At 57.1% G+C, this 113,608-nt stretch carries 111 protein-coding genes (2 of these 111 cut by a window edge); 57 read left to right on the top strand and 54 right to left on the bottom strand.

Annotation, left to right across the window (positions count from 1 at the left end):
- Together KO499_RS08840 and KO499_RS08835 are read right to left on the bottom strand one after the other, a co-directional pair.
- On the bottom strand, positions 1-39 hold the 5' portion of the coding sequence (locus KO499_RS08840; RefSeq protein ID WP_215983326.1) for an OmpA family protein. 618 nt of this gene lie to the left of the window's left edge; the window shows 39 of its 657 coding nt (coding positions 1-39); it begins with the start codon at positions 37-39; the stop codon falls past the left edge of the window.
- A 37-nt stretch (positions 40-76) separates the two neighbouring features.
- Positions 77-1,084: an alpha/beta hydrolase gene (locus KO499_RS08835; RefSeq protein WP_215983325.1), complete on the bottom strand. Its 1,008-nt coding sequence runs from the start codon at positions 1,082-1,084 to the stop codon at positions 77-79.
- Positions 1,085-1,162: 78 nt separating this feature from the next.
- On the opposite strand from KO499_RS08835, the gene KO499_RS08830 reads away from it, so the two are divergent.
- Entirely contained in the window at positions 1,163-2,056 is an 894-nt protein-coding gene (locus KO499_RS08830) for an alpha/beta hydrolase (protein ID WP_215983324.1), read from the top strand.
- Here the strand turns inward: KO499_RS08830 and KO499_RS08825 are convergent.
- Both KO499_RS08825 and KO499_RS08820 read right to left on the bottom strand, forming a co-directional pair.
- Positions 2,034-2,288: a GIY-YIG nuclease family protein gene (locus tag KO499_RS08825; protein WP_215983422.1), complete on the bottom strand. Its 255-nt coding sequence runs from the start codon at positions 2,286-2,288 to the stop codon at positions 2,034-2,036. The two genes, KO499_RS08830 and KO499_RS08825, sit on opposite strands and share 23 nt — an antisense overlap.
- A gap of 13 nt (positions 2,289-2,301) precedes the next feature.
- A complete protein-coding gene (locus KO499_RS08820; protein WP_215983323.1) occupies positions 2,302-3,210 on the bottom strand; it encodes a DMT family transporter in 909 nt (302 codons plus the stop codon).
- A 170-nt stretch (positions 3,211-3,380) separates the two neighbouring features.
- On the opposite strand from KO499_RS08820, the gene dctP reads away from it, so the two are divergent.
- Positions 3,381-4,478, top strand: a complete 1,098-nt coding sequence (gene dctP / locus KO499_RS08815) for a TRAP transporter substrate-binding protein DctP (RefSeq protein WP_215983322.1) — start codon at positions 3,381-3,383, stop codon at positions 4,476-4,478.
- Here the strand turns inward: dctP and KO499_RS08810 are convergent.
- From KO499_RS08810 to KO499_RS08800, 3 genes are read right to left on the bottom strand one after another with little or no spacing between them, the layout of a single operon-like run.
- Entirely contained in the window at positions 4,452-5,255 is an 804-nt protein-coding gene (locus KO499_RS08810; RefSeq protein ID WP_215983321.1) for a mechanosensitive ion channel family protein, read from the bottom strand. The genes dctP and KO499_RS08810 overlap by 27 nt on opposite strands.
- Positions 5,256-5,265: 10 nt before the next feature.
- Entirely contained in the window at positions 5,266-6,534 is a 1,269-nt protein-coding gene (locus KO499_RS08805; protein WP_228339791.1) for a hypothetical protein, read from the bottom strand.
- Between the two features lie 34 nt (positions 6,535-6,568).
- Positions 6,569-7,408, bottom strand: coding sequence for a 23S rRNA (adenine(2030)-N(6))-methyltransferase RlmJ (locus KO499_RS08800; RefSeq protein ID WP_215983320.1), 840 nt, complete (start codon positions 7,406-7,408; stop codon positions 6,569-6,571).
- 183 nt (positions 7,409-7,591) lie between these two features.
- Between KO499_RS08800 and KO499_RS08795 the strand changes: the two genes are divergently transcribed.
- The 5 genes from KO499_RS08795 (at position 7,592) to KO499_RS08775 (ending at position 13,846) form a co-directional block, all read left to right on the top strand.
- On the top strand, positions 7,592-8,887 hold the full coding sequence (locus KO499_RS08795) for an imelysin family protein (RefSeq protein ID WP_215983319.1): 1,296 nt from the start codon (positions 7,592-7,594) through the stop codon (positions 8,885-8,887).
- Between the two features lie 2 nt (positions 8,888-8,889).
- A complete protein-coding gene (locus tag KO499_RS08790; RefSeq protein ID WP_215983318.1) occupies positions 8,890-10,296 on the top strand; it encodes a di-heme oxidoredictase family protein in 1,407 nt (468 codons plus the stop codon).
- Between the two features lie 9 nt (positions 10,297-10,305).
- Positions 10,306-11,340, top strand: a complete 1,035-nt coding sequence (locus KO499_RS08785) for an imelysin family protein (protein WP_215983317.1) — start codon at positions 10,306-10,308, stop codon at positions 11,338-11,340.
- Positions 11,341-11,353: 13 nt separating this feature from the next.
- Entirely contained in the window at positions 11,354-12,448 is a 1,095-nt protein-coding gene (locus KO499_RS08780) for a DUF1513 domain-containing protein (protein ID WP_215983316.1), read from the top strand.
- A gap of 84 nt (positions 12,449-12,532) precedes the next feature.
- The gene (locus KO499_RS08775) at positions 12,533-13,846 is read left to right on the top strand and encodes an MFS transporter (RefSeq protein WP_215983315.1); all 1,314 of its coding nucleotides are present in this window, start codon (positions 12,533-12,535) and stop codon (positions 13,844-13,846) included.
- A 14-nt stretch (positions 13,847-13,860) separates the two neighbouring features.
- On the opposite strand, the gene KO499_RS08770 is transcribed toward KO499_RS08775, so the two are convergent.
- The 7 genes from KO499_RS08770 to KO499_RS08740 form a co-directional block, all read right to left on the bottom strand.
- Entirely contained in the window at positions 13,861-14,226 is a 366-nt protein-coding gene (locus KO499_RS08770) for a DUF4870 family protein (RefSeq protein WP_215983314.1), read from the bottom strand.
- A gap of 68 nt (positions 14,227-14,294) precedes the next feature.
- Positions 14,295-15,935 carry a methyl-accepting chemotaxis protein gene (locus KO499_RS08765; protein ID WP_215983313.1) on the bottom strand — a complete coding sequence of 547 codons (1,641 nt, stop codon included), beginning with the start codon at positions 15,933-15,935 and terminating at the stop codon, positions 14,295-14,297.
- Between the two features lie 221 nt (positions 15,936-16,156).
- A complete protein-coding gene (locus KO499_RS08760) occupies positions 16,157-18,169 on the bottom strand; it encodes a PhoX family protein (protein ID WP_215983312.1) in 2,013 nt (670 codons plus the stop codon).
- Between the two features lie 193 nt (positions 18,170-18,362).
- Complete coding sequence (locus KO499_RS08755; RefSeq protein ID WP_215983311.1) at positions 18,363-18,659, bottom strand: hypothetical protein; 297 nt, start codon at positions 18,657-18,659, stop codon at positions 18,363-18,365.
- Between the two features lie 90 nt (positions 18,660-18,749).
- Positions 18,750-19,001 carry a hypothetical protein gene (locus KO499_RS08750; RefSeq protein ID WP_215983310.1) on the bottom strand — a complete coding sequence of 84 codons (252 nt, stop codon included), beginning with the start codon at positions 18,999-19,001 and terminating at the stop codon, positions 18,750-18,752.
- Positions 19,002-19,234: 233 nt separating this feature from the next.
- Positions 19,235-20,014, bottom strand: a complete 780-nt coding sequence (locus tag KO499_RS08745; protein ID WP_215983309.1) for a crotonase/enoyl-CoA hydratase family protein — start codon at positions 20,012-20,014, stop codon at positions 19,235-19,237.
- A complete protein-coding gene (locus KO499_RS08740; protein WP_215983308.1) occupies positions 20,014-21,816 on the bottom strand; it encodes an acyl-CoA dehydrogenase in 1,803 nt (600 codons plus the stop codon). Before KO499_RS08740 ends, KO499_RS08745 begins: the two co-directional genes overlap by 1 nt.
- A gap of 257 nt (positions 21,817-22,073) precedes the next feature.
- Between KO499_RS08740 and KO499_RS08735 the strand changes: the two genes are divergently transcribed.
- Positions 22,074-23,069, top strand: a complete 996-nt coding sequence (locus KO499_RS08735) for a GlxA family transcriptional regulator (RefSeq protein WP_215983307.1) — start codon at positions 22,074-22,076, stop codon at positions 23,067-23,069.
- Between the two features lie 109 nt (positions 23,070-23,178).
- Positions 23,179-23,343 (top strand): hypothetical protein, encoded by a 165-nt coding sequence (locus tag KO499_RS08730; RefSeq protein WP_215983306.1) that lies wholly within the window; start codon positions 23,179-23,181, stop codon positions 23,341-23,343.
- A 15-nt stretch (positions 23,344-23,358) separates the two neighbouring features.
- Here the strand turns inward: KO499_RS08730 and KO499_RS08725 are convergent, their stop codons facing one another.
- Together KO499_RS08725 and KO499_RS08720 are read right to left on the bottom strand one after the other, a co-directional pair.
- The gene (locus KO499_RS08725; protein ID WP_215983305.1) at positions 23,359-24,381 is read right to left on the bottom strand and encodes a CNNM domain-containing protein; all 1,023 of its coding nucleotides are present in this window, start codon (positions 24,379-24,381) and stop codon (positions 23,359-23,361) included.
- Positions 24,378-26,432, bottom strand: coding sequence for an NADPH-dependent 2,4-dienoyl-CoA reductase (locus KO499_RS08720; RefSeq protein ID WP_215983304.1), 2,055 nt, complete (start codon positions 26,430-26,432; stop codon positions 24,378-24,380). Before KO499_RS08720 ends, KO499_RS08725 begins: the two co-directional genes overlap by 4 nt.
- 353 nt (positions 26,433-26,785) lie before the next feature.
- Between KO499_RS08720 and KO499_RS08715 the strand changes: the two genes are divergently transcribed.
- The 8 genes from KO499_RS08715 (at position 26,786) to KO499_RS08680 (ending at position 34,784) form a co-directional block, all read left to right on the top strand.
- Positions 26,786-29,587, top strand: coding sequence for a monovalent cation/H+ antiporter subunit A (locus KO499_RS08715; protein WP_215983303.1), 2,802 nt, complete (start codon positions 26,786-26,788; stop codon positions 29,585-29,587).
- Complete coding sequence (locus KO499_RS08710; protein WP_215983302.1) at positions 29,587-29,955, top strand: Na+/H+ antiporter subunit C; 369 nt, start codon at positions 29,587-29,589, stop codon at positions 29,953-29,955. The genes KO499_RS08715 and KO499_RS08710 overlap by 1 nt, the downstream gene beginning before the upstream one ends.
- Complete coding sequence (locus tag KO499_RS08705; RefSeq protein WP_215983301.1) at positions 29,952-31,466, top strand: monovalent cation/H+ antiporter subunit D; 1,515 nt, start codon at positions 29,952-29,954, stop codon at positions 31,464-31,466. The genes KO499_RS08710 and KO499_RS08705 overlap by 4 nt, the downstream gene beginning before the upstream one ends.
- Entirely contained in the window at positions 31,466-31,954 is a 489-nt protein-coding gene (locus KO499_RS08700; RefSeq protein ID WP_215983300.1) for a Na+/H+ antiporter subunit E, read from the top strand. The genes KO499_RS08705 and KO499_RS08700 overlap by 1 nt, the downstream gene beginning before the upstream one ends.
- A complete protein-coding gene (locus tag KO499_RS08695) occupies positions 31,951-32,220 on the top strand; it encodes a K+/H+ antiporter subunit F (protein WP_215983299.1) in 270 nt (89 codons plus the stop codon). Before KO499_RS08700 ends, KO499_RS08695 begins: the two co-directional genes overlap by 4 nt.
- A gap of 39 nt (positions 32,221-32,259) precedes the next feature.
- Positions 32,260-32,592, top strand: coding sequence for a Na+/H+ antiporter subunit G (locus KO499_RS08690; protein ID WP_215983298.1), 333 nt, complete (start codon positions 32,260-32,262; stop codon positions 32,590-32,592).
- A gap of 96 nt (positions 32,593-32,688) precedes the next feature.
- Positions 32,689-32,970 (top strand): pyrimidine/purine nucleoside phosphorylase, encoded by a 282-nt coding sequence (locus tag KO499_RS08685; RefSeq protein WP_215983297.1) that lies wholly within the window; start codon positions 32,689-32,691, stop codon positions 32,968-32,970.
- A 170-nt stretch (positions 32,971-33,140) separates the two neighbouring features.
- Positions 33,141-34,784 (top strand): fatty acid--CoA ligase, encoded by a 1,644-nt coding sequence (locus KO499_RS08680; protein WP_215983296.1) that lies wholly within the window; start codon positions 33,141-33,143, stop codon positions 34,782-34,784.
- Positions 34,785-34,844: 60 nt separating this feature from the next.
- Here KO499_RS08680 and KO499_RS08675 read toward each other — a convergent pair whose 3' ends face one another.
- From KO499_RS08675 to KO499_RS08660, 4 genes are all read right to left on the bottom strand, one after another.
- Positions 34,845-36,098, bottom strand: a complete 1,254-nt coding sequence (locus KO499_RS08675; RefSeq protein ID WP_215983295.1) for a D-amino acid dehydrogenase — start codon at positions 36,096-36,098, stop codon at positions 34,845-34,847.
- Positions 36,099-36,242: 144 nt separating this feature from the next.
- Positions 36,243-36,599: a translation initiation factor Sui1 gene (locus tag KO499_RS08670; protein ID WP_215983294.1), complete on the bottom strand. Its 357-nt coding sequence runs from the start codon at positions 36,597-36,599 to the stop codon at positions 36,243-36,245.
- A gap of 38 nt (positions 36,600-36,637) precedes the next feature.
- Positions 36,638-37,168 carry a DUF4136 domain-containing protein gene (locus tag KO499_RS08665; RefSeq protein ID WP_215983293.1) on the bottom strand — a complete coding sequence of 177 codons (531 nt, stop codon included), beginning with the start codon at positions 37,166-37,168 and terminating at the stop codon, positions 36,638-36,640.
- 78 nt (positions 37,169-37,246) lie between these two features.
- Positions 37,247-37,852 (bottom strand): YigZ family protein, encoded by a 606-nt coding sequence (locus KO499_RS08660; RefSeq protein WP_215983292.1) that lies wholly within the window; start codon positions 37,850-37,852, stop codon positions 37,247-37,249.
- Between the two features lie 12 nt (positions 37,853-37,864).
- Here KO499_RS08660 and KO499_RS08655 point away from each other — a divergent pair, with 12 nt between their 5' ends.
- On the top strand, positions 37,865-38,065 hold the full coding sequence (locus KO499_RS08655; protein WP_215983291.1) for a hypothetical protein: 201 nt from the start codon (positions 37,865-37,867) through the stop codon (positions 38,063-38,065).
- On the opposite strand, the gene KO499_RS08650 is transcribed toward KO499_RS08655, so the two are convergent.
- Positions 38,021-39,343 (bottom strand): sensor histidine kinase, encoded by a 1,323-nt coding sequence (locus KO499_RS08650; protein ID WP_215983290.1) that lies wholly within the window; start codon positions 39,341-39,343, stop codon positions 38,021-38,023. The two genes, KO499_RS08655 and KO499_RS08650, sit on opposite strands and share 45 nt — an antisense overlap.
- Entirely contained in the window at positions 39,340-40,026 is a 687-nt protein-coding gene (locus KO499_RS08645; protein ID WP_215983289.1) for a response regulator transcription factor, read from the bottom strand. Before KO499_RS08645 ends, KO499_RS08650 begins: the two co-directional genes overlap by 4 nt.
- A gap of 176 nt (positions 40,027-40,202) precedes the next feature.
- On the opposite strand from KO499_RS08645, the gene KO499_RS08640 reads away from it, so the two are divergent.
- Genes KO499_RS08640 through KO499_RS08630 form a run of 3 tightly spaced genes read left to right on the top strand, consistent with a single transcriptional unit; the run spans position 40,203 to position 42,490 of the window.
- The gene (locus KO499_RS08640) at positions 40,203-40,553 is read left to right on the top strand and encodes a hypothetical protein (protein WP_215983288.1); all 351 of its coding nucleotides are present in this window, start codon (positions 40,203-40,205) and stop codon (positions 40,551-40,553) included.
- 56 nt (positions 40,554-40,609) lie between these two features.
- Positions 40,610-41,776 (top strand): GNAT family N-acetyltransferase, encoded by a 1,167-nt coding sequence (locus KO499_RS08635; RefSeq protein ID WP_215983287.1) that lies wholly within the window; start codon positions 40,610-40,612, stop codon positions 41,774-41,776.
- A 48-nt stretch (positions 41,777-41,824) separates the two neighbouring features.
- The gene (locus KO499_RS08630) at positions 41,825-42,490 is read left to right on the top strand and encodes a hypothetical protein (protein ID WP_215983286.1); all 666 of its coding nucleotides are present in this window, start codon (positions 41,825-41,827) and stop codon (positions 42,488-42,490) included.
- Between the two features lie 13 nt (positions 42,491-42,503).
- On the opposite strand, the gene KO499_RS08625 is transcribed toward KO499_RS08630, so the two are convergent.
- Positions 42,504-42,719 (bottom strand): dodecin, encoded by a 216-nt coding sequence (locus KO499_RS08625; protein ID WP_215983285.1) that lies wholly within the window; start codon positions 42,717-42,719, stop codon positions 42,504-42,506.
- 192 nt (positions 42,720-42,911) lie between these two features.
- Here KO499_RS08625 and KO499_RS08620 point away from each other — a divergent pair, with 192 nt between their 5' ends.
- Positions 42,912-43,682, top strand: coding sequence for a DUF3750 domain-containing protein (locus KO499_RS08620; RefSeq protein ID WP_215983284.1), 771 nt, complete (start codon positions 42,912-42,914; stop codon positions 43,680-43,682).
- A gap of 39 nt (positions 43,683-43,721) precedes the next feature.
- Here KO499_RS08620 and KO499_RS08615 read toward each other — a convergent pair whose 3' ends face one another.
- The 3 genes from KO499_RS08615 to KO499_RS08605 form a co-directional block, all read right to left on the bottom strand.
- The gene (locus tag KO499_RS08615; protein WP_215983283.1) at positions 43,722-45,038 is read right to left on the bottom strand and encodes a hypothetical protein; all 1,317 of its coding nucleotides are present in this window, start codon (positions 45,036-45,038) and stop codon (positions 43,722-43,724) included.
- Between the two features lie 88 nt (positions 45,039-45,126).
- On the bottom strand, positions 45,127-45,438 hold the full coding sequence (locus KO499_RS08610) for an AzlD family protein (protein ID WP_215983282.1): 312 nt from the start codon (positions 45,436-45,438) through the stop codon (positions 45,127-45,129).
- Positions 45,428-46,168, bottom strand: coding sequence for an AzlC family ABC transporter permease (locus KO499_RS08605; protein ID WP_215983281.1), 741 nt, complete (start codon positions 46,166-46,168; stop codon positions 45,428-45,430). The genes KO499_RS08610 and KO499_RS08605 overlap by 11 nt, the downstream gene beginning before the upstream one ends.
- 369 nt (positions 46,169-46,537) lie before the next feature.
- Here KO499_RS08605 and KO499_RS08600 point away from each other — a divergent pair, with 369 nt between their 5' ends.
- Both KO499_RS08600 and KO499_RS08595 read left to right on the top strand, forming a co-directional pair.
- A complete protein-coding gene (locus KO499_RS08600) occupies positions 46,538-47,635 on the top strand; it encodes a Glu/Leu/Phe/Val family dehydrogenase (RefSeq protein WP_215983280.1) in 1,098 nt (365 codons plus the stop codon).
- 95 nt (positions 47,636-47,730) lie between these two features.
- Entirely contained in the window at positions 47,731-49,143 is a 1,413-nt protein-coding gene (locus KO499_RS08595; RefSeq protein WP_215983279.1) for a sodium-dependent transporter, read from the top strand.
- 7 nt (positions 49,144-49,150) lie between these two features.
- On the opposite strand, the gene KO499_RS08590 is transcribed toward KO499_RS08595, so the two are convergent.
- The 4 genes from KO499_RS08590 to KO499_RS08575 all read right to left on the bottom strand — a co-directional run bounded on the left by KO499_RS08590 (position 49,151) and on the right by KO499_RS08575 (position 53,021).
- Positions 49,151-50,053, bottom strand: a complete 903-nt coding sequence (locus KO499_RS08590) for an NAD-dependent protein deacetylase (RefSeq protein ID WP_215983278.1) — start codon at positions 50,051-50,053, stop codon at positions 49,151-49,153.
- A 15-nt stretch (positions 50,054-50,068) separates the two neighbouring features.
- On the bottom strand, positions 50,069-50,800 hold the full coding sequence (locus KO499_RS08585) for a spermidine synthase (protein WP_215983277.1): 732 nt from the start codon (positions 50,798-50,800) through the stop codon (positions 50,069-50,071).
- Between the two features lie 4 nt (positions 50,801-50,804).
- A complete protein-coding gene (locus KO499_RS08580; RefSeq protein ID WP_215983276.1) occupies positions 50,805-51,365 on the bottom strand; it encodes a DUF1415 domain-containing protein in 561 nt (186 codons plus the stop codon).
- Positions 51,366-51,434: 69 nt separating this feature from the next.
- Positions 51,435-53,021 carry an ABC-F family ATPase gene (locus KO499_RS08575; RefSeq protein ID WP_215983275.1) on the bottom strand — a complete coding sequence of 529 codons (1,587 nt, stop codon included), beginning with the start codon at positions 53,019-53,021 and terminating at the stop codon, positions 51,435-51,437.
- 180 nt (positions 53,022-53,201) lie between these two features.
- Between KO499_RS08575 and KO499_RS08570 the strand changes: the two genes are divergently transcribed.
- Positions 53,202-53,480 carry a peptidylprolyl isomerase gene (locus tag KO499_RS08570; RefSeq protein WP_022987955.1) on the top strand — a complete coding sequence of 93 codons (279 nt, stop codon included), beginning with the start codon at positions 53,202-53,204 and terminating at the stop codon, positions 53,478-53,480.
- Positions 53,480-54,430 carry a succinyl-CoA synthetase subunit beta gene (locus tag KO499_RS08565; RefSeq protein WP_215983274.1) on the top strand — a complete coding sequence of 317 codons (951 nt, stop codon included), beginning with the start codon at positions 53,480-53,482 and terminating at the stop codon, positions 54,428-54,430. Before KO499_RS08570 ends, KO499_RS08565 begins: the two co-directional genes overlap by 1 nt.
- Here KO499_RS08565 and KO499_RS08560 read toward each other — a convergent pair.
- Complete coding sequence (locus KO499_RS08560; RefSeq protein WP_215983273.1) at positions 54,427-55,608, bottom strand: M24 family metallopeptidase; 1,182 nt, start codon at positions 55,606-55,608, stop codon at positions 54,427-54,429. The two genes, KO499_RS08565 and KO499_RS08560, sit on opposite strands and share 4 nt — an antisense overlap.
- A 123-nt stretch (positions 55,609-55,731) precedes the next feature.
- A complete protein-coding gene (locus tag KO499_RS08555; RefSeq protein WP_215983272.1) occupies positions 55,732-56,562 on the bottom strand; it encodes a DUF2059 domain-containing protein in 831 nt (276 codons plus the stop codon).
- Between the two features lie 99 nt (positions 56,563-56,661).
- On the opposite strand from KO499_RS08555, the gene KO499_RS08550 reads away from it, so the two are divergent.
- Positions 56,662-57,369, top strand: coding sequence for a lysozyme-like domain containing protein (locus KO499_RS08550; protein WP_215983271.1), 708 nt, complete (start codon positions 56,662-56,664; stop codon positions 57,367-57,369).
- Positions 57,370-57,375: 6 nt separating this feature from the next.
- Here KO499_RS08550 and KO499_RS08545 read toward each other — a convergent pair whose 3' ends face one another.
- Complete coding sequence (locus KO499_RS08545; RefSeq protein WP_215983270.1) at positions 57,376-58,275, bottom strand: LysR family transcriptional regulator; 900 nt, start codon at positions 58,273-58,275, stop codon at positions 57,376-57,378.
- 130 nt (positions 58,276-58,405) lie between these two features.
- Between KO499_RS08545 and KO499_RS08540 the strand changes: the two genes are divergently transcribed.
- Positions 58,406-58,600, top strand: coding sequence for a hypothetical protein (locus tag KO499_RS08540; protein ID WP_215983269.1), 195 nt, complete (start codon positions 58,406-58,408; stop codon positions 58,598-58,600).
- Positions 58,601-58,725: 125 nt separating this feature from the next.
- Here KO499_RS08540 and KO499_RS08535 read toward each other — a convergent pair whose 3' ends face one another.
- Both KO499_RS08535 and KO499_RS08530 read right to left on the bottom strand, forming a co-directional pair.
- On the bottom strand, positions 58,726-60,408 hold the full coding sequence (locus tag KO499_RS08535; RefSeq protein WP_215983268.1) for an AMP-binding protein: 1,683 nt from the start codon (positions 60,406-60,408) through the stop codon (positions 58,726-58,728).
- A gap of 327 nt (positions 60,409-60,735) precedes the next feature.
- Positions 60,736-61,164: an Lrp/AsnC family transcriptional regulator gene (locus KO499_RS08530; RefSeq protein ID WP_215983267.1), complete on the bottom strand. Its 429-nt coding sequence runs from the start codon at positions 61,162-61,164 to the stop codon at positions 60,736-60,738.
- A 117-nt stretch (positions 61,165-61,281) separates the two neighbouring features.
- Here KO499_RS08530 and KO499_RS08525 point away from each other — a divergent pair, with 117 nt between their 5' ends.
- Positions 61,282-62,397, top strand: a complete 1,116-nt coding sequence (locus tag KO499_RS08525; protein ID WP_215983266.1) for an arginine N-succinyltransferase — start codon at positions 61,282-61,284, stop codon at positions 62,395-62,397.
- The gene (locus tag KO499_RS08520; RefSeq protein WP_215983265.1) at positions 62,387-63,193 is read left to right on the top strand and encodes a DUF1338 domain-containing protein; all 807 of its coding nucleotides are present in this window, start codon (positions 62,387-62,389) and stop codon (positions 63,191-63,193) included. Before KO499_RS08525 ends, KO499_RS08520 begins: the two co-directional genes overlap by 11 nt.
- Before the next feature lie 24 nt (positions 63,194-63,217).
- On the opposite strand, the gene KO499_RS08515 is transcribed toward KO499_RS08520, so the two are convergent.
- Entirely contained in the window at positions 63,218-63,874 is a 657-nt protein-coding gene (locus KO499_RS08515) for a protein-L-isoaspartate(D-aspartate) O-methyltransferase (protein ID WP_215983264.1), read from the bottom strand.
- A 192-nt stretch (positions 63,875-64,066) separates the two neighbouring features.
- Between KO499_RS08515 and KO499_RS08510 the strand changes: the two genes are divergently transcribed.
- A complete protein-coding gene (locus tag KO499_RS08510) occupies positions 64,067-64,732 on the top strand; it encodes a hypothetical protein (RefSeq protein ID WP_215983263.1) in 666 nt (221 codons plus the stop codon).
- A gap of 15 nt (positions 64,733-64,747) precedes the next feature.
- Here the strand turns inward: KO499_RS08510 and KO499_RS08505 are convergent, their stop codons facing one another.
- Positions 64,748-65,524, bottom strand: a complete 777-nt coding sequence (locus tag KO499_RS08505; RefSeq protein WP_215983262.1) for a TSUP family transporter — start codon at positions 65,522-65,524, stop codon at positions 64,748-64,750.
- A gap of 93 nt (positions 65,525-65,617) precedes the next feature.
- On the opposite strand from KO499_RS08505, the gene KO499_RS08500 reads away from it, so the two are divergent.
- Both KO499_RS08500 and KO499_RS08495 read left to right on the top strand, forming a co-directional pair.
- Positions 65,618-67,495 carry a methyl-accepting chemotaxis protein gene (locus KO499_RS08500; protein WP_215983261.1) on the top strand — a complete coding sequence of 626 codons (1,878 nt, stop codon included), beginning with the start codon at positions 65,618-65,620 and terminating at the stop codon, positions 67,493-67,495.
- Between the two features lie 115 nt (positions 67,496-67,610).
- Positions 67,611-68,063 carry a hypothetical protein gene (locus KO499_RS08495; protein ID WP_215983260.1) on the top strand — a complete coding sequence of 151 codons (453 nt, stop codon included), beginning with the start codon at positions 67,611-67,613 and terminating at the stop codon, positions 68,061-68,063.
- Positions 68,064-68,106: 43 nt separating this feature from the next.
- Here the strand turns inward: KO499_RS08495 and KO499_RS08490 are convergent, their stop codons facing one another.
- Positions 68,107-69,018 (bottom strand): LysR family transcriptional regulator, encoded by a 912-nt coding sequence (locus KO499_RS08490; protein WP_215983259.1) that lies wholly within the window; start codon positions 69,016-69,018, stop codon positions 68,107-68,109.
- Between the two features lie 133 nt (positions 69,019-69,151).
- Between KO499_RS08490 and KO499_RS08485 the strand changes: the two genes are divergently transcribed.
- The 3 genes from KO499_RS08485 (at position 69,152) to KO499_RS08475 (ending at position 73,122) form a co-directional block, all read left to right on the top strand.
- Entirely contained in the window at positions 69,152-70,663 is a 1,512-nt protein-coding gene (locus tag KO499_RS08485; protein ID WP_215983258.1) for a CoA-acylating methylmalonate-semialdehyde dehydrogenase, read from the top strand.
- Positions 70,664-70,691: 28 nt separating this feature from the next.
- The gene (locus KO499_RS08480; RefSeq protein WP_215983257.1) at positions 70,692-72,362 is read left to right on the top strand and encodes a GMC family oxidoreductase; all 1,671 of its coding nucleotides are present in this window, start codon (positions 70,692-70,694) and stop codon (positions 72,360-72,362) included.
- A gap of 139 nt (positions 72,363-72,501) precedes the next feature.
- A complete protein-coding gene (locus KO499_RS08475) occupies positions 72,502-73,122 on the top strand; it encodes a LysE family translocator (RefSeq protein ID WP_215983256.1) in 621 nt (206 codons plus the stop codon).
- A gap of 5 nt (positions 73,123-73,127) precedes the next feature.
- Here the strand turns inward: KO499_RS08475 and KO499_RS08470 are convergent, their stop codons facing one another.
- From KO499_RS08470 to KO499_RS08455, 4 genes are all read right to left on the bottom strand, one after another.
- Positions 73,128-73,799, bottom strand: coding sequence for an NAD(P)H-binding protein (locus KO499_RS08470; RefSeq protein ID WP_215983255.1), 672 nt, complete (start codon positions 73,797-73,799; stop codon positions 73,128-73,130).
- A 163-nt stretch (positions 73,800-73,962) separates the two neighbouring features.
- The gene (locus KO499_RS08465; protein WP_215983254.1) at positions 73,963-75,489 is read right to left on the bottom strand and encodes a tripartite tricarboxylate transporter permease; all 1,527 of its coding nucleotides are present in this window, start codon (positions 75,487-75,489) and stop codon (positions 73,963-73,965) included.
- Positions 75,489-75,935: a tripartite tricarboxylate transporter TctB family protein gene (locus KO499_RS08460; RefSeq protein WP_215983253.1), complete on the bottom strand. Its 447-nt coding sequence runs from the start codon at positions 75,933-75,935 to the stop codon at positions 75,489-75,491. The genes KO499_RS08465 and KO499_RS08460 overlap by 1 nt, the downstream gene beginning before the upstream one ends.
- Positions 75,932-76,909 (bottom strand): Bug family tripartite tricarboxylate transporter substrate binding protein, encoded by a 978-nt coding sequence (locus KO499_RS08455; protein ID WP_215983252.1) that lies wholly within the window; start codon positions 76,907-76,909, stop codon positions 75,932-75,934. Before KO499_RS08455 ends, KO499_RS08460 begins: the two co-directional genes overlap by 4 nt.
- 241 nt (positions 76,910-77,150) lie before the next feature.
- Here KO499_RS08455 and KO499_RS08450 point away from each other — a divergent pair, with 241 nt between their 5' ends.
- The 3 genes from KO499_RS08450 to KO499_RS08440 all read left to right on the top strand — a co-directional run bounded on the left by KO499_RS08450 (position 77,151) and on the right by KO499_RS08440 (position 80,061).
- Positions 77,151-78,776, top strand: coding sequence for an ATP-binding protein (locus tag KO499_RS08450; protein WP_215983251.1), 1,626 nt, complete (start codon positions 77,151-77,153; stop codon positions 78,774-78,776).
- The gene (locus tag KO499_RS08445; protein WP_215983250.1) at positions 78,773-79,462 is read left to right on the top strand and encodes a response regulator; all 690 of its coding nucleotides are present in this window, start codon (positions 78,773-78,775) and stop codon (positions 79,460-79,462) included. The genes KO499_RS08450 and KO499_RS08445 overlap by 4 nt, the downstream gene beginning before the upstream one ends.
- An 86-nt stretch (positions 79,463-79,548) precedes the next feature.
- Positions 79,549-80,061, top strand: coding sequence for a DUF2244 domain-containing protein (locus tag KO499_RS08440; protein WP_215983249.1), 513 nt, complete (start codon positions 79,549-79,551; stop codon positions 80,059-80,061).
- 31 nt (positions 80,062-80,092) lie between these two features.
- Here KO499_RS08440 and KO499_RS08435 read toward each other — a convergent pair whose 3' ends face one another.
- Both KO499_RS08435 and KO499_RS08430 read right to left on the bottom strand, forming a co-directional pair.
- Positions 80,093-80,875, bottom strand: coding sequence for a substrate-binding periplasmic protein (locus tag KO499_RS08435; RefSeq protein ID WP_215983248.1), 783 nt, complete (start codon positions 80,873-80,875; stop codon positions 80,093-80,095).
- Between the two features lie 198 nt (positions 80,876-81,073).
- A complete protein-coding gene (locus KO499_RS08430) occupies positions 81,074-81,985 on the bottom strand; it encodes a diacylglycerol/lipid kinase family protein (protein ID WP_215983247.1) in 912 nt (303 codons plus the stop codon).
- Positions 81,986-82,063: 78 nt separating this feature from the next.
- Here KO499_RS08430 and KO499_RS08425 point away from each other — a divergent pair, with 78 nt between their 5' ends.
- Positions 82,064-82,954: a haloalkane dehalogenase gene (locus tag KO499_RS08425; protein WP_215983246.1), complete on the top strand. Its 891-nt coding sequence runs from the start codon at positions 82,064-82,066 to the stop codon at positions 82,952-82,954.
- Between the two features lie 11 nt (positions 82,955-82,965).
- On the opposite strand, the gene rarD is transcribed toward KO499_RS08425, so the two are convergent.
- From rarD to KO499_RS08400, 5 genes are all read right to left on the bottom strand, one after another.
- A complete protein-coding gene (gene rarD, locus KO499_RS08420) occupies positions 82,966-83,856 on the bottom strand; it encodes an EamA family transporter RarD (RefSeq protein ID WP_215983245.1) in 891 nt (296 codons plus the stop codon).
- Between the two features lie 26 nt (positions 83,857-83,882).
- Positions 83,883-84,770, bottom strand: coding sequence for a DMT family transporter (locus KO499_RS08415; RefSeq protein WP_215983244.1), 888 nt, complete (start codon positions 84,768-84,770; stop codon positions 83,883-83,885).
- Positions 84,771-84,877: 107 nt separating this feature from the next.
- A complete protein-coding gene (locus KO499_RS08410; protein WP_215983243.1) occupies positions 84,878-87,073 on the bottom strand; it encodes a hypothetical protein in 2,196 nt (731 codons plus the stop codon).
- Positions 87,070-87,804: a TVP38/TMEM64 family protein gene (locus KO499_RS08405; protein ID WP_215983242.1), complete on the bottom strand. Its 735-nt coding sequence runs from the start codon at positions 87,802-87,804 to the stop codon at positions 87,070-87,072. The genes KO499_RS08410 and KO499_RS08405 overlap by 4 nt, the downstream gene beginning before the upstream one ends.
- Before the next feature lie 60 nt (positions 87,805-87,864).
- Complete coding sequence (locus tag KO499_RS08400) at positions 87,865-88,104, bottom strand: TIGR02647 family protein (RefSeq protein WP_215983241.1); 240 nt, start codon at positions 88,102-88,104, stop codon at positions 87,865-87,867.
- Positions 88,105-88,158: 54 nt separating this feature from the next.
- Between KO499_RS08400 and KO499_RS08395 the strand changes: the two genes are divergently transcribed.
- Complete coding sequence (locus KO499_RS08395) at positions 88,159-88,896, top strand: pseudouridine synthase (RefSeq protein WP_215983240.1); 738 nt, start codon at positions 88,159-88,161, stop codon at positions 88,894-88,896.
- On the opposite strand, the gene KO499_RS08390 is transcribed toward KO499_RS08395, so the two are convergent.
- Together KO499_RS08390 and KO499_RS08385 are read right to left on the bottom strand one after the other, a co-directional pair.
- Positions 88,893-89,366, bottom strand: coding sequence for a hypothetical protein (locus tag KO499_RS08390; protein ID WP_215983239.1), 474 nt, complete (start codon positions 89,364-89,366; stop codon positions 88,893-88,895). The genes KO499_RS08395 and KO499_RS08390 overlap by 4 nt on opposite strands.
- A 79-nt stretch (positions 89,367-89,445) precedes the next feature.
- On the bottom strand, positions 89,446-89,973 hold the full coding sequence (locus KO499_RS08385) for a shikimate kinase (RefSeq protein ID WP_215983238.1): 528 nt from the start codon (positions 89,971-89,973) through the stop codon (positions 89,446-89,448).
- A gap of 176 nt (positions 89,974-90,149) precedes the next feature.
- On the opposite strand from KO499_RS08385, the gene KO499_RS08380 reads away from it, so the two are divergent.
- The 9 genes from KO499_RS08380 to KO499_RS08340 all read left to right on the top strand — a co-directional run bounded on the left by KO499_RS08380 (position 90,150) and on the right by KO499_RS08340 (position 97,981).
- Positions 90,150-90,851: a lytic transglycosylase domain-containing protein gene (locus tag KO499_RS08380; protein WP_215983237.1), complete on the top strand. Its 702-nt coding sequence runs from the start codon at positions 90,150-90,152 to the stop codon at positions 90,849-90,851.
- 24 nt (positions 90,852-90,875) lie between these two features.
- On the top strand, positions 90,876-91,808 hold the full coding sequence (locus KO499_RS08375; protein ID WP_215983236.1) for a LysR family transcriptional regulator: 933 nt from the start codon (positions 90,876-90,878) through the stop codon (positions 91,806-91,808).
- Positions 91,809-91,876: 68 nt separating this feature from the next.
- Entirely contained in the window at positions 91,877-92,692 is an 816-nt protein-coding gene (locus tag KO499_RS08370) for a putative hydro-lyase (protein ID WP_215983235.1), read from the top strand.
- 51 nt (positions 92,693-92,743) lie between these two features.
- Positions 92,744-93,709, top strand: coding sequence for a TRAP transporter substrate-binding protein (locus KO499_RS08365; RefSeq protein ID WP_215983234.1), 966 nt, complete (start codon positions 92,744-92,746; stop codon positions 93,707-93,709).
- A gap of 57 nt (positions 93,710-93,766) precedes the next feature.
- A complete protein-coding gene (locus KO499_RS08360) occupies positions 93,767-94,285 on the top strand; it encodes a TRAP transporter small permease (RefSeq protein WP_215983233.1) in 519 nt (172 codons plus the stop codon).
- The gene (locus KO499_RS08355) at positions 94,285-95,592 is read left to right on the top strand and encodes a TRAP transporter large permease (RefSeq protein WP_215983232.1); all 1,308 of its coding nucleotides are present in this window, start codon (positions 94,285-94,287) and stop codon (positions 95,590-95,592) included. Before KO499_RS08360 ends, KO499_RS08355 begins: the two co-directional genes overlap by 1 nt.
- A gap of 31 nt (positions 95,593-95,623) precedes the next feature.
- Positions 95,624-96,358, top strand: a complete 735-nt coding sequence (locus tag KO499_RS08350; RefSeq protein WP_215983231.1) for a 5-oxoprolinase subunit PxpA — start codon at positions 95,624-95,626, stop codon at positions 96,356-96,358.
- The gene (gene pxpB, locus KO499_RS08345; protein WP_215983230.1) at positions 96,355-97,047 is read left to right on the top strand and encodes a 5-oxoprolinase subunit PxpB; all 693 of its coding nucleotides are present in this window, start codon (positions 96,355-96,357) and stop codon (positions 97,045-97,047) included. Before KO499_RS08350 ends, pxpB begins: the two co-directional genes overlap by 4 nt.
- Positions 97,037-97,981 (top strand): biotin-dependent carboxyltransferase family protein, encoded by a 945-nt coding sequence (locus KO499_RS08340; protein WP_215983229.1) that lies wholly within the window; start codon positions 97,037-97,039, stop codon positions 97,979-97,981. The genes pxpB and KO499_RS08340 overlap by 11 nt, the downstream gene beginning before the upstream one ends.
- 31 nt (positions 97,982-98,012) lie before the next feature.
- On the opposite strand, the gene putA is transcribed toward KO499_RS08340, so the two are convergent.
- Positions 98,013-101,642, bottom strand: a complete 3,630-nt coding sequence (putA, locus tag KO499_RS08335) for a bifunctional proline dehydrogenase/L-glutamate gamma-semialdehyde dehydrogenase PutA (protein ID WP_215983228.1) — start codon at positions 101,640-101,642, stop codon at positions 98,013-98,015.
- A gap of 171 nt (positions 101,643-101,813) precedes the next feature.
- Entirely contained in the window at positions 101,814-105,308 is a 3,495-nt protein-coding gene (locus tag KO499_RS08330) for an NAD-glutamate dehydrogenase (RefSeq protein WP_215983227.1), read from the bottom strand.
- Positions 105,309-105,467: 159 nt separating this feature from the next.
- On the opposite strand from KO499_RS08330, the gene KO499_RS08325 reads away from it, so the two are divergent.
- Complete coding sequence (locus KO499_RS08325) at positions 105,468-105,920, top strand: Lrp/AsnC ligand binding domain-containing protein (protein ID WP_215983226.1); 453 nt, start codon at positions 105,468-105,470, stop codon at positions 105,918-105,920.
- 30 nt (positions 105,921-105,950) lie between these two features.
- Here the strand turns inward: KO499_RS08325 and KO499_RS08320 are convergent, their stop codons facing one another.
- Positions 105,951-106,550 carry a phenylacetic acid degradation protein PaaY gene (locus KO499_RS08320; RefSeq protein ID WP_215983225.1) on the bottom strand — a complete coding sequence of 200 codons (600 nt, stop codon included), beginning with the start codon at positions 106,548-106,550 and terminating at the stop codon, positions 105,951-105,953.
- A gap of 385 nt (positions 106,551-106,935) precedes the next feature.
- On the opposite strand from KO499_RS08320, the gene paaG reads away from it, so the two are divergent.
- From paaG to paaA, 6 genes are all read left to right on the top strand, one after another.
- On the top strand, positions 106,936-107,727 hold the full coding sequence (gene paaG, locus KO499_RS08315; RefSeq protein ID WP_215983224.1) for a 2-(1,2-epoxy-1,2-dihydrophenyl)acetyl-CoA isomerase PaaG: 792 nt from the start codon (positions 106,936-106,938) through the stop codon (positions 107,725-107,727).
- A 3-nt stretch (positions 107,728-107,730) separates the two neighbouring features.
- The gene (paaH, locus tag KO499_RS08310) at positions 107,731-109,251 is read left to right on the top strand and encodes a 3-hydroxyacyl-CoA dehydrogenase PaaH (RefSeq protein ID WP_215983223.1); all 1,521 of its coding nucleotides are present in this window, start codon (positions 107,731-107,733) and stop codon (positions 109,249-109,251) included.
- On the top strand, positions 109,248-109,694 hold the full coding sequence (paaI, locus tag KO499_RS08305; RefSeq protein WP_215983222.1) for a hydroxyphenylacetyl-CoA thioesterase PaaI: 447 nt from the start codon (positions 109,248-109,250) through the stop codon (positions 109,692-109,694). Before paaH ends, paaI begins: the two co-directional genes overlap by 4 nt.
- Positions 109,691-110,938 carry a 3-oxoadipyl-CoA thiolase gene (gene pcaF / locus KO499_RS08300; RefSeq protein WP_215983221.1) on the top strand — a complete coding sequence of 416 codons (1,248 nt, stop codon included), beginning with the start codon at positions 109,691-109,693 and terminating at the stop codon, positions 110,936-110,938. The genes paaI and pcaF overlap by 4 nt, the downstream gene beginning before the upstream one ends.
- Before the next feature lie 70 nt (positions 110,939-111,008).
- On the top strand, positions 111,009-112,319 hold the full coding sequence (gene paaK / locus KO499_RS08295) for a phenylacetate--CoA ligase PaaK (protein ID WP_215983220.1): 1,311 nt from the start codon (positions 111,009-111,011) through the stop codon (positions 112,317-112,319).
- A gap of 328 nt (positions 112,320-112,647) precedes the next feature.
- Positions 112,648-113,608, top strand: the 5' portion of a protein-coding gene (paaA, locus tag KO499_RS08290; RefSeq protein ID WP_215983219.1) for a 1,2-phenylacetyl-CoA epoxidase subunit PaaA. It continues 32 nt past the right edge of the window; only the first 961 of its 993 coding nucleotides appear in the window; the start codon lies at positions 112,648-112,650; the stop codon falls past the right edge of the window.

Raw genomic sequence — 113,608 nt, 5'->3', positions numbered from 1 at the left:
GACTGTGGCCAGTGCAAACGCGACTATTGTCTTTTTCACAACTTTCTCCTGTGCTGGATGTTCCTGGCAGAGATCTCTAGCGAGTCTGTGGTGCCGAGTTCTTGAACGTATCAATGATGGTATTGAATACCGTTGCCTGCAAATCCTGAGCTTCGTTTACAAGATGATGCCTTCCGTCAGGGATTTTCAGTTCCTCAACAGAGGCAAATTTGTTCCTGATAATTCGTAAATTGTGCTGCCAGTCGACGGTGAGATCCTTTTCACCTTGCACCACCGTCACCGGAAAATCGACAGGTCTGGCTGATTCAATATGGGGCACCCACTGTCGCAAAGCACTTACCCAATCGGTGTGTACCGCCCTCGCCTGAAGTGGGTCATGCTCCCGCAAGAACCGCAGGAAACGCGTATTGCCACTATTCGCCCCAAACACCCGGCGCCATCTGGAAATAAAAGGCTTCACCATACTATGGAGCACTTTTGCTCCCAGCCATCCTGCCGGCCTGACCAGAGGCGCCAGAAGCACCACGTTCCGGAATTCGGAGGTCTTCTGGTTATGCTGATTGGACAGAAGATAATCAATCAGGATCGCCCCTCCCGTGCTCTGCCCAACAGCAAACCAGGGCTGGAGCACCTTATCTCTTACCTGGGCCATAACATCCGCAAGAACGCCCTGGTACTCCAGAAAACTGCCAATCGACGCTGGCGTTCCACTGGAAAGGCCATGGCCTGGCTGATCATATGCCAGAACATCAAAACCTGCCCCAAGACAACGATCAATCAACTGACTGTAGAGCCCTACGTGGTCGAAATAACCATGAAGAATGAACACCGTCCCACGCTCAGGGGTCGACTCTGGCAGCCGAAAATAGTGCACCATGACTTCATGATTACCGGCATTGATGTATCCCTGATGGTAGGCCACACCCGGATGCTCAACCCAGAGATCGAGGCCGTAATAACGGCAGTAGGCCACCATTTCCTCAGGCAGTTCCCGCGGGACGGAAGGATCAAAAGCTTCGAGCCTTTCCAGCAGAGAGTCTCTGTCCCAATTCGGAATTTCTATGGTATCCGTTTTCCAGTACACGTAGAGTTAAACGCCTGTCATAAATGAGTTTAAAGTTCCGGGTTTTCAATCCTAACCCATAGCAGAGGAAAGACACAGATGTTGCAGCGCCTTCTGGAGAGCACATTGCGCCAGACCATGTATCGGCTTGTGAGACCCGTTCTCAGCCCGGCCGTTCCGGTCTCACTTCAGAGACGCTTTGTTCGCCAGGCTTACCGGAGCTCAGTACCGCCCCGGGGTGCCAGGTTCGAAACCACCACTGTCGGCGGCATTCCGGCAATCCGGACAACGTTTGGCAAGAACCCTCAAGGCACCATCCTGTATCTGCATGGCGGCGGCTATATCATAGGCTCCTCACGTACCCACCGGGGCATAACCGGACATCTGGCAAAAACCAGCGGCTGCCAGGTCATCACGCCGGATTATCGGCTTGCTCCGGAGCATCCCTTCCCTGCGGCACTGGATGACGCGGAAGCCTGCTGGAAAGGCCTGCTGGACGAGGGGCGAAAACCTGAACAGATTGCCGTTGCCGGCGATTCTGCAGGTGGCGGCCTGTCTGTTGCACTGGCCATGCGCCTGCGCAATCAGGGTTTAACGCTTCCGGCATCGCTCACGGTATTTTCACCCTGGGTGGACCTGACACAGGAACAGCTCTACGCGCCGGATTGCGAACCGGTGCTTCAGGCTAGCTGGACCCGCAAGGCAGCAAAGCTTTATGCCGGAGAGGCATCACTGACCAACCCGCTTATTTCACCGATTTTTGGTGACCTGAGCGGCCTGCCTCCTTTGCTGATCCAGGCTGGCAGTCAGGAAATCCTGCTGAACGACGCAGAACGACTGGCCAGCGCTGCAAGACGGGACCATGTGGACACCCGGCTTGAGCTGTTCAACAGCCTCTGGCATGTCTTCCAGGTGCACAGTGGTCAACTTGACCGGGCCACCGAGGCCATGGAAACGGCCGGCCAACACATCAGACGTCATCTGGCAGGCTAAGCTCACCCCGGGCAAGCGCCTCTTTTTTAGGCCGGGGCCATTGTTTGATATGCCACTCCAGCCTTGAGGCCCGACTCCGGTCTCCGGCGGCCCCTGTGAACACCAGTTCCAACGGCCCCTTCCCCCTGAGACTCCGTGCGCCTTTCGGAGCACCTGCCTGGTGTTCACTGAATCGCCTTTCGACGTCCGTGGTTATGCCGGTATACAGAGCCCCCCTTGCGGTCCGCACCATATAAACAAACCAGCTAGCTGCCAAGATTCAGAGCCTCTTCCCGATTCTTCACTTTTTTCTGCTGGATCCAGAGTCCCATCATGATCAAAACCAGTCCGATGTAGGTAGAAGACAGAATCTGCTCGCCAAGAATAAAATAGATAAACACCAGCGAAAGGAACGGTGATATAAAAATCAGATTGCTGACCTTCGAAGTATTCTCAGCCTTCTTCATGGCGTAGGACCAGAGCACGAATGCAATGCCCATCTCAAACACACCAACATAAATCGCGGCGGCGAGTGGCGTTCCGGTGGCAAAGGTCAGACCTTCCGTCCACCAGCAAATCAGAACAATCACCGGCAACCCACACAGGAAATTCAGGAACAGGCCAACCACCGGATCGCGGGTATCCCGTGTAGCAATAATCCAGTAGGACGCCCAGACCACTGTGCTGCCAAGGGCAAGAGAAACCCCAAGCGGATCCTCGAAGCTCAGCGAAGTGACAGCCCCCCGGGTAGCAATCACCACTACTCCGGCATAACAGATCAGGCCCGCAACAATATCGAGCTTGCGCAGCCGGTGCCCCAGAAACGGTACCGACATATAGGCCAGCACCAGGGCCCAGGTATAGTTCAGCGGTTGCGCTTCCTGGGCGGGCAGTCGGTCAAAGGCACCGAACAAAAGAAAATAGTACAGGCAGGGATTGATTAGCCCCATGCCAAACGACTGGGCATACTGTTTACGACTGAGCGAAAACACCAGATGCCAACGGCCCTGAAGCTTCAGAATGATGGCTATAACAACCACTGACGCACTGCAGGCAATCAGCAGCATCTGAACGGGCGCGAGCTCCCTGAGAGAGAGCTTGAACGCGGTTGCCACGGTTGACCACAGCAGCACCGTGCCAAGGCCATAGAGCATCGCCTGCTTCTGATTCTTCATTTCCGGCCTCTCTCCGGCAGCTGGAACTTCATCAAACCACTCTCCTTTCCCAGACTCATTCGTGGCGACAGTGTAATGCAATCGCACCCTGTTACCCACGGCCGGAGACATTCTTGTGTTAACTTGTACACCAATATCAAACAAGGATTGAGAGAACTGGAGTCCCCGCTATGCCTATCACCCGTTTCAGGTTCTGGTCACTGAGTATCACTCTGGCCATGGCGTTGACCGGTTGTTCAGACAGTCAGACCTCTGGCAACGGGGATGCCACCAGCACAGGGACGGATTATCCGGTAACCTGGCGCTTTGCCCTGGAGGAAATCGAGGGTAGCGTTCAACACGCCTATGCCATGGCCCTCAAGGAGCGCATTGAAGAACGCTCTGATGGAAAAATTGAAATAGACGTCTTCCCTTACGGCTCTCTGGGAACCTCGACTCAGCTCACTGAATTGGTCCGCAACGGTTCGGTAAGCCTCACGTTCGCCTCTCCCGGTCATCTTGCCGATATCGTTCCCGAGGCAGGCCTTTTCATGCTGCACTATGTCATGCCCGAGGACGCCGACATCACCCGCCAGCTGCTGGCAAGCCCGGAATTGCTTGAACTGTTTGAACAACCTTATGCGCAGCAGAACATGAAACTGCTGAGCTTTGTTCCCGAAGGCTGGATGGCCTGGACCGCCAACAAACCGCTTCGAACTCCGGACGACTTCAGCGGGCTTCGAATCCGGACCATGACATCCAATATGGCCGCAAAAACCTTTCGGGTCTACGGCGGAGAGCCTACCCAGACCCCCTATTCACAGGTATACAGCGACCTACAACTGCGCAAGATAGACGCTCAGAGCAATCCGGTATTTGCCATTGAAGAAATGGACTTCTATGAAGTCCAGAGCACCTTGACGCTCGCCCGGCCGGCTCAGTTCGTTTCCTCTGTCGTCTCAAACCCCGAGTGGTATAACGCCCTGCCGGAAAACCAGCGGCGATGGCTGAACAAAGGCCTCAGTGATGTTGCTGAAGTTGCCTGGAAAACCCAGGAAGATCTTAACCAGAACCGGCTTGAAAAAATGCTTGAGGAAGGACAACTATCGGTTGTACGCCTCACCAATGCCGAACGGGATGTCTTCCGTCAGGCCAGCATTCCGGTACGTGACTTTTATCTGGAACGCACCGGGGAAAACGGACAACGAATACTCGACACGCTGCTCCGGATGATCACGCAGCTTGAACAAGAAGCCCCGCTATCAGTGTCCTCCGGTGACCGGAGCTGAAACAAAATTGACGCCCTCGTCGGCAAGCGCCCTGGCGCCCCTGGCCGTCAGCTCTGAAATAAACCGGAACTGGTTTTTCACTTCCACCGGATAGGCTTTCAGTCGATAACACATGCCCCAGGAAGTATTGGAAACCACAACAACGACAGGCCGGAATGTCCGTGTATGGGGACTCGTGTAGGCCACATCCCTCAACAAGGTCATCACTCTGCAGACATCATGGTGAGGCTCAAGATTGAATTCAGCCACACACATCAGGTTATCGGTGCCATCGTTGGCATTGGCGATCACGGATTCCCAGAGTTTACTGTGGGGAATCACAAGAACCGTATCATCTGGGGTAACCAGCTCCGCCGAACGCATACCAATCGAGCGGACCTCGCCATAGTTGCCATCCACCTCGATCCAGTCACCGGGACGATATGGCATCTCGTAGAGAGTAACGATGCCCGCAATCAAGCTGGTTCCGTAATCCTTGAACGCAAAACCCACGACCAGACCCAGAGCGCCAAAAATGGCCACCATATTTTCGAATGATGGTTCAATCAGCGCGGGTACTACCAGTACGATAGCTCCCGCAATAATAACCAGCCGCAGCAAAGGCACTGATGCCAGGAGGTAGAAGCGGGGTTTGCCACCCAGCTTAACGGCAATCTTCGGGAGCAGCTTTTGAACAATCAACGTCAGGCAAGCCGCTATAAGCACAATCATCAGTGCTTCAAGTAACGCCCCGGAAGAAATCGTCGCGAACATCTCCTTCAAACCCGAATCGTTCATGGCCCCACTCCTAAAAAGGATCTACCGGAAAACCCCAGCTTTGCAGATGTCGGCGAACAGAGGGATATCCTGACGCGAGAACCTGCCAACAGCCGCCGGATTGCCCACGTCCGATTAATTCCGAGCGGGCTAGCCGGGTCAACACGAACCCCAACTCGTACTCCGGAATGCCCGTTACCAGAGCAAGCCCTGAATCATCCAGACCGTCGTGCAACAACAGGGCATGGAGAACCAGACCAATCTTGTCGCCCTGCGTCTGAGGCACAGCGGGAAGCCTTAACTGGTCAAAGGGCACAACCCAGACCCGGGAAGCACGGGGCTCGGCACTTGCCGTCTGCCCGGGTTCCCCGCTATCTGCCTGCTCCTCGGGTCGCGACCTCAGCGCACGCCGCCAGATGGCCAATGCAACACCCGGATTGCCCCGAGCTACCGCAGCTAGTTCCCGAAGGAACCCGTTACGCTTATTTTTTTTCCCCTGGGACGGCTCTGACACAGGCAGTACATCGGCACCATCATTGGCCATCCGCGCAGACACCGGAGCCTGACCGCCACTGGCGGCAAGATTCTCAAACCAGGATCCAAGGCTGACAGCATCCATGGGTTCGGGTGTTAACGGGGAAAAATGGACGTCTTCGATATAACTGGACCAAAACTGCCAGCACCAACTCGAACAACCTACGATTCCCGGCGCCAGACCGCCAGCAGCAATCCGCCGCAACAACTCGCGAATCAGCGAAAGCCCGGACAAATGCCGAAGCCAGAAGTCACCCAATTCAGCAATAACCCACGGCCTGGAAAGATCCTGCTGGTCCCACCAGTCGCGGGCGCTCTGGTCATCCAATAACAGGTTCTCGGGCGGCGTTATCAACGTCCAGGCACCGGACTCTCCACCCGACACCGGCTCCAGCTCCGGAAAGCAGGCGAGTGCCGAACGGACGCCCCAGAAAGGGGGCGCCACCAGAAATCTGATGTCCCGCTGACCGCCTTCTTCCGACCACAGAGCATCAAAGGCGTTCGAAATCTCTTGTGCTACCGAGGCATAGTCCGGAGCCGGAGCCAGGGTCTGTAATCCCGACCGGGATAGTTCAGGCAAATCGTCCAGGTTTTCACATGCCTGATCGGCTTGCTTTGCCCCCACCCGAAGCTGCGCCAGATATTGTTGAAACGCATCCTTGACCGAGCGGCTTACGGATGTTTCCGGCACTTTCCAATGAGTGATGGGAATGAGCCCCAGGGGCGGCGATGAGCTTCCTGTTTCTTCCACTCGTCGTTCTGCCAATCCGTATGCTCCTTCAAGTCGTCCACCAGCGTGTCTATTCAGGCACCAGCCACTCCAGATCATGATCAATATTCATCACATCAGGCCCGGCAATATCGATCATCATTTCGGACAGTCGGCTATCAAATCCCCACGGTGGGTTCACCACCAGCATACCGGAACCCGTCATGCCTCTGTCCGGAGGTTTTCGCAAATGAACTTCACTGCACAACACCTTCCGAACCCCGGTGGCGCGAACGGACTCTTTCAGTTGTTCCTGCAAGCCACTGGTAAGAATGGGATACCACACAAGATAGACTCCATGACGACACTTTCGCCATGCTTTCTCGAGAGTTTCAGCAACCTCGTGATAATCCGATTTGATCTCGTACGACGGATCAATCAATGTCAGCAGGCGCGGCTGCCTGGGTGGCAACTGCCGGAGTAATCCCGCCAGGCCATCCTGCCTGAGCACCCGAACGGAGGCTTCAGACGCCCAGCCGGCGAGCTGCTCACCCTCCGAGGGATGGAGTTCAAACAGAGTGAGCCCATCCCCGGAACGAAGAAAGCTCTGGAACCACGCCGGAGAGCCCGGATACACGGAAAGCTCTCCACTGCCGGCATTGAATCTTGTCAGAACGTCCAGAACCGGCATCCAGTCCGCTGACCGGAGCCCCTCCCGGGCCCGCCACAATCGCTGGACTCCGTCATCGGCCTCTGCCGTCTTCCGGGCCCGTTCACTGCGCAAATCGTATACCGCACTGCCGGCATGGGTATCAAAACAGGCGATGTCGGACGCCTTTGCCTGCATCATGGAGAGGACTAGCGCCAATGCCCCGTGTTTCTGGACATCAGCGAAGTTGCCGGCGTGGAAGGCGTGCAGATAGCTCAGCATAAAAATAGCTCCTTGGTAACGGAGCCATTAAGCCCGATCACGGCCACATAGAGCAAGAACCTCATCCTGTCGCACGCATCAAACACTCCCTCTTCCAGCTTGCCTTTCTGCCGGCCGGCAATCATAATCCTTAACGCTAATCCTTCCTATTTGCACCACCATTAACAGATTATGGAGAAAGGAATGACTTCCATGTTTCGCCCGGCTCCGCTGGCGCTTACCATTACGGCCCTCTTGACCGCCGGCTGCGCAAACACCCCCTGGTCCGCCGAATCCCCCAGTCCGGCCACCAAGGCATCCGTTGTGAGTCACTATGCAGATCTCGCGCATGCCAACTACCAAGACGCGCTGATCACAGCTCGTGCACTGGATGAGGCAACCGACCGTTTGATCGCCAACCCGACAGAAGCTAACCTGAGAGCGGCCAAAGACGCCTGGCTGGCAGCGCGGGTTCCCTACCAGCAGACAGAAGTCTTCCGCTTCGGCAACGCTATTGTTGATGACTGGGAAGGTCAGCTGAACGCCTGGCCTCTGGATGAAGGGCTGATTGATTACGTCAAAGCCGATGACTATCAGCACGAACTCGGTAACGGTGGTGCAACGGCCAATATCATTGCCAACACCAGTGTCAACGTCGGTGGTGAGACACTCGACGTAACCACTCTGACGCCTGGGCTGCTAGCAGACCTGAATGAAATCGGCGGCTCTGAGGCCAACGTGGCTACCGGCTACCACGCCGTAGAGTTCCTGCTCTGGGGGCAGGATCTGAACGGTTTTGAACACGGCGCGGGCGAACGTCCGGTGACCGACTACGCCGTCGGCGCTGAGTGCACCAATGGTAACTGCGAGCGCCGCGGTGAATACCTTGATGCGGTGACTGATCTGCTGGTGTCCGATCTCGATTGGATGGTCGCCCAGTGGGCGCCGGGTGCCACTGACAACTATCGTGCCCAACTGACTGCCGCCGATGCTAACGAAGGCGTCCAGAAAATGCTGTTTGGCATGGGCTCTCTGTCCCTGGGGGAACTGGCAGGTGAACGAATGAAGGTCGCTCTTGAAGCCAACTCCTACGAGGACGAGCACGACTGCTTCAGTGATAACACTCATAACTCTCACTACTATAACGGCAAAGGCATTCAGAACGTTTACACCGGCACCTATCGCCGCGTGGATGGCAGTCTGGTATCAGGCCCGTCGCTGTCTGACCTGGTTCAGCAAACGGATCCGGAGCTGGACGCCCGCCTGAATCGTCAGCTGGAAACCTCCATGGAAGCCCTCGGTCTCATGAAGGCCCGGGCAGAGAGCAGCAGCAATCCTATGACCTTCGACACCATGATTGCCCCGGGGAATGCCGAGGGTTCCCGAATCGTCAACGGCGCTATTATGGCGCTGGTTGCGCAGACCGGTTCCATTGAGGAAGCCGCTCGGGATCTGGGTATTGAAGCACTGTCTCCAGATGATGCCGGACACGCGTTCTGACTATGATGCGACCGATGGCTCTAATGGGTGTGCTGGCAATCGCCAGCACACCCACCCTTGCCCAGACTCACGCGGGATACCCTATCCAGATGACCCCGGCCACTGGTGGCGAGGGGACTGTGGACCAGGCAGATACCAATGCCTATTCACTCCCCCAACGCAACTTGTCCATGACCAAACGGCTGGATTTCAGTGTCGGCAACAGTTTCTTCCGTAACCCCTGGGTGGAAGCGCCGGCAAGCACAGACGCCCGGGATGGACTTGGCCCCCTGTTCAACACCAATTCCTGCCAGGGATGTCACGTCAAGGATGGTCGCGGTCACCCGCCCGGCGTGGATGAACCCCCCGTATCCCTGTTCCTTCGACTGGCGGTACCTGCAGACCCTGACCGTGATGCAGACATCCTGCGAAAGCATGGTTTCAAACCGGCACCAGTCTATGGCAGCCAGTTGCAGACCGCGGCATTGCCCGCCGCCAAGCCGGAGGCTGATCTGGTTATCGAGTGGCGGCCGGTTAAAAAAACACTGGCCGACGGTACCGTGGTGGAACTGCGCAAACCGGTTTATCGCATAGAGAATCCGAACTATGGACCGCTTCCTGACAATCTTCTGGTCTCACCCCGTGTAGCACCCCAGATGATTGGCATGGGTCTGCTGGAAGCCATTCCCATTGACGATCTCAGGGCTCTGCATGACCCTGACGATACCGACAACAATGGGATATCCGGAAAGCTGAACCAGGTCTGGGACCTGGCAACTGAACAAACGCTGCCCGGTCGTTTCGGCTGGAAAGCCGCAGAACCAGACGTGCACCAGCAGAGTATGGGAGCCTTTGCAGGGGACATGGGACTGACCTCGTCCCTGAAGCCTGCCACCGACTGCACCTCCGAGCAGCGTTGCGAACGCTTTACCCATGGCGGTGAGCCGGAGGTCAGCGACAAGGTGGCCAACTTTGTAACCTTCTACGCCCGGAGTCTGGCGGTGCCGGCTCGCCGGAATCTGGACTCGGAATCGGTACAGAAGGGCGCGAAACTTTTTAATGAGATCGGCTGCGCCGGCTGTCATACCCCCAGACATCAAACCGGTGAAGTTGCCGATCGCCCGGACCTGAGCAACCAGACTATCTGGCCCTACACCGATCTGTTGCTGCACGATATGGGCCCTGCCCTGGCAGACGGCCGCGATGAGTTTCTGGCCAACGGCAATGAATGGCGTACACCACCACTCTGGGGCACCGGCCTGGCGCAGGTTGTAAATCCCCAGTCAGGTTTCCTGCATGACGGGCGCGCCCGTACACTGGAAGAGGCAGTCCTGTGGCACGGTGGAGAAGCTCTACCCGCTGTCGAGCAATACTCACAGATGCCCGCGGACGAACGCTCAGCCCTGATTGATTTCCTGAATTCACTCTAAGGATCTGCCATGCAACCGATTACCAGGTTTCTTTGCATCTCTACCCTGGCCGCCACGTCGTCTTTAACCTTGGCCAGTACTGCAGATACCGAGGCTCGCCAGCAATGGCATGAGGCCATTGCCGGCGGCTATCAGGCTCTCACAGTCGAAACCCGCGAACTGTCAGATGCAGCCCGCAACTACTGCCAGGCACCCACCGAGAAGAGCCGGACACTTGTCGAGAGTGCCTGGCTGGATGCTTTTGTGGCGTGGCAGCGGGTACGCTTTGTCGATTTTGGCCCGATCGAGACCGACAATCTCGCATGGCAGTTCCAGTTCTGGCCCGATCCGAAAAACCTGGTTGCCCGGAAAGCAGGCTACCTTCTGGACAACGACTCCACGATCACCCCTTCCGTGATCCGCGAGTCCGGTGTCGCGGTTCAGGGCTTTCCGATGATGGAATATCTGTTGTTCGACCAGGAAATGAACACAGGCAACAACTCACTGCCCGCCCCTCACACCTGCGAGTTGCTGACCAACGTTGCACTGCACGCTGCGACGAACAGTCAAACCCTGACTGACCAATGGAGCGCCTTCAAAGCGCACTATATTGAAAACGAACTGTACCGCGACACCACCATTCGCGCGGGCATGGCAGCACTGGAAATTCTGGAAGAACGTCGACTGGCAAGACCCATGGGGCTCAGTGGCAATGGCAAACGCAACCCCTACATCACAGATGCCTGGCGCAGTGGCAAGAGTCTGGCGACCGTGGAAGCCACTGTGATTGGTTTACAACAACTGTACCTCCCCGGACTGACCCTACTACTGGAGTCCAAGGAGGAAACCGGGTTGGCGAACCGTATTCGCAATCAATTTGCCGAGGTTCAGGACAACTTCCCTGGCGCCCGCATGCCCATGACAGCAGCGCTTGAAGCCGACGACCAGTACCGGACCCTGCAAGGTCTGTATGTGGACATTTCTCAACTGACCAGCCTGGTGAATGATGAGGCAGCCGTCGCCATCGGCGTGGTCCGGGGGTTCAACTCAAGTGATGGCGACTGAGGAAACCGCCGCCATGCCCCAGAATCGCAGAGCGTTCCTGAAAACGACGGCCGCAAGCAGTCTTGCTGTCTGCCTGACCGGCTGCTCGCTGCTGCCTCGCAAAGCAACCGGGCAACCGGAACACTATGCCGGTGCCATTGGGCTACCGGATGGCCGTTTCGGCGTCAGCGCTTTTAATCGCAGCGGCGACATCCTCTGGCAGGCGCCGGTTGAGAGCCGGTGCCACAGCGGTTGCAACAGACCGGATCACTCGGAGCTTCTTATCTTCGAACGCCGTCCCGGGTGGTCCTTTTACGTGTTCGATGCCAGCACCGGAGATCGGAAGCACCACGTAAAAGCAGAACCGGGAGAGCACTTTGTCGGCCATGGCGTATTCTCACCTGACGGCCGCTGGTTATACGTCACTGCCAGCCGTTACGAACCAGGCGAAGGCATAGTGGCTGTCTACGACGCCCACCGGAACTACCAGCGAGCCGACACCTTTGACCTGGCTGGCGTTGGCCCCCACGAACTCACCCTGCATCCCGATGGCGAAACGCTGGTGATTGGGCTCGGCGGCATTCTGACCCATCCTGATTACGACCGCCTGAAGCTCAACCTGGACACCATGCAGCCGGCCCTGCTGCTGATGAACCGTCGCTCCGGCGACATCGTCGGGCGTTTTCAGCCCGACCATCATCAGCAAAGCGCCCGACATGTAAACGTCGGTGGCAATGGCAGGGTTTATGTGGCCTATCAATACCAGGGGCCTCGTTATGAGACGCCCCCGCTGCTGGCGCGCCTGGAAGACGGGAAACTGAGAGAATACCGCTTTGACCAGGATACCCAGAAGGCTCTGGCTAACTATATCGCCAGCGTGGTGGCTCATCCGGAAAACGATCTGGTCGCCGCTGCCTCACCCGTTGGAGGCACCATCGTGGTGTTCCGGGGCAGTACCGGAGAGCTCGTCAGCCGGGCATCTATCCCGGACTGTGCCGGCGTCCAGGCGCTAACCGGTGGCGACTTTCTGGTTTCCTCCGGTCGTGGCAGGCTCGTTCAGGTGGGCGCAGGTAAACCGGCTCGCGAGATTGCGACATTGCCTGTCTACTGGGATCATCATCTGGTCTGATCCACCGCCCCTGCCGTAAACCGGGCTTAAGGATACCGGGCCACACTGGTATCCTTCTGAATTCTTTTCCCGGAGGATTGCGGTTTGCCCGAGCGCAAAAAGGACACCATTGACCAGCTGTACAGCCTGATTGCCAACGAAGAAGACGCACGGGTCTGTAAAGACATCCCGGATGACGCCTGTCGCGAGGTACCCCGAAATTTTTTCCTGATTCTGGCCAGCAATGTACTGACCAAGCTCGGTGATCTTCTGATCAGCCCGAAAACCGTTCTGGCCTGGCTGATGAGTGCCATTGGCGCCCCGGCCCTTGTGGCCTGGCTGGTGCCGATCCGGGAATCCGGTTCACTGGTTCCGCAAATGGTCATTGCAGCCTGGGTACGCCGCAAACCTGTCCGCAAGTGGTTCTGGACCCTGGGAAGTTTCGGACAGGCCGCCAGTGTTGTGGCCATGGCGGCCAGTATCTGGTTTCTTGAGGGTTATGCAGCCGGCTACGGGATCATCGTTGCTCTCATCGTGTTTTCCCTGGCCCGCGGATTCTGCTCGGTGTCCATGAAAGACGTTCAGGGCAAATGCATTCCGAAAACCCGCCGGGGGAGGCTCGGAGGACTTGCTTCCACGATCGGCGGCACGGCCACCGTCGTGCTGACCGCCCTGCTGTTCTGGGAACGGGGCGACCCCACCATTGCCTTTTACACGATACTTCTGCTGTTGGCCGGTGTGCTCTGGGTTATTGCCGGCTTCCTGTTTGCCGGGGTGGAAGAGTACAACGGTGAAACCGGTGGTGGCGGCAATGCCATCAACGAGGCATTCCGGAGTCTGTCACTGCTCCGCGATGACGCTCCCTTCAGAAACTTCGTGATCACGCGGGCGCTGCTGCTCTGCTCGGCACTGGCATCTCCCTACTTCGTGGTGCTGGCACAGAAAGAGTCCGATATCGGTTGGATGCTGGGTGTCTTCCTGTTGGCCAGCAGCCTTGCCAGCTCTCTCAGCGCCAGTTTCTGGGGCTGGGCTGCGGACACCTCCAGTCGCAGGGTCATGATACGCGGTGCCGCTATGGCCAGCGCTACCTGTCTGGTCGTTGGTGTTACCGCATGGCTTGTGGGCACTGAGATTGGCAGTGTCTGGTTCTACCCGGTTGCATTTTTCATTCTGAGCATCGCCCATGCCGGGGTACGATTGGGACGTAAAACCTATCTGGTGGATATGGCCGGGGGTAACAAGCGCACCGATTACACGGCTGTGAGCAACACGGTGATTGGCGTTCTGTTACTCGTCACCGGCGGACTCACCGCGCTCGTGTCGATGATCTCGCCGGTGGCCGTCATTATCGTTCTCGGCCTGATGGGGCTGGCGGGCACGCTCAGTGCCCTGCGCCTGAAAGAAGTTACCGAAGACTGATCACTGGCACCCGCTCAGGAGGGCGCCTTGCCATCATTCAGGGCCAGGGCCCCCTTGACGATCCGGTAGATGATCCAGATGGAAATGCCAAGAAGAATAAACCAACCGATGATCAGCGCTGTCGTCACTACACCGATGACCGTCCAGAGAAGACCGATCCAGAAGGTGCGGATCTGCCATCGAAAATGTCGTTCCACCCAGGTATTGCGAACATCGTCCAGTTTGACGTAATTGATGATAACGCCCACCAATCCGGTAATGCCACCGACGAAAAATGACAATGCCTGAAGGATATAAACCACGACCGCAAGATTGCGGGCCGGGTCTGAACGACGGGATGCGGGATCCGGGTCAGCAGGAATAAACTCCGGTTCACTCAAGGCAAGCCTCCTCTTGGATTGTTAACCTGAGTCTACCACAGCCGTCACAGGCGAATATCCCGGGACGATCAGTGATTGTCCGGACGATATCCAAGCCGGAAACCACCCCAGTGCTTGCCATTCACATAAATCGGCACAGATAGGTCATGCATGATCTCCCCGGTATCCCGACGATAGGTTTGCAGCAGCATATCTTCGGTATGCTGACCACAACGAATGCCGGTCCGATCGTTGAACAGCCGCTTGCTTCGGCTCTTGAGCAGATCAATCTTCGGATCTCCGGTCGGCGCATGAGCGAAGTCCCGGTTATGGGTGGGCACATACCCGTCCGGGGCCGCGGCAATGGCAAAGACAATGGCATCGTGGGCGTTCTTCACCTGTTCCTGGACAGTTGGCAGGTACTGATCGGTAAATTTGTCGAAGCTGCTGGAATACTTCTGTGGCTGGGTGTTCGGTACAGGAGACCGGGCCCTGTCAAACAACGCGCCTTCAGAAAGCTTGCCATCACGGATGGCCTGTTCGAAGAGCTGCCCAATCTGGTCGGCACCTGCTTTCGCCTGGTCAAAGAAGGGTCGGTGAAAGCTGGCCTCACTGTTCAGCGCAAATGAGGCATTGGCTTTTTCGGCAAGCTCCATCAAGGTTGAGGCCTGCTCTGCCAGTGACGACACACTGGAATCGCTTTCGGAAATCTGGTCACGCACCGTTTCGATGGCAGAAAATACCTGGGCCAGACTCTGCTCATTGCTCTGGTCAATTTCTGCGATCCGGGCGACTTGCTGCTGAACCAGCCCGGACTGATCGCTGATCTGTTCCAGGCGCTCGCCTACGCTCTCCACAGAGGTCAGCCCCTCTTCAATGCTCCCGGCGAGTTCTTCAATTCGGGACACGATCAGTTTGGTATCGGACCGGATTTCCTCCAGGGTTTCGGCCACTTCGCCCGTCGCCTGAGCAGTTCTGCCGGCCAGTTGGCGCACCTCATCGGCCACAACCGCAAAGCCGCGTCCCTGATCCCCCGCGCGGGCCGCCTCGATGGCCGCATTCAGGGCAAGCAAATTGGTTTGCTCGGCGATACTCTGAATGGTGGTGGTCACACCCTGGATCTTGTTGGACTTCTCATTCAGCTCCTGGATCAGCCGCAGATTTTCCCCCGACTGCCGGTGTACGGCCCGAACACTGTCAATGGCCGACCTCAGGGCCTCCCGCCCCTCCGTACTGATCTGCCTGTTCTGCAGCGCCATAGTGGCAGCATCGGTTGCCTGTTCCGAGGATTCTCTGACCGTCTCGGTAATCTGACCCGCGTAATCCGCCATCTGGGCGGTTTCCTCAACCTGACGGTCCAGCCGGAGCTTCAGCTGATCCGCGGCAAAGGAGACCTGCGCTGCAGAAATCGCGTTCGTATCAGCACTGCCGGAGAGTGTTTCGACGAGGGCTCGCCCTGCCCTTGCATCGGCAAGCAACTGGCCACATCGGGCCTGCAGAGGATGCTCATCAGGGAGAGTACCGGAGTTCAAGTCCTTGATACCTCGCTCCATAGGCTCCAGCACCCGGACAATCAGGTAGCCTCCAGCGGCCACCAGGCCAATCACGAACCCGATGAGAACAGACGCAACGTCGAGACCTAACACCGGAGCCACCGCTGCAGCAATAACCGCCACAAGAACGGCAAATGCCATCCCCCAGCAAACTGAAGTCCGATCCAAAAACCCCATGAAAACCTCATCTTTCTTGTTGCTACTGCACGCATATTGTTATTAAAGGCCCATTTGGAGACTAAAGAATTGGAATGGGTTTTAAACTCATACTTTATGAGTATTTAACATGCATATCGACGAAAGATGGCATTTCTGAAACAAAAAAACCGCAAATCCGACTCACCCTGCTACGGAGTGGGCCGGATTTGCGGCGTTCAGAGAGTTACTTCGGTGTTGGCTCAGGCGCCAATGACACCACCGTCATCCCTGGTAACGATGACCGTGGCATCGCGTGGCCGAGGATCACTGGAATCCGGCCAGTTGCCATCCGGATGCTGGATGTTGACAAACATTGTCTTCACATCCGGTGTGGAAACTACACCTGTCACTTCGCAACCCTGGGGACCAACGAAGAAGCGCTTGATTTCACGAGTCTCCGGGTTGGCTGCCAGCATCATGTTGTTCTGATACGGCGCAGCATCTGAACCGTCAGTCTGGATCCAGAGGCGGCCGTTGTAGTCAAACCAGAGGCCATCCGGGCTGTTGAAGATATTGTCGTCGGTCAGCGATACGACGGTCTCGCCGTCAACCACCGTTTCGGTACCCTGCTCACCGGCGAACACGAAGATATCCCAGTCGAAGCTGACAGCGGTGTGATCGTTGCCTTCTTCGGTCCAGCGGATGATATGACCAGTCTGGTTCAACGCGTTAGGGTTAGCGGCGTTTACATCATCGTAACCCGCTTTGCCACGATTCGAGTTGTTGGTCAACGTGAAGTACACCTGACCTGAATTCGGGTCTACCGCACCCCATTCAGGACGATCCATGGTAGTGGCGCCGGCAATGTCGGCAGCCAGACGGGTGTTCAGCAGCACGTCGGCCTGGTTTTCAAAACCATCGAACTGGATATCTCCCACCGTGGTGCCCTGTGCTGCCGCAACTTTGGCTGCAAAGTCTGCATCATCCAGGTCCAGAGACAGCCAGTCACCAGAGCCGTCCTCATTGAAACGAGCCACGTAGAGCGTGCCTTCATCCAACAGATAACCACCAGCCGTAGCCGCATAGTATGGCTGTGACGACACAAACTTGTAGATGTACTCGAATCGGGAATCATCACCGGAGTAGCACACCACGGGCTCGCCTTCCGTGACCGGTGCAAAAATGACTCCTTCATGCCCGAAGCGGCCCAGTGCGGTGCGTTTCTGCGGCTTGCTTTCCGGGGTGAACGGATCAATCTCCACCATGTAACCGTAGGTGTTTGCTTCATTGCGGTAATCGTCGGCAGCCGTTGCGCCCTGCGTGCTCACATTGAATCGGATGTACTTGTCTTCGGCGCTGTCTGCCAGTTCCCAGTCATAGCGACTGGAGCTGGCAACTCCGTGGCGGATCTGCTCGCGAGGCTGTGTTGCATCGCTATTGGCGAAATAGCCGTGCCAGTTTTCCTCAGCGGCGAGGTAGGTACCCCAGGGCGTCGGACCCATTGCACAGTTGTTGAGAGTCCCACGGGTCGCGGTCGCGTCCGGGCTATATTTGGTAATCAGTTTGCTGTAACCGCGAACCGGGCCACGGATGTCCATTTCCGTGTTGCCTGTGATACGGCGGTTGAACGCGCTACCAAAAACAATATCCCAGGTGCCGTTGGCATCACGCTTGATGTGTACCACAGACACACCATGAGCTGCGATTTCCTTGCGCACTTCATCCGCCGGGCGCATGTCATTGACATAGGTAGCGCCGTTGGCGTGTAACGCGCCCTGGTTAATGTACTCGTGGTTCATCACCAACAGCCCTTCACTGGAGCTGTTACCGCCAGCTTTCAGATCGATCGGGAAAAAATGCACGCCGTCATGGTGCATACCCATCTGCTGTTCCTGTTCCAGCCCCGTGTTGGTACCGTCCGGCTTGTACTCTGGATAAGATCCGGTAATGGGGGTGCCCCAGGGGAGGAACGCTTCAGAAGAGTAGCCCTCAGGAACCACTACCTCGTTGGCCGTGGAGGTCGGTACTGCCTCGAAGCCGATATCCGTGTTGGAGACATTGCCTTCGGTACTGCTGTCATCGCTGTCACTGCCGCAACCTGCCAGTCCCAGCCCCATCACACTAGCCAGAGCAGCACCAACGCTGCCTTTCATGACTGTGCGGCGCTGCATGCGTGCCGCCAGAACCTGGTGGAAGGGAGTGTTTTCAGAATGGTTAACTACCGGCTCGTAATTGGGATCCAGATAATTGGGATCCAGGTCGTGCTTAGCCATATTATTGCCTCTCTCACAGAACAGCGGGTCAATGTTGTAGAGAGGACAGTGTCGGCGGGAAATATGACAATATGCGTAAATTTAAAAGACAAACACGTTAACGTTCTCTTACAGACCTGACGTGCAGTGTATCAATGGGAGGGCGCTGACCGCCCCCCGACAGCATTCGCCGCGGGGCGATCACGAAACTCAGTTACTGCTGGGTGGCTTCGTCATAGCTCTCTTCAATGGAATCGCCGGCTTCGTCTGCGGCATCTCCCATGGCATCGGCGGCATTCTCTGCACCTTCCTGCAGCTCACCCATGGCACTTTCATCCTGACCGGTGGCTTGTTCAAACGCCTCTTCGGTGGAATCCGCTGCGTCGTCCATCATGTCTCCGGCGTTATCCGCAGCCTGCTCGACATCAACCCCTTCGTTGTCTTCCGAACCGCAGGCCGCAAGGCCGAGTGTGAGAATCGTCAAAAGCGCAGTCAGTGTGAGCTTGTTCATACCATATCCCTCTATTGGTAAGTATTTACAACGCTGCACAGGGTACGGATGGGTCGGACCCGAGGCAATTACCGGTCAATTACCCTTTCGTTATCCGGAACTGTCGGATATTAACTGACCATCGATGGTAATGACGTGATCAAACGGGAGCATAGTGCCACGCCCAAGCAGCAAAAAATCCTGCCCTGCACGGCTGAAAAGATCGCGAATGACATCATGAACAAGACAAACCTGACCGGCACTGTCGCGATAGACCACCTCGATGAGTGTGCCGGACGACAGGTATTCTCGAAGCACTGTCTGAACAGAGCATGAAGCAGTAGCAAATGAGGGATTAGGCATGGCTGATTCTTCCTTGTGATCAGGCTCTTCTTGTCTGAATGAGTCTGGCCCAGAATTCCGCTTTCTGCCAAGGAAAAACAGCTTGTCGTTTCAAACCGGGATTTCTACCGAGCCGCCCCTGACATTACCAGATTGCCCGATAGAAATTGCCCATAGGAGTTTGGGAACCCGGCGGTTTCAGCTCTGAAAGTATCGTCAGATCTGTTTAGCCCGGTAAAACCATTACCTCCCGGTCATTTACCTTTAAAAATCGCCTCTCGCCGTTCCATAAAAGACTGAATCCCCTCTTTCACATCCTCACTGGCCATTACCGGTTGCAGATCCGGGAACAGACGCTGTTTCGCGACCTCCTGTCCTTCGCAGACGGCAATCTTTGAAGATTTGAGGCTACCACGGACGCCCAAAGGGGCCGCTCGGGCGATCTTCTCGGCAATGTCCAGAGCAACGCTAAATTGTTCTCCCGGCTCAACCAGTTCCTGAATCAGGCCCCACTGATACGCCTGCTCCGCGGTCCACTCATCACCCGTCAGCAGGTATCGCTGGGCATTACCCCAGCCGATTTCCCGCTGCAGTCGGATGGTTGCACCACCACAGGCGAAGATGCCGCGCTTCACTTCCAGTTGGGCAAAGCGGGTGCCTTTGGCGGCGACGCGCACATCGGTGTTGAGCATCATTTCCACGCCACAGGTGAAGCATATGCCCTGGGCGGCGAAGACCACCGGTTTGCCAAGCGCCTGACCGGTGATATGGAAGGGGTCCAGTTCACCCTCTGCCGGTTCTATGCCCTTGCCATTGGCAAACACGCCGGCCCAGTCATCCAGTTGCAGGCCACTGGTGAAGTGATCGCCTTCGGCGTACATCAGGCCGACCCGCAGCTCGGGGTCGTTCTCAAGCTGGTAATAGGCCGCCGCAATCTGGTGGTACATCTCGCGGTTCATCGCGTTCATTTTTTCCGGGCGGTTCAGCCCGATCAGCAGAATGTGATCTTTCTTTTCAACGTTAACAAGGGCCATCAGAACCACTCCGTCTTCATGTTCAGGCAGGTGTCGTCCTGGTTTCTCAACAGAACCAGATCCTGGGCCACGGTTGGCAGTTCCCAATGGAAGAAGTACTGGGCCGCCTGCAGTTTGCCCTGGTAAAAATTGCGTTCATCATCACTGTTGGCGGACCCCAGTGCATGAGCGGCGGCATTAGCCTGACGCAGCCACATCCAGGCCACAATGATGTGACCGAACAGATGCAGGTAGCAGGAGGCGTTGGCCAGGGATTTATCAACATCACCGCCCATCAGGGATTTGCCAAGGCTTTGGGTGACTTTCACCGCCTGCTGCAGGGTTTCACTCAGGGACAGGGCCCATTGCTGACACCGGTCGGTGGTGGCTGCCTGCAAATCCACCTGCATTTCCTGCATCAGCAGTTGCAAGCCATGGCTCTGATCCTGCCAGATCTTCCGGCCCAGCAGATCCAGCGCCTGGATGCCGTTGGTACCCTCGTGAATCGGGTTCAGGCGGTTATCGCGCCAGCACTGCTCTACCGGGTACTCCCGTGTATAGCCGGCGCCGCCGTATACCTGAATGGCGAGATCGTTAGCCTTGGGACCGTATTCCGACGGCCAGGCTTTGATCACAGGGGTAAGCAAATCCAGCAGCTTTCCAGCTTCTGCCCGTTTCTGCTCGTCCGGATGGGTGTGCTGGTCGTCCATCAGCCGGGCACCATAGAGGCACAACGCCAGACCGCCCTCACTGTAAGCTTTCTGGGCCAATAACATACGACGCACGTCGGCATGTTCGATGATCGGCACCTGCGGGGATTCCGGATTTTTTTCGCTGGCTTTGCGACCCTGCAAACGGTCTTTGGCGTACTCAAGGCTGTGCATGTAACCGCGATAACCGATCACAGCAGCGCCAAAACCGACACCAACCCGGGCTTCGTTCATCATCTGGAACATGTATTTCAGGCCCTGATGGGGCTCACCCACCAGATAGCCGTGACAGGGCGCGTCATCACCGAAGCTCAGTGCTGTAGACGTGGTGCCCCGGTAGCCCAGCTTGTGGATCAGACCGGCAAGGCTGACGCCATTGCGCCCGGTGGGATTGCCCTCGTTATCTACCAGGAATTTCGGAACGACGAACAGGGAGATACCCTTCACGCCCGCAGGAGCGCCTTTGATCTTGGCCAACACCATGTGAACGATATTATCGGTGATGGATTGCTCACCACCGGAAATGTATATCTTGGCACCCTTGATCAGGTAATGACCTTCGTCGGTGGGCGATGCCGAGGTACGGATATCGGCCAGGGAAGAGCCGGCATGGGGCTCTGTCAGAGCCATAGTGCCACTGAACCGGCCGCTGAGCATATGCGGCAGGAAGGTGTTTTTCTCATTCTCATTGCCAAAGACCCGGATGAGATTCGCCGCGGCAGTCGTCAGGAACGGGTAGCCGGCGGTACCCGGATTGGCGGCGGTAAAGAATCCATTGCACGCAGCCATCACGGATTCGGGAAGTTGCATGCCGCCAAGCTCATAATCATACCGGCCAGCGATAAAGCCCGCCTGTGCATAGGCGTCAAAGGCTTCCTTAACCTGCGGCAGCATCTCGACCTGACCGTTGACGAATTTCGGCTCGTCCTTGTCGGCAGCACTGTTGTGGGTAGCGAATTTCTCCCGGGCCATTTTATCGGCAGTTTCAATGACGGCATCGAATGTGTCGCGGTTGTGTTCGCTGAAGCGCTCCCGGGTGATGAGGTTTTCGGTATCGAGAACTTCGTATAGCTGGAACGCCAGGTCGCGGCGGTCGATCAGGGTGTCGGTCATGCTTGGTCTCCTGTTTGTTGTCGACAGCCTCTCACAACTGGTTTTTTCTGGGAACCGGCGTTTATGACATAATTATGGCCATTATTGCCACCATTTGATTGTGCTTCGGTTTATTCAGTGCCGGCCGGCCGGCTATGGGATGGGGACGTCTGACCGGGACACGCCGTTAATACATCCATGTAGGCTTGACTGCAGCATCCATGCTGCAGTCAGTCCCGGTCAGACGTCCCCATCCCAAAGCTTACTTTGGAGTTGGTATGAGAACAGTTTCTGTTATCGGATTTGACGGGGCACTTGCCAGTGCTATTACCGGCATTATTGACCTTTTCCGGCTTGCCGGGGTTACCTGGTCGCGGATTAACGATGAAACGCCGAGCCCTCAGTTTACAACCCGGCTTCTGACAAAAGACGGCGCATCCTGCCGCTGTATCAACGGGCTGACCATTCAGTCAGACGGAGCGTGGAATGAGCTGCATCCGGATGGCGACGGCAGCGACCTGGTGGTTATCCCCACTATTGGTGGTCCGATCGATAGGGTTCTGGCCGGAAATTCGGAGCTTATCGACTGGCTCAGTTCCTTCCAGTGTTCAGACGCCGGGCAGGTTCGGGTTGCCAGCAATTGTACCGGTGCGTTTATGCTCGCCGAGGCGGGGCTGCTGGATGGTCGTCAGGCGACGACGCATTGGGGCTTCAGTCACCAGTTCCGCCAACGCTTTCCAGCGGTGGACCTGCAACCGGACAAACTGGTGACGGTGGACGGTGATATTGCCTGTGCCGGAGGAGGCATGGCCTGGTGGGACCTGGGAATTTATCTGGTGGAGCAGTATGCCGGAGCGCAGGTGGCACGAGAGCTGGCCAAGGCCTTCGTGATTGATGTGGGCCGGACCAGTCAGGCGCCCTACAGCGCCTTACAAGCACGACGTTACCACTCCGATACGGCCATCCTGAAATTACAGGACTGGCTCGACAGCCATTACAGCGAGCCTGCGACTCTTCAGCGTCTGGCCTCACTGAGCGGGCTAACCGAACGTTCTCTGATTCGCCGATTCAAAGCGGCAACCGGCGATACGCCTACCGGCTATCTGCAGCTTTTGCGGATCGAGGTTGCCCGTCAGCATCTGGAAAAGTCGCGCTTACCTATTGATGAAATCACCCGCCTGGTGGGTTACGAGGACGTCAGTTCCTTTACCCGCCTGTTCCGAAAACACACCGGACTATCGCCTGGAGCCTATCGATCACGCTTTGTAAGGTAATGTTCAGGCCCACCTACTGGCCCAGGTTATGCATCGTCTTCACATCAAGGCCACTGTTTGGTCTGAAACGTAAAGAATACGGACAGGTGTCACTATGGGGAGGTCCACCATGAACGCACCGACAAGACAAAACCATGCAGCCATTCTGAGCAAGCTGTACGACATGAAGCGCAAGCAAATAGCGCATGCATCGGAAAAAGGAAATAGCCTTAGATGTCAGGTACTTGAAGCAGAGGCAGAGGCCATCTCCAACGCCTTGAAAGCGGCCCGTTAAGCAATAACCAACACGCTATCCCGAGCCATATTTTTTCACTCGACGGCTCCATCGCTGCTTCGCATACCGGCGAAGGTTAGAGACATTGTCGGTTTCATCCATGATTTCGGTGCCCAAAAGTGTCTCCAATATGTCCTCCAGCGTCACTATTCCCAACCAGGTACCCAGTTCGTCATAGACCACGGCCAGGTGCTGCCGCTCTCTCAGCATGTCAGAAAACAGAAATTCGATATTGATATTGCCCTTCACCCGCTTGATTTTCCGCATGTGCTCCAGCAGGTCGACATCGCTATCAAGGCTGATCAGGTCAGCCCGATGCAGATAGCCGAGGGCTTCGCCGTCTTCATCTATTACCGGGTAGCGGGAAAACGGTGATCTCTTGACCTGCTCCCGGAACTGATCGACGGTGACCTCCGGATCAACGTATTTGCATACCGTCCTTGGCGTCATCACGGAGCTCACCTTGATTTCATGAAAGCGCAGGACGTTCTGGATCATTCGTCGTTCGTCTTCGTCCAGCGCCTGCTGGTCTTTTCCGATCTCCGCCAGTGCATTGATCTCGGCCCTGATGTCCGTGTCAGCATCCCCGGACGCAATACGGCGGGTTACCTGTTTGGACAACCAGATAAACGGCAGCAGGGCCTTGATCATGAATCCCAGTACCGCCGGTAACCGGGGCGCAATGCTCCGCCAGTACTTGGCGCCGATGGTTTTGGGGATGATTTCGGAAAAGATCAGAATGGCCAGGGTCATCACCGCAGAAGCGATGCCGAGCCAGGCCTCACCAAAAACCACAGTCACCTGGGCACCCACACCGGTGGCGCCCACCGTGTGGGCAACAGTGTTCAGTGTCAGGATCGCAGACATTGGATCGTCCACATCGTCTTTCAGTTTGCGTAATCGGGCAAAAAGCTGCGGCCTCTCTTTCTTGAGGGAGGCGATGTAGCTCGGCGTTACCGAGAGCAGTGCCGCCTCAAGAATGGAGCATAAAAATGAGACGCCTATCGAGAGCACTGCGAAGGCAATGAGTAATGTCATAGTTTGGCTGCGACTTCCGTCCCTTGCCGGATAGCCCGTTTCGCGTCCAGTTCTTCGGCAACATCTGCACCACCGATCAGATGTGCGTTTACCCCAGAGGCCGACAACTCATCGAAAAGTTCCCTGAAGGGCTCCTGGCCGGCACAAATGACAACATTGTCTACCGGTAACACCCGGCTTTCAGTCACTTTGCCATCTTTATCCGTGACAGAAATATGCAGTCCTTCATCGTCAATCCGTTCATATCGGCAGCCCCTGAGCATCTCGACGTCACGGTGTTTCAGGCTGTTACGGTGCACCCAGCCTGAAGTCTTGCCCAGACCGCCACCCACCTTGCCGGTCTTTCTTTGCATTAGATATATCTTGCGAGGTGACGGTGTCGGCTGGCGCTCGGCCAGGCCCCCGGGGCCTTCAAAATCCGGGTTAACCCCCCACTCCGCCTGCCAGTCAGAAACACTGACCTGCTCTCCTTCCGGTTGATGGCCGAAGTCATGGGTCAGAAACTCACTGACATCGAAGCCGATACCACCGGCACCTATGACCGCCACGGTATCACCGACCGGTTTGTTGTGACGAAGCACGTCCAGATAGCCGAGCACTTTTGGATGGTTGATACCATCAATGCCCGGGGTTCTTGGCTTCACACCCGTGGCGATAATCACATCGTCAAACCCTTGCCCTGCCAGTGTGCCGGCATCAACTCGGGTGCCGAGCTTCAGCTCAATTTCAAGCAATTCGATCTGGCGCTGGTAATAGCGCAGGGTTTCGTAGAATTCTTCCTTGCCCGGAATGCGCTTGGCGTAATTGAACTGTCCGCCAATCTGATCATCTGCGTCGAACAGCGTCACCTTGTGGCCCCGTTTCGCCGCGGTTGTCGCCGCCGCCAGTCCGGCAGGCCCCGCCCCGACCACGGCAACCCTGCGAGCAACCGGTGCCACCGTCAAAACCAGCTCGGTTTCGTGACAGGCTCGGGGGTTAACCAGGCACGAGGCCCGCCGGGCCTGAAAGGCATGGTCCAGGCAAGCCTGGTTACAGGCAATGCAGGTGTTGATCTCATCACTGCGCCCCTGCTCTGCCTTGCGGACAAACTCACTGTCAGCCAACAGTGGCCGGGCCATGGAGATCATATCCGCCTTACCTGCAGCGAGAATCTCCTCGCCTTTCTCCGGGGTGTTGATGCGGTTGGTGGTGCACACCGGGATACCCACTTCCCCGTAGAACTTGGCCGTGACATCTGCGAAGCCACCACGAGGCACAGAGGTGACAATGGTGGGAACCCTCGCTTCGTGCCAGCCGATACCGGTATTGATGATGGTGGCACCAGCCTGTTCGATGGCCTTGCCGAGAGTCACGATCTGATCCCAGGTCTGGCCGCCCTCAACCAGATCAAGCATCGATAAACGGTAGATGATGATGAAATCCGGCCCGACCGCTTCGCGCATACGCCGGACAATTTCCACTGGCAGGCGCATGCGATTCTCATAGGGCCCGCCCCATTTGTCGGTTCTCTTGTTGGTGCGTTCGCACAAGAACTGGTTAATGAAATAGCCCTCAGACCCCATCACTTCAACGCCGTCATAGCCGGCGAACTGTGCGAGTTTGGCCGCCTTGACGAAGTCGTTGATCTGCCGCTCAACTCCTTTGGAGGAGAGCGCGCGGGCCTTGAAGGGGCTGATCGGAGCTTTGGTTGCCGACGCCGAGACAATCAATGGCTGGTAGCCATAGCGCCCTGCGTGCAGAATCTGCATACAGATCTTGCCCCCCGCCTCATGCACCGCTCCGGTCACATGTCGATGCATCAGTGCCGTGGCCCGGTTGTTCATGGTTGAAGCAAGCGGCGCCAGCTGGCCCACCAGATTGGGAGAAAATCCGCCCGTCACCATGAGGCCCACACCACCTTCGGCGCGCTCGGCGAAATAGCGGGCGAACTTATGTATGTTCCAGAACCGGTCTTCGAGGCCCGTGTGCATGGACCCCATCAGCACCCGGTTTTTCAGTTCGGTAAAACCAAGATCGAGAGGTTGCAAAAGGTTAGGATAGATATCGCTCATGGGACACTCTCATGAAATATTTATCGCGAGTATACACCCGATCAATGGCAAGTTGACTTGACCTTCCAGACGGGCCACGTATCATCGAATTCCAAGTTTGACTGACGGAGCAACCATGACCGCAAGGTCCTTCGGCTGCATGATTATTACCCGCCCACCTGTTACCGCTGACATCGCGCGGCACCGGGGTCGTCTCCCGTACTTCCCGGACCCGCCTGCTTTCTGCTGATCCACCCCACTTGCCATGCCCTACAGGCAGTAACGCTCATAGTGCAGGGTGGCAGGCCGGAAACTAGACTCAGGCAAACATGCCTTCAATACTCACGTAAAAGAAAACCAATAACGAGGTTGCGATGTCGCTACCGCTGGTTGTTTTACTGCCTTTTTTGGGTGCCATGGCCGCACCCCTGTTCGCCCAGGGCGGCAGAACGGCAATCGCCGTTGCATCTTCTGTCCCCGCACTGATTGCTCTTGCAGCGCTATTTCCTCATTGGGAAACACTTGCCAATGGCGATGTGGTGCTGCACAGCTACGAATGGCTACCCGCCCTGGGCCTCTCTTTGAGCTTCAGGCTGGATGGCCTCTCTCTGCTGTTCGCCCTGCTGATCCTGATTATCGGACTGCTGATCATTCTCTACGCCCGCTACTACCTGAAGGCTCACGAGAACGTCGGCAAGTTCTACGCCCTGCTCCTGTGTTTCAAGGGCTCCATGCTGGGTATCGTTCTCTCCAGCAACCTGCTCCTGATGATGATCTTCTGGGAACTGACCAGTCTGACGTCCTTCCTGCTGATCAGTTTCTGGACCCACAAACAGGATGCCCGACGCGGTGCCCGGATGGCCCTGGCTGTGACCGGTGGTGGTGGCCTGGCGTTACTTGCCGGCATACTGATCATCGGAAACATAGTTGGCAGTTTTGAGCTCGACGATGTACTGGCTGCAGGCGAGCAGATCAAGGCCCATGCCATGTACCCGATTGCCCTGACGCTCGTTCTGCTCGGCGCATTCACCAAATCGGCCCAGTTCCCGTTCCATTTCTGGCTACCCCACGCCATGCAGGCACCGACCCCGGTTTCGGCATACCTGCACTCGGCGACCATGGTCAAGGCCGGCATCTTTCTTATGGCGCGGCTTTATCCGGCCCTGGCAGGCACCGAACAATGGTTCTACATGGTCAGCTTTACCGGCATGGCCACCCTGTTGATCGGCGCCTACGTCGCCATGTTCAAACATGATCTCAAAGGACTGCTGGCACACTCGACCGTGAGCCACCTGGGGCTGATCACCCTGTTGTTCGGCATGGGTACACAGCTGGCAGCGGTTGCCGCGGTTTTCCATGTGATCAACCATGCCACTTTCAAGGCATCCCTGTTTATGGCCGCCGGCATCATCGACCATGAAACCGGCACCCGGGATATGCGTCGCATCAACGGCTTGTGGCGCTACATGCCTCACACCGCAACCCTCGCTATGGTCGCGGCCTCATCCATGGCCGGTGTCCCTCTGCTGAACGGGTTCCTGAGCAAGGAGATGTTCTTCGCCGAGGCTCTGGAGCTGAACCTTCCCGGGTTCTGGGCGTGGCTGCCACCGATCGCCGCCACCCTTGCCGGGGTATTCGCGGTGGCCTACTCGGCCCGGTTTATTCACGACGTTTTCTTCAACGGCAAGCCGGTGGATCTTCCTATCTACCCGCCCCATGAGCCCCCGCGCTACATGAAGTTTCCGGTGGAGATCCTGGTTTTCGCCTGCATCATGGTGGGTCTGTTCCCCGCGGTTTCTGTCGGGCCACTGCTCTTCATGGCAGCCTCGGCAACACTTGGCGGTGACGTTCCCGATTACACCCTTGCCATTTATCATGGCTTCAACCTTCCATTGTTCATGAGTTTTGTGGCGTTTTTTGGCGGCTTACTCATGTACAGCCAACGCCAGCGCTTCTTCGATTTCCACGCCCGATTCAAGGAAATCGACGAAAAGGCGGTTTTCGAAGCGGTCGTCTTGCGCGTTGTCGATCTGGCAAACAGGTTTACCGCACGCGTCGAAAACGGCTCTCTGCAGCGATACGCCATGCTGCTGGTGCTAAGCGCGCTGGCTGTTGCGGCTTCCCCCCTTCTGAGTCTGGGTATCTATGTTGGCGAAAACGGGCTCAGCCCCGTGGACTGGCCAACCGCAATTGCAGCCGGTGTGCTGATCCTGTGTGCCCTTGCAACCGCAGCCATGCACCGACAGCGGTTTTATGCGCTGGTTCTGCTGAGCGTCGTGGGCCTGATCGTGGCACTCGCCTTCGCCCGCTTCTCGGCACCGGATCTGGCGATGACCCAGCTTTCCGTAGAAGTGGTGACCATTGTGTTGCTGATGCTGGCTCTCTTCTACATGCCTTCCTGGACGCCTATCGAAACACCAGCACGCCGGCGTTTCCGGGACATAAGCATTGCGGCAGCGGCAGGTGTTGGCATGACTCTGGTCACCCTGGCCATACTGACCCAGCCCTTCAGTTCCATCTCCGACTTCTTCCTGGAGAACAGCAAGCCGGGTGGCGGTGGCACCAATGTGGTCAATGTCATCCTGGTGGATTTCCGTGGTTTTGATACCCTCGGGGAAATCGCTGTTCTGGCGATTGCGGCTCTTGGCATTTACGCCATGCTCAAAAATACGGCCCTGACGCCTCCGCCCAGCGATGGTGAGGGACATGCCTGGACTCGCGACGCCTACCCTCTGATGTTGCGCCAGATCGCCCGCCCGATGCTGCCGTTGGCACTGATGGTGTCGGCATTCATTTTCCTGCGCGGGCACAACCTCCCGGGCGGCGGTTTCATAGCCGGCCTGATCACCTCGGTTGCCCTGATTCTCCAGTACATTGCCAGTGGCATGATCTGGACTCAGGACCGGATTCCATTCCGATATCACAACGTGATCGGTCTGGGGCTGTTGTTCGCAACTGTGGCGGGCGCCGGCAGCTTTGCCTTCGGATATCCGTTCCTGACTTCTACGTTCGACTACATTACCTGGCCGGTCGTAGGCAAGTTCGAGGTGGCATCTGCCCTGGTGTTTGATATGGGCGTCTATCTGACGGTCATCGGAGCCACCTTGCTTGCCCTGGTAAGTATTGGACGACTGTCTCCACACTCCGCAATCAAGAGCAAAAAGGAGGGCGCGTAATGGAGATTGTATTCGCACTGGTAATTGGCGCCCTGACGGCATCCGGCGTTTATCTTCTGCTACGGGCACGCACTTTCCCGGTCGTTGTTGGCCTGACCCTGCTGTCCTACGGCGTAAACCTGTTTCTGTTCTCGAGCGGACGCCTGGCAACCGGCCAGCAACCAGTCATCGGGACCGCCGCAAGCTATTCCGATCCGCTGCCCCAGGCTCTGGTATTGACAGCCATCGTGATTGGCTTCGCCATGACTGCTTTTGTTGTGGTGATGTCACTGCGCAACCTGGCAGATAACGATGATGACCATGTTGATGGCAAGCAACCCTACAAATCGCCTGCCCCGGAGCAGGAAGAGGAGGTAATCGGTAAATGAACCACTGGCTTACCGCTCCTGTTCTGATTCCCCTGCTCGGAGGTATTCTCCAGGCACTCATGGGCTACGCTCCCATCAGCCTGCGGCGAACACTGGCGCTGGCAACAACCGTTCTGATGCTGGTCTCTGCCATCGTGCTGCTGGTACTCGCAGACGATGGCAGTTACCGGATCTATGCGTTTGGTAACTGGCAACCGCCGTTCGGGATCGTTCTCGTCCTGGACCGCCTGGCCGCCCTGATGCTGATTTTGACAGCTGTTCTGGCGCTGTTCTGCCACATTTATGCCATCGGCGGTGCTGATGAGGGTAATCGGCAGTTCCACGCGTTGTTCCTGTTCCAGCTCATGGGACTGAACATTGCCTTCCTCACCGGTGACCTGTTTAACCTCTTTGTGGCCTTCGAGGTTCTGCTCATCGCCTCCTACGGTCTGCTCATGCATGGCGGAGGGACCATCCGAACCGTTCCGGGGCTGCACTATGTTGTGCTTAACCTGGTTGGCTCTGCCATATTCCTGATCAGCGTGGGCATGATTTACAGTGTCACCGGCACACTGAACATGGCCGATCTAGCCATCAAGATTCCGGAGGTTTCCGGTGAGAGTCTGAATATCGTCAAAGCCGGCGGTATGATGCTGCTGGTGGTTTTCGGTCTCAAAGCTGCCATTCTGCCTCTGTGCTTCTGGCTGCCCCGGGCCTATTCCAAGGCCACAGCTCCCGTCGCCGCGTTGTTCGCGGTCATGACCAAGGTCGGTATCTACGCTATTTTGCGGGTTTACCTGCTGGTGTTCGGGGACAATGCCGGCGAACTTGCCAATCTGGGCATGGACTGGTTGTTCCCGATTGCCCTGGCCACCCTGGCGATGGGGGTTATCGGTGCTCTGGGCTCCGGCAGTCTGAAAACACTGATCGCCTGGCAGGTCATTATTTCGGTAGGCACTTTGCTGGCCCCCATCTCACTCGGTTCCGAAGCAGGCCTGTCTGCGGCACTGTTCTATCTGCTGAGTACAACCTGGACCGTAGGCGGCCTGTTTCTTGTGTCGGAGATGGTGGCAAACCAGAGAGGCACGGCAACAGACCGCATCATCACCGCGCCCAAGATGCAGAGCAGGACGTTTCTCAGCGTTCTTTTCCTGATCGGAGCTGTTGCCGCTGCAGGGCTGCCTCCGCTGGGAGGCTTTTTCGGCAAGGTACTGATCCTGAAATCGGTGGAATCGGGGCCCGACATGGCGTGGCTGTGGTCAGTCCTGCTGATCGGCAGCTTCCTCACCGTTATCGCCTACAGTCGCGCAGGTAGCATTGTGTTCTGGCGGACCGTTGATGGCCACCTCGAAAAACCGGACCCGCTCAATGGCCGGATTTCCGTTGCCGCCGGCGCTCTGACCGCGCTGGCCGTCGTGATGGTTGTCCTGGCCGGACCGATCACACGCTACACCGATGCAACCGCGGCGCAACTGCACGACACCAGCGCCTATATCGACATTTTGCAGACGCCGATCGGGGAGGATGACTGATGCTTGATCGCCTGAGTTTTCCGCAACCCTGGTTAAGTCTGGTCCTGTTTACGACCTGGCAACTGCTGAGTGATGGGGTTTCTGGCGCCAGTATTGTTATGGGGATCGTACTGGCCTGGCTCATTCCGCAGTTGACCCAGGGTTTCTGGCCCGAGCGGCCGGCATTCGTAAAATCCTGGCGCCTGCCCGGTTATCTGGCGATCGTGCTCATGGACATTGTGGTCGCCAGCTTCTCGGTAGCCCGCCTGATCCTGAGCCCACGCCAGCCCAGGCCAATCTTCGTCTGCTACCCTCTCCAGCTTGAACACCCGCTGGCAATCTCGATTCTCGCCAGCACGATCTCGCTGACGCCGGGTACTGTCAGTGCGGATATCAGTGATGACAACAAGACATTACTGATCCATACCCTGGATGCCGACAGCGATCAGGAGATTATTGACGCCATTCACAAGCGCTACGAGAAGCCGTTAATGGAGATGTTCCAATGATCACCACTGCTCTCTACATCACCATTGCCATGGTTACCCTGGCCGCACTCCTGAACGTTTATCGGCTGATCAAGGGCCCGGATGCGCCAGACCGGGTACTGGCCCTGGATACGCTTTACATCAACGCCATTGCACTCATTATTCTGCTGGGCATCACTCTGGGCACCCGTATGTACCTGGAGGCAGCCCTGCTTATCGCGGTGATGGGGTTTGTGGGGACCGTTGCCATGGCCAAGTACCTTAAACGAGGCAGCGTCATTGAATAGAGCCTTCAACATCCGATCATTTGCAGGAGACAAATCACCATGAGCCCGATTGCGGAATATCTCATTTCTGCCCTGCTGCTGCTGGGTGGTGCCTTTACGCTCATAGGCGCCATCGGTCTTGCCAGGTTTCCGGACTTTTTCACCCGACTTCATGGCCCAACCAAGGCAACCACAGTAGGGGTTGGCGCTATCATGCTGAGCTCGGTGTTCTATTTCAGCGCGAGCGGTGCCGGCATTGGCATTTCGGAAATCCTGATCACTGTATTCCTGCTGATGACGGCCCCGGTAAGCGCCAACATCCTGGCCAAGGCAGCCATGCATATCGGCGTCAAACCGGTGGAGAATACCGAAGGCAAGCCGTGGGACCAGTGAATTCCGGTAAAGCCCCCTCCGATCCGAATTTTGTCATTGGACTTGAGGAATTTTGCCGTATAGTAGGCCCCCAAACTTGCTTCAGGAGCCCAGCACATGCTGAAGGTAAACGAATATTTTGACGGCCAGGCCAAATCCATTTCTTTCCAGACCTCCACTTTGCCAGCCACAGTGGGCGTCATCAGTCCGGGCGAATACGAATTCGGCACCAGCAAAAAAGAAACCATGACTGTGATCAGCGGTGCTTTGACGGTGCTTCTGCCAGGTATGGAAGAATGGATGACCTACGGTGCCGGTGAGAGCTTTGATGTTGCCGGGCAGGCCAGTTTCAAGGCGAAGACCGATATCGACACGGCTTACCTCTGTACCTACGAGTAACCCCCCCCGGTAAACCACAAATATGTTCGCAGAGCGGAACCGGCATTCACCTAAGCCACCGTTCGCTCTGCTTTTTTTCACTTTCTCCGGTTCCTGTTTCTCTAAATCTGTGTCAAATTTGTCCCTGTTTCTCACGATAACACCAACAATTGGGAAAGAGGACGCGAGCAATGGCACAGACCCGCATTTTACCCCCGGCCGATAACGCCTATCAGTACCCCTTGCTGATCAAACGACTCCTGCTCTCAGGGCCCCGGTACAATCCGGATCAGGAGATCGTCTATTCGAACCGAAGCAAATACACCTACACCGACCTGGTAGAACGCATCCATCGTCTGGCAAATGCCCTGACCGATGCCGGCGTCAAAGCGGGTGATACGGTTGCGGTAATGGACTGGGATACCCCTCGGTACCTGGAGTGTTTCTTCGCCATTCCGATGATTGGTGCCATTCTGCACACGGTCAATATCCGCTTGTCACCAGAGCAGATCGTCTACACCATGAACCACGCAGAGGACGATGTGGTACTGGTGCACGACGACTTCCTCCCGATCATTGAGGGCGTAAAAGACGATATCAAAACGGTCAAGACCTGGATCCAGCTGACCGACAGTGACACCGCACAGACAACCTCTGTTGACGCTATCGGTGAGTACGAGACCTTGCTGGCAAAGGCTGACAATCAGTTCGAGTTTCCGGACTTTGACGAAAACAGCGTGGCAACCACCTTCTACACCACCGGCACCACGGGCAACCCGAAAGGCGTTTACTTCACTCATCGCCAACTGGTCCTGCACACACTGGCAATGACTGGCACAGTGTCTTCATTCGATGAGATGCCATTAATGCGCTCCTCATCGGTGTACATGCCGGTGACCCCCATGTTTCATGTTCACGCCTGGGGCGTGCCCTATGCCGCCACCATGATGGGCATCAAACAGGTCTACCCCGGCCGTTATGAACCCGAGTTGCTGGTCGATCTGTTAAAAACCCACAAGGTGACCTTCTCTCACTGTGTACCAACCATTATGCAGATGATGCTGGCTACCGAGTCCATCAAGACGGCAGACCTGAGTAACTGGCACGTTCTGATCGGCGGCAGCGCATTGACCAAGGGTCTATGCGATGCCGGGGCGAAGCTCGGTATCAAGCTCTACACCGCCTATGGAATGTCTGAAACCTGCCCTCTGCTGAGTGCTTCCCATCTGAAGCCGGAAGATATGGAACTGCCTCTTGAGCAGCAGGCGGCCATGCGGGTGAAAACCGGAATTGCGACACCAATGGTTGAGCTGGAAATCGTAGATCCGGACGGCAACCCGGTTCCCCATGATGGTGAAGCCAAAGGTGAGGTTGTAGCCCGAGCTCCATGGTTGACCCAGGGTTATTTCAAAGAGCCCGAAAAGGGAGAGCAACTCTGGGAAGGCGGCTGGCTCCATACCGGAGACGTCGCGTCGATGGAACCTGATAACATCCTCACCATCAAAGACCGCATCAAGGATGTAATCAAGACGGGCGGTGAGTGGCTCTCGTCACTGGATCTCGAGAACCTTATCAGCCAGCATCCGGCCGTAGCCGGCGCCGCGGTTGTGGGTGTGCCCGACGAAAAATGGGGCGAACGCCCTCATGCACTGGTGACACTCAGGCCCGGCGAACAGGTTGATGTCGAGGACATCCAGAATCACCTGAAGCAATTCGTGGACAGCGGCGAGATCAATAAGTGGGCGATCCCCGAGCAGATTGATTTCGTGGAGGATATCCCGAAGACGAGTGTTGGCAAGATCAACAAGAAGCTGATTCGGGATCAGTTGCAGTAACGTTTTTCGAAGCAAAAACCGAGGGTCAGGTGAACTCGTTCACCTGACCCTTTTCTGTTTCTATAGGCCGGTAAACGTAAAATCCACATCCGGCTTGCGGCCGTCAATGATATCGGCCAGTGCCGCCGCGGAGCCACAGGAATGAGTCCAGCCCAGCGTACCGTGCCCGGTATTCAGATAGAGATTGGCAAAATGGCTTTTACCAATGTAAGGAACATTGGAAGGGGTAGCGGGCCGCAAACCGGTCCAGAACTCAGCCTGATCCCAGCACCCGGCTTCCGGCATCACTTCCGCGGCACGGCGAACGATGGCGCGACAACGTGTGTAATCCAGCTTTCGGCTGTAGCCATTCAGCTCCGCCGTACCTGCGACACGAATCCGGTTACCAAGACGTGAATAAACCAGTTTGAACTCGTCGTCGGTCAGACTGACCTCGAATGCCGCCTCTTCATTCTTCACCGGCACGGTAATGGAGTAGCCCTTGGCCGGGTAGATGTTCAGGAAAATCCCCAGTTGCCGGGCCAGTGCGGCGCTGAAGCTCCCCATACTCAGGACATAGGCGTCGGCCCGAAGTGTTTCATGGCGTCCATTGCACAAAGTCTGGACACCCAGAACTCGCTCACCCGCCTGCTCAAACCCCAGAACCCGGGTGCCATACCGGAACTCGACACCCGCTTCGGAGCAGCGACTGGCAAGATTCTGGGTAAACATACGGGCATCACCGGATTCGTCTTCCGGGGTGAAGGTTGCACCGGCAATACGGTTGCTTATGGGTTTCAGGGCCGGTTCCAGCTCAACGGCACGTTCCGCACTGATGATCTGCCGGTCACAGCCCAGATTCTGCATGATCCGGGTTGGTTCCATGGCGCCATCAAATTCTGCAGAATTGGTGTAAAAATGCAGAATGCCTTTCTCCAGGTGGTCATACTCTATTCCGGCATCCTGGCGCAGAGCCTGCAACTGACCGCGGCTGTAGGTTCCCAGATTCACCATCTGGCGGATGTTGTGGGCGGCCTTCGCAGACGTGCACTGCCCGAGAAACGAAAGAGCCCAGCGCCACTGTCCCGGATCCAGTTTTGGCCGGAACAACAATGGCGCGTCAGGTTGCGTGAGCCACTTCAGAACTTTCAGTGGTGCTGACGAATTGGCCCAGGGCTCTGCATGCGAGACGGAGATCTGACCTCCATTGGCATAACTGGTTTCCAGACCGGCCTGGCTCTGACGATCAACCACCGTTACCTGGTGCCCCTGCTTTTGCAGGTACCAGGCCGTGGTTGTGCCTACAACGCCCGCACCCAACACCAGTACTTTCATGCCTGTCTCCGGTCAAACGGAACTCGCCATTCCCGGGAATATACCCGGGAAGTTCTGGCCAGCGTCCGGTGAGTTTGATACTTGGAATTCGTTATTTGCGGGCTCCATTGTAACCTGAGCTTCCGGTAAATGCGTGCCAGCGCGTCAACCTCCAGAGCGCTTGACCGTCCACCCTTTCTGCTCAAGCAGCGGAACCAGAAGGTCCCGCTGATCGCCCTGAATTTCGACGACACCATCTTTTACGGTGCCACCGGTGCCACATTTCGCTTTCAGCACCTTGGCATAGGCTTTCAGGTCCTTGTCACTCAGGGGTATACCGGTGATCAGAGTAACCCCCTTACCTTTACGCCCTTTGGTTTCCCGGCTCACCCTGACAACGCCATCTCCGGCAGGCCGGGATTCTTTACTGCAGGTGCAGGCTGCCACCGGGTTCCGGCAATCGGGGCACATTCGCCCCTGCTCGGTTGAAAAAACCAGGCCGCCCTCAGATCGCTTTTTCATTCTGTCTCCGTGCTTGTCTTTCTTGCCTGACCCGCTTCTCAGTCAAGGCCCGGAGGATAGTGGCTGAACATTTCGGCCACTACCTCATCGATTAGCTCTCTCCGGGTCTCCGGGGACTGGTTCTCGTTGAGATAACGCCGGCTTACCGCACGCCATACCACCTCTTTGGACGTGCTGTCCGCCAGCTCGACCACCAGCTTGCCCTCTTCAATTTCACGCACCGGTGGCGGTGCCGACAGAGCCCAGCCGAAATTTCCGCGCCCAAAACCGAATCCCAGCCCCAGGCCGGTCTGTTCAAGCCGCTCTTCTTGCACTATCTGCCAGTTAACCATCAGGTCCGCTTCCGCTTCAGGCACCTTACGGAAGGCCTTGCGATTCAGCTCTTTTTCAATAGCGGCCCGAACCCGGGTGCCATCGAGGGAGGTAAAGGCTGGAGAATCCGCGTCATTGACGAACGCCCAGGATGAATAATTGCCAAAAACGACAGACGAGTTGTAGTCGGTCACTACATTGCTGGCGCAACCAGCCATGGCCAAGGTAACAACCGCTAACATCAGAAAACGCTTCATGATTTCTGCCCTCGATTAAAAGTCCCGATTTCAAGACAGTATACGCGTGCCAACCTTCAACAATGCCCCCGGGATCTGTCACCTTTCAAAACTGTAATCCAGCTTCTGGGCATCGCAAAAAGCGCCGAACACTGACTTCTGGTCTTCCGGCACCAGTACCCGGGCGAAGACGGAGGCTCCGTACTCCACCGACTGCACCGACGCCCCATGCACTTCGCACCAGTGCCGGAGCGGCTGTTCATCCGCAAACGACAGCGTCACCTGCGCATCCAGCATGGGCTTGTGGACCTCTCGATCAACCTCCGAAAGAACGCTCTCAGCAGCCCCGGCATATGCTCTCACCAAGCCACCGGCACCCAGCTTGATACCACCGAAGTACCTGATAACCATCACCAGTACATCGCCCATATCCTTGTGCTGAATGACATTCAGAATAGGCTTTCCGGCGGTTCCAGACGGCTCGCCGTCATCATTCATAGCAGCCTCGGCAGCAGAGCCGGGACGGCCGATCTGATAGGCCCAGCAGATATGGCGGGCGTCCGGATGGTCCCGATGAGCCTGTTCCAGCCAGTCCTTGACCTCATCCCGGGAACCCACCGGCGCCACCCGGGCAATGAACCGGCTTTTCTTCACTTCCGTCTCACGCTCAAGGTATCCTGCGGGTACGGGGTAATCTTTTTTCATGGACAACGACCTATGGCCTCTGAAGACGAATACAACAGCCGGGGCTCGGCACAACCCGCGAAAATCCGAAAAGCAGCCTGCGGCATCCGGTTTGACGAGGACGAGTTGCAGGAAGGCATCGATTTTTCTGACGCAATATCCCTGAAACCGACGGAGGTTGAGCCGGAATCACCCACCACCGAAAAACACCGGCAGATGGATCCTGATCCGTAACCCTCCCCGGTCACCTGTCTCTGCAGCAATGTCGCCGTCATGGGAACGCACGATATCCCTGGCGATTGCCAGTCCCAGCCCCCAGCCTTGACCACCCCGGGACTTATCCGCCCTGAAGAACGGTTCGAAAAGGTGTCCGATCGACTCCTCGGAAACGCCCGGCCCCTCATCGTCAACCGTCAGGCTGAGCCAGCCTTCAGAAACAGTCAGGCCCAGATGCACAGCCTTTCCGGGCGGCGTATGATCGAGCGCATTCTGGAGAATATTATCAAGTGCCCGCCCCAACAGCCCCTCATCGCCAAGCACCGATGCGCCGGAGGCATCCGGCGAAACCACCAGTTTGCAGTCAACACCCTGGTGCTCCGCGTAGTCGGCGGCGTCCTGCAGAACCCGGTTGATCACCTGCACCGGTCTGAGCGCCTCCCGCGAAATATCTCCACCCGCATCCGTCACCCGATACAGGGTTAATATCTGACCTGTCATCGTCTCAAGACGCTCATTCTGCCGCAGGATGCTGGCCATCAGCTCTTCGTCTGCACCGGATTCACTGGCCAGTTCTATGGCAACGCGCTGGCGTGCCAGGGGGGTTCGGAGATCGTGAGAGATATCCCGGAGCAAATGTTTCTGGCGCTCCAGCAGGTTGCAAAGCTGTTCCGTCATATTATTGAAGGCGGTCGCAAGCAATCCCACCTCATCACGGCGCCGCGCAATATGCTCGCTTACACGAAGCGAATTGGCGCCCTGTGAAATTGCCTGGGCTGTTGATTCCATGTGCCGCAGGGGACGGGACACCCGCCGGGCAATCCACCAGCACGCCAGAGAAATCATCACAAAAGCAAGGCCAAGCTCAATGGTTCTGAAAAACCTTGGATCCAGCCAGCCTTCCCCCTGGGTTCTTGGCCATGCCACCAGACGATACTTCTCATCGACATCCAGAACTGCCGGCTTCTGCTGATACCAGCCTGCATCCATTCGCTCACGGATATGCGAAGGCAGTCGGCCATCATGCTTGCCTTTTGCAAGCAGCATCAGATGCAGATCCAACCGCTCACCCTCTGACTTCAGAAAGCGCCAGACACTGCCCCGCTCAGGTGATTCACGGATTTCTACCGCTTCCCGGGCAACATCCAGCAATCCCGTTTGCCGCTCAATAGCCTGTCGCTCACGATCCAGAAGCACACGGGTCGCTATATTGCTGGCCACCACCGTCACCGCCATGGCAAGCCAGATCGAAAAAAAGATCCGCCAGAACAATGGAAAGGTCACTTTACGCTTCATTCCGGCACCCGATAACTGTAGCCAAGACCTCGCACGGTTTCGATCCTCGGTGGATCCTCATTGCCCAGCTTCCGTCGAAGATTACTGATGTGCATATCAAGGGTCCGGTCATAGGCTTCCAGCCGTCGACCCAGAGCCCACTGCATCAGATCAGTTTTTCGAACCACGCTACCTGCGTGGGCCAGTAAAACCTGCAGAACCTCGTATTCTGTCGCGGTCAGATCCAATGCCTTATCGTTCTGATAGATTCGTCGATGCCCCGGTTCAACTCTCACATCACCATAGCTTTGCCCAGCATTAACTTCCGATTTCTGGTCCCAGGCAATTCGACGTAAAAGAGCCTGCAGGCGGGCCACCAGCTCCCTCGGGTTACAGGGTTTGGGGATGTAATCATCGGCACCCACCTCGAAGCCGACAATTCGATCGGTTTCGTCTCCGCGGGCGGTCAAAAGCACAACCGGCAAGTGTGTTTCGGCACGCAACTCCCGCAACACCTCGAGCCCACTGATATCTGGCAGCATGATGTCCAGCACCACAATGTCGCAGTCCTGCCCCAGAGCCAGCGCCAGTCCGTCCCGACCGTTAGCCGCTTCACGAACCGTGAATCCCTGATTGCTAAGGTACCGCGCAAGCAGTTCCCGCAATTCCTCATCGTCTTCAACCAGTAGAACCCTGTTCTGCATACTGTTTCTCCAACGTTTCAGGCTGCAGTCTAACACGCCCCGGAAAAGCCGCTGCTTGCGCCAGATTTCCTTTGCAGAACCTTTACAAATGCCTGACGCTCGTTGACGAATCCGAACGGTAACATGGCAGCCATCAATGAAACCGCTGCCAAGGCAGTAACAATGGAGAAAAACCTATGAAAACACGTACCCGTTCAATTCTCGCCGCTGGCGCCCTGGCTTCTGCTCTGTTCATGGGCAGCCCCGCTCTCATGGCTGATGACCACGGCAAGATGCATCATGGCGACAAACAGAATATCGAGAAGATGTGCGAGAATTTTAAAGAAGGCAAAGGCAGGTTTGATCGTGAGGAACGCAAAGAGAAGATGGCCGAACGTCTGGAAGCCACGGCCGAGCGCCTCAAGCTGAACGACGAGCAACGCAAGATCTGGAACGACATTCACGAAGAACGGCACGAAAAGCACGAAAAGCGCATGAAAAAATGGCACGAGAAAATGGAAAAACGCTGCGCTGAAATCAAAGAGTGATCAAACGCCGGGTTCTGACGTATGGTATCGGGTAGAACAAGGAGCACTGCCCGACCATGCCAGAACCCGGACTTCCCGATTTCACCCTGGAAACCTGTTCCAGTATCACCGCCATTCCCAAAGAGGAATGGCGACGACTGGCGGGACACACCAATCCGTTCCTCCGTTACGAGTTCTTCCAGGCTCTCGAGGAGTCTGCCTGCACCTCTGAGGCGACGGGATGGACACCAAGCCATCTGATCTTCCGGAGCGCAGGTAAGATTGTGGGATTGGCGCCCGCATTCCTCAAGAGCCACTCCATGGGCGAATACGTTTTCGACTGGGCCTGGGCCGATGCCTATCAGCGCCACGGCCTCGATTACTACCCGAAGTTACTCATCGCTGTCCCCTTCACCCCTTCTGCAGGCCCCAGGCTGCTGCTTGATAACGCCCTGCGCAAGCAACTCGGACCGGAACAGCTCCATGATCTGCTGGACACGCTAACCGGAAACCTTGGCGCCCATTCCTGGCATCTCCTGTTTCCGGACACCGAAGACCAGAAGCTGCTTCATCATGACACGGAGTTGCATCGAATCGGTTGCCAGTTCCACTGGCACAACCACGGTTACGGAAATTTCGAGGATTTTCTGGCAGCGCTGAATTCCCGCAAACGCAAATCCATTCGTAAAGAGCGCCGCCAGGTCGCTGAGCAAGGCATTTCCTTCGCCCGTTTTCACGGCCGGGAAATCCCTGAGCGCGTGCTTTCAGCCTTCTACGTATTCTACCAGGCGACTTACCTGAAACGCGGCCAGCAACCTTATCTGAACAAGCGTTTTTTCGAACGCCTTCTGGCTCAGCTGCCCGAGCACGTGCACTTCATCATGGCCGTTCATGAAGACGAAATGATCGCCGGCGCCCTCTTCCTGACCGGTGAGGACACCCTTTACGGGCGCTACTGGGGATGCCTTGATGAATATAACCATCTGCACTTCGAGACTTGCTATTATCAGGGCATCGAACTGGCCATAGATCTCGGGCTGCCTCACATTGATGCTGGCGCACAGGGCGAACACAAACTGGTTCGCGGTTTTGAACCTGTCATCACTCATTCCTGGCATGGCATTTTGCATCCCGGCTTTCGGGAAGCTATCGAAAACTTCACCCGTGAAGAAGCCGACCATGTGCTCGGCTACTTCAACGACGCCCAATCTGCTTTACCGTTTCGGCAGCAGGCCCCCGAATAGCTTCTATACTGAAAGACCCAGAGAGAATTTGAGCGGGGGTCGGACACATTGGATACAGCCCCATTATGGAGCACGTTATCGGCAGGCAGTCTGTCACTTCTGCTTGCCGCAGGCGCCTGCGGGCTGGCGCTTATCGCCCTGTTCCTTGGTTCAGGAGCGCGCCGCCGAAGTCAGGATCAGCTGTCGGCACTGCGCGAGCGTTCGGACACTCTATGGCGGGAGGTTGACGACATACGGGTAGCCCAGTTCAACCGCCCGGGAGAGGCCGGTGGCAGCGCCCCGGGTCCGTCTCTCGACGTCGCCCGCTACCACACCGAACTGGAAGCTTATGGCCAGATCTGGCCTCAGCTCTGGCATCTCCACGAACGCCTGGGCCTGTTTCTCAGAGCGGCAGAAGCGGGTGAATCTGTGAGCGAGCTCAGGATGGACGCCCGCAATGCCGCCCTCGACGCACGCAACCTGCTCAACAGGAATCGACCTTTCTGTGCCGAATCCGTCGATGAACTGGTGACCCGGCTGATCGATGCCGAGATCAAGGCCCATCTGGCGGCCTGCCAGTATCTGGACCTTCGCAAGGACGTCTCAAGTACCTCATCCAGCCACGACCGGCGGGAGCTGCAGGAAAAATGCCAGAGCCTCCACGAAGGGGAAGCCCGTGACCTTATGAATCAGCTGGCGTCCGTTATCCGCCGTCGGGCTGTCAGAGCCGATTGACGATCAGTGGTGCTCAGCTGTTGGCTATCCGGAATCCCACTTTCATCACCACCTGGTAATGCCCCACCTTGCCATCAACGATGTGACCACGGGTCTCCGTAACCTCAAACCATTCCATGTTGTTTACGCTTTTCCCGCACTCGGCAATGGCATTGTCGATAGCATCTTCAATGCTTTTCCTGGATGAGCCGACTATTTCTACTTTCTTGTAAACATGATGATCAGACATGTGAACCTCCTGAAAACTGCCGCCTGTACCCCTGAGCCTAGAAGACAAGCGATCCGCCGGCAAACGGCAACCGGACTGAGACTCATCCGGCCGCTGTCGGTGGGCGTACCTGTTCACTGTCATTGATGTCTGGATCAGGAACTTTATCTCCCCTGGCCAGTCACCTTAATGCTTACACTCCGGATAGGATTCATGAAACGATTCTTCAGATACACGGGCTGGTTCCTTGGCGCCCTGGTTCTCTTGCTGTCTGGCCCACTGCTGCTGGCCACCAGTGGCAGTCTTCAGGGAGCAGAGAGCTGGCAAACCGCAACCCGGGAAAGTGCCCGGATAGCTCCCCGACCTGACGAGGCCGAGGAAGCCATTGTCCAGGTCTACGGTGCGCGAGCCTGGAGCTGGCGGGGTTACTTCGCCGTGCATACCTGGGTTGCCACCAAGGAAAAGGGTGCCAGCCACTACCGCGTTCATGAGGTTACCGGGTGGCGCAAGTACGTCGTCAATTCCCGCCCGGGCGAACCGGATCGGCACTGGTACGGTTCCAGGCCGGAACTCTATGCCGATATCCGTGGAGAGCAGGCGGAAGAGCTGATTCCCGACATCTACCAGGCAGTTCAGTCCTATCCCTATCCGACTGAATACGAAGCCTGGCCCGGCCCCAACAGCAATACCTTTGTGGCGTGGGTGATTCGTGAGGTTCCCGGTCTTGATGTGGCCTTACCAAACCATGCGATTGGCAAGGATTACCTGGGCGACCGGCTGGTAGCCCAGGTTCCGGGCGGAGCCGGTTATCAACTGTCGCTGGGCGGTTATTTCGGTTTGCTGGCAGGCGTCAGGGAGGGTTTTGAACTGAACCTTCTGGGCCTTTCTTTCGGCATTAACCCCTTAGCGCTTGGGGTAAAACTGCCTGGCATCGGGGAGTTGGCACTCAGAAACACCAACCCTATGCCCGAAGACTCTCCCTAGATCCGAAGAACCGTCACGCAGGGGCACCAAAGCCGTCGTTCAGAGTCTTGCAAACTCCAGGTATCGACTGGCGGCCTGTTTCTTCTCGTCCTGGCTGTTGAGCATCTCGATGCGCATCTCATCAATCAGCTTCAGATAATCGGCAATCGGTGAGTCCGCCTTCCCGGATTCTTTCGACGCTTCAATAAACGCCTTCTGCTTCTCGCGTATGTCATCAAGTTTCTCGAGCGCCGAACGCATCGCTTCCAGGCGGGCCTCCACCAGCCCGCTGCTATCGCGATCTGTCGCCCCACTGTCCGTGGGCAGCCTGGTTTCCGTGGCGGGCGCATCAACGGTGTTCTGTTCCGCCAGATCGATTTCTTCCAGGGTACGGACTTCCCCATCGGTGGTCAGGTAAATGCCGGCACCTTTAATCTGGCCCAGTGGCACGCCCTGACTGTTGGCGAGGGTGAAGCGACCATCCACATGGTCCACATACAGCGCCTGAACGCCCACGTCCTCAAGTGATCTCAGCGCCTGGGAGCCGTCAGCAGTCTGCACCCAGACCGAGAGTGACGCAAAAATCTCATCACTGGCGTCAATCCAGCGATTACCGTCATCATCGAATCGGGCCAGCTCACCGAATCCAGAGCCAGTTTGAGGTCCAAACAGCTCCGAGCCGTCGTCTACTGTGCCATTACCGTTGCGATCCAGAACCAGATATCCACTACCGCCACCGAGAGTCGCAAACTGACCGGAGTCTCCGTTGCCGTTCAAATCGAATTCGAAGAGTGTGTCGGTCAGACGAGCCGTCGCATTGCCGAAGTTGATCACCAGCGGATCAGTCAACGGCCGCTCCTGAATCTGAACCAGCTCCGAATACTCATAGGTGCGGGATTGGGATTGTCGCAGGGAAAGAGTGAAATCGATGGTTTCGCCGTTTTCCAGGGCGATAGTGCCTGTTGACGTGAAGCTCCTGGATTCACTTTCGGCGTAGAACATGTAACGCCCGGCTGAGACTGAGAGACTGCCCTGGGCCTCGACGCCTGCCTCACTGCCCAGGGCCGCACGACTGACACTCAGCGCCTGTTGACCCATCAGAAGCAGGTCGGTCGCCGATTCAGCGAACTGAGCACTGGTAAAGACGTTCTGCTGCCCCTCCCTGGTAACCGTACTGCTGCCACTGAAGGCAAGCTGTTCGTCGCGGCTATAACGATAGGCGGCCTGGCGCAAAATGCTGAGCTCAGAGCCTGTCGCATTTGCATCGGTACCTGGAGTGGCCGCCGGCTGACTGTTAATGCGCAGCTGGCTGCTGTCAGACGCCAAGACCTGGCGGGAACTGTCCTGAGTAAAGGAAATCTGGCTGGAGGAAATCATGGCTTTCAGTACCTGTAGTCGCTATACAGGTATATCGGCTAGCAGGCCCTCAACTTGAGCGAATTTCAGGCAGAAAAAAAACAGCGGATTACACCAGGTAACGCACAATACCGGCAGCGGTAATCCCTGCCGCAATGGCTGGCAGAGGTTTTTGCAATGCCAGCATGGTAAGGGCTGTTGCTCCCAGGGCCGCCAGTGCACCAGCGTCACCATTGACCGCCATGGGCACCACAATCGCAATAAGAACCGAGCTGGCCATGGTATTGATGAAACTCTCAATCCGTGGATTGATTTTCACAAAGGACATTACAAACACGCCGCCAAAGCGCGTCACCAGAGTCACGACAGCCATAATCGCGATCAGCAACAGGATACCTGTCGGGGTGGTTTCAATGGTCATTGGCAGTAGCCTCCTGGTCGGACGAAGGTCTGCCCTCGAGCCAGAACAGGCCAATGGCGCCTCCAGCCAGCGCCCCCACAACCACATGGGTATTGGGCGGCAGCCATTTCCAGGCGGCCAACGACGCCATAGCCGAGACCGTCCAGGCCACCAGCACTCTGGGTGATTTCTTTCCTCCCAGCGCCATGGACAACAGGAAACACCCCAGAACCATGTCCAGCCCCAACGACTTCGGATTCTGCAGCAGACCACCGAAATAAACCCCGAGGAAGGTGCCCACAATCCACGCCAGCCATAGCACCAGCCCGCCCCCCAGAATCACTTCCAGATTGCGTCGACCATTCTGATATTCCTGGGCAGATACCGCCCAGTTGGCATCGGTCAGCAACAACACCAGACCGTAGCGTTTGCCAGGAGAGACATCCCTGAGCATGGGGTACAACGAGGCCCCCATCAGCAAATGGCGGGAGTTGATGGCGAACACCACCGCGATCATCGGCAGAACCGACACTTCGGCGCCCCACATATCAACGGCTGCAAACTGGGAGGCACCGGCGAAAACGGTTGCACTCATCAACATCGCCTGCAGCGGTTCAAGACCTTTCTGGGTAGCCGCCAAACCAAAGGCAGCACCAAACGCCACCACAAATAATGAGATGGGAAGGAGGCGGAAAAACTCGACACGCACTCGGTCTGGCTGAAGCTGATAAGAATAGGAAGCGACTGACATCGGAGGAAACTATGCCACTTCCCACGGCCAGCGTATAGGTAGTTTCCGAAGCAACTGCAGAAATTGCGACTAATGGATCAGGTTCCGTCCGCTGGACCCATTCGCTAACCCCATGAATCCCGGAAACGTTTCACACTGTCATCCGGGGCGGTCATGATCAGCCGCGTCAGATCGTTCGCTTTTGCATATTGACGTTAACGTCAATTGTGGCTAGTTTATTTTTCGTCCTGCCCCAAAAGGGCGCATTTCCATGGGAAACCCCCAACGGAAAACCGGGCACCTGAAATCGACACACCGGCCACAAGCCGGTCTACAAGAACAAGATACCCGCTCATGCCGAGATCCGGCTCAGTGGGAGAGGATTTCACAATGCTATTCAGCCATCCCGAGTTCGATAACCACGAACACCTGTCTTTTTTTTGCGATCCGGAAACCGGTCTGAAGGCCATCGTTGCCATTCATAATACTTCCCGAGGCCCTGCCCTCGGCGGCTGCCGGATGTTCCCCTATGCCTCGGATGAAGAGGCTGTGCGCGATGTATTGCGCCTTTCACGGGGCATGACCTATAAATCCGCCCTGGCCAACCTGGATCTGGGTGGGGGCAAGTCGGTGATTATCGGCAACCCCCGCGAACACAAAACCGAGGCATTGATGGAGGCCATGGGCCGCCATCTGGAAAGTCTCGGCGGGCAGTACATTGCGGCTGAAGACTCGGGTACCAGCGTACCCGACCTCAAGATCATGGGCCGGCACACCGGACACGTCGCCGGCATTGCCTCGCGCACCGGTTTTGATGGCAACCCCAGCAACGGTGACCCGTCACCGGCAACCGCCTACGGTACCTTTATCGGCCTGAAGGCCGCGGTAAAACACCAGCTTGGCCGGGATAGTCTGAACGGGCTGAAGGTGGCTATTCAGGGGATCGGCAATGTCGGTTTCCGATTGGCCAGACATCTGAAAGACGCCGGCGCTGAACTCTGGGTCTATGACATCCACGACGACAATATGCATCGGGCGATAGACCAGCTGGGAGCCAGGCCGGCTGCCGCCGAAGACATCCTGTCTTTACCGGTAGACGTGGTTGCCCCCTGCGCCATGGGTGCGGTACTGAACGACGGCAGCATTCCGCAACTTCAGGCCCGCGTAGTGGCCGGCGCTGCCAACAACCTGCTGGAACGGCCTGAACACGATGCCATGTTGCGGGATCGGGGCATTCTGTACGCACCGGATTTTGCCATCAACGCCGGTGGCATCATTGATGTCTTCTACGAGCGAACCGGCGCCACACCGGAAAAAGTTCGCGACCACGTCGACACCATCGGCGACACCCTGACCGAAATCTTCAACCGTTCCGAGCGCTCGGGCCGCCCCACCGGGGAAATCGCCAATGAGCTGGCGGAAGAACGGTTCAAAAAGCACAGCGCGGAAGCCAGCCAGGCATCCGAGCAGTTGGCTCGCACCGGCTGAGCCGACACCGGCCGGCGCACACCTACGGAAGCTGCCGGTTGCGGCAGCTTCCCTCTCAAACCCTGATACAAAAACAAATACTCCGGGAGATCATTATGTCTGTCACCTCATCAGATTCCGCCACCTATTCGGGGGCGCTTGAAGGCTCAAACGCCAACCGCGGGCTCTGGTCATCACGCCTTGCTTTTATTCTTGCCGCCACCGGTTCTGCCGTCGGTCTCGGCAATATCTGGAAATTCCCTTATGTTACCGGTGAAAATGGCGGTGGCGCCTTCGTCCTGGTTTATCTGCTCTGTATTGCCGTGGTCGGCATTCCCATCATGATGGCAGAGGTGATGATTGGCCGGCGCGGAGGTCGCAGCCCGGTCAAGAGCCTGAGCCTGATTGCCGAAAGAGATGGCCTCAGGCAAGCGTGGAAGTTAGTGGGTGCCGTGGGCATTCTGGCAGGCTTTCTGATTCTCTCGTTCTATTCCGTCATCGGCGGCTGGGCGATTTCCTACGTGGGCACAACTGCCAGCGGCCAACTCGCCGGCCAGTCTGCCGATGCCGTAGGGGCGATTTTCTCCGGCTTGCTCAGTGACCCAACCACTCTCCTGGCCTGGCACACCCTGTTCATGGCAATGGTCATGGTTGTCGTGGTGCGGGGCGTTCGCTCCGGTCTTGAGCGGGCGGTCAGTATTCTGATGCCAGCCCTGTTTGTGCTACTGCTGATTGTTGTGGGCTATGCGATGACAACCGGGCATTTCGGACAGGCCGCCGCTTTCCTGTTCCAGCCGGACTTTTCCAAACTCACGACGTCCGGGATACTGGTGGCACTGGGACACGCCTTCTTTACCCTGAGTCTCGGCATGGCAGTGATGATGGCTTATGGCTCCTATCTGCCCAAGAACATCTCTATCGCCAAGACCTCCATTACCGTGTCCGTCATCGACACAGGCGTGGCGCTGCTTGCCGGCCTCGCCATTTTCCCGATTGTGTTCGCCAACGGCCTGGAGCCGGGTGCCGGCCCGGGCCTGATCTTCCAGACCCTGCCACTGGCCTTCGGCCAGATGCCCATGGGCTCACTTTTCGGCACCCTGTTCTTTGTTCTGCTGATCTTTGCCGCCTGGACATCCGGGATTTCGTTGCTGGAACCGATTGTGGAATGGCTTGAAGAACGCAAAAGCATGAACCGTACTGTCAGCACCCTGGTCGCCGGCATCGTCTGCTGGGCGCTGGGTATTGCCTCCATCCTGTCTCTGAATCTGTGGTCCGGCTTCGCGCCCCTGGGCTTTGTACCGATGCTCGAGGGCAAGACCATCTTCGACCTGCTGGATTTCTTTACCGCCAACATCATGCTGCCGCTGGGCGGATTGCTGGTTGCACTGTTCGCAGGCTGGGTGATGTCACGCCAGGCAATGGAAAAGGAACTGGCCCTGTCACCGGGCATGTTTAACCTGTGGCTTATCACCGTGCGCTTCGTTACCCCGGTAGCCGTGGCCGTGGTGTTCATCTATAACCTGATGTAATCCACCGCTACAACTGATCGAGGGAGGCCTGCAGGGTCTCCCCGATCCTCGCATTCAGTTTCAGATCTGTCAGATCCTCAGCACGCGTCCGGCCCAGATTCAAGGTGGCAATCGGCTTGTTCCACTCATTCGCGTAACGGCAGAACCGGAAGCCGGAATACACCATCAAGGATGAACCAATAACCAGAAGACCGTCGCTGGCTTTCAGGGTGTCCAGCGCCGCATAAACCCGGTCTTTGGGCACAAAATCGCCGAAAAACACCACATCCGGCTTCAGAATTCCCTGACACTTCGGGCAGTCCGCCAGCCGGAAGTCGTCGAAATCCACATCCAGATCGGCATCGCCGTCCGGTGCGGTTTCTGCGGTATAGTGCCGGAATCCCGGGTTCAGATCCGCACACCGGTCGTGCACCTCGTCCCTCGGGCAACGGTAGCCGCAACTCATACACAGCACCTCGTCAGCCCGACCGTGCAGATCCGTCACCGCCCGAGTGCCTGCCTTCTGGTGCAGCCGGTCCACATTCTGGGTAACCACCAGGCTGCTGTGGTTAAGCAGCTCCAGATCGGAGATGTAGTGGTGAGAAGGGTTTGGCCTGGCATTACGCATGATCGGCCAGCCAATCAGGCTGCGCCCCCAGTAACGTTGGCGGGTGTAAAAATCCTCCATGAATGCCTTGTGCTGAACTGGCTGTTTGCGCTTCCAGGCTCCATCGCCGTCCCGGTAATCCGGAATGCCCGAGTCCGTACTGACCCCGGCTCCGGTCAGAATCAGCAAGCGGGAATAACGATGGATAAACTCGGCCAGCAACGCCCCCGCCTCGTCCGGCTCATGCAGCACCGGCGGCTCGTCTGGCTCGGGCAGACGCTGACTGGAGCTGAAAGGTCGGCTTCGGTGGGTAATCACAGGCATACAAACTCCGGTTTTTCAGCCCGGCTTGCGGGCCACGTAAACGGTGTTGAACGATTCCCTGTTCTGAAACGGATTGAAGAAGGATACGACATGACAGGCAACATCGATGAAAACATCATTCAGTACGGCCATGAATTCGTCATCTTCCCCTTCGTTCGACCACATGGCAAACACGCCAAGAGGTTTCAGCTGCCTGGCCATCAGGCGAAGGTTCTGGGCGGTATAAAAGCTGGCACTGGAATCGTGCAGCAGAGCCCGGGGGGAGTGGTCGATATCAAGGAGGATGGCATCGAATTGCTTGCCGGGGCATTCCGGATCGAATCCACCATCCACAGGGTCAGCAATCGCAAGATCAAAGAAGCTGCCATGAACGTAGCGGCTTCGTGGATCAGCATTCAGGTCTTTACCCAGGGGCACCAGTTCCTGCTGATGCCAGCCGATGACGGGCTTCAGGTACTCAACCACCAGCAGCTCGGCAACCCGCTCATGCTTGAGCGCCGCCACGGCGGTGTAACCCAGGCCCAGACCACCAACAACGACACTGAGATTGTCGCCCGCGGTTTCGCCCAGTCCGATATCGGAGAGGGCAACTTCGGCATCCACAAACATACTGGACATGAGGAACTCCTCGCCCAGCTTCACCTCGTAGATATCCCGGTCACCGATGGCCGGAATCCGCCGCCGGCGCAGAGTGATTTCACCGATCACCGAAGGTTGGCTGTCTATTTGCTCGAAAAGCAGTCCCATCTGTTCAGACCTTTCCGTTTGGCTCACCAAGACACGAACGCAGAATATTCCGCATCTTGTCCGGGCTCAGCTCGTTCATAAGCTCAATATTTCTCTGTGGAATTCCATCCACATCCGGATAGCTCTCAATAGCGGCCTCCAGGCTCGCTTCCCGCAACAGGTGCAACATCGGGAACGGAGACCGGTTGGTGTAGTTCTCTGCCGCATCCGGCTCGGTGCCTTCAAACTGGTAGTCCGGATGGAAACTGGCAATCTGGTACACGCCTTCCATATCCAGATAGGCTAGCAGCCCATCGGCCGCATCCAGGAATTCATTGTAAGGTCCGAAATCCTGCAATACATCCGGATGAATCAACAGGGTGGTTTCAATTTCCGGCTCGTCTTCCAGCCTTTGCAGTTCCGAATGCAGAGCCTGAAGCAGCTCGTCTTCGGTCGTCGCTTCGGACACCACAAACCGCACCCGGTTCCGGACAAGCTCACGCTTGGCGAATGGGCACAGGTTGTAGCCAACAACGACCTCTTCGACCCACTTCCGGGTGGCACTGATTACTTCAGTCTCGCCCATGTTCTTTTCCTTAGTTATTCGAAGGCCTACCCGCCCGTCCGAGTTCTCCCAAGACCCGAAGAACCGGGGTTAAACGTACCCCTGACTCCGAAGATAATCATCATAGCTGCCACTAAAATCGGTGATACCATCAGCCTTCAGCTCAATAATCCGAGTCGCAAGCGAAGAAACAAACTCCCGATCATGGCTGACAAAAATCAGTGTACCCGGATAGTTCTCCAGCGCCAGGTTCAGCGCCTCAATGGACTCCATATCCAGGTGGTTCGTGGGCTCGTCCATCAGCATCACATTGGGCTTTTGCAGAATCAGTTTGCCAAAAAGCATCCGCCCCTGCTCACCGCCGGAGATCACCCGCACCGACTTACCGATATCGTCACCAGAGAACAGCATTCGCCCGAGAGTGCCGCGTACCAATTGCTCACCCCCCTTGGTCCATTGGGCCATCCAGTCGGTCAGGGTTTCATCATCAGCAAAGTCTGCCGTATGGTCCTGGGCAAAATAGCCAACTTCCGCGCTGTCGGTCCACTTAACCTCGCCGCTGTCGGGGGTATAAGCGCCAGCCAGACATTGCAATAGTGTGGTTTTGCCAATCCCGTTAGGGCCAATGACTGCAATCCTCTCGCCGGCCTCAACCTGAAGATTCAGATTCTTGAACAGGGGTTTGTCGTCGAAGCCCTTGGTCATGTTCTTCAGAGTGACCGCCTGTCGGTGCAGTTTCTTGCCCTGCTCAAAACGGATGAACGGACTCACCCGACTTGAAGGCTTCACCTCTTCCAGCTGGATCTTGTCGATCTGGCGGGCGCGGGAAGTGGCCTGCTTGGCCTTCGAGGCGTTTGCAGAAAACCGGCTGACAAACTGCTGCAGCTCGGCAATCTGGGCCTTCTTCTTGGCGTTGTCCGACAGCATGCGCTCGCGGGCCTGTGTGGCGGCGGTCATGTATTCATCGTAATTGCCCGGGAACAGACGCAGTTCGCCATAATCCAGATCCGCCATGTGAGTGCACACGCTGTTCAGGAAGTGACGGTCGTGGGAGATAATAATCATGGTGCTGTTGCGGGCCACCAGGATGTTTTCCAGCCAGCGGATAGTGTTGATATCCAGATGGTTGGTTGGCTCATCCAGCAGCAAGACATCCGGGTCGGAGAACAGTGCCTGGGCCAGCAGAACCCGGAGTTTCCAGCCCGGTGCCAGCGCACTCATGGGGCCGTCATGCTGTTCCAGCGGAATGTCGAGGCCCAGCAGCAGTTCCCCGGCACGGGACTCAGCGGTGTAGCCGTCCATTTCAGCGAACTGCACCTCCAGATCCGCCACGGCCATGCCGTCTTCTTCACTCATTTCCGACAGCGAATAGATACGATCCCGCTCTTTCTTGACGTTCCAGAGCTCTTCATGGCCCATGATCACTGTATCTATGACCGAGCATTCCTCGTAGGCAAACTGGTCCTGGCGCAACTTGCCCAGCCGGGTGTTGGGTTCCAGCATGACCTGCCCCGCGGACGGTTCAAGATCGCCACCCAGGATTTTCATCAGCGTGGACTTGCCGCAGCCGTTGGCTCCGATCAGACCGTAGCGATGACCGTTGCCAAACTTGGCGGAGACGTTTTCAAACAGGGGCTTAGCCCCGAACTGCATGGTGATATTGGCGGTGGAGATCAAGAAATGAACCTGTCGATGTAGGGCCGACCTCGGCCGGCAAAAGGAAAGTCGGCATTGTACAGGTTTGCAGGCAGGACTGTGAGGCCGGAGAAACACGGATAAAAAGGCTTGCCTCCGGCGAGCTGTGCGGGCAGCATTCCCTCTCTGACGTACCCATTCATCCAAAAAAGGATACCCTCCATGGCACAAGCAACAGCCCGTCACATTCTGGTAGACAGTGAAGCAAAGTGCGAAGAACTGAAGAAGGCAATTGAAGGCGGGCAGGATTTTGCCGAAGTGGCAAAACAGCACTCCTCCTGCCCGTCCGGTCGCAATGGCGGCGACCTGGGTTCCTTCGGCCCGGGTCAGATGGTTCCCGAATTCGACAAGGCGGTATTCAGCAGTGATCTGAACACCGTAATCGGCCCTATCAAGACCCAGTTCGGTTACCACCTCCTGGAAGTCACCAGCCGTAGCTGATGATTCCTGGTTCTAAACCGGGAATGCCTGGCACCGGCCGGTGGCTTCCGCTGCTGGCCGGTGCTGCGTCACTCCTCATTGTTCCCTTTCTTTTTATTGGTGGACCGGACTGGGCCTCGGGTCCTCTGTTCAAGTCAGCCTGGAATCTTGGTCACATCCTTCTTTGCGCACTGCTGACACTGGCAATCCGACCCTGGCGGTGGTTGAGCGGCTGGCGTCTCTGGCTGGTGGTAACCGCAGTATTGCTGGCAGCAGGTGCCTGCGTTGAGCTGATCCAGCATAACTACAACCGCGACATGGACGGTCGGGATCTGCTGCGAAACCTCATTGGCGGTTGGCTGGTCATCGCCTGGCGCCCTCTGATTCTGCCGCGGACACCGATCTTGGCGCGCCAGATCCTGCTTGCCGTCACGGTCACTGTGCTGTTGTGTCTGGAGCTGGGTACCATCGGTAACGTTGCCATCAGGCAATGGCAGGTTCACCATCAACTGCCCCTGCTCTATGACTTCAGGCATGAAGACCCCGGTCTGTTCTGGACTGGCAGCCTGGCGGTCTCCGTTGATCACTCGATGGGTCACCCGCACAGTCTGAAAATCGATCTCGGCACCGAGACCTATTCGGGTGTCTCGCTCAGCAATCTTCCGGCCGATTGGCGGGATTTTGAAAGCCTGACAATAACGCTGTTCAACCCCTCAAGCGAACCCCTGACACTGTCTCTGCGAATCAACGACGTGACCCATGACCGGAGCGACCAGGCTTATAGCGACCGCTACAACACTCGCCTGACACTGGGGCCGGGATTCAGCACCCTGACACGGTCGCTGACTGACATCGAAAATGCGCCCCATGGCCGGACCATGGATATGTCCAGCATAAGAAGAATGGGGCTTTTCGCCGTCCGCCTGCCCGAACCCCGCACCGTTTACCTGTCAGACCTGCGACTGGACTAGGCGAGGGTCCATGGGTTCCGGGTCATCGGCTCGGCGCCATCTCGGGTAACCAGGATCGTCTCGCTACACCCGATGCCCCACTTCCCGGGGATACGCAGACAGATGGGCAGATGGAAAACCATTCCAGGCTGAAACTCCGTGTTGCCGCCCCTGGCGATAAAGCCCGAGCCCTCTACCCATGAGGGTGGAAACTGCGCACCCACCGTGTAACCAAACACCCCGGAGAAAAACACTTTCCCTGCCAGCGGGTGCAGCGCCCTTTCCGCGGCTTGAGCCGCCTGATCAAAGGTGGCACCCGGACGGACTGAAGCCATCAAGGCGTCCACAATCCGCCGGCAGCCGTCATGGATCCTTTGCATTTCAGTCGAGGGTTCGCCTCCGGCCACTACGGTCTGCATCATCGGTGCCGTGTAGCGATGCCAGGCCGACCCGAATTCCAGAAAGACCGGATCGCCTTCTTGCACCACAGAGCGTTTGTGATTGCAGTGAATAAAGCTGCTTCGACGACCGGCAACAACAATGGGCTGCATACTCATGAATTCACTGCCGGCCTCCAGCAGAGCCCGCGCGCCCACAGCAGCGATCTCATTGTCGGTAACACCAGGGCGTACCGCCGCCGCAGCTGCCTGCAAACCTGCGGAGGTTATCCGGGCGCTTTCGCGCAGAAAACCAATTTCGGCGTCCGACTTTACAATCCGGATTCGCTTCAACAAGCCGCCATTATTGAGAAATCTCACTCCGGACATCCGGGCCTTGAGGCCCTCCAGCACACCCTGGCGCAACGAGCCGTGCCAGGCGTCGATGCCAACGGTTTCAACACCATGGTTCAGGGCTTCAACAAGCGGTTCCAGTACTTCGCCAATGCCCTCCCACCGGTATCCGCTGACCCGGGCAACCCGTGTGGTAATCATGGCGGGCCCCATTTCGATGGACGGTACCTGCAAAAGCAGATCCTCCCGGGTAACCACAAGAGCCACATGAACGGATACTTCAAACGTGCTATAGCCAGTCAGGTAAAAAATGTCCGATGGATCCGTCAGCAACAGGGCTCCGAAATCCTCCTCGGCCATTCGGCTCCTGACGCATGCCAGGCGTTCGGCAAACTCACTTTCAGGAAACGGGCATTCCAGCCCCCTCAGTTGCGAGGACAAAGCTTTTTGATAGGCATTGAAATCCATGACAACTCTCCTCACCCGAACTTATCCAAGAGACTGGACCCAAATCCGGTTTTGCACAAATTTAACGTCAGTATCTATCCGTGCTCTGCATGCAAAATGAGGCCTGACACGCGCTCCCGGGAGTCACTGGGCAGCAGGTGAATCCGGACTGAGAAACCCCGACACCTGCTTGCCGATACGTTCAACCGGCTCGGTAATCGCCCGTTGAATGCTGTCAGTAACAACGTTTGAGAAAGCCGTTCCGGCAGAACTCTCAAGAAAGCTGAGATAAAGATCCATCTCCTGGGCACCTATATTCTCGTAGGTGTACAGATAACTGTCGAAAACCTGCTGACCAACAATTCCCCTGAGCGCACCCCGCTGGCTTTCAATACGTTGCCGGAGCTCCTCGTGATTGGCCGAATCGCTGCTGAAGGCGGCCATCGAACTGGCCAGCCCGAGCTGGACAGCGATCGTTGTGTCCACGGCAGTTTCCGTTGCCCGGGCAGCGCGATCGAACCGATCAAACATGTCCGCTTTGAGAGTACCTTTGTATTGTCGGTTCAGTTCCGCAGCGCGGGCCCGGACTTTCTCCCACTCCGAGGGCATTGAAGCGACGATTTCAGCGGCGGTAATCTTCTTTGCCACAGGCGTCTCATACCAGTCATGGACAGCCTGAAGCTGAGAGCTCGTCAGGCTGGCTTGCAGATTGGTAATGATCTGCTGTTCAATCTCTTCTGCACTGAAACTGCTGCCCACCAGGTTACCGATGGTATTGGCCATCATGGGCGACAACTTCTCACTCTGTATCAGGCCTTCGCGAATCCCCTGGCTCATCATGGCCGGATAGTGGGCCACGATATCGTCAACCGGTGAAACCGCCAGTACCTGGCGGGCATCCGGCGCCGCCTGTATCGCGCCGCTGAACAGCAATGTTGTGACTAAAAGAGGTTTAATTAGGGAAAATTGCTTCATCTACCTATCATCCAGAACATAGTGTTGCGTCCCTTATGCCATGGGCGAAACACAGGCAGCAAGCAATCACCGCCCCCTTGAGATGACAGTTTGGTAGGAATGCGAAAGAAAACGCATCGACACAAAAGACGCCGGCGGACAGCCATCAACGTCTGGCGAAGCCGGGCCCGATGGTACGGGCTGCCGCTGCTTGGGTTACTGATGGGAACCTGGGCCACTTTGCGTTTCAGTTTGCTGGCACCGGACCCTCCTGCCAACCAGGAGAATCTCTGCGAAATATTCCGGGAACATCCGGCCTGGTACGACTACGCCAGCGAATCCGAAAAGCGCTGGGGCACCCCCATTGCAACCCAGATGGCGTTTGTGTACTACGAATCGTCGTTCCGCAGTCATGCCCGCCCTCCAAGAACCCTGCTTTGGGGATTTATCCCATGGACCAGACCGACCACCGCCTATGGGTATGCCCAGGCGCTTGACCCGGCCTGGCAGGAATACCTGCAGGCCAATGGTGACGGCTGGTTCACCGTCCGAACCGACATGGCCCATGCGCTGGATTTCGTCGGCTGGTATAACCAGCTCAGCCACCGGTATCTCGGCATTTCCTACTCCGCTCCCAGGCAGCTCTATCTTGCTTACCATGAGGGCCGCGGCGGCTACGCCCGAAAGAGTTTTGAACAGAAACCGGCGGTCATGAATCTTGCCTCCCGGGTACAGACCCGGGCCTTCCGTTACGACAATCAACTGAACGCCTGCGAGCAGGAGTTTCAGTGCTGGCGCTGGTATCAGGTCTGGCCATTGTGCAGCTAACACACGCTAGAACGTGGTGGTGATCTCGAACTGTGGTTCCAGAGCCTGCAAACGCTCAACCAGGAATTCCATAACGATGCGGACGCGGGCCATCTGCTGGGTGTCCTGGCTGACATGCAACCAAAGATCGACACTCTCGCCTTCCAGTGGATCGGAGAGGCGACGAAGTTCCCGAACCCCCTCTCCCAGGTAACACGGCAAAACGGCAAGGCCGGCACCGGCTTTTGCCAGGGCCTGCATGGACTGCAAACTGTTGCAGCGAATGAACGAAGTCACGTTCTTCAGATGTTTGCGATACCAGCGGCCTGTTGCCAGGTGGCTGAAGGTTTCATCGGGTATGATCCAGAGGCAGCCTTCCGGATGGTTCACAATGTCCATATTGCGGTGCCGGCGGCAATATCGGGCAGCCCCATAGACCGCGGATTCGACGGCGGCAATCCGCTCACCTTCCAGAGTGGCCTGGGGCTTGTTCTCGGAACGCAGCGTCAGATCTGCTTCCCGGTGGCTGAGGTTAGCCACATCATTGTCCGTCAGTATTTCCAGCTCTATGTCCGGAAACTCCCGGACCAGTTCGGCGAGAATAGGGCTCAGCAGCTCATTCATCATGACGTCCTCGGCCGCCAGCCGGACTTTACCTACTGGCGCCGCGTCCTGCCCTATCAGCTTGCGCTCGAGATTCTCCATCTCGACAGCCAGCCGCTCAGCCTCCCGGAATGCGGTTTCACCCACCGGGGTGAGTTGTAATCCGTCTCTGTTACGCTCGAAAAACTGAACACCCAACGACTCTTCCATCTGGTCGAGCCGCCTGAGAACGGTCGTTTGGTGCACGCCCAGCAATTCTCCAGCCTTTGCAAGCGTTCCGCCTATTGCCAGAGCACGTATATATCGAAGATAATCCCAGTCCATAGTTACTGCATATTTGCAACGTGAGTACGGATTTTAACGTATTCAAGCTGCAAATAAGAACCCCTAGAATATGATGTAAGTTAAAGGTAGATCGCTAATTAATCCACCCGATAAAAAGGAGGAAGGCGCTATGACTCAGAACCATATCGCAACCGTAAACCCGCTGCCGTCCAGTATCCTCCACAACAGTGCTGAGGTCAGGCGCCAGTATACCCGTGCTGCGGCAAAGCAGGCGGTACAGTTTTTCAGTCGCAAGATACGGAGCTTTAACCGGAAAGCAGCAGATGTTGCACCGGACATGGGCCAGATGCAGGGCGGTCACTAAGTCGCCATCCGCAGCTGTTATGAGCGGGCAGACCGCTCAGACTGGAAACAGAAGCAAAGAAATTGAAAACGCCGGAGGCTCCCAGGGGAACCTCCGGCGTTTTGCTTCAGGTCATCAGATAATCATCAGAACTCCCAGACGACTTTCTTTTTCTGTCCAAACCAATCATCCATTTTGCGATTGTAGAAGTCTTCAATCACATTTCGCTTGATCTTCATGGTCGGCGTCAACATCCCGTTCTCCATGGTCCAGGGTTCCCGAACCACCACCACGAAGGCCACTTTTTCGTGCGACTCACACTCCGCGTTCACTGCATCCAGTTCGGCCGCGAGTTCCTGCTCCAGCGCTCCACGATCGCCCCCCGCTTCGAGTTCATCCCTGGCCTCTTCAGAAAGCAGAATCATGAGGCACGGCTGCGGCTGGTTGGCACCGGCTACACAGACCACTTCCGCCTTGGGATGATTAAAGCGGTTTTCGATGGGAACGGGAACCACATACTTGCCTTTGGATGTTTTGAACAGATCCTTTACCCGCCCGGTGATCCGTAAACTGCCATCCCGGTCAATTTCACCCATATCTCCGGTTTTCAGGAAACCATCCTCGGTGAGATCTTCTTTCGTTTTTTCCTCATTCTTGTAATACCCCAGCATCTGCCCCGGGCTTTTCACCTGGACTTCTCCGCCCTCGCCGATGCGATGTTCTACTCCCGGATTGGCCATACCGACAGTGCCTGCTCTTGCCTGCCCGGGGCGATTGGCGTGGGAATAACCGAAGTTCTCGGACATCCCGTACACTTCCAGCAATTCCAGACCCAGATTTCGATACCAATTGACGATATCCGCTGACAGCGGCGCGGCCCCGGTCATCGCTGCCCGACAATGATCCAGCCCCAGCTGCTTCAGAACTTTCTTTTTCACCAAGCCCTGGATAATCGGTAGATTAAACAACAGCTTCTGTTTCTTTGGCGGTAGCTTGGAGTTTACCCCAAGGTAGAATTTCATCCACAGCCGCGGGACCGAGAAAAACAGCGTCGGCCGCGCCCGCTGCAGATCCTCCTGGAAGGTGTCCAGAGAATTCGCGAAGTAAAGGTGGAAGCCGTAATACAGGGACTGCGTCTCTACCGCAGCCCGTTCAGCCACATGGGCAAGAGGCAGATAGGACAGCATCCGCTCGTCGGAGGAAACCGGGAACAGTTGCTGCAAACCGTCTGCAACCGAAATCATGGTGCGGAAACTGTGCATCACGCCCTTGGGTCGGCCCGTGCTGCCGGAGGTATAAACAATCGTGGCCAGCGTATCCGGATCCGGCAGCTTGGGGGCAGCCGGTTCGTGCTGACTCACAAGATCAAGCCAGGTCGGCGTATCGTTCCGCGGTGACATAGGCAGGGAAATAAGCGGCAAATCCTCCGGGACGTGGCCTTTGATGTCATTCCAGCCATCCGCAGTACCGTCGAGCTTGCCCAGAAACAGAAGCCTCGCCTCACTATGTTCCAGAACGTAGGCGGCGGTTTCACCATTGAGGGTGGGATACAGCGGCACTGAAACATGGCCGGCCGCCCAGATCGCCAGATCGGCCAGAATCCAGTGTGCACTGTTCTTGCCGAGGATACCGATGTTGCATGGTTCGGGCAGCTTCAGGCTGTTCAGGTAAGCCGCCATTCGGGATACCTGGTCAGCGGCCTGCTTCCAGGTGATGTCCTCAACATGGCCATCGGGATAGGGTTGGGTCAGGTAAACGTTATCAGGAGTCTCCTCTGCCCAGTAGTAAAGACAATGGATTGATGTCTGCTTTCGGGGATCTACCGCCATACATGGCTCCTTGTTGTTATTGTACTGCGCATTTCAGGTATTCAGCCTGATTCATCATAGCGACATTTCAGACTCTCTCAATAGCATTTAGTGCCGGAACAATGGGCCACACTCACCGTTTGGAAGAAGCCTTCCAAACGCTCTCGTGACATTCGTCAACTTTGATCTACGCTGAAAGCAGCGACGTAAGAGTTCCAATACTGTCGGAGGTGACTATGAGAACATCGACTCGCTCTTCCCTGATTTTTCCTGCCTGGGGCGTTATTCTGGCGGGCTCAGCAGCCTTTATTTATTGCGCCTATGCCGGTTTGCTGGGAGCCTGACAGGCTAGCGACGAAACCGGGTTTCCAGAACCACAGCCGAGTTGGTGCGCTCCACCCCCTCAAGGTTGCCGATGTCATCCAGGATTGCGCTCAGTTCTTCCAGGGACCGGGCCTGCACGATGGCGATCAGATCGTATTCTCCGCTGACTGAAAACAGCTGCGTCACCTGGCTGATGCCCTCCAGCGCTGTGTTCGTCCGGCCGGTCAGTTTCTGGAAAACCTTGATCGACACATGAGCCTCGACCTGAGCGGCCGAATATTCCCCCCCCAGCTGTACCGAGTAACCCCGGATGACTCCGCTGGCTTCCAGTCGGGCAATACGGTTCTGGACCGTTGACCGGGATACATGCATGGCCCGTGCAAGATCCGTAATGCTGGCCCGGGCATTCTGCCTCAGCAGCATTAACAGTCGGTGGTCCTGAGAATTGATCATTTTGCCTATTCCATTATTCATTTTGCTTAAATTATAGATCAATTCGATCATTACGCAGCTCCAATCTGGTATCAAGCACTTTCATACTGGGCCGAAACAACGCTCAGGACGCTCGCCATGATAATTCGACCCATTACCCCAGGTGATCTGGATGAACTGATGCAGATCGCGCTCGAATCCGGACCTGGCTTTACCTCCCTGATGCCCGATCGCGATGCCCTGAGCCGAAAGATTGATCATTCCGTCGACAGCTTCGCCCGCGCCATTACCCAACCTCTCGATGAGCATTACCTTTTCGTTCTGGAAGACGAGGCGACAGGAGAAATCATGGGTACCACGGGAATAGAAGCCTCGGCCGGACTTCATCGCCCGCTCGTCCACTTTCGTCGCCATGCCGTTATTCACCACACCGGCACACCGGGCAGTCGACGTACAGAGGAAACCCTGACCCGGTGCCAGCACTACACCGGCTGCACGGAGATCTGTTCACTTTACCTGCGGCCAGGATTTCGCCGGGCCAACGCCGGAAAACTGCTGTCCCGGGTGCGTTTCCTGTTCATGGCCCTCCATCCGGAGCGGTTTGCGGACACCGTCATTGCCGAAATGCGCGGCGTTTCAGATCATACCGGTCAGTCTCCTTTCTGGGACTGGCTGAAGCATCGCGTGGCGGATCTCGACTTCCTGTCGGCAACACAACGGATCGGTTGCATGCACAGTGATTTCATTGAAGAATGCATCCCCTCCACGCCACTGTGGACACAAGACATGACGGACGCCGCAAGGGCCGTGATCGGTCAGGTTCATGAAGACACCCGTCCGGCCCGATATATGCTGGAACGGGAAGGTTTTCGTCACCAGGGCTTCGTGGACCTTCTGGATGGCGGACCAACACTGGAGTGCCCACGGTCAGAGATCGCCAGCGTTCGCGAGACCTTTCTGACCAGCGCCCGGCTTCAGGCAAGGACCCCGCAACCGGCGAACGTGGCGAGAGAAGACGGCCGATCCACTATAGTTGCCAATGCCAATTGTTCAGAGTTCAGGGCCACAGTGATCGACCAGACCTGGCCGGACGTCGAAACGCCAGGCATGCCACTGACAGAACAACTGGCCGAGCATCTGCGTCTGGACAACAATAGTCCGGTCTGCTGCTTGCCACTGGCTCCGGGCAACACGCAATCCAAGCCGCAACCGCGCCAGAAACCAGCTATTGAGGAGATTCGCTATGCATACTGACCCGGACATCCTGTTTGCCCGGCTCTGGGACGCCTACCGGCAGGTAACTCCTTCTGCCGAACGCATTCACAAAATCCTGGGAGCCGAAGAGGGGCAGGCAATCGTCAACGACCACATTGCCCTTCGCACCTTCAACCTGGACCCGGTTCGCCTCGAGGCTCTGGCCAAGCACTTCGTCAGCCTCGGCTACCAGCAGGGTGGCGAATATCATTTTGAGGCCAAAAAACTGTATGCACGCCACTACGAGCATCCTTCAGGAAAGCTTCCCAAGGTTTTCATATCCGAGTTGCTTGTTGAGCAATGCTCGCCGGCATTGCAATCTGTAGTAAAGAATCTGGTGGCCCAGGTAAATCCGGAAGCGGTTGCTGCCGATAATTTCCTGTATTCGGGGCGCCATTGGGAGATCGAATACAACACCTATCGCGATCTCCTGGCGGAAAGTGAATACGCAGCATGGATGGCGGCCTGGGGCTATCGCGCGAATCACTTCACCGTCAGCATTAATCATCTGGAACAGTTCCGGACGGTGCCGGACGTTAACCAGTTACTGAAAGATCACGACTACACGGTGAACAGCTCTGGCGGGGAAGTGAAGGGATCGCCGGCAGACCTCCTGGAGCAGTCCTCAACCATGGCCGACCGGGTGCCTGTTGCCTTTTCTGATCAGACCGTGACTATACCGAGCTGTTTCTACGAGTTTGCCCTGCGTTATCCGAAGCCGGATGGTCAGCTTTATTCCGGGTTCGTCGCAGCATCTGCCGATAAGATTTTCGAGAGCACAAACGCCGGTAGCTGATCTGGCAAGCGCCCGAGCTGACGATCACGCCCCCCCCTGCTCACCCAGCAGGGGGACAAAACGGACTGCGCCCAGATCTTCTGTTCTGAATTCGTTTTCCGCCAGCCGGGTAATGCGCCTCAGCGACTGCGTGGACTGTTCCGGGCCTACCGGAATCACCAGATGCCCGCCAACCACCAGTTGATACTTTAGCGAATCCGGAACCGCAGGCGCACCAGCCGCCACTACAATGCCATCGAAGGGCTGATGCCCGGGCCAGCCCAGCGTGCCATCGCCGCAACGAACCTTGATATTACCGAAGCCTTCGGCAGCAAGAACCCTGCTGGCCCGTTCTGCCAGTTCCGGCACCCACTCAATGCTGAACACCTCTCCGGCAATACAACCGAGCACCGCAGCCGCGTAGCCCGAGCCGGTACCAATGTCCAGAACCGTTTCTCCACCCTCCAGCTCGAGAGCTTCTGTCATCAGCGCCACAATGTAGGGCTGTGAAATGGTTTGCCCGCTCCCGATTGGCAGCGGACCATCATCATAGGCACAGTCTCGCAACCTGGCTGGCACAAACCGTTCCCGGGCCACCTGCCCCATAGCCTCAAGTACCTTTGGCGACTGGATACCCCGGGCACGGAGTTGATAGTCCACCATCGAAGCCCTTTGCAACGAAGCGCAATCATCCTGATCCATTGTTTCTTATCCTGTCAGTGATCCGACTGCTTACTGGCCGTTACAAAGCAGTAACTTTTTTACAACGGCGATAACGGCATTATCTGACTACTTTCCATTCACCGGCAATGACAGATAAAACCATCCAACACCAAAAACAAAAAAACGGACAACGGGGAGAGGTACCGGCAATCCCGTTGCCGAGGAGGAGAAATGTCGACATCCGTTAACCATCTCGACGAGCGCACGCAGGATTCTGCAGAGTTGCTCGAAGGGATCATACCCTCAGCCATCACCCTGGCCATGATGCTTCGCCACCGGAAAATGGCCGCCTGGCTGCGCACCGAATTTGACGGCTATCAGGACGTTGAGGCCGCCCCGCCCTACCGTCGTGAACTGCATGGACACATCGTAGCCAAATCGCCTCAATATGGCTGGATTCCTGCACCAGTCGACGACCAACAGAAGAAATCATTCGGATACATGGATCTGCTCGACGGCATAAAAGCCCTCGAAAAGGTCTGCGTGAATTGCAAGAAGGGCAATGGCAATCGGGTGCTTCTGGATAAAGAGGAAATGGCGACACTACAGAAGCAGATCAACCTGACCGCCGAACTGGCCATTAACCTGAGTCGCGAAGTGTACGGCCGCTTGCTCAGAACGGTACGGGCGGCCATATATCTCTGGGCCCAGGAACTGATAGCTGAGGGTATTAGCGGGGAACACAATCACTACAGCCGCGAGGAACGGGCGAAAGTGGCCCACCTGGATGAACCGGACAAATTCTGGCGAAAGGCGATGGAAGACGTCGATAATCTTCCGATACCTGATGTCCGGGAAGTAGGCTTCTTTGAACGGGTGTTCGGGCGAACGGGCTGAGGCCTGCCGCCCGACTCACCACAACACGCTGACAATGCCGACGCTGCTTACTACCAGCAGTACCGCCCCCAGCAGCCGGAAAAACACTGGGGTTTCGGCCCGCAGGATGCGGTCATGGGCGTAGAGTCCGATGACATGACCAATCGCAGCACATGGCAGCAACCACAGATGGTGGATAAGCTGAAGGTCCACACCGGCCCAGATGAATGCCGCCATCTTGATCAGCACCAGGATAAACCAGAGTGCAAACAGGGTATCCCGAAGCTTTTCTTTCGGGAGATGCTGTGCGGCTACCGCAATGATCAGAGGTGCGCCGATCAGGGATGTGCCACTGATGTACCCTCCCACCATCAGGAATATTGCATCCACCGCTTTGCTGCCGCTGCGGAACGGACGGTTGATGATGTAGGAAACCGAATAAAGCGCCACGATCACAAAAATAATGGCACTCAGGATATCGGCGGGCATGGTGATAAGGCCAAAGACTCCAATCAACTTGGGCACAATCATAATGCCAAGAATCCGCCACAGGTATTGCCAGTCAACGGTTCCAGAGCCTGCTGTTCGTTGCTCTCCGGCCACGGTGCGATTGTTCATCCAGATAGTCAGTGACGAGAACACCAGAAGGTGGACAGCAATAATCGGCAAGAAGACCAGTGGCTGATCAAGCACCAGCAACAGAAATGGCAATGACAGAACGGCGCCACCGAAACCCAGCCCGGACCGGACAAAACCGCTCCAGATAAAGATGAGGGCAATCAGCAGGTATTGATAAATCGCAAGATCAGACATGGATTCCCAATTGTGAAAAAGACCGGTATCTTTCCGTAACTGTCCGCCACTCAGACAGTTAAGAAGAAAAACAACATTGTCCGGAGAATATTGATGGCTCTGTCCTGGAAACAGAAGTTCATGCTGTTGATTGTTGCCACGCTGGCTGGTCTGGCAGTTGCCACCCTGGCTTCGCTGAGCGGACTCGGCAGGGTATCAGACGCTTATGAAGCGCGCGGCCAGGCTCAGGCCTACGAATCCGCTTCCCTTACCCTTCTCAACGACTGGCTGGCACTGGAACGGGGCAGCGGGAGCCTTGAGCCAGATCAGGTTGAAAACTATCAGGAGCAACTGGTCTCACTCACATCCCAGGCAGCTGCGCTCAGCCAATCAGCCGAAGTCCTTGCAGGCGACGCGGTTAAAACCGCTGCGCAACAAATCCACGAGCAGGTTGCAGAGTATACCCGACTTCGCACCGAATGGCTGGCCCTGAACCAGGAACTGGGCCTTACCTCATCACACGGGCTGAAAGCGGCAATGTCCGCCGCTATTGATGACAGACTGCGAAAAATCAGCATCTCGATCTTTAACGACGACATCAACATCATCTCCGCCAACTACCGGGATTTTCTGTCCACGTTCAACGCATCCTATGCACAGGCGACCCGAGAGGCACTGGCGCGAATGCAGGCAACCGTCGCAGAGATGGACTGGCAGGAAATCGACATCGGTAAGGCAGTCCAGACGTTCGACGAAGCGTTTTCTGAAGCTGAGACGCTGATCGGCTCGTTGTCTGCCATCGAAACCCGGCTGGCGGCCACCGGCATCCGAATTCGCACCCTGATTACCGAACAGAACCAGTTGCTCCGGCAGGACATTATCGTGGCCGCCAGCCAGCAGGCTGAGAAAGCCCGGACAGCCTCGACCTGGCTGATCATTGCAACTGCGACCGTGGTTCTTGCCATTCTGATAATAACGCTGACAACCGCGTCCAGAACCCTGGTAAGGCGACTCAATGAAACGGTCAATCTGCTTACCCATGTCGCCGGCGGTGATCTTAGCCAGCGCCTCGTGCCTGGGCGCAATACGAATGATGAGTTCAATCGGCTGGGACAGGCGACCAACAAAATGCTGGACGATGTATCCGATGTAATCGGCCAGGTGGTCGAGGGCAATCGGACGCTGTCCGGGCTTCAGGCTGAACTGGACGCGCTCATTGATCAGATGGAGCAAAATGGAGAAAAGGTTGAAGATGAAACCGAACAAACTGCCACTGCGGTTCAGGAAATCTCACACACCGCTGTAGATATCGCCCAGTACACACAGTCAGTCAATGACGCGGTTCAGAGCGCCAACGGTGCGGCCCATTCCGGAGCCGAGGTCGTCAGGCGAAGCGCGAAAACCATGACCGAGCTGGCAGAGCGGATTCAGAAAACCCACGATCAGGTAACCCAGCTGAACAAAACCGGCGAGAAGGTCAACTCCATTGTCGGCGTAATCAATGGCCTGGCCGAGCAAACCAATCTGCTGGCACTCAATGCCGCCATTGAGGCGGCCAGGGCCGGAGAGGCCGGCAGAGGTTTTTCAGTCGTTGCAGATGAAGTGCGCTCGCTGGCGGAGAAAACGGTGTCTGCAACCAATGGCATCGCTGACATCGTGGATTCGCTCAATCGTGAAACCCTGGCCATATCCCAGCTGATGAAAGAGGGGCTTAACTCCGCAGGCGAAGGTGAGGAAAGCTCGAAAGAGGCTGCGAAGTCGATCGAGCAGATCACCGGGTCTGTCCAGCAACTGGCAGGAGATATGAATCAAGTGGTTTCTTCTGTCGAGGGCATATCGACCACAACCGAAGAGATCGCGCAGAAAGTTGAACAAATCCATGGTCACACCCGCGAAACCTCGGACATTCGCCAGAAACTCAATGCCCATGTTGAGCGTCTGTCCTCCCAGGTAAGCACCCTGACTGAGGCTTCCCAGGGCTTCCGGCTGTAAACGCTCTGAAAAAGAGACGGGCACAAGGCGAGCCTGCTGGACTATGCCGGGTTTACCTCATAGGCTGGACGAGTCGTTCCAGGATTGGTCATCGAGCTTATGCGCAGGAGTCCTCATGAAACACACATTGCTAGCAGTTTCAGTGTTGCTGCTACTCTCGGGATGTCAGTCACGCCCCCCGACCGAAACAGCAATGGACTCAGACTCGGTTTATCTCAGTGCCCGCCACTGTCTGAACGAGTACCTTGATGATCTTGACCGGGTTCACTACGGTCCCTGCCTGAAGATCATCAATATCAATGGCGAGGAACCGTTGGTCAGAGAGGACGGCTTCATTGAGCTACCGCTGTCAACCAGCCTGACTCTTGGCGTCAGCTGCGTTTATCGGCACGCCAACGGCTCCCCCATCCCGGCCACCATGGAAACGGCAGACTTTCCCATCACGGGCTATACGTTCACCCAGCCAGGCCTGCGCTGGTACCTGCACGCACACGAACAGGCGCGGCACGTTGTTGGCTGCCAACCAACCCTGTCACGCTCGGTCTACCCGACCCTCAACACGGATTGACTCTGTTTTACCCACGCATGTGGTCATTTACCGCTGCCCTGGTTCAGGCAATCGCCGGCGAATTCCAGACTCCGGCGAGGGCTTCCAGTGCTTCTGCTACCAGGGGTTCATCCTGACGGTCACGATGCCAGATAAAGCTCAGCGCACAGGGTAGCTGAATCCCCTCTACCACCAACAGCCCACGCTCCTGACGCTCCGTCATTGCCAGGGCATCTCGTGCGAGACTCAAGCCAACGCCGGCGCGAACCAGATCCAGCATGCAGGCTTCCTGGTCGACCTGAGCGACGCCATGAGGCAAAAGGCCCAGCGGTTCCAGGGTTCCCCGGAGTAATCGATGATGCACCGAGTTCTCAGGGGTCACTATCCAGGGCATGCCCGCCAGATCGCTCCAGTCTGCAGATCGGATTCTTGACTCCCAACCCGCCGGAGCTATCACATGATAGTGAAATCGGGTCAGTTCCCGAAAGACCACTTCGGGCGCCAGAGCGCCGGGCCCCAGGTCCGGCGGCGCCAGAAAAAAACCGACATCCAGCCGACCATCACGAACCTGCTCCAACACACTGCCACTCATTCCCTGCCGCAGTTCAGTTTCAAGTTGAGGTGCCCGCTCCACCAGGCGGTGCAGAAACGCGCCAAGACGGATGAACTCCGGGTCCACGATCGTGCCAATCCGCAAACGCCCTCTCAGGGTACTGTGCAATGCCCGGGCGCTCTTCTCAAAGGCCGCCACCGCCGCCAGGGCCTTCTCAGCAGAAGGTAAAAGCGCCTGACCATCCGGGGTCAGAACCAGCCCCTGGGGTTTGCGCAGAAACAGCTTCAGATCCAGTTCGTTCTGCAACTGCTTGAGTTTGAGACTCACCGCCGGTTGGGTCAGATGCAGACGGGTCGCAGCCCGGGACACACTGCCTTCTCTCGCCACGGTAACGAATGCCCGAAGGGTCTGGAGTGGGTGCATAAGGAGTTCTCTGAGGCGCATGTGATATAAATTTATCTTATATTCTGATTTTAGAAATCTCAATTGCTTTGGTCTCGGGGCATCCATAGGCTGTATGACTAATCATTAAACATCAGGCTTCTTGAGGCATTCCATGACTAACGCAAGCATCTCGCATTATATCAATGGCGAAATAACATCCGGCACGTCCAGCCAGTCTCAGGACGTCTTTAATCCGGCCACGGGCCAGGTAACTGGCCAGGTTGCCCTCGCCAATCAAGCCGATGTAAACAAGGCCGTTGCCGCTGCTGATGCCGCGTTTCCTGCCTGGGCAGATACCCCACCAATCCGGCGCGCCCGCGTGATGTTCAAGTTCCTGGAGCTGCTGAACAGACACAAAGACGACCTGGCCAGGGCAATTACCGCTGAGCACGGCAAGGTCTTCACCGATGCGCAGGGTGAAGTGGCCCGGGGCATCGATATTGTGGAATTCGCCTGCGGTATTCCGCAGTTGCTGAAAGGGGATTACACCGAGCAGGTCAGCACCGGCATCGACAACTGGACTACGCGCCAGCCCCTGGGTGTCGTCGCCGGGGTCACGCCCTTCAACTTCCCGGCAATGGTGCCCATGTGGATGTTCCCGGTTGCAATTGCTGCCGGTAACACCTTTGTCCTGAAGCCAAGCCCACTGGATCCGAGCGCCTCTCTGATGATTGCCGACCTGCTGAAACAGGCAGGACTGCCCGACGGTGTGTTCAATGTGGTTCAGGGTGACAAGGACGCCGTCAATGCCCTGATCGAACATCCTGATGTCCAGGCCCTGAGCTTTGTCGGCTCTACGCCGATTGCCAACCTGCTCTACGAGAAAGGCGCCAGACACGGCAAGCGGATCCAGGCGCTTGGCGGTGCCAAGAATCACATGGTGGTCATGCCCGATGCAGACCTGGACAAGGCAGTAGACGCCCTCATCGGCGCCGCTTACGGCAGTGCCGGCGAACGCTGCATGGCCATCAGCGTGGCAGTGCTTGTTGGCGACGTAGCGGACAAGATCATGCCACGTCTGGCCGAACGCACCCGTGCCCTGAAGGTGAAAAACGGCGAACAGCTGGACGCCGAAATGGGCCCGATTGTCACGGCCGCCGCACACCAGCGGATTACCGGCTACATTGACAAGGGTGTGGCCGAGGGCGCTGAACTGATTGTGGACGGCCGCGAGTTTGACGCCTCCAACACCGGCGAAGGTTGTAAGGATGGTTTCTGGATGGGTGGCACGCTGTTTGATCACGCCACCCCGGACATGACGATTTACCGGGAAGAGATCTTTGGGCCTGTTCTGGTTTGCGTTCGGGTGCCGGATATCGGCACCGCTATTCGCCTGATCAATGATCATGAGTTCGGCAACGGTGTCAGCTGCTTTACCGAGAGCGGCAGTGTGGCCCGGGAGTTCGGCCGCCGCATTCAGGTAGGTATGGTCGGCATCAACGTGCCTATCCCGGTCCCCATGGCCTGGCACGGGTTTGGTGGCTGGAAGCGTTCCATGTTCGGCGACACCCACGCCTATGGAGAAGAGGGCGTGAAGTTCTACACTCGCCAGAAATCCATCATGCAGCGCTGGTCCGATTCCATCGATGCCGGTGCAGAATTTGTTATGCCTACCGCAAAATAATAACTGAATCCGCTGCGGAGAAAACGCCATGTCCGACAACAAGAATGCACAGGGACACCCGGAGTTCGATTACATCGTGATAGGTGCCGGCACCGCCGGCTGCCTGCTCGCCAATCGCCTGAGCGCCAATCCGGAAAACCGGGTTTTGCTGATTGAGGCCGGCGGCCGGGATAACTACCACTGGATCCACATACCTGTTGGCTATCTGTACTGCATTGACAACCCGCGTACCGACTGGCGCTTCCGCACCGAGCCGGACCCTGGCCTGAACGGCCGGTCGCTGATCTACCCCCGGGGTAAAACCCTGGGTGGTTGCTCCAGCATCAACGGCATGCTCTACATTCGCGGCCAGGCGAGGGACTACGATCAATGGGCCGATATTACCGGTGATGATGCCTGGAAATGGGACAACTGCCTGCCCGACTTCATGCGCCACGAAGATCATTGTCGCCTGGATGACGGCGGCGATGCCGATCCAGAGCACCGGAAGTATCACGGCCATGGTGGTGAGTGGCGTGTGGAGCGCCAGCGTCTGAAGTGGAAAGTACTCGAGGACTTTGCCAGCGCGTGCGTCGAGGCCGGCATACCCCGGACCCGGGACTTTAACCGGGGCGACAATGAAGGGGTGGACTACTTCGAGGTCAACCAGCGCTCCGGCTGGCGCTGGAATACCGCAAAAGCCTTCCTCCGGGAAGCCGAAAAGCGCTCCAACCTGACACTCTGGCATTCAACGCAGGTTCTTGGCCTTGAGACGGCGACCGACGGCACTGGCCCCCGCTGCACGGGTGTGCGTGTCGAACGGCCTGGCGAAGGCGAAATGACGGCCCGGGCAAAGCGGGAAGTCATTCTCTGTGCCGGAGCCATTGGCTCTCCGCAGTTGCTGCAACTCTCCGGAATTGGCCCTGCAGATCTTCTGAACGAGCATGGCATTGACGTGGTCGCCGATCTCCCCGGTGTTGGTGAGAACCTGCAAGACCATCTTCAGATTCGTTCCGTTTATAAAGTGACCGGGGTCACTACTCTGAACACCATGGCCAACTCGCTGATCGGCAAAGCCCGTATTGGCCTGGAGTACCTGCTGACCCGCTCTGGCCCCATGAGCATGGCACCGTCACAGCTGTGCCTGTTTACCCGGAGTTCCGAGGAGTACAAGCACGCCAACATTGAATACCATGTTCAGCCTCTGAGTCTCGAAGCCTTTGGCCAACCTCTGCACAATTTCCCGGCGATCACCGCCAGTGTCTGCAACCTGAACCCCACCAGCCGCGGTACTGTACGAATTCGCAGCAATGATCCAAAGCAGCCACCGGCGATTGCTCCGAACTATCTGAGTACCCCGGAGGATCGGAAAGTGGCTGCAGACTCATTGCGCGTAACCCGACGCATCGCTGAACAGCCTGCCTTCATGCAGTACCAGCCTGAGGAGTTCAAACCCGGCCTGCAGTACCAGACCGACGACGAACTCGCCAAACTGGCCGGAGACATTGGCACCACGATTTTCCATCCTGTGGGCACCACCCGCATGGGGCACCCGGATGATGATCAGGCGGTGCTTGATCCGCATCTGAGGGTTCGGGGTGTCGCCGGGCTGCGCGTGGTGGATGCCGGGGTGATGCCAACCATTACCAGCGGCAACACCAACTCACCCACCCTGATGATCGCCGAGAAAGCAGCTCGCTGGATTCTGGCTGGTGACTAGGATGCCGCAGGGTTCATTCCCTGATCAGTTGACCAGCTGAGCCACGGCAGACTCTGAACTGGTTGCAGTTTCCAGGTTTTTGAGACCGGCCAAGGTGCTAGAATCGGCGGCCTGTTCGTAGGCAAAGGACGTATCTGTCATGACGCTTGCCACCTGGCTGGCCGTTGTCACCATCTGTATTCTGGGCGCCATGTCGCCCGGCCCCTCGCTGGCGCTTGTGCTCAAGCAGACACTCACCGGCGGGCGCCGTAATGGCGTCATCACCGCCCTGACCCACGGCATGGGTGTCGGTATCTATGCGTTTCTGAGCATCCTGGGGCTGGCAGCCATCATCACCGCCTCCCCCACAGCGTTTGCAATACTTCAGTGGGGCGGCGCCGCCTATCTCGCCTGGCTCGGGGCGAAAGGACTGATGGCCAAGGGCCACACGGATAGCGAACTGCCGGAACCCCCGACCACAAAAAGCGCAGCCCGGGACGGCTTTCTGATTGCATTCTTCAACCCGAAGATCGCCGTATTCTTCCTCGCGCTGTTCAGCCAGGTGGTCGGCACTGATACCAGCCTGCTGGCAAAATTCGGCTATGCCTCAACGGCGCTGGTCATCGATACGTCCTGGTATCTGATCGTCGCCTGGCTGTTCTCCAACCCGAAATGGCTGACTCTGCTCAGGCAAAAGGCCGTCTGGTTTGAGCGCATTTTTGGCGCCGTTCTCCTCGGGCTGGCAGGACGACTGGTGCTTGGCATCCTGAACGGGAAGTAACCGGTTTAGCCGGCCAGCCGGACAATCTCGTCGTATTCGCGAATCTGGACTACCCGCTCGGCGGCAGGTTCCGGCACCAGGCTGCAGGACTCATTAACCATCGCACTGGCAACCGTTTGCGCCTCAATGGCCCGGTACTTGTCCAATGGCCCAATCAGCACGCGGTTAACCAAGGGCATTGCCTTGACCCCCAGAGCCTCGGCGGTGCGCTGCTCTTTCCGCTCACCCAGCAACAGACTGGGGTGATAAATGGACAGGTAGGGATAGTCGAGGTCTCGCAAGGTATCTTCGAGCTCGCCCTTTACCCGGTTGTAGAAAATGGTGGAGGACGATGACGCACCGATGGCGGACATCAGGATAAACGCCCGTACTCCCTGGGATCGGCCCAGCTCAGCCGCGCTCACGGGGTAGCCCAGATCCACCTTGCGGAACTGCCCCTGTGAGCCGGCCTTGTTGATGGTGGTTCCCAGGCAGCAAATAATCACATCGACATCGAAAAGATCGGAGTGATCTTCCAGGCGATCAAAATCGACTTCCTGTTGCGCCAGTTTGTCGTGGAGCGTTGGCAGTCTGTGCCGTACCAGTGCCACCACACGGGAAACCTCATCCCTGCCCAGCAATCCCTGCAGAACCTTGCCACCCGTCAGGCCTGTGGCACCAAGTAACATCACCCTCATAACACTGTTTCCCCGGAGAATCTGCCTCTATCCTATCAAAGACTCGCCAGAACCGGTCTATCCAGGCGCCCTTGCTGACACGGCGGCTATTGCGCAGCGCCAAAAAAAAAGCACCGGGCCGGGCCCGGTGCAAGACTGACAACAGATCATCCGATGGGAGCGGTCAGTCGCTGACCGGATTCTCTTTCATAGCGGCGTTCATACGCCGACGAAGCAGCGGGCCAACCAGATAAGGCAGAATCAGGCCCAGGCCAGCCACGATCCAGAGGCCCATGGCCAGCGGACTTTCCCAAAGCACACTCCAGTCGCCGTCGGAAAGCACCAGTGCGTGCCCGAGGTTCTTTTCCATTTCCGGCCCCAGTAACAGACCCAGAATGATCGGCACCAGGGGGATTTCCAGCTTGCGCAGGAAGTAGCCAGCGACGCCGAAAGCGACCATGAAATAAAGATCAAACGTGCTGTGGCTGATCGAATAGATACCAACGAACGCTACCATGGTCACAATGGGTAGCAGATACATCGGCGGCACCGACAGCAACTTCACAAAGAAACCGACCAACGGAATGTTGAGTACAAGCAGCAACACGTTGCCGATCAGCAAGGCGGCAATGACACCCCAGACGATATCTGCATTCTGGGTGAACATCAGAGGCCCTGGCGTGATATTCAGGGAAATCAGCATCGCCAGCAGGACCGCCGTGGTGCCACTTCCCGGAACACCGAGTGTCAACATCGGCACCAGAGCCCCTGAAGACGCGCCGTTGTTACCGGCTTCCGGTGCAACTACGCCACGGATATCACCTTCACCAAACTTGCCCTTCTTGCCAACCACCTGCTTTTCCAGGGTGTAGCTGATAAAGCTGCCCAGAGAAGCGCCCGCACCCGGCAGCACACCGGAGATGAAGCCGAGAATACCACCGCGCAACTGGGTCGGGATGGTCATAACCAGCTCTTTCATGGTCAACGTCAGCTTACCGACATTCATCTTGTCGCGGCCACGTCCCATGCGGGATTCCACGAAAAACAGCAGCTCCGAGATGGCGAACAGACCAACGATCGCAAGGATGAAGTCGATACCTTCATACAACTCAAGCACGCCGAACGTGTAACGCTGGGTACCGGTGGAGATATCAATTCCCACTGTGGAGATCATGATACCCAGGGCTGCAGCCACAACGGTTTTCACAGGGTTCTTTCCGGTGATACCACCGAGAGTGGCAAACGCCAGAAGGAAGAGCGCGAAATACTCTGCCGGTCCGAACGTCAGTGCAAACTTCGCCAGCACCGGGGCCAGCATGATCAGACCGATAGTACCAATCAGCCCGCCGGCAAAGGAGGCAATGGCGGAGACCGCCAGGGCGTCAGCTGCCCGGCCCTTCTGTGCCATAGGGTAGCCATCCAGGCAGGTCATCATCGCAGGCTCGTCACCCGGAATGTTCAGCAGAATGGACGATATACGACCGCCGTACATGGCACCGGCATAAACCGACGTCAGCAGGATCATCGCGGTTTCCGGAGGCAGGCCCAGCGTGAATGCCAGCGGAATCAGGATAGCCACGCCGTTGGCGGGTCCCAGTCCCGGCAGACACCCGATCAGCGTGCCCACGAAGGCACCGAAAAGGGCAAACATCAGGTTGTACGGGGTCAGGGCCACCGCAAACCCGTCCATAAGAAAGCCAAGAGTTTCCATCAGTGCACCTCCAGCAAGCCGGCCGGAAGACTCAGGGACAGGCCATAGTTAAACAACACGAAGACCACCACAGCACTCAACAGACCGGTTATGAAAGCCGGCTTCGGAGCCGCCCCCATTCGCCAGCTCAGGGTGCCGACCGCCAGAGTGGTTGCAATGACAAAACCCAGCGGCTCCAGGAGGAGCGCGTAAACCACCAGAACGACCAGAGCCACCACCAGTTCAAAAGCGGATTTTCCGAGTGGCCACTGGGCATCAGGATCCGGCTTGACCATCAGGTAAAGGCTTCCCGCCGCCAGCACAACCGCTAGAATGGTGGGAAAGGTTTCCGGCCCAACCGTCTCGGCACCTCCGAATGGCTCGGGCCACTGCTGCGCGGCCCAGCCATAGGCAACGGCGAGGACCAGAAGGCCCAGGCCGAGGATGCGATCACCGAGCCCTGTCATTTCAGCAGCCCGATTTCACGCGAGAGCGTTTCAATATCCTTCACCTGATTGCGGACAAATTCGTCAAACTCGCTCGCCGGCGGATGGAACGGGATCAGGCCGTTGCTCTTCATGACTTCCTTCCACTCGTCACTGGCGTACAAGGTATCCACGGCGTCGACCCAGTACTTCTGGGCATCCTCGTCCGCGCCCTTGGGCATGTAAAAACCACGCCAGTTCGGGCCAACGGCATCAATACCCTGTTCTTTCGCGGTAGGAATGTCATGGAACTTGCCAGGCAGACGCTCATCCGCCAGTACCGCGATAACTCTCAGGTCGCCGGATTCCATAAAACCGGTCGCCTCGGAGATGTCACCCGTGAAGGCATCCACCTGACCACCGACCACCTGGGTCATGGCTTCTCCACCGTTGTTGTACGAAAGGTAAGGAATAGCCGGAAGCTTGTCGGCGCCTGAGGCCTTGGCCGCAATCAGCACCTTGAGGTGATCCCAGCCGCCCCGGGCACTGCCGCCGGCAAACTTGACGGATTTGGGATTGGCTTTCACTGCATCCATCAGATCGTTCAGGTTCTGGTATTCAGAATCTTTGCCAACGGCGATGATTCCGTAATCGGCACCCAGTGCGCCGACCCAGGTCACCATCTCTACATCCATACCCGGGAATTGCTTCTGGGCGAGACGGGTGGTGGTTGCGGTGGACGCCGCCACCAGCAGCTTGTTGTCTTCGGCCCGCTTGCTCACCGTATGGGCGTAGGCAACACCACCTCCAGCGCCAGCCATATTGACGGTCTGGACACTGCCCTCAACGAGACCGAGAGTCTGCATCACATTGCCGACGCTACGACAGGTGAAATCCCAACCGCCACCGGGATCGGCCGGTGCGAGACATTCAACTTTTCCGGAGGGCTGCCAGGCCATGGCAGACATGGAGACGGCCGCGGCCGCCACAAAGGACAGAGTTCGTTTGATAAACATGGTTGTCACCTCAATAACTTGTTTTTGTGACCACCCCTGAGGCAGGACCGTGTTGGCCGGGTCCCTGGCTATGGCAGGCCAGAGGAGTGATTGCCGGAAGGGTAATAGGTGAAAGCCGAGACGCGGAAGCTTGTGAACGTAACGCGTTTAAAATTCGTTAACCGCATTTTGTTCATATTGATCACGGGCATGTCGGACGATCATGCAGTACCCTGATACCCAAACGACAACAAGTTCTTGCATGCCTGTGTTGCGAAAAACCAAACTTAAAACGCGCATGATTCTGACGCTGGGGTTGCTTGGCGCCATACAGACCATTCTTATTGGTGGCTTCGCCGGCTACTACCTCAGTGAATCCCTTTACGATGAAATTGGTCAGCGCGCTCTCATGGTCGCAAAAACCGTGGCTGCAGCCCCGGTCGTCATCCAGGGCGTACAAGCTCGGGACGTGCAACGCCTGAGCCAGGTTGCCACACACATGGCCGCTACCAATGAGGCGCTCTTCATTGTTATCGGTGATGACAAAGCCATTCGCCTTGCCCATCCGGATCCCGCCCGCATCGGTTACTCCATGGGCGATGACGAAGGTGATTTCGGGCAGAAAGCCCTGGTGGACGGCGAGGCTTATGTCGCGAGGGCCAAAGGCAGTCTGGGTGAATCCATGCGCGGCAAAGCGCCAGTCATTGCACCGGATACCGGCGAAATTGTCGGCATTGTCTCTGTTGGCTACAGTCTGGTGCAGGTCGAGGCCACCATTCGCCGCTACAACTTCGTGCTTTACGGCGTGGTGGGGCTGATGCTGCTGGTTACCATCCTGTCCGCAATCGTTATAGCGGGCCGCTTCAAACGCGCAATTTTTGGACTCGAGCCCGAGGAAATCGCCCGCCTGTTCCGGGAACGGGAAGCAACGCTGCAGTCCGTGCGCGAGGGAATCATTGCAGTTAACCGCGAAGGCACAATCACAACCGCAAACCGTGCCGCCTACGAAACCCTCGATTTACCCGCCAATACGCCCCTCGCGGGCCAGCCCATTTTGAATGTCTTGCCGGAAAGCAGTCTGATGTCAGTGCTTGACTCCGGCGAACCGGATTTCGATCAGGAAATCTGGCTGCGAGGTCGACAAATGGTCGTCAACCGTCTGCCCGTCCGACAAGGCGACGAGATCATTGGCGTGGTCGCCAGCTTCCGGCGGCGGGACGAGCTGGACCAGGTAAGCCGCCAGCTCACACGCATACAGCAATACGCCGACACCCTGCGCAGCCAGACCCATGAATACTCCAATAAACTGCATACCATTGCCGGTCTGATTCAGATCGGGGCCGATGAGGAAGCCCTGAGCCTGATCGGAAGCGAGGTAAGCGATCATCAGGAACTGATTCATCTGCTGCTGGAAGCCGTGCCCGATCCGGTCATCGCCGGCTGCCTGCTTGGCAAATACAATCGGGCCAGGGAAATGGGGCTGCAGCTGGACATAGATCCTGACAGTCAGATGGCCGATCTGCCCGCAGTTCTGCCCAGGGATCAACTGGTCAGCGTTCTCGGTAATCTGATCGACAACGCCCTGGACGCGACACGCCTGCACTCGGGTGCCGGCGGGCAGGTCAAACTGTCTATGACGGATCTTGGCCAGGAGCTGATTTTCGAGGTTCAGGATCAGGGGCCCGGGATTCCTGAGCAGGAACGGCAAAGGATTTTCGAGAAAGGTGTAAGCAGCAAGGAAGGCGAAGCCCGTGGCTATGGGCTGCACCTGGTCCGGCAGTTCCTCAACCACTGGGGCGGCTCTGTAACCGTCGAGAGTGTTCCGGAGGGCGGCAGCCGATTCACCCTGTACCTACCGAAAAAGCCTGAGGGGAGATCCGAACCTTGACGAGCATTCGCCTGTTTATCGTGGAAGATGATCGGAAAATTGCTGAAATTCAGCGACGGTTCGTTGAACGCCTTGAGAAGGTCGAACTGTGCGGCATCGCCCATACTCTGGCCGACGCCCGAGATCAGATAGAGATCATGGAACCCGATCTCATTCTGCTGGACGTCTACTTTCCGGATGGCAACGGTCTGGACCTGCTCCGGGAGCTCCGAGCCGAGGATAGCGGCAGCGACGTTATCCTGATTACTGCCGCCAAGGAGGTCGAAACCCTGCGCAGCGCTTTGAGGGGGGGCGTTTTCGACTACATACTTAAACCTCTGGTGTTCGAACGTCTGCAGGAGGCGGTTGATCGATACCGGGAACATATGGAACGACTTGCCGCACTGCGCCACGTAGCACAGGAAGAAGTGGATGCACTGCTTCCCAGAAGCGCAAGTGAAAGCTCCCACACCACAGACCAGCGATTACCCAAAGGCATTGATGCACTGACACTGGACAAGATCCGGGAGGTGATGGCAAGCGGCAACCACTTCAGTGCGGAAGACCTGGGCGGCGCCATCGGTGCTTCCCGAACAACCGCCAGGCGCTACCTGGAATACCTCGTTGGCACCGGAGAGCTGACCGCCGAAGTAACCTACGGAAGTGTCGGACGCCCTGAACGGCGGTACTGCGTCCAAACCATCTGAACGCCGGCCAGATCTGATTCAGTCGCAATCACCGTATAATTGACTAATATCCAATCAAGCGGCACGTCAGAACTGGGGCAAAATCCATGGTGGAGCGCTTGCCACATCCGGGTGGTCTCAGGCTGGTTCTGACCCCCAACCGCTCTCTGAGCTGGCATGGTAATGTCAGAATCTGGATGGGGCTGTTTGTTCTTTCAGCCCTCATAGCCACGGGATTCACTCTCATGGGGGCCTGGGTCATCATCCCGTTTGCCGGACTAGAACTTATTGCACTTGCCTGTGGTATTTACCTGACCTCTCAGGCATGTCAGCGACAAGAGGTTCTGTCGATAGACGGCGACGACATTCATCTGGAAAAGGGCAGAAAGCGTAAGCAGCAGGAATGGAGTCTTCCGACGCGCTATACACGCCTTCAGATCCATTCACCATCGCATCCATTCACGCCAGCCAGGCTGTCCCTGAGCCACCGGGACACAGAAGTCTCGATTGGCACTTTCCTGAACATTGAGGACACCGGGAAACTCATTGAGATACTTGAGAGAAAAGGGCTGCGGATTGAACGCAAAGAGCCCGATCCAAACATCGGGCTCTGGTTCTGACACTTGCGCCAGGCGATCGCTGTCGAAGCGGCTACTGGTAACGGGCTACGATCCTGTCAATTTCCCCCGCTTCGCGGGCTTCATCCAGCGCCTGCTGAAGATCATCAATCACCGTCGGATCTGTATTATTGCTGAATGCCAGATACATCGGTGTTTCCCGGAACACCAGCACCGGCTGCAGCCCGGTAATTCCGTGCTCTTCTTTTGCCACCAGAGGGCCTACCAGACCATCCGTCACCCAAAGATCCGCCTGCCCCAGGGTAAGTCGACGAGTGTTCACATCACCCGAAATTCCCATCACCACATTGAACCCCTGATCAACCAGATATTCGGACATCACATCGCCCTTGTAACCGGCAATTCTCAGGTCTTTCGCGTCTTCCAGTGAGTCCAGCGTGATGTCGGAATCCGGTGCGGAGAACAGCGTCCACTTGATCGATGCCAGAGGTCCTACCCACTGAAACTGATCTTCCCGCTCGTCGGTGCGTGCGGTGCAGAAAAGACCATGATTTTCCCGATCCTGAACCCAGCTGTAGGCATAACTCCAGTCCCTCATCTTCATTACATAATCGTAATCAGCACGGGACAGCATCGCTTTGACCATATCCGAACAGATCCCGCTAATATCCTCTTCCCCGTGAGCAAACCCCTTTCCCGTTTCAGACGCATTATAGGGAGGGTAGTTTTCAGTGAAGATATACAAACGCTCGGCTGCAAGAGCCGGGTGACCTATGGCCGCAAGGGTCAAGGCGATGATGCCGGTTCTGGCACCTTTGATGACCTTCGAGGCAACAGACGCAGTTTCTGTGAGCATTCTATAGTCCTTTTCAGCGAGTCAGTTGGAACGGGGGAGTTAAACAACCGCAACTATTTCATGAGCGGGAACATGATTGCAAAAACGACACTCTGGCGTTTTAAGACAGTCCTTATGGCCGATTTTGCCAGCGCACATAATGATTGCTCGTCCTGCCAGGAAAGTCAGTGACAAAACGTATCTGACACTGGTCAGGATTCAAACTTTGCCGGACAATCCATCACCATCGTCCGGAGCGGCAGCTGTATTGATGACGGTTGACCCAATAACGCGGAGCTCTCCACTCCTGCTGCAGACATCAAGCGGCGTCCTGGAAACCACGTCCCCATCAGCGGTGACCGTTTTGGGCTTGGCGGTGTTTACCTTACAGTGCGTGCCTTTGAGGTGGATCAGCGTACTGGTGCGTTGAGGGGCCCGCCGGTTTAGCCGAACCATCAGAAAAGTAAGAAGGAGCTGGGACAGTGGGCGTGGTCTGACGGCAATAACGTTCAACTGACCGTCGTTGACTGACGCACCAGGAATCTCATTGCCCCCACCAAAAAACGCACCGCTGGCCACTGCAATTGAAAGCCATCGCCCTTTGACGACGCCCTTGTCACACCGGATGGTTGCCCGAAACCCTCGCCGGGCATTCAGCCTGCGCAGCAGTTCCACAGCATAACTGAACCTGCCAAAGATTTTCTTCTCGGTACCACCGGATTCACGGACGGGCAAGGTTCCGATGCCGATATGAGCAACATTCAGAAAAATGCCCTGACCGTAGTCAGCCACATCCACGGTCTGTGTCGCTCCTGTAGCAATCAGTTCGCACAGTGCTCCCGGCTGCTCTGGTAGTGCGAGATTGCGGGCAAAATCGTTAGCAGTTCCGGAAGGAAGAACAGCCATTGTGGCTCCTTTTTCCCGGCACACCGCGGCGACCCGGCTCACTGAGCCGTCGCCACCAGCAACGATAACCGTGTCCTCGCCGCCAAGATTCCGATGCCAATCCGGTGCTTCAAAGTCACAGCACTCAGGATCTCGAATTCCGGCCTCAGCCAGGTGATGCAACCAGAAATCCCGGCCACGCTCGCCATCACCCGCCCGTGAATTACATATCAACCAATAGGTCATGCACTTGTCTCAGTTGGTTTGCTGCAGCACAATCCGGACGACCATTCCCTCATAACAATCAACAATAAGGCAAGCATCATGGACTTTGTAAGGACGCCGGAGAAGCGATTTGAACGACTTCTGGATTACCCGTTCGCCCCTCATTACCTGAATGTGGACGGACTTCGAATGCACTTCCTGGATGAAGGGCCCGAAGACGCCAATCCCATCTTGATGATGCATGGAGAGCCTTCCTGGTCTTACCTTTACCGCCACATGATCCCTGTATGTGCTGCGGCCGGGCACAGAGTCATCGCTCCGGATCTGATCGGTTTCGGAAAATCCGACAAACCCACCGCCATTGACGACTATTCCTACCAGCAGCACATGGACTGGATGCAGTCCTTCCTGAATCAGCTGGACCTGACGAACATCACCCTGGTTTGCCAGGATTGGGGCTCCCTGTTGGGTCTGCGTCTGGCTGCGGAAAACCCAGATCGGTTCCGGGCCATTGTCGTCGGCAACGGTATGCTGCCAACGGGTGACCAGAAGGCGCCACCGGCGTTCAAGGTCTGGAGAAACTTTGCACTGCACAGTCCCTGGTTTCCCGTGGCGCGCATCATCAATTCCGGCTCCTTCCGCAAACTCGGTCCCGATGAAATACGGGCTTATGACGCGCCCTTCCCCGGCAAAACGTACAAGGCCGGTGCGCGGGCCTTCCCCCGACTGGTGCCAATGCATCCGAACGACCCTGCCAGTGAAGCCAACCGGAACGCCTGGCAAGTGCTGGAACGTTGGGAAAAGCCGTTCCTGACCACCTTCAGTAATGGCGACCCGATAACCCGGGGCGGCGATACCTATATGCAGAAGCGGATACCGGGCGCCAGCGGGCAGCCCCATGTAACCCTCAAGGGCGGCCATTTCCTGCAAGAGGATTCACCCGTGCCCTTTGCCCGGGCGATCAACAATCTGTTGGCTGGTCTGTCCTGACCCGCCGTTGCTCAATCCTGGCTAACCGGTCCCCGGGGCCGGTAGTGCCAGGATGACCAGCTGTACAGGCCAAGCGCAACCCAGATCACCATGAAACTCATCAGCTGGATATCGCTCAGGGGTTCACCGAAAACCACCAGGGCAATTACAAACTGCAGAGTCGGGTTGATGTACATCAGAAAACCCAGGGTCGCCAGTCGCAGGCGCCGGGCAGCGCCCGCAAAAAGGAGCAACGGGATGGCCGTTACAATGCCGCTGGCCATCAGCAAACCACCGGTGTAAGCACTCACCCCGAAATGGGACATGCCCTCCCCTGCCAGCCAGCCAAAAGTGAGCAGGCCCACCGGCAACAACAACAGGGTTTCAACGAACAGGCCGGACAACCCATCCAGTTGCACCTGCTTCCTGACCAGACCGTAGGTTCCGAAACTGATCGCCAGAGCCAGGGAAATCCAGGGCAGCTCACCAAGCATTGCCAGCTGGATCAGGATGCCGATACCCGCGAGGACCACAGCCACCATTTGCCACCACCCCATGCGCTCGTGCAAAACAAGCATGCCTAGCGCGACGTTCACCAGTGGTGTCAGAAAATAGCCAAGACTGGCCTGAAGCACATGGCGGGTTTCGACAGAATAAATGTAAATGCCCCAGTTAGCCGCTATAAGCAGTGCACAGGCAAGTACCCGCCAGAGCTGGGCCGGACTTGCCAGTGCCGTTCGAACAGCAGGCCAGCGCCGCAGGCCAGTGATGACCAGGGCCAGAAAAACACAGGACCAGATAATACGGTGAATAAGGATTTCGAACGCCGGAACGCCGTCAAACAGGGCAAAGAACAGAGGAAAGCAGCCCCAGATGGTATAGGCGCTCAACCCATACCAGACGCCCCTCGTCACTTCTGTCATATAGAACCTACCCCTGGCAAGAGTGTCTAGGCCGGCTTTTTCTGGGTGACCACCAACGCGACCCCGACAATTGCGATCAGCCCACCCGTCATTGCCAGCCCGCCCAGGCGCTCATCGAACAACACGAACGCTTCGAGTGCGGTGACCGGCGGCACCAGGTAGAACAGGCTCGCAACCTGGGAAGCGGCACCCTGGCGGATTAGCCACATCAACAGCAGAATGGCGCCAATCGATACCCCGAATACCAGCCAGGCCATGGATAGCTGCAACTGCAGGCTCCACTCCACCTCCCGGGTTTCCAGAGCGAAAGCGCCAACGGCAAAAAGGCTTGCCGCAGCGGCATACTGGATTACCGTGCCCGCCACCAGATCAGCCCCGGTGCCGTGACGCTTCTGATAGACCGTGCCGATGGAAATGCCGGCAAGTGCAAACAGCGCCCAAAGCAGGCTCCAGGGTGAAAACATAGAGTCACTGCCGCTGACTCCGAACTTTTCCATCAGCACGAGGGCGACACCCACCAGCCCCAGTGCAAGCCCGACCCACTGACGCGCACTCACGGACTCTTTGAGAATGGCAACGGCAGCCGCTGCGGTCACCAAGGGTTGCAGCCCCACGATCAGCGAAACAATGCCCGACGCCATTCCGTCCTGGATTGCGTAATACACACCGCCCAGGTAACAGCCGTGGACCAGCACCCCGGTAACCGCCAGATGCCCTGCTCCGCGCCAGCCTGGCCAACGGGTTTTCATGATCCATGCCAGACCCACCAGCAATACAAGCGTCATCAGCATACGGATCAAAAGCAGCGTAAACGGCTCCGCAAACGGCAGACCATATTTGGCGCCGATAAAGCCGGTACTCCATAGCCAGACGAACAACGCGGGCACGAAAAACGAGTAGAACAGTGAGCGCATGAAACCCAACCGGATTCGATGTATTTATTTGTAGTTCTGCTTACTTTATAAGTTAACCTGCAAACAAAACAGATACAGAAATCCGGTTTCATGACCAGTACAGATGGTCAGCAGTCGCTCTCCGGCAGCCTTACCTCGATCTCCGGCTCGTCTTTGTGCCACTTACCTTCCCAGGTTACCCGGTGCTCCCCACCCGGTTGCGGTGTTACGGTGATGGATACAACTCCGAAACTGGTCGGTGCCGGACCAAAGCGGATGGGCTCTTCCTGTTGCAGCCAACGGGGAGGAATCCCCGCGCAAAGAATCAGGCGGCCTCCCTCTTCCCGAACAAAACAGTTCCGCACCATCAATACCCACTCGGCCGATGCCCAGACGTGGTGACCATCCCCCATACACCCGCCTTCCGTTGCCGGATGGATGGCTTCTGGCCACTGCCCGGTAGGCGATGCCAATCCCGCAACCGCATCCACCAGTTCCAGAAACCGAGGATCCTCTGCACGTAAAAGCACCTGCGCCACATGCAAGGTCAGATAAGCGTTAAGACCGGAGTGAATCATGTCCTGATAAAACGCCCCTTTCACAAAGCATTTTTCAAGCAGGAACTCGACACTGTCGAGCAGCCTGGGATCCGTGGGCTCACACAATTGCGTGGGGTAACCCATAGCCAGCGAACCAATGGCACCGGCATCCATGCGACGGTATGGCGAAGCCGGCATCCCTGGTCGGTTCAGGCGTTTTTCACAGGTTGCCAGACTGCGGTCGACGGTCTGGCTGAATTCCCGCGCACCGGCGCCAAAGTGTTCGCTGTTTTCCCGGTCAACCGGGGCCAGTAATGCTTGTGCAGCCTTGAGGCCGGCGATGCCCCAAAAGTCGTCCCAGTAGTAATAATCATTGGGCCCCAGGTGTTCGGCACTGAAACCGGCAGGCAGCAGCCCGGCATGGGGCACGTCATCGGAATCACTGAGGCGTTTTTTCTCTATCCAGCGTGCGCCCTTGCGCACGGGCTCATGCCATTCACGATGCAGCGGCCGCCCCGTGAGTTCATGGAACCGCCTGAGAATCCATAACACTTCACCGTTGGCATCCCACTCCCCCTCCTGGGAGCGGAAATAGCCATTCTTCAGCTGTCGCGCCGGAAACTGGTAGAGCGCCCGTTCGGCCCGGTCGGTCAGCCCGGCGCATAACAAGGCATGGACGATAAATGCGGCATCACGAAACCAGAACCGCTTGTAGGTATAGGGCCCGGGGTAGACGTCTTCCGGTGAATGCAGCACCAGGGAATTCAGAGCCGCATCATAGAGAAACTGCCAGTCTTCATCGGGGCACTCCAGCCGCGCACACCCCTCAAGGGTGCCAGGCCAGCTGTCCGGAGCAATGGCCGGTGCCAACTCATCCTGCAGCGGCACCGTGATTCTGAGTTCCGAGTCCTCGCCAGCCTCAACCCTGAACAGAGCCGCCGCCGTGGCCATGCCTACGTCGCATTGCCCCTCAGTCTGATCCTCATCGTTTTGCAGATGAATATGAACGTCACCCTGGCGGTAGTTCGAAACGTGGTGCCGCTCTGCCGGCCGACTGAAAAACACCGCCTGCTTTCCATCAACGGTCCAGGCATCGCGCTGCCCAGAGAGCTGAATCTTGTTGATGAAACTGACGCCCTCAGGATTGGCCGGGCGCAAGGCTATGACGAGCGAGCCGGACGCCTCCGCACGGGCCGTCACCACCATCTCGCAAACCGGCCGGCCATTGTCCACCACCACCCGGGAACGACTCGTCAGGGCCAGTCCATCCTGCCCGGAATCGGTGATCACAGAGGGTCCACCCTCAAACTCCTGACGTTGCCGAGCAGTTTTACAGCGTGAAGGCAGCAAACACCGGCCATCATCTGCCAGCAGCCACGCATCCAGCGACCAGGCATCATGAAACGGCGTCAGCAACCCACGGGGGTCCACAATCGGAAGTTCATCGACATCCGGCTGACCAATCGCAGTCCAGTTACGGTTGCTCAGGTTGATGTGGGTAATGGAAAACGCCCGGGGGATAAAAGCAACATCTTGCGGATCGAACTGACGCTCCACCCAATAGGGCCAGACCCAGTCCAGATTATGCTGGATGACCCGGCTGTTGATCAGCCCGCGCGCGTGGAACACCACTCCGGCCCTGAGCAATTCGATAGGCTCTCCCACCTCGGATGGCTGGGCAAAGCTGTGCAGTTTGCCCAAAAGCGCGATCGGATCCAGAAAACCGTGACGGTAGGCCACGCGCTTGACCAGGTAACGCCAGGGTAGCCAGTTCAGCCAGCTCATTGGGTTGCCTCCTGTTCTGTGGGTTCGGTCTCGACCTTGTAGCGGGCCAGTGCCCTACGGGCCAGGCGGTTCAGATACACAACCGCCAGCACGGTGCCCACGAACCCGGCACCATAAATGGCCCACTCCAACGGGGTGCGCCCCGTCTCCCGAACGCCAAGGGTGGACAGATCCGCTGCCAGTGAGCCCAGGTAGACGTTATGGAGCGAGAAAGGAAGAACACCCAGGAAAGTCCCAGCCACAAACCCGACGAACGAGAAGTTAGTAAGACCAAACAGATAATTGGACAGCTTGCCAGGGAAAAAAGGAATCAGACGGGTGAGCAGCACGATCTTCCAACCGTGGGGTGCCATTTCATTGCTCACAACAGACAGCCGCGCTCGGTTGCGGATGTACACGTGGGCATGCTCACCCAAAAAATGCCGGGCAATCAGAAAGGCAATGGCTGAGCCAAGGGTGGTACCCGCAACAACGTAGATCGTGCCCTCCGGCACACCGAAAACAAAGCCGGCCCCGGTGGTCAGCAACACGCCCGGCAGCAGGAGCACCATGGCCAGCATCATAATGCTGATGAACAGGAGTGCCGCCCAGGCACCCTGAGTGTCGAACCAGCGCAGCAACTCAACCACTTGCTGGTGGACTCCGAAGGCATAGAGCAGTCCAACAACCAGCCCGACGCCCGCAATACTTCCGCCCATCAAGACGATGGGCGACTTTATCCAGTTACTCATGCCCCTACCCTAACGCGGGAGGGCACCGGGTCTCAAAGGACGCACAGATACGTATGGGTTTCAGGGGCTGCTGAGAATCGACTGAAGCTTCTGGGTCAGCTCGACAGCCTCTGCTCCCAGGGGCGTAAGGTACCCGCCATCTTTCTGGCTGATCAGTCCCTTGGCGTGGAGGTTCTCGGCGGCTTTCAGCGTTTCCGGGGCCGCCGAATGGGCATGCACCTTGAGTCCTTCCTGAGTCGAAGTAGAGGGGAACAGGCCCAGGAGATTGAGTTCGGCAAGGTGATCAACAGAGAATGGCATGGCATTTCCTCGTATTATTATCAGGGTTTACACTCAGCATAGTCGATTCACACCATGAAGCTTTCCCGAATTCTCAGCAACCGGAACGGGGTCAGTCGCCGTCAGGCCAATTTCCTGATCGCTTCAGGCCGGGTGGCGGTCAATGGCGTCACCTGCAGGAATCCCGCGACGGAAGTGGATCGGTTCTCCAGCGTTCATGTGGATAACAAGATTCTGCAGACCGCTGAGCCCTGCCATTATCTGATGCTGCATAAACCGGCAGGTTTCCTGAGCGCAACCCTCGATGACACTCACAGAACCGTAATGGAATTGATTGCCCCGGATTTGCGCGCGGATCTGCACATTGCCGGACGACTCGACCGGGCCAGTACCGGCCTGCTGGTTCTAACCAACGATGGTCGCTGGTCACGGCAGCTCACCGAGCCCCGGATCAAAATCCCCAAGGTCTATCGGGTAAGCACCGCGCACCCCATCTCCCCGGAGACTACTCACCGGTTCGCTGAAGGTATCTGGTTTGAGTTCGAGCAGCTGAAAACCTCACCGGCACAGCTGGATCTGCTGGGTCCCACGGAGGCAAGACTGACCATCTACGAAGGCCGCTACCATCAGGTCAAGCGGATGTTCCACGCCGTTGGCAACCGTGTAACGGCCCTGCACCGTGAACGGATGGGAAGTATCACGCTGGATGAGAAGCTCGCAGAGGGCGAATATCGCCCCCTGACTCCTGAGGAGATCCGTTTGACATCAGACGGAACGGAGACAGAAAGCAGCAACCTGGCAACCCTGCCTTAAATGCTTTGAGCGCGCTTTTCTGCGTCCTCATCAAGCTCATCTTCGGTGTCACCCCACTGCTCAGAAAGGGCTTCATAGGCGTCCGAAAATCCTTTACGGGCTCGCTCCCATGCAGACGCCGAACTGGCCTTGAGCTCCTGATACCAGTTTTGCACACGGGCCCGTTGCTCCCTTAAGGATTCCAGGCTTTTCTGGCCACGGTCTCTGGCGGTATCGCTCATGTCGTCCCAGTTCTCCGAGAGCTGCTTATCCAACTCTTCAATTCGCTGGTCCAACGCAGACAGGGTTCTGTTGATCGATTCTTCGGCCTGCTCTTTCTGATCGGAGCCATACTCTTTCAGAGCTTTGCCCAGTTCCTGGGTCTCCTGTTTCAGCGACTCCACTGAGGTGTCTGGCGAAGACTCTGCCAGAGCTGCTCCCGGAAGCATTCCGGCAAGCGCCAGAGCCAGCAGACAGGCTATCGGTTTCATGATCGTTCACCTCGTTTGGATGTGTCAGGGAACTCTAGCAGCGCTGTCTGATGCCATGCACCTTAACTAAACCTAATACTCACTTGCCCGGAATGCGGGGAAGGCCTTCGATCACAGCCTCACAGACCTCATCCTGGTTCAGCCCGGCGCCCTGCACCACCAGATCAGCATGTCGGGAGTATAGTTCAAACCGCTCGTCGAACAGTTCCTCGAGCGACTGATCGGGGCGTCTGGAAATGCCTCTCATGCTGTGATCACCAATTCGCCTGATGACCAGATCAAGGGGGATATCCAGAAACACGACGGTGCCGTTGATCTTGAGATGTTTCATGGCTCGGGCACTGTACACTGCACTGCCCCCGGTGCTGATCACCTTGTGCCTGACATCCAGCTTCAGCAATACCTGCTCTTCAATATGTCGCAGGGCTTCGTAGCCATCCTCATCGACAATCGTTTGCAGGGTGCGACCCGCGTCTTCCTGGATAAGCAGATCGGTATCAATAAACCCGAGGCCCAGCCGCTTGGCCAGCAGAACTCCCACGGTGCTTTTGCCGCTGCCCGGCATGCCGATGAGAACAAGGTTTCCTGTTTCGGTCTGGTGAGCCATGATATCCGTGTGTGACCTCCCTGAAGAATGAGAACTGACGAGCAATACGCAGAACGTAACATTTTTCCGACAGAGCGCGTGCTTTATTCCGCTTCGCAAGCCCGTATAATCCAAAGGAAAGCAGTGTTACAAAGAACTTCAGGCCGGCAGTGAACGGCATCTTTCGCGAGTGAGCAATGACTATCGGCAGATCCGCACTCATACCATCCGTCACAGCGCTGCTGCTGATATTGTCAGCACCCGCCCTGGCCGACAGCATCAAGCGTATTGTGCATCCGGATGGCACCGTCGAGTTCACCAACGTAAAAAGCGCCAGCCAGCCCAGAGCCTCCAGTGGCAACGATACCGTCTACCGTTATACCGATGAAAATGGCGTGGTAGCCTACAGCAGTGCCCAACCAGCCGGTGCGAAGTTCGACGTGATTCGTTTCTATTGCTACGCCTGCGACCCGGAATCCAGCGTCGACTGGCGTAAAACTCCCCTGTTCACGGCGCCATTCAGGTCTGAAATCCAGACGGCAGCACAGGAATATGGCGTTGATCCCGCACTTGTTCGCGCAGTGATTCACGCCGAGTCCGCCTTCAATGAAAAGGCCCTGTCTCCGGTTGGAGCCCAGGGGCTGATGCAGCTTATGCCCGGCACGGCAAAAGAACTTGGGGTCAGAAATGCCCTGGCCGCCGCCGAGAACATCCGTGGCGGTGTGCACTATCTGTCAAAAATGCTCGATCGTTTTAACGGAGACATCCGGCTGGCCACCGCTGCCTATAACGCAGGGCCCGGGGCAGTCAGCCGATACCAGGGCGTCCCTCCCTACGCCGAAACAAAAGCCTATGTTGAGCGGGTCAGCATTCTTCACGAGCGCTACGCCGCGCTGTAGCGCCCGGCCGAGGTTAAAAAAACCATGAACTTCAAACGCATGGAAACCTTTATATGGGTGGCGACGCTGGGCAGTTTTCGCAAGGCAGCCGAGCACCAGAACACAACCCAGCCGGCCATTTCTAACCGTATTGCCGCTCTTGAGGAGGAGTTGGGGGTCCGGTTATTCGAGCGCAAGTCTGGCCACAGCCAGCTTACGAGCAAGGGGCAGGAACTGCTCCCCTATGCCGAGAAAATTGTCTTTATGGCCCAGCAGCTTCGCAAACGGGCAAACCGTGGCGCACTGTTGTCAGGCATTCTCCGGCTCGGCGTTTCAGAGACTATTGTCCATTCATGGCTGCCGCGCCTCTTTCGGGAACTGCATGAGACCGCACCAGATCTGGATGTGGAAATAACGGTCGATGTGTCATCCAACCTCCGATCAGGTTTGCTGGATCGCAGTCTGGACCTGGCCTTTCTGATGGGCCCCGTTTCCGAGCCGAAAATAGAAAACCGGGCGCTCTGCAGTTTTCCGTTGATCTGGGTAGCCAGTCCGGAACTGAACCTTCCTGACAGACTCCTGAGCCTCAAGGAACTGGCTGAATGGCCCATCATTACCTACGCCAGAAACACCAAACCTTTTGCCGAAATCAGTCAGAAATTCAGCGAACTAGACGAACTGCCGGCCAGATTCTACTCCTCAAGCTCGCTGGCGGCCTGCCGGCAATTAACACTCGACGGCATCGGTATCTCGACACTTCCACTGAGCGTAATCAAAGACGAACTGGACAACGGCAGGCTGATAAAACTAGGAACCTCCTGGACCCCCTCCGAGCTCACCTTTACGGCCTCCTACCCTGGCGTCCCGTTCAACCCGATAGCGGAGTTGGCAGCGAATCTTGCGGTCATGGTATCCGCTGACTATGACCAGACCACACATCACAAAAAGTTATCAGAAGACCTAAAAAACGATAATTAGACTTTTTCACACCACGGGTTACCCTGAAATTTACTTGTAAAAGACAATTTCAATCAGGGGTTACCGTTATGCACACAGGTGCGTATTCCGATTTCAAAAACAACCTGCTTGATCAGGCTTCCGAACTGCGCGCCCGCATTCGCTCCGGCACCCATACGTCCACCACGAGCGGTCTGGCCAACAGCCTGCTGCAGGGCAATGTCGTTATCCTGCCATCCGAATGGGCCGGCGACTTTCTTCTATACTGTCAGAGCAACCCGGTAGCCTGCCCGCTGATCGGCGTGTCCCAACCCGGCGACCCCATGCTCCCTGACCTGGGGCATGATCTGGACATCCGCACAGATGTGCCCGAGTACCAGGTGTTCAGAAATGGCGAGCGAGAGGAGAAAGTCACTGACTTGAAAGAACTGTGGCAGGACGACCTGGTGACCTTTGTCCTGGGGTGCTCGTTCTCTTTTGAAGATGCCCTGATCAGGGCGGGCCTTTCGGTCAGAAATGTGGAAGAGGAGCGAAACGTTTCCATGTTCCGCTCCAACATCGCAACCCGACCGGCGGGCCGATTCAGCGGCAATATGGTGGTGTCCATGCGCCCGTTCAACGGTGCCGATGCCATACGGGCCATCCAGATCACAACCCGCCTGCCCAAAGCCCACGGCGCGCCGGTTCACATAGGCGATCCGGCCCTGATTGGCGTTCAGGATGTCCACAAACCGGATTTCGGAGATCCGGTAACGATCAAACAGGGCGAGCTGCCGCTGTTCTGGGCTTGCGGGGTAACGCCGCAACTGGCCCTTGAGAATGCACGCCTGCCCTTCGCAATAACTCATGTACCGGGAAAGATGCTGCTTACAGAGCGGCTCAATGAAGAACTTGCGGTGCTTTGAGGCCGCAGCACCTTTGTAATCGAAAAAAAACAGAAACACGGGAGATTCATTATGCTCAAACAACTTGCTACAGCCACCCTGGTCACCGCGGCGCTGCTCACCTCAACCGTGCAGGCCGATCAATGGCACATGCCAACGCCCTATGGTGATGCCAACCTGCCCACCAAGATCGCTTACCAGTTTGCCGAAGACATCAAGAACGGCACCGATGGTGATATCGACATCACCGTTCACTCCGGGGCGTCCCTGGTCAAACACCCGGAAATTCCGAGGGCGGTGAGAACCGGCCAGGTTCAACTGGGGGAAATCTTTGTCGGCATCATGGGCAACACCCACCCGGTGTTCAAGCATGACAACATCCCATTCCTGGCAACCAGCTTTGAAGACGCCAAAACACTCTGGGAGGCCGCCAAGCCACAGATCGAAAAGCAGCTGGACAAAGAAGGCATGGTTCTGCTGTACACAGTACCCTGGCCAGCCCAGAGCCTTTACACCAAAGCCCCGGTCAACACGCTGGAAGACCTCAAAGGCCTGAAAATGCGGGCGTACAGCCCATCCACATCACGTCTGGCTGACCTGATGAACACCACCCCGACCACCGTTCAGGTACCGGAGATTCCCCAGGCGTTCAGTACCGGCATCATCGACGCCATGATCACCTCACCGTCCACCGGCGCCAATGGGCAGGCCTGGGATTACCTCTCCCACTACACGGACATCAAAGCCTGGATTCCGAAAAACGTTGTGGTTGCCAACAAGCGGGCTTTCCGTCGCCTGAGCGATGAGCAACGTCAGGTCATTCTGGACGCTGCCGCGGCCGCCGAGGAAAGAGCCTGGGAAGGCGTTCGCAAAACCGCTGCCGAAGACACCGCCACCCTGGCGGAAAATGGCATCACGGTTTCCGAGCCGTCTGATGAACTGATGTCCGAGCTTCAGAAAATCGGCGACATCATGGTGAAGGAATGGAAAGAAGAGGCTCCGGAAGAAGTAGGCGCCATTCTCTCCAACTACCGCTAAAGGTTCATTTGAACGGGGCTCCTGAGTATTCAGGGGCCCTTCGGGAGGCAATCCGCAATGAGTTCCCTTCGAGAGAAATTCTATCTGGCATCCGGCTACGCCGCTGGCTTCTGTATTACCCTGATCATGGTCGTCATACTTGCCCAGATCGTGGGTCGCCTGTTCGGCTTCATCATCCCCTCGGCGGAAGATGTGTCCGGCTATGCTCTTGCTGCCTCCACCTTTTTTGGTCTGGCTTACACCTTCCATAACGGCGGCCATATCCGGGTAACCCTGGTTATCCAGAAATGGTCGGCGCGGCCCCGGTTCTTTCAGGAACTGGTGGTACTGATTTTCGGGTTCGGGCTCGCCTGCTACATGACGTTCTACTGCTGGCACATGGTGTGGGAGTCGTACATCTTCGAGGAAGTGTCCCACGGCTACATTCCCATTCCGATCTGGATACCTCAGGTTCCGGTCGCACTGGGTATGACTGCACTCGCTATCGCCATTCTCGATGACCTGGTCGCCGTAATCCGCAAGCGCACGCCGTCCTATCAGCAGCATGAAGACGAGCTCAATCTGGAGGAAGTGTAATGGATATTGCGTTTCTCTCCATTGTGTTGGCCGTGTCGATGGTCCTGATGCTCGCCGTGGGTGTATGGGTGTCTCTTACCCTGGTCGGCATCGGAGTGCTCGGGCTGCTGCTCTCCGGCAACGATCAGATCGGCCTGCTGTTTGCCACATCCAGCTGGGGCGCGAGCACCAGCTGGTCTCTGACCGCCCTGCCCATGTTCATCTGGATGGGCGAGGTTCTGTTCCGGACCAGACTGTCCGAAGATCTGTTTAAAGGCCTGGCGCCCTGGATGGGCGGGCTGCCGGGCAAACTTCTGCACGTCAACATCCTCAGCTGCGGCATTTTTGCTGCGGTCTCGGGCTCTTCCGCAGCGACCGCCGCCACCATTGGCCGGATGACATTGCCAGAGCTGAAGGCACAGGGTTACAGCGACAAAATGGCGGTGGGCACACTCGCCGGTTCCGGCACCCTCGGGCTGCTAATTCCGCCGTCCATTATTCTGATTGTTTACGGCGTAGCCGCAGAGGTTTCCATCGGTCGCCTGTTTATCGCCGGTGCCCTGCCTGGCCTGATGCTGGTCGCCATGTTCATGGGCTATACCATGATCTGGGCCAAGCTCAACAAGGATCAGCTACCGACTACCAAAAAGGAAAGCCTGGCGTTTTCGGCCAAGATCAAAGCGCTCAGGATGCTGCTGCCGATCGTTGGCCTGATTATTTTCGTGCTGGGCTCTATCTATACCGGTTTTGCCACTCCCACCGAGGCCGCTGCCCTCGGCGTATTCGGCGCTCTCATTATTGCCGCCGCAACCGGCTCTCTGAGCATCCAGAGTTTCCGGGACAGCCTGCTGGGCGCGGTAAAAAGCTCCTGCATGATCGGCCTGATTCTCGTCGGTGCCCACTTTCTGACTCTGGCGATGGGTTTTCTGGGCATACCAAGAGAGCTGGCCGCCTGGATTGGCAGCATGTCCCTGACACCGTTCGAACTGTTGATTGGCCTGACGGTGTTGTTCGTTCTGCTCGGCTGTTTCCTTGACGGAATTTCTGTAGTGGTTCTGACCGTTGCCGTTGTCATGCCCATGGTGCAGCAGGCAGGTATCGATTTGCTCTGGTTCGGGATCTTTATTGTGCTGGTCGTTGAAATGGCACAGATAACGCCCCCTGTGGGCTTCAACCTGTTCGTCATCCAGGCCCTGACCGGCAAGGACATACTCTACGTGGCCCGGGCAGCCCTGCCGTTCTTCCTGTTGATCATGGCGGCGCTGTTCCTGATTGGCTGGTTCCCGGAGATTGTCACTTACCTGCCCCAGACCATGAGTAAGGGATGAGGCAGGAAACAACGTTTTTCGGAGGTACACAATGAAACTCAACTGCGATATGGGCGAAAGCTTCGGCGCCTGGACCAAAGGTATGGATGCCGACGTCATGCCCTACATTGATATGGCCAGCATTGCCTGCGGGTTTCATGCATCCGACCCGCTGACCATGGACCACACCGTGAAACTGGCGCTGGCCCAGAACGTTACCATTGGCGCCCATCCCGGTTATCCGGACCTGCTCGGTTTTGGCCGGCGGGACATGGACTGCCGACCGGACGAACTCAAGGCCATTCTGGTGTACCAGATGGCTGCCTTGAACGGCATCTGCCAGGTTCATGGCACGTCCATTTCCTACGTAAAGCCCCATGGAGCGCTGTATAACCGGATGATGGTAGATAACACCACGCTGTCCGTCGTCATGTCCGCAGTGCACGCCTACGCACCACAATGCCCTCTGGTAGTGATGGCCACACCGGAGTGGCAGCAGGTCAAGGACCGGGCAGACGAGTACGGCATTGAGGTCTGGTTCGAGGCATTTTCTGATCGCGCCTACAGCGACGAGGGCAGACTGGTAAAACGGACGGTTCGCGGCGCTGTCCATGAGACCACGGAAGCTATCGAAAAACAGGTTACCCAGATCATGCAGGACGGGACCGTAACCACAATATCGGGCAAACGCATTCCGATCAAAGCCGACACCATCTGCATTCACGGCGACAGCCATCATGCTGTCGATGTGGCACGGCACATGCGCCAGGTTGTTGAAACACTATGAGAATCGAGTCGGTCAACGAAAACACCTGCATGGTGTATTTTGGCGACCAGATAGGGGCCGAATCCGCAGGGCTGGTGAAACAGGCAACCGACCGTTTACGCCGCGACATGTCGGATCTCATTGTCGACCTGGTGCCGTCTTACACGTCGATTCTGGTGACCTGGAATCTGGAACAGGCTGACCGGTTTGCCATTACCCGCCGATTGCGAGCCGCAATGGAAGCCGGAGACAATGGCTCCGCCGGAGATGAGGCATCCCGCATCGTCGAGCTTCCGGTCTACTATGGTCCAGACGTGGGCCTGGATCTGGATGACGTCTGCGCGCACGCCGGACTGTCACCGCAGGAGGTGGTCCGCATCCACAGCGAGCAGCTCTACCAGGTTTATGCCATCGGTTTTGCGCCTGGCTTTGCCTACCTGGGCAGCACTGATGAACAGATCGCCATTCCCCGGAAATCCACCCCCAGACTGAAAGTGCCCACGGGCAGCGTCGGCATTGCAGGCACCCAAACCGCGATATACCCGAGCTGCACTCCCGGCGGCTGGCAGATCATCGGCCGCACGCCGCAGAAAATGGTTGATTGGGACAGCGACTCCCTGGCACTGGTGCAGGTGGGCGACCAGGTGCGCTTCAAAGCCATCAGCCGGGCCGAATTCATTGAGCTGGGAGGCAACCCCGATGAGCTTTGAGGTTCTCGAACCGGGCATGCTGGCCCTGATCCAGGATGCGGGTCGTTACGGCTACCAGCATACGGGCGTCACCACAGGTGGCCCCATGGACGAGTATGCGTTCTTTTGGGCAAACCGTCTGCTGGACAACGACCTTAACGCACCTCAGGTAGAGATCACCTTTGGCAAGTTCAGTCTTCTGGCACTGGATGACACCTGTATTGCGATTACCGGTGGCGATCTGGGCGCCCGGATCAATGACCGGGACATTGCCCCCTGGCGCACCTACCGCATCAACCAGGGCGACCGACTGAGTTTCGCCACCCCGGTCACCGGACTGCGGGCTTACCTGGCCGTCAGTGGCGGATTCCAGCCGGCAATGAAACTGGGTAGCTGCGCCACCGTCAGCCGTGAGGGTCTGGGTGGCATTGATGGCCATGGTTCAAAGCTGGCAAAAGGCGATCGACTGGCATGTAGCCGCACTGAAACCTTTATCGACGCATCTCTTCCGGAAATCGAAATACCCGATTACCGGAAGCCCCTTCGTCTGGGAGTCATCCCCGGTTATCAGTACCGGAATTTTCCACGCCTGCAACGTATGAAGTTTTTCTCTGGCGACTACGAAGTCAGCCAGAACATCGACCGCATGGGGTACCGGCTGAGGGGCGAGGCCATTCACTCTGAGCTGAACGGGATTATCTCGGAGGGGATCGGCTACGGCGCCATTCAGGTGCCCAGCGATGGCCAGCCAATTGTCCTGATGAAGGATCGGCAAACCATTGGTGGCTATCCGAAAATCGGTTGCCTGAGTGCGCTGGATGCGGGCCTGCTGGCCCAGAGGGCGCCCGGCACAAAGGTCAGCTTCTACCTTTCGGACGTTGCCGACGCTGAAGCCCGCAGAATGCTGTTTAACCAACGTCTGAAAACAGGCGCGCCCGGTATCAGGGCTAACTGACACCGGGCGCGTCTGTTCCGAGAACCGCCGCTTATTCGGAAGCGGCAATCAGGCTGGCGTTACCGCCTGCTGCGGTTGTGTCGACACACAGGTGACGTTCGATCACGAACCGCTGATCCAGGGTGTGCTCTGTGATCAGTGGCAGCAAGGCGCCGTCACGCCTGGCCAGTGCCTCCCGGTAATCCTTCAGGAGGGACTGAACGCCGCAGCTCACGACTGCTTCGAAGCCATCGACCGTCGCCAGTGCGTCCGGCGCGAGCAGGCCTTCCACGCCAGTAATCGGCAGTCCTGCCCTTGCAGCCTGATCCACAGTTCCCTGAACGCCTGGCGCAATCACCACCACTTTGTTGCCCTGAGACAACGCGGTACCCGCCTGCTCCAGGGCGGTTTCCCTGTCCGGCCCCAGGCAGAGCACCACACCGCGGGCATGGTTGGACAGACGGTTGGTTTCGCCAGTCGGCCCCGGCAACTCTTCCACGTGGGCATCCAGTGGTGCCGGGACATCCCCGAAGATGGGTTTGAGTGCTTCGATACGGGCCTCTGGCTTCTGGGTGCTGAGCTTGTCGAGCTGGCCGATCAGCTTCTGCAGCTGCTTCGCATCAATGGCCTTCGCGCCTGAATCCGCCTCACGCTCAACGGTTTCGGCTTTCAGGAAACGACGAACGTACTGCGGACCACCGGCCTTTGGCCCGGTCCCGGACAAACCTTCACCACCAAACGGCTGGGAGCCGACGATAGCGCCAATCTGGTTGCGGTTCACGTAAGTGTTCCCGACCTTGATCCGGCTGGTAATCCGCTCGACACGGCGATCAACCCGACTGTGAATACCAAAAGTCAGGCCATAGCCCTTGGCGTTGATCGAGTCCACCACCTTATCGATGTTTTTCGCCTCGAAGGTGGCCACATGGAGCACCGGCCCGAAGATCTCTTCTTCCAGCTCCTCGATACCGCTCACGCTGAGCACGGCGGGTGAAGCGAACAGCCCTTTCTCAGGAACCGGCAGTTTCTTCAACAGCTTGCCGTTGCGCTCGAACTTGTCGCAGTGGTCCACAATTTTCTTGCGGGCGTTCTCATCGATCACCGGCCCCACATCGGTGGACAGCAACCAGGGGTCACCAATGCCCAGCTCTTCCATGGCGCCGTAGAGCATTTCCATAAGGCCGTCGGCGATGTCTTTCTGTACGTAAAGCATACGCAGGGCGGAACAGCGCTGGCCCGCACTCTGGAATGAGGACGCCAGTACGTCACGAACCACCTGCTCCGGCAACGCCGTGGAATCCACGATCATGGCGTTGAGACCACCGGTTTCCGCCACCAGCGGGGCATCCGGCGCCATGTTTTCGGTCATGACCTTGTTGATACGCTGGGCCGTGGCCGTGGAACCGGTAAAGCAGACCCCGGACACGCGGGGATCGGAGGTCAGCGCAGCACCCACGGTTGCACCAGTGCCTGGCAGCAGCTGAATGGCATCGGTCGGAATACCCGCCTGATGCATCAGTTCCACGGCACGAACCGCCAGCAGAGAGGTTTGCTCAGCCGGCTTGGCAACCACGGTATTACCGGCGGCCAGGTTGGCCAGAATCTGACCGGTGAAAATCGCCAGCGGGAAGTTCCAGGGCGAGATACAGCACATCACGCCCCGGGCGTCGCCACTGTCCTGATAGCGAATAGCCTCGTTGGCGTAAAACTGGGCAAAATCCACCGCCTCACGAACCTCCGCCACGGCATCCAGCAGTGATTTGCCGGCTTCACGGGTCGTCAAGGCGAACAGTTCGTCAACGTTCTCTTCGTACAGGTCTCCAACCTTACGGACACAAGCCGCCCGCTCTTCTGCGGACTTCTGGGACCAGCTCTTGAAACCAGCCGCCGCTGCGGTAATGGCAGTGTCTACATCGGCATCAGATGCCTGGGTAACATGCCCGACCAGATCGTCCGGATCCGCAGGATTGCGGACCACCTGGACTTCCATGCCGGCCACTTCTCCGGCAATCACCGGGCCGCCCTTCCAGCGGTATTCCTTGTAGGCACCCCGGCCCTGTTCAATCTCGTTCACGGTGACCGGATCGGTGATATCCCAACCCTTGGAGTTGCGACGCTGATCGCCGAACAGTTTGAACGGATGCACAATTGCCTTGCTGGAGATGTTTCTCCCCATTTCTTCAACGCTGACAATCGGATCCCTGGCGATTTCCTCAGGCGTAATGCTGGTGTCCACGATCTGATTTACGAACGAGCTGTTGGCTCCATTTTCCAGCAGTCGGCGCACCAGGTATGCAAGCAGGTCCTTGTGAGGACCGACAGGTGCATAGATGCGACAGGGCACACCGCTGGCCTTCAGGACCTCATTATGAAGGGACTCACCCATGCCGTGCAGACGCTGGAACTCGTAGTTGTCCACGCCCCTGGTTTTGGCCAGTTCAAGAATGGAGGACACCGAATGGGCGTTATGGGTCGCGAACTGCGGGTAGATGCGGTTCGTCATGTTCAGCAGTTTGGTGGCACAGGAGATATAGGACACGTCACTGCAGGCCTTGCGGGTAAACACCGGAAATCCGTCCAGACCCATCACCTGGGCACGCTTGATTTCGGCATCCCAGTAGGCACCTTTCACCAGCCGCACCATGAATTTCCGGTCGTACTTTTCAGCGAGGCCGTAGAGCCAGTCAATCACAAACGGAGAACGCTTGCCGTAGGCCTGAACCACCACGCCGAAGCCATCCCAGCCTGCCAGCTCGGGGTCTGCCACCAGGGCTTCGATCACATCCAGAGACAGATCCAGACGATCCTGCTCCTCAGCATCGATATTGAACCCCATGTTGGCCGCCGCTGCCTTCTTGACCAGATCGCGGGCCCTCGGCAGCAACTCATTCATGACCCGTTCTTTATTCCCGTACTCGTAACGGGCCAGCAGGGCAGAGAGCTTGACCGAGATACCCGGGTTCTTGCGCACATCCCCCTGGCTTGCCCTGGCAATGCTGTCGATGGCATTGCTGTAGGAATCGTAATAACGTTTGGCGTCATCGTCCGTACGCGCAGCCTCACCCAGCATGTCATAGGAGTAGGTATACCCCTTGGCCATGTAGTCTTTGGCTTCTTCCTGGGCTTCATCAATATCGCGGCCCAGAACAAACTGGCGCCCCATCTCTTTCATGGCCTGACCAGCGACGGTCCGAATGACCGGCTCGCCGAAGCGCTTGAGCAGCTTGCGCAGGGTTTCGCCCACAGTGTTGCGTTCTGAGTCCTTCAGCAGGTTGCTGGTCATCAGAAGGGCAACCGTGGCAGTGTTGATCAGTGACGAAGACGCCTTGCCCACATGCGTGCCCCAGGCACCGGAAGTGATTTTGTCTTCGATCAGCTCATGAATGGTCGTATTGTCGGGCACGCGCAACAGCGCCTCGGCCAGACACATCAGGGCAACGCCTTCCTTGGTGGTCAGACCGTACTCAGCCAGGAACTTTTCCATGATGGTGGACTTGGCATTCTTGCGGACGCCGCGTACCAGCTCCGCCGCACGGGCAGAGATGGCAGCGCGCTCTTCCTGGGACAACTGGGCACCGGCAATCATCTCGTGAATCACGGCATGCTCATCAGCGAGATAATAATCACGAATCGCCTGCCGGCTATCGACAAGCTCGGGCGTCTGTGACTGCTGTGGTCTCATAGTTGTACCCTCTCGATTGTTTTGTCTTCGTCGCATTCTACCGAGATCAACAAAGACTATTTCTCCTTAAAAACCAAAAAAGCATGCCTTTACGTCTTTTTTCGGGCAATCCTACATTACCAATCATTCAGGCAAAACCTAATTAATGGGTGTTTTTCCTGCCCGACACTGCTAAGCGGCTTTCTGTGCCAGCTCTCTGAGCACGCCATGTGCGACCGAGAAAACAGCGCAATCCACGTCGCTCGCGGCCTGCATGTCATCCAGCATTCGCTCCCATCGGCCGAGCAACATCCGCTTATCTTCACTCCAGGCTTCAAGGCGTCCCTCCGGTGTACCTTCGCCGTGCCACGGCCCGGTAAACACACTGGATGTCAGGTTCCGCAACTGATGGTCCAGCTCATCCCGGAAATGGATCGTCGCCAGCACCTGCCAGTGACTGCTCGCACGGAAGGCTCGCATTTGCCGATCAAGCCAGGTCAGGTTCAGTTTCTCCCCCAGGCTGAAATACACAGACGCCACGGAGAGCAACTCCTGATCCAGCTGACGGGCAATGTCGATCATGTCCATCAACCAGTAACGACTCTCTGCCGACGCACACCACGCCGATAAATCCTCCGGCACCATTCGCTCACAATACTCAGCATAGCGTTCATACCAGCGACTCGCAGGAATCACCGACTCGAGACTGTCTTTTGAAGCCAGCACATCCGCAAGCGGTGCCCGGTAATGATCGATACAGGTAACCGGATCCAGCGCCTGCCGACGGTTCTGCAACAACCAGTTGGTGCTCCGGGTCACCAGATGAATAGCATCGGCAAACAGCTCCGCCTGAACGCCAGCACCGACGTTTCCATCCAGCGATTCGATAGCTTCCCAGTGTGCGTCCACCTCGTGGATCCGCAGGGAGATCAGGTACGCCGAGGCAATGCGCCCGGCATCAGCCCCGGTTGTGCTTCGAATCCGGTCGAACCAGGTAATCCCCATGCGATTCACCATATCGTTGGCAATCTGTGTTGCCGAGATTTCGGCCCGCAAAGGGTGGGCCTCAACCGCTTCCGGGAAAGCGGTCAACAGGGATGCCGGAAAGGCCGAATGCAGCGCCGAATTGAACCGCGCGTCATGCACGATAGGGGATGCGACCAGAACCTGCTTGAGCTCAATCTTTGCATAGGACACCAGAACCGCCAGCTCTGGGCGGGTCAGCCCTGCACCGGTTTCCCGCCGGGCCTGCATCTCTTCATCGGAGGGCAGAAACTCCAGTCCGCGGTCGAGCTTGCCGTCGGTTTCAAGCCGACGCATCAGACGGTCATACTGGTCTTCGGTGGCAACCGCGGGATTCCGGGCAAGGTTAAGCGCCATCGCCTGCCGGTAGTTGTTGCGCAATACCAGTTCGGCCACTTCGGGGGTCATGGCCCGGAGCATTGCATTACGCTCCCGAAGCGACATCTCCTGCCGATTAACCAGGTCATTGAGCAGGATTTTGATGTTTACCTCGTGGTCGGAACAGTCGACTCCACCCGCGTTGTCGATGAAATCACTGTTCACGGCGCCTCCGCGACGGGCGAAGTCGATCCGCGCGCGCTGGGTGACACCCAGGTTGCCTCCCTCGCCCAGAACCTTGCAGCGCAACTCGGTGCTGTCCACTCGCAGGGCGTCATTGGCCTTGTCGCCCACCTCTTCATGCGATTCGGAAGGTGCCTTCACATAAGTGCCGATACCACCATTCCACAGCATGTCCACCGGCGCCCTCAACAGAGCGCTGATCAGGTCAGCGGGTGACAGCGTCCGCGCCCTGATTCCCAGCGCCTTGCGCATTTGCGCAGACACCGGGATGGCTTTCATGGCGCGGGAAAATACACCGCCGCCCTCGCTGATCAGCCGTGCGTCATAGTCGGCCCAGGTCGATCCGGGCAGGCTAAAAAGGCGCTGCCTTTCCTGGAAAGACGCCGCCGCATCCGGAGTCGGGTCGAGGAAGATATGCTGGTGATTGAAGGCGCCAACCAGCCGAATCCGATCTGACAGCAGCATGCCATTGCCAAACACATCCCCGGCCATATCCCCGATGCCCACAACGGTAAATTCGTCCTTCTGGATATCGGTGCCTTTCTCGAGAAAGTGCCGCTTCACCGATTCCCACGCACCCCGGGCGGTAATGCCCATCTTCTTATGGTCATAGCCCTCGCTGCCACCGGAAGCGAACGCATCCCCGAGCCAGAAGCCGTATTCGGCGGCGAGCGTGTTGGCGATATCGGAAAACGTGGCTGTCCCCTTGTCGGCGGCAACCACCAGATAAGTGTCATCATCATCGTAGCGAACGACGTTGTCCGGTGGCACAACCTTGCCGTCGTCCAGATTGTCCGTGATATCCAGAAGCCCGCGAATGAATGTCTGATAGCAGGCGACACCTTCTTCTCTCAGAGCCTCCCGGGACCCACTCTGAGGCGGTCGTTTCACCACGAAACCGCCTTTGGCTCCGGCGGGAACAATTACAGAGTTCTTGACCTGCTGGGCCTTAACCAGACCAAGGATCTCGGTACGATAATCCTCAATACGGTCTGACCACCGGAGGCCACCCCTTGCCACTGGCCCGGACCGCAAATGCACGCCTTCAACCCTTGGCGAATAGACGAAAATCTCGAATCTGGGCCTCGGGCGAGGAATATCCGGAATAGCGGACGGATCCAGTTTGAGAGAAAGATAGGCCGGTATTCCACCGTCTTCCCGGAACTGAAAGTAGTTTGTTCGAAGGGTTGCCCGGATAACCATGAAGAAGCGTCGAAGAATGCGGTCATCATCCAGGCTGTCCACGGCCTCAAGCGCACCCTGAAGCTCAGATTCAAGCCGCTCGATCTTTGCCTTTCGCCCTCTCACATCGGGCTGGAACCGGCTGAAAAAGAAAGCGACAAGCCTGGAGGTTATGCCAGGATGACGAGCCAGGGTTTCGGCGATGAACGGCTGACTGAATCCGAACCGGAGCTGCTTGATATAGCGGGCATACGCTCTGATCAGAGCCACTTCGCGCCACCCCAGACCACACAGCATGATCAGTTGGTTGAAGTCATCATTCTCGGCAAAACCGTTCCAGATTTCCCGGAACGCCGACTGGATGAGCGGGCGGGCGGTATCCAGGTCTGCGCTCCGACAGCGGGCGTGAAGCTCAACGGTAAAATCACTGACACCAAAGTTTTCGCCGTCCCGGCGCCGCACACGATATGGATGCTCCCCGAGCACCCGCATTCCCAGATTTTCCAGAATCGGTATCACGTCCGACAGGACAACCGGCTGGCCTTCGCTGTACAGCTTGAAATGGAACCCGGTCTCGTCCGGATCGCGGGGCTGGTAAAAACGCATGGGCACGTCGGAGCTCACCGCGATGGACTGAATCTGCTCGATATCAGCAAGGGCTTCCGAAACCGGGAATCTGGCCCGGTATGTCGACGGAAAACCACCACTGAACCCCTGCGCATAGCGCCCGCCAATGGCGTCGCCAAAACACTGAACCAGTTCACCATGGAGGTCGTCATCCCAGGATCGGGATTCCTCAACCATCCGGGCCACAATCTCCCGCAACTCAAGGGAGTCTCCATTGTCGGAGGCCTGATGCTGGAGGACATCGGCAAGCTGTTCCAGTAGGGTTTGTTTTTGTAATGCGCGTGAATCGGTCATCGAAACTCTCCGGACGTTTCATACGTTCGAGCTGGGCTGGTTTACCCGTCAGTATACGCAAGCCAAGAAAGTCGCTTTGACCATATAGTTTCGAAATAGAGGAGTTTCGATTATATTTAAAGAATGATTTAGCCGTTAATCCAGCCTGGAACCAAGAACATGGCCGAATTGGATAGAATAGACCAATCCATTATTCGCGAACTGCAGAAAAATTCCCGAATCACGGTGACTGAACTTGCGTCCCGGGTGGGCCTTTCCAAAACCCCCTGCCAGGTACGGATGCGCCGGCTTGAGGAGCATGGATATGTTACCGGGTATACGGCTCTGGTGAACCAGACCAAACTGGGCCTCAGCCACATTGCCTTTGCGCAGGTCACATTGAATGACACCAGCAGCAACGCTCTCTCGGCCTTCAACAAAGCCGTCCAGAATGTATCCGCAGTGGAGCAATGCCACATGATTGCCGGCAACTTCGACTATCTGTTGAAAGTCAGAACCCGCAACATGCAGGAATACCGGCAGGTTCTGGGGGAGGAGATTTCAGCCCTGCCCCATGTGCTTCAGACCAGCACCTTCGTGGTCATGGAAAATGTCAAAGACGCCGGACTGTAAGAGCCGCAAGTCACAATCCGACGCCGATGGTCACTCAGACTGTTCGTACTTGGGCTTGTACCCTCCGGCATCCACTCTGGCCCGGCCTGTTTCGGCCTCGGCAAGGGGCTGAACTTCCTCCAGACTGGCCAGTGAACGCAGCGTAAGCCGCTGGTACTCCTCGGTTCCCTTTTTCTTCCAGGCAATTTCCTTGTCGCTGAGCATCCGCATTACCCTGGCGGGTGAGCCAACAATCAGTGAGCCCGGCTCGCAGGTAAACTTTGCTTTCACAAAGGCGCAGGCGCCAACAATAGAGCGAGGTGCAATGTGGGCCTCATCCATCACGACAGCATTCATCCCGACCATGGCATCCGCGCCGACGATGCAGCCATGCAGAATCGCGCCGTGCCCGACGTGGCCATTCTGCTCGACAATTGTGTCCATTCCGGGGAAGGCATGCATCACACAGGTATCCTGAACATTGGAACCCTGCTTGAGAACGATCCGCCCGAAATCTGCACGTAACGAGGCTGCAGGCCCTACGTAGCAGTCTGGCCCAATCCAGACATCACCAATCAGGACAGCCGTTGGATGCACATAGGCGGACGGGTGAACGACGGGAACAACGCCTTCTATACTGTAACTGGGCATATCGGCCTCCTGAGCAAAAGGGCCCTGCTGCGATCAACCCTGAACCGGACTGAAACATGGGACCCAAATATTTATTGTGATTGATTTTCTGTATCACATTACTCTTTTCCGGCATATTTTTCACACCCCGAGACCCGATCCGGACGCAAAAACTCCTGATATCAAGGCATCAAACTCAAAGCGTACATAATTTTATAACGTATTTTCAGACACATAGAACTAACCGTCTATCACATTCGGTCAACGTGATACAGAACAACGCATGCACAATCCTTGACGAGTATCAATTCTAAGATATACTCATTTCCCACAATTGATAGCACCGTGTCTCGCCAGGACACCCTTCAAGCTATCCACCTACAACAAACAACAGGACAACAACGCCATGACTCAGCCGAGCATTCTTCTTGAAATCGATCAGGGCGTGGCTCTGCTAACCCTGAACCGTCCGGACAGCCTGAACAGTTTCAATGTTGAAATGCACGAACGCATGCGCGATGCCATCAGCACCGTGCGCAAGGATGAGTCTGTCCGTGTACTGGTCATAACCGGCTCCGGCCGCGGCTTTTGCGCGGGGCAGGACCTATCCGACCGCAGCGTATCCCCGGACCAGGAAATGCCGGATCTGGGCGTCTCTCTGGAGATGTACTACAACCCTCTGATGCGAAGCCTGCGGGATCTGCCTATGCCCGTACTCTGCGCCGTAAACGGTGTGGCGGCTGGCGCTGGCGCCAACATTGCCCTCGCCTGCGACATCACCCTTGCCGCCCGCTCAGCCAGCTTCGTTCAGGCCTTCTGCAAATTGGGGCTGGTGCCCGATTCCGGTGGCACCTGGACCCTGCCCCGCGTGGCCGGCATGGCCCGCGCCAAAGGCATGGCGCTTCTTGGCGAGAAAATCAGCGCCGAACAGGCGGAAAACTGGGGCATGATCTGGCGTTGCGTCGATAACGAGCAACTCATGGAAGAGACCATGAAGCTTGCCCGTCATTTCGCGACCCAGCCGACCAAAGGCCTTGCCCTGATCAAGCGGGCGCTGCACGCCAGCGCCGCCAATACCTTTGAAGAACAGATCAACCTGGAGCGGGACCTCCAGCGCATGGCCGGGCAGACCGAAGATTACCGCGAGGGCGTTGCCGCCTTCATGGAAAAACGCACGCCGAACTTCAAGGGGAAATAAGTCATGCCGGCACTGGACACCCAAACCAAAGTTGCCGTGGTCGGCGCCGGGGCTATGGGCTCAGGCATCGCCCAGGTAGCTGCCCAGGCAGGCCATCAGGTTTACCTGCACGATCAGAGAGACGGTGCCGCTGAAGCGGGCCGTGACGGTATTGCCAGACAGCTGCAGCGTCGTGTCGACAAGGGCAAGATGCAGCAACAGGAGCTGGACGACGTTATTGACCGGATTCAGCCGGTCGCAAATCTGGAAGATGTCGCAGACGCCGGTCTGGTCATCGAGGCCATTATCGAAGACCTTCAGATTAAACGTCAGTTGCTGGCAAACCTGGAAAAGCTGTGCGCCGGGGAGACCATTCTCGCCACCAACACCTCATCCATTTCCGTGACCGCTCTCGGCGCAGAAATGCAGAAGCCTGAACGCCTCGTGGGCATGCACTTCTTCAACCCAGCCCCCCTGATGGCGCTGGTGGAAGTGGTGATGGGACTCGCCACCAGCAAGCCCGTTGCCGACACTGTTCACGCCACGGCATGCGCCTGGGGCAAGAAGCCGGTCTACGCAACCTCTACTCCCGGCTTTATCGTAAATCGTGTAGCCCGTCCGTTTTATGCAGAAAGCCTGCGCCTGCTGCAGGAACAGGCTACCGATGCCGCCACGCTGGATGCCATCATTCGAGAAGCGGGTCAATTCCGGATGGGTGCATTCGAACTGACAGACCTGATCGGCCACGACGTCAACTACGCCGTCACCAACTCGGTTTTCAATGCCTATTTCCAGGACCCGCGTTTTCTGCCATCACTGATCCAGAGAGAACTGGTAGAAGCCGGCCGACTTGGCCGCAAGAGCGGTCAGGGGTTTTACCCGTATGGCGAGGGTGCTGAAAAACCTCAACCACAGACCGAGCCGGGCCATCAATCCGATGAGACCGTCGTCATAGCAGAAGGCAATCCCGGTGCAGCAACACCACTGCTGGAGCGGATGAAAGCCGCCGGCCTGACCGTTATCGAGCGAGACGGCCCAGGCCAGATTCGCTTCGGCGATGCCGTACTGGCACTGACCGACGGCCGAATGGCCACCGAGCGCGCCGCCAGCGATGGCATCTCCAATCTTGTTCTTTTTGATCTGGCCTTTGACTACAGCAAAGCAACCAGGCTTGCCCTGGCTCCGGCAGAGCAAGCGTCCGACGCGGCAATAGCCTGTGCCTGCGCGCTCCTGCAAAAAGCCGGGATTGCCGTCAGCCTGATTGCCGACCGCCCGGGTCTGGTGGTCATGCGCACCGTGGCCATGCTGGCCAACGAAGCCGCCGACGCCGCCCTGCAGGGTGTTGCAACAGTTGCAGACATTGACCTGGCCATGAAAGCGGGCCTGAACTATCCCGACGGCCCCTTGAGCTGGAGTGACAGACTGGGCGCGGGACACGTATTCAAGGTGCTCACCAACATCCAGAACAGCTACGCAGAAGACCGCTACCGCCCTGCCCTGCTGCTCCGGAAGAATGCATTTGCACAGAAGGGGTTCTATTCATGAGCGAGATGGATCCGCAAACACTCGCCGAAGAATGCGCCAAAAGCATGTTCGCGCGGGACCGAGCCAGCCAGAAGCTGGGCATGAACATTGAGTCTGTGGCACCGGGCAAAGCGGTGCTCACCATGACAGTCACCGGCGACATGATCCAGGGCCATGGTTCCTGCCATGGTGGCTATCTGTTCACCCTCGCCGATTCCGCCTTTGCGTTTGCCTGCAACAGCTACGACCGGGCCACCGTCGCCTCAGGTTGCAGCATTGACTACATGTACGGCGCGAAAGAAGGCGACCGGCTGACCGCCACCGCCGAAGAACAGGCCCGCGGCGGTCGCACCGGCGTTTACGACATTTCTCTCACCAATCAGGACGGCCGCAAGGTTGCCCTTTTCCGGGGCCGCTCCTATGAGGTTCGCGGCACAGTACGCAATTCGGAGGAAACTGCATGAGCACCGACAATTCCCTTAAAGACGCTTACATCGTCGATGCCATCCGCACTCCCATCGGTCGTTACGGCGGCGCCCTCTCATCCGTCCGAGCCGATGACCTGGGCGCCATCCCGATCAGGGCGTTGACCGAAAGGCACCCGGATCTTGACTGGTCGAAAGTCGACGACGTGCTCTACGGTTGCGCCAATCAGGCCGGTGAAGACAACCGTGATGTCGCCCGCATGTCCCTGCTGCTGGCAGGCCTGCCGGTAGATGTTCCAGGCAGCACCATCAACCGTCTGTGCGGCTCCGGTATGGATGCAATCGGAAGTGCAGCCCGGGCAATCCGCACCGGAGAAACCCAACTGATGATTGCCGGCGGCGTAGAGTCCATGTCACGGGCCCCCTTTGTTATGGGCAAGGCCGAGTCGGCGTTCAGCCGAAAGGCGGAGATTTTCGACACCACCATCGGCTGGCGTTTCGTCAACCCGGTGCTGAAGAAGCAATATGGAATCGACTCCATGCCGGAAACAGCAGAGAACGTCGCGGCTGATTTCGACATTTCCAGGGAAGATCAGGATGCGTTCGCTCTGCGCAGCCAGCAGCGCACCGCCGCAGCTCAGCAGGCCGGCCGATTTGGTAGTGAGATCACTCCAGTGACCATTCCTCGTCGCAAGCAGGACCCATTGGTGGTGGACACCGACGAACACCCCAGGGAAACCAGCCTTGAAAAACTGGCCTCTTTGCCAACCCCGTTCCGTGAAAACGGCACGGTCACAGCGGGCAATGCCTCCGGTGTCAACGACGGCGCCTGCGCCCTGCTCCTGGCCGGACCCGATGCGCTCAAACAATACAACCTGAAGCCCCGCGCCCGGATTGTCGCCATGTCGACCGCCGGCGTCGAGCCACGGATTATGGGCTTTGGCCCGGCACCAGCGACCCGCAAGGTTCTGGCAACCGCTGGCCTGGAGCTGGCTGACATGGACGTGATTGAGCTGAACGAGGCCTTTGCAGCCCAGGCCCTCGCAGTAACCCGCGATCTCGGTCTGCCAGATGACGCAGAGCACGTTAATCCCAACGGTGGAGCCATTGCTCTGGGCCACCCACTGGGCATGAGCGGTGCCCGGCTTGTCACCACCGCCCTGAACGAGCTTGAGCGCCGCCACACTGCGGGTCAGAAAGCCCGGTATGCCCTCTGCACCATGTGCATCGGCGTCGGCCAGGGGATCGCCCTGATCATTGAACGTATGGATGCGATAGCCTGACACCACTGGTCAGAACAGAACAAAACAGAACAACGATTACTATCCGATAAGAACAAAGCAGGACAGAACCATGACCTTACCACTACAAAAACTTGGCAAACTTGACCGCATGGAGACCGCCAGCCTTGACGAGCTCCGGCACGAACAGCTACAGCGCCTGCGCTGGAGCCTGGTCCATGCCTACACCAACGTGCCCTTCTATCGCAAAGCCTTCGATGACATCGGCCTCAAGCCGATGGATATTCATTCCCTGGATGATCTGGCCAACGTACCGTTTACCACCAAGGCGGATCTGCGCGACAACTACCCCTTCGGTATGTTTGCGACCCCCATGTCAGACGTGGTCCGGGTGCATGCGTCCAGCGGCACCACCGGCAAACCCACGGTGGTCGGTTACACCCAGAGTGACATCGACAACTGGGCAGATATTGTGGCCCGCTCGATCCGTGCCGGCGGCGGTTCCCGGGGCGACAAAGTCCATGTTTCCTACGGTTATGGCCTGTTCACCGGCGGCCTCGGCGCACACTACGGTGCCGAACGCCTTGGCTGTACCGTGATCCCCATGTCGGGCGGCCAGACCGAAAAACAGGTTCAGCTGATCAAAGACTTCGAGCCAGACATCATCATGGTCACGCCGTCTTACATGCTCAACATTGCCGATGAGATGGAGCGTCAGGGTATCGATCCTCACAAGCTTCCTTTGCGCCTTGGGATTTTCGGAGCAGAACCCTGGACCAACGCCATGCGTACCGAGATCGAGGAACGTCTTGGTATCCAGGCGCTGGACATCTATGGCTTGTCGGAAGTCATGGGCCCCGGCGTGGGTATGGAGTGCATTGAAACAAAAGACGGCCCCACCATCTGGGAAGACCACTTCTACCCGGAAATCATCAACCCGGAAACCGGTGAAGTCTTACCCGATGGCGAATACGGTGAACTGGTATTCACCTCGCTGACCAAGGTGGCTCTGCCAATTCTGCGCTACCGCACCCGGGATCTCACCCGCCTGCTGCCCGGTACCGCACGCCCCATGCGTCGAATCGACAAGATTACCGGCCGCAGCGATGACATGCTGATTATCCGTGGAGTGAACGTGTTCCCGAGCCAGATCGAGGAACAGGTTCTGAAGTGCGAGGCACTGGCTCCGCATTACGAGATCGAGGTTTACAAGGAAAGCAACCTGGACTGCGTGGACATCCGTACCGAGCTGAAGCCTGGCGCAACAGACAGCCCCGAAAGTCGTGCCACCGCGGCCAGAGAACTGGCCCATCACATCAAGTCCTACATCGGCATCAGCACTCGTGTCGAGGTGGTTGAACCTAATCGTCTGGCGCGCTCGGAAGGCAAGGCCAAGCGAGTATTTGACCGCCGAAACAAGTAGGCCTGCGTGCCCGGCAGAGGGTCAGACCGCATGTATTGCGGCTGACTCTCACGCCTGTATTGCCATTCTCTTCACAGAAGCGCCTATTTAATTTCACTTCCCTTTCGCTGATCTCAATAGCGTCTATATTCGTATCACATTTTTTATCTTTAAATTCAGACTCTTAATACACATTAAGGAATCGCATCCGTACAACCTGACACACAAAGACATTTCTTGATATTTATTCAGTATCATATAATATGGAGTCATCAGCCTTCAGCCCCTACTGAGGGCAACACTGTTTACGGACAACAGAACAACAAGCCCGATCCGGAGGTATTTGTTTATGTACGCCCAGCTCGTTGAAACCGGCGCCAAGCGCCTGAAGACCAAAGAAGAGATGTCGCCCGAAGAGCGCGAGTTTCAGGAAAAGGTCGACGCCGAAACCAAGATCGAAGCCAAGAACTGGATGCCGGAAGGTTATCGGAAAACGCTCATTCGCCAGATTTCCCAGCACGCCCACTCGGAAGTGGTTGGCATGCTGCCGGAAGGCAACTGGGTAACCCGGGCTCCCACGCTGAAGCGGAAACTTCAGCTGATGGCAAAAATCCAGGACGAAGCTGGCCACGGCCTGTATCTGTACAGCGCCATGGAAACCCTGGGCGCTGACCGTGATGAAGAAATCGAGAAGCTGCACCAGGGCAAAGCGAAGTACTCCAGCATTTTTAACTATCCGACCCTGAACTGGGCCGATATGGGAGCTGTTGGCTGGCTGGTGGATGGCGCCGCCATCGTGAACCAGGTGGTACTGCAGCGTACCTCTTATGGCCCCTACTCCCGTGCCATGATCCGCATCTGCAAGGAAGAGAGCTTCCATCAGCGTCAGGGTTACCAGATCCTGCTGGACATGATGCGCGAAGGCACTGAGGAGCAAAAAGCCATGGTGCAGGACGCCATCAACCGACTGTGGTGGCCGGCGCTGATGATGTTCGGTCCGCACGATGACGAGTCTCCAAACTCCCAGCAGTCCATGGCCTGGAAGATCAAACGAAAGAGCAACGACGAACTGCGTCAGATGTTCATCGATCAGACCGTGCCGCAGCTCGAGTTCCTTGGCTGCACTGCGCCGGATCCGGACCTGAAGTGGAACGAAGAAACCGGCCATTATGATTTCGGTGAAATCAACTGGCAGGAGTTCTACGACGTTCTCAAGGGCAACGGCCCCTGCAACCGCGAGCGCATCACCACTCGCAAGAAAGCAATTGACGAAGGCGCCTGGGTCCGTGAAGCGGCCGTCGCCTATGCCG

This window comes from Marinobacter sp. F3R08 (assembly GCF_018860425.1).
GTDB lineage: Bacteria > Pseudomonadota > Gammaproteobacteria > Pseudomonadales > Oleiphilaceae > Marinobacter.
This window is presented reverse-complemented; position numbering and strand designations above follow the sequence as displayed.

Excerpts from the sequence above, each read along its gene's own strand:
- KO499_RS08595 (WP_215983279.1), top strand. The coding sequence starts at position 47,731 with ATGTCTGTCACCTCATCAGATTCCGCCACCTATTCGGGGGCGCTTGAA.
- paaK (WP_215983220.1), top strand. The coding sequence starts at position 111,009 with ATGACCTTACCACTACAAAAACTTGGCAAACTTGACCGCATGGAGACC.
- KO499_RS08520 (WP_215983265.1), top strand. The coding sequence starts at position 62,387 with ATGCATACTGACCCGGACATCCTGTTTGCCCGGCTCTGGGACGCCTAC.
- KO499_RS08830 (WP_215983324.1), top strand. The coding sequence starts at position 1,163 with ATGTTGCAGCGCCTTCTGGAGAGCACATTGCGCCAGACCATGTATCGG.
- KO499_RS08715 (WP_215983303.1), top strand. The coding sequence starts at position 26,786 with ATGTCGCTACCGCTGGTTGTTTTACTGCCTTTTTTGGGTGCCATGGCC.
- KO499_RS08565 (WP_215983274.1), top strand. The coding sequence starts at position 53,480 with ATGATTCCTGGTTCTAAACCGGGAATGCCTGGCACCGGCCGGTGGCTT.
- KO499_RS08640 (WP_215983288.1), top strand. The coding sequence starts at position 40,203 with ATGAAAACACGTACCCGTTCAATTCTCGCCGCTGGCGCCCTGGCTTCT.
- KO499_RS08385 (WP_215983238.1), bottom strand. The coding sequence starts at position 89,973 with ATGGCTCACCAGACCGAAACAGGAAACCTTGTTCTCATCGGCATGCCG.
- KO499_RS08720 (WP_215983304.1), bottom strand. The coding sequence starts at position 26,432 with ATGAGCGATATCTATCCTAACCTTTTGCAACCTCTCGATCTTGGTTTT.
- KO499_RS08330 (WP_215983227.1), bottom strand. The coding sequence starts at position 105,308 with ATGACCGATTCACGCGCATTACAAAAACAAACCCTACTGGAACAGCTT.
- KO499_RS08580 (WP_215983276.1), bottom strand. The coding sequence starts at position 51,365 with ATGGGCGAGACTGAAGTAATCAGTGCCACCCGGAAGTGGGTCGAAGAG.
- KO499_RS08810 (WP_215983321.1), bottom strand. The coding sequence starts at position 5,255 with ATGAACGATTCGGGTTTGAAGGAGATGTTCGCGACGATTTCTTCCGGG.
- KO499_RS08620 (WP_215983284.1), top strand. The coding sequence starts at position 42,912 with ATGAAACGATTCTTCAGATACACGGGCTGGTTCCTTGGCGCCCTGGTT.
- KO499_RS08450 (WP_215983251.1), top strand. The coding sequence starts at position 77,151 with ATGCCTGTGTTGCGAAAAACCAAACTTAAAACGCGCATGATTCTGACG.
- KO499_RS08745 (WP_215983309.1), bottom strand. The coding sequence starts at position 20,014 with ATGGCCCTTGTTAACGTTGAAAAGAAAGATCACATTCTGCTGATCGGG.
- KO499_RS08480 (WP_215983257.1), top strand. The coding sequence starts at position 70,692 with ATGTCCGACAACAAGAATGCACAGGGACACCCGGAGTTCGATTACATC.
- KO499_RS08605 (WP_215983281.1), bottom strand. The coding sequence starts at position 46,168 with ATGTCAGTCGCTTCCTATTCTTATCAGCTTCAGCCAGACCGAGTGCGT.
- KO499_RS08785 (WP_215983317.1), top strand. The coding sequence starts at position 10,306 with ATGCAACCGATTACCAGGTTTCTTTGCATCTCTACCCTGGCCGCCACG.
- KO499_RS08425 (WP_215983246.1), top strand. The coding sequence starts at position 82,064 with ATGGACTTTGTAAGGACGCCGGAGAAGCGATTTGAACGACTTCTGGAT.
- KO499_RS08590 (WP_215983278.1), bottom strand. The coding sequence starts at position 50,053 with ATGCCTGTGATTACCCACCGAAGCCGACCTTTCAGCTCCAGTCAGCGT.
- KO499_RS08600 (WP_215983280.1), top strand. The coding sequence starts at position 46,538 with ATGCTATTCAGCCATCCCGAGTTCGATAACCACGAACACCTGTCTTTT.
- KO499_RS08470 (WP_215983255.1), bottom strand. The coding sequence starts at position 73,799 with ATGAGGGTGATGTTACTTGGTGCCACAGGCCTGACGGGTGGCAAGGTT.
- KO499_RS08415 (WP_215983244.1), bottom strand. The coding sequence starts at position 84,770 with ATGCGCTCACTGTTCTACTCGTTTTTCGTGCCCGCGTTGTTCGTCTGG.
- KO499_RS08655 (WP_215983291.1), top strand. The coding sequence starts at position 37,865 with ATGGCCTCTGAAGACGAATACAACAGCCGGGGCTCGGCACAACCCGCG.
- KO499_RS08485 (WP_215983258.1), top strand. The coding sequence starts at position 69,152 with ATGACTAACGCAAGCATCTCGCATTATATCAATGGCGAAATAACATCC.
- paaH (WP_215983223.1), top strand. The coding sequence starts at position 107,731 with ATGCCGGCACTGGACACCCAAACCAAAGTTGCCGTGGTCGGCGCCGGG.
- KO499_RS08790 (WP_215983318.1), top strand. The coding sequence starts at position 8,890 with ATGATGCGACCGATGGCTCTAATGGGTGTGCTGGCAATCGCCAGCACA.
- KO499_RS08680 (WP_215983296.1), top strand. The coding sequence starts at position 33,141 with ATGGCACAGACCCGCATTTTACCCCCGGCCGATAACGCCTATCAGTAC.
- KO499_RS08615 (WP_215983283.1), bottom strand. The coding sequence starts at position 45,038 with ATGATTTCCTCCAGCCAGATTTCCTTTACTCAGGACAGTTCCCGCCAG.
- KO499_RS08765 (WP_215983313.1), bottom strand. The coding sequence starts at position 15,935 with ATGGGGTTTTTGGATCGGACTTCAGTTTGCTGGGGGATGGCATTTGCC.
- KO499_RS08705 (WP_215983301.1), top strand. The coding sequence starts at position 29,952 with ATGAACCACTGGCTTACCGCTCCTGTTCTGATTCCCCTGCTCGGAGGT.
- KO499_RS08410 (WP_215983243.1), bottom strand. The coding sequence starts at position 87,073 with ATGAGCTGGCTGAACTGGCTACCCTGGCGTTACCTGGTCAAGCGCGTG.
- paaI (WP_215983222.1), top strand. The coding sequence starts at position 109,248 with ATGAGCGAGATGGATCCGCAAACACTCGCCGAAGAATGCGCCAAAAGC.
- KO499_RS08535 (WP_215983268.1), bottom strand. The coding sequence starts at position 60,408 with ATGGCGGTAGATCCCCGAAAGCAGACATCAATCCATTGTCTTTACTAC.
- KO499_RS08530 (WP_215983267.1), bottom strand. The coding sequence starts at position 61,164 with ATGATCAATTCTCAGGACCACCGACTGTTAATGCTGCTGAGGCAGAAT.
- dctP (WP_215983322.1), top strand. The coding sequence starts at position 3,381 with ATGCCTATCACCCGTTTCAGGTTCTGGTCACTGAGTATCACTCTGGCC.
- KO499_RS08695 (WP_215983299.1), top strand. The coding sequence starts at position 31,951 with ATGATCACCACTGCTCTCTACATCACCATTGCCATGGTTACCCTGGCC.
- KO499_RS08490 (WP_215983259.1), bottom strand. The coding sequence starts at position 69,018 with ATGCACCCACTCCAGACCCTTCGGGCATTCGTTACCGTGGCGAGAGAA.
- KO499_RS08365 (WP_215983234.1), top strand. The coding sequence starts at position 92,744 with ATGCTCAAACAACTTGCTACAGCCACCCTGGTCACCGCGGCGCTGCTC.
- KO499_RS08375 (WP_215983236.1), top strand. The coding sequence starts at position 90,876 with ATGAACTTCAAACGCATGGAAACCTTTATATGGGTGGCGACGCTGGGC.
- KO499_RS08360 (WP_215983233.1), top strand. The coding sequence starts at position 93,767 with ATGAGTTCCCTTCGAGAGAAATTCTATCTGGCATCCGGCTACGCCGCT.
- KO499_RS08585 (WP_215983277.1), bottom strand. The coding sequence starts at position 50,800 with ATGGGACTGCTTTTCGAGCAAATAGACAGCCAACCTTCGGTGATCGGT.
- KO499_RS08545 (WP_215983270.1), bottom strand. The coding sequence starts at position 58,275 with ATGGACTGGGATTATCTTCGATATATACGTGCTCTGGCAATAGGCGGA.
- KO499_RS08685 (WP_215983297.1), top strand. The coding sequence starts at position 32,689 with ATGCTGAAGGTAAACGAATATTTTGACGGCCAGGCCAAATCCATTTCT.
- KO499_RS08460 (WP_215983253.1), bottom strand. The coding sequence starts at position 75,935 with ATGACAGGGCTCGGTGATCGCATCCTCGGCCTGGGCCTTCTGGTCCTC.
- KO499_RS08560 (WP_215983273.1), bottom strand. The coding sequence starts at position 55,608 with ATGGATTTCAATGCCTATCAAAAAGCTTTGTCCTCGCAACTGAGGGGG.
- KO499_RS08475 (WP_215983256.1), top strand. The coding sequence starts at position 72,502 with ATGACGCTTGCCACCTGGCTGGCCGTTGTCACCATCTGTATTCTGGGC.
- KO499_RS08795 (WP_215983319.1), top strand. The coding sequence starts at position 7,592 with ATGACTTCCATGTTTCGCCCGGCTCCGCTGGCGCTTACCATTACGGCC.
- KO499_RS08670 (WP_215983294.1), bottom strand. The coding sequence starts at position 36,599 with ATGAAAAAGCGATCTGAGGGCGGCCTGGTTTTTTCAACCGAGCAGGGG.
- KO499_RS08355 (WP_215983232.1), top strand. The coding sequence starts at position 94,285 with ATGGATATTGCGTTTCTCTCCATTGTGTTGGCCGTGTCGATGGTCCTG.
- KO499_RS08820 (WP_215983323.1), bottom strand. The coding sequence starts at position 3,210 with ATGAAGAATCAGAAGCAGGCGATGCTCTATGGCCTTGGCACGGTGCTG.
- KO499_RS08405 (WP_215983242.1), bottom strand. The coding sequence starts at position 87,804 with ATGAGTAACTGGATAAAGTCGCCCATCGTCTTGATGGGCGGAAGTATT.
- putA (WP_215983228.1), bottom strand. The coding sequence starts at position 101,642 with ATGAGACCACAGCAGTCACAGACGCCCGAGCTTGTCGATAGCCGGCAG.
- KO499_RS08430 (WP_215983247.1), bottom strand. The coding sequence starts at position 81,985 with ATGACCTATTGGTTGATATGTAATTCACGGGCGGGTGATGGCGAGCGT.
- KO499_RS08710 (WP_215983302.1), top strand. The coding sequence starts at position 29,587 with ATGGAGATTGTATTCGCACTGGTAATTGGCGCCCTGACGGCATCCGGC.
- KO499_RS08660 (WP_215983292.1), bottom strand. The coding sequence starts at position 37,852 with ATGAAAAAAGATTACCCCGTACCCGCAGGATACCTTGAGCGTGAGACG.
- KO499_RS08505 (WP_215983262.1), bottom strand. The coding sequence starts at position 65,524 with ATGTCTGATCTTGCGATTTATCAATACCTGCTGATTGCCCTCATCTTT.
- KO499_RS08390 (WP_215983239.1), bottom strand. The coding sequence starts at position 89,366 with ATGAAACCGATAGCCTGTCTGCTGGCTCTGGCGCTTGCCGGAATGCTT.
- KO499_RS08735 (WP_215983307.1), top strand. The coding sequence starts at position 22,074 with ATGAGAACAGTTTCTGTTATCGGATTTGACGGGGCACTTGCCAGTGCT.
- KO499_RS08540 (WP_215983269.1), top strand. The coding sequence starts at position 58,406 with ATGACTCAGAACCATATCGCAACCGTAAACCCGCTGCCGTCCAGTATC.
- KO499_RS08645 (WP_215983289.1), bottom strand. The coding sequence starts at position 40,026 with ATGCAGAACAGGGTTCTACTGGTTGAAGACGATGAGGAATTGCGGGAA.
- KO499_RS08380 (WP_215983237.1), top strand. The coding sequence starts at position 90,150 with ATGACTATCGGCAGATCCGCACTCATACCATCCGTCACAGCGCTGCTG.
- KO499_RS08440 (WP_215983249.1), top strand. The coding sequence starts at position 79,549 with ATGGTGGAGCGCTTGCCACATCCGGGTGGTCTCAGGCTGGTTCTGACC.
- KO499_RS08725 (WP_215983305.1), bottom strand. The coding sequence starts at position 24,381 with ATGACATTACTCATTGCCTTCGCAGTGCTCTCGATAGGCGTCTCATTT.
- KO499_RS08400 (WP_215983241.1), bottom strand. The coding sequence starts at position 88,104 with ATGCCATTCTCTGTTGATCACCTTGCCGAACTCAATCTCCTGGGCCTG.
- KO499_RS08570 (WP_022987955.1), top strand. The coding sequence starts at position 53,202 with ATGGCACAAGCAACAGCCCGTCACATTCTGGTAGACAGTGAAGCAAAG.
- KO499_RS08730 (WP_215983306.1), top strand. The coding sequence starts at position 23,179 with ATGAACGCACCGACAAGACAAAACCATGCAGCCATTCTGAGCAAGCTG.
- KO499_RS08550 (WP_215983271.1), top strand. The coding sequence starts at position 56,662 with ATGCGAAAGAAAACGCATCGACACAAAAGACGCCGGCGGACAGCCATC.
- KO499_RS08340 (WP_215983229.1), top strand. The coding sequence starts at position 97,037 with ATGAGCTTTGAGGTTCTCGAACCGGGCATGCTGGCCCTGATCCAGGAT.
- KO499_RS08455 (WP_215983252.1), bottom strand. The coding sequence starts at position 76,909 with ATGTTTATCAAACGAACTCTGTCCTTTGTGGCGGCCGCGGCCGTCTCC.
- KO499_RS08525 (WP_215983266.1), top strand. The coding sequence starts at position 61,282 with ATGATAATTCGACCCATTACCCCAGGTGATCTGGATGAACTGATGCAG.
- KO499_RS08780 (WP_215983316.1), top strand. The coding sequence starts at position 11,354 with ATGCCCCAGAATCGCAGAGCGTTCCTGAAAACGACGGCCGCAAGCAGT.
- pxpB (WP_215983230.1), top strand. The coding sequence starts at position 96,355 with ATGAGAATCGAGTCGGTCAACGAAAACACCTGCATGGTGTATTTTGGC.
- KO499_RS08350 (WP_215983231.1), top strand. The coding sequence starts at position 95,624 with ATGAAACTCAACTGCGATATGGGCGAAAGCTTCGGCGCCTGGACCAAA.
- KO499_RS08635 (WP_215983287.1), top strand. The coding sequence starts at position 40,610 with ATGCCAGAACCCGGACTTCCCGATTTCACCCTGGAAACCTGTTCCAGT.
- KO499_RS08690 (WP_215983298.1), top strand. The coding sequence starts at position 32,260 with ATGAGCCCGATTGCGGAATATCTCATTTCTGCCCTGCTGCTGCTGGGT.
- pcaF (WP_215983221.1), top strand. The coding sequence starts at position 109,691 with ATGAGCACCGACAATTCCCTTAAAGACGCTTACATCGTCGATGCCATC.
- KO499_RS08510 (WP_215983263.1), top strand. The coding sequence starts at position 64,067 with ATGTCGACATCCGTTAACCATCTCGACGAGCGCACGCAGGATTCTGCA.
- KO499_RS08700 (WP_215983300.1), top strand. The coding sequence starts at position 31,466 with ATGCTTGATCGCCTGAGTTTTCCGCAACCCTGGTTAAGTCTGGTCCTG.
- KO499_RS08465 (WP_215983254.1), bottom strand. The coding sequence starts at position 75,489 with ATGGAAACTCTTGGCTTTCTTATGGACGGGTTTGCGGTGGCCCTGACC.
- KO499_RS08625 (WP_215983285.1), bottom strand. The coding sequence starts at position 42,719 with ATGTCTGATCATCATGTTTACAAGAAAGTAGAAATAGTCGGCTCATCC.
- KO499_RS08320 (WP_215983225.1), bottom strand. The coding sequence starts at position 106,550 with ATGCCCAGTTACAGTATAGAAGGCGTTGTTCCCGTCGTTCACCCGTCC.
- KO499_RS08500 (WP_215983261.1), top strand. The coding sequence starts at position 65,618 with ATGGCTCTGTCCTGGAAACAGAAGTTCATGCTGTTGATTGTTGCCACG.
- KO499_RS08760 (WP_215983312.1), bottom strand. The coding sequence starts at position 18,169 with ATGGCTAAGCACGACCTGGATCCCAATTATCTGGATCCCAATTACGAG.
- KO499_RS08800 (WP_215983320.1), bottom strand. The coding sequence starts at position 7,408 with ATGCTGAGCTATCTGCACGCCTTCCACGCCGGCAACTTCGCTGATGTC.
- paaG (WP_215983224.1), top strand. The coding sequence starts at position 106,936 with ATGACTCAGCCGAGCATTCTTCTTGAAATCGATCAGGGCGTGGCTCTG.
- KO499_RS08675 (WP_215983295.1), bottom strand. The coding sequence starts at position 36,098 with ATGAAAGTACTGGTGTTGGGTGCGGGCGTTGTAGGCACAACCACGGCC.
- KO499_RS08395 (WP_215983240.1), top strand. The coding sequence starts at position 88,159 with ATGAAGCTTTCCCGAATTCTCAGCAACCGGAACGGGGTCAGTCGCCGT.
- KO499_RS08825 (WP_215983422.1), bottom strand. The coding sequence starts at position 2,288 with ATGGTGCGGACCGCAAGGGGGGCTCTGTATACCGGCATAACCACGGAC.
- KO499_RS08370 (WP_215983235.1), top strand. The coding sequence starts at position 91,877 with ATGCACACAGGTGCGTATTCCGATTTCAAAAACAACCTGCTTGATCAG.
- KO499_RS08750 (WP_215983310.1), bottom strand. The coding sequence starts at position 19,001 with ATGCCTAATCCCTCATTTGCTACTGCTTCATGCTCTGTTCAGACAGTG.
- KO499_RS08740 (WP_215983308.1), bottom strand. The coding sequence starts at position 21,816 with ATGACCGACACCCTGATCGACCGCCGCGACCTGGCGTTCCAGCTATAC.
- KO499_RS08555 (WP_215983272.1), bottom strand. The coding sequence starts at position 56,562 with ATGAAGCAATTTTCCCTAATTAAACCTCTTTTAGTCACAACATTGCTG.
- KO499_RS08665 (WP_215983293.1), bottom strand. The coding sequence starts at position 37,168 with ATGAAGCGTTTTCTGATGTTAGCGGTTGTTACCTTGGCCATGGCTGGT.
- KO499_RS08610 (WP_215983282.1), bottom strand. The coding sequence starts at position 45,438 with ATGACCATTGAAACCACCCCGACAGGTATCCTGTTGCTGATCGCGATT.
- KO499_RS08650 (WP_215983290.1), bottom strand. The coding sequence starts at position 39,343 with ATGAAGCGTAAAGTGACCTTTCCATTGTTCTGGCGGATCTTTTTTTCG.
- KO499_RS08325 (WP_215983226.1), top strand. The coding sequence starts at position 105,468 with ATGGCCGAATTGGATAGAATAGACCAATCCATTATTCGCGAACTGCAG.
- KO499_RS08755 (WP_215983311.1), bottom strand. The coding sequence starts at position 18,659 with ATGAACAAGCTCACACTGACTGCGCTTTTGACGATTCTCACACTCGGC.
- KO499_RS08435 (WP_215983248.1), bottom strand. The coding sequence starts at position 80,875 with ATGCTCACAGAAACTGCGTCTGTTGCCTCGAAGGTCATCAAAGGTGCC.
- KO499_RS08515 (WP_215983264.1), bottom strand. The coding sequence starts at position 63,874 with ATGGATCAGGATGATTGCGCTTCGTTGCAAAGGGCTTCGATGGTGGAC.
- KO499_RS08495 (WP_215983260.1), top strand. The coding sequence starts at position 67,611 with ATGAAACACACATTGCTAGCAGTTTCAGTGTTGCTGCTACTCTCGGGA.
- rarD (WP_215983245.1), bottom strand. The coding sequence starts at position 83,856 with ATGACAGAAGTGACGAGGGGCGTCTGGTATGGGTTGAGCGCCTATACC.